The sequence below is a fragment of the Ruegeria sp. N11 genome, from assembly GCF_056531525.1.
Genome location: NZ_JBQFLX010000004.1, coordinates 1 through 115343, shown reverse-complemented (window position 1 = coordinate 115343; position 115343 = coordinate 1). Strand labels below are relative to the sequence as shown.

Annotated in this window: 105 protein-coding genes, 1 tRNA gene and 1 pseudogene; 45 read left to right on the top strand and 62 right to left on the bottom strand. The window is 56.3% G+C overall.

Annotated elements, in window-relative coordinates; translation table 11 throughout:
- Positions 1-17: 17 nt before the first annotated feature.
- Complete coding sequence (locus tag ACR0J8_RS05575) at positions 18-911, bottom strand: LysR family transcriptional regulator (protein WP_170614835.1); 894 nt, start codon at positions 909-911, stop codon at positions 18-20.
- A 156-nt stretch (positions 912-1067) separates the two neighbouring features.
- Here ACR0J8_RS05575 and ACR0J8_RS05570 point away from each other — a divergent pair, with 156 nt between their 5' ends.
- From ACR0J8_RS05570 to ACR0J8_RS05560, 3 genes are all read left to right on the top strand, one after another.
- A complete protein-coding gene (locus ACR0J8_RS05570) occupies positions 1068-1478 on the top strand; it encodes a GFA family protein (RefSeq protein ID WP_480524189.1) in 411 nt (136 codons plus the stop codon).
- Positions 1479-1511: 33 nt separating this feature from the next.
- A complete protein-coding gene (locus tag ACR0J8_RS05565; RefSeq protein WP_170614837.1) occupies positions 1512-1718 on the top strand; it encodes a DUF1059 domain-containing protein in 207 nt (68 codons plus the stop codon).
- A gap of 561 nt (positions 1719-2279) precedes the next feature.
- Positions 2280-4046 carry an adenylate/guanylate cyclase domain-containing protein gene (locus tag ACR0J8_RS05560; RefSeq protein WP_480524188.1) on the top strand — a complete coding sequence of 589 codons (1767 nt, stop codon included), beginning with the start codon at positions 2280-2282 and terminating at the stop codon, positions 4044-4046.
- Between the two features lie 1099 nt (positions 4047-5145).
- Here ACR0J8_RS05560 and ACR0J8_RS05555 read toward each other — a convergent pair.
- Entirely contained in the window at positions 5146-6159 is a 1014-nt protein-coding gene (locus ACR0J8_RS05555) for an AraC family transcriptional regulator (RefSeq protein WP_480889113.1), read from the bottom strand.
- A 229-nt stretch (positions 6160-6388) separates the two neighbouring features.
- On the opposite strand from ACR0J8_RS05555, the gene ACR0J8_RS05550 reads away from it, so the two are divergent.
- The 5 genes from ACR0J8_RS05550 to ACR0J8_RS05530 all read left to right on the top strand — a co-directional run bounded on the left by ACR0J8_RS05550 (position 6389) and on the right by ACR0J8_RS05530 (position 13546).
- On the top strand, positions 6389-7918 hold the full coding sequence (locus ACR0J8_RS05550; RefSeq protein ID WP_480889111.1) for an amidohydrolase family protein: 1530 nt from the start codon (positions 6389-6391) through the stop codon (positions 7916-7918).
- A gap of 117 nt (positions 7919-8035) precedes the next feature.
- The gene (locus ACR0J8_RS05545; protein ID WP_480889110.1) at positions 8036-9370 is read left to right on the top strand and encodes a metal-dependent hydrolase family protein; all 1335 of its coding nucleotides are present in this window, start codon (positions 8036-8038) and stop codon (positions 9368-9370) included.
- A gap of 31 nt (positions 9371-9401) precedes the next feature.
- Complete coding sequence (locus ACR0J8_RS05540) at positions 9402-10157, top strand: hypothetical protein (protein ID WP_480889108.1); 756 nt, start codon at positions 9402-9404, stop codon at positions 10155-10157.
- A 108-nt stretch (positions 10158-10265) separates the two neighbouring features.
- Positions 10266-11798, top strand: coding sequence for a HoxN/HupN/NixA family nickel/cobalt transporter (locus ACR0J8_RS05535; protein WP_480889106.1), 1533 nt, complete (start codon positions 10266-10268; stop codon positions 11796-11798).
- Positions 11799-12308: 510 nt separating this feature from the next.
- Positions 12309-13546, top strand: a protein-coding gene (locus ACR0J8_RS05530) for an IS3 family transposase (protein ID WP_480889105.1) whose coding sequence is annotated in 2 segments (ribosomal slippage) — positions 12309-12567 and positions 12567-13546 — 1239 coding nt in all. Because the reading frame shifts where the segments join, the coding sequence is not laid out codon by codon here.
- A 532-nt stretch (positions 13547-14078) separates the two neighbouring features.
- Here the strand turns inward: ACR0J8_RS05530 and ACR0J8_RS05525 are convergent.
- Positions 14079-16364, bottom strand: coding sequence for an adenosylcobalamin-dependent ribonucleoside-diphosphate reductase (locus tag ACR0J8_RS05525; protein WP_480889103.1), 2286 nt, complete (start codon positions 16362-16364; stop codon positions 14079-14081).
- 129 nt (positions 16365-16493) lie between these two features.
- On the opposite strand from ACR0J8_RS05525, the gene ACR0J8_RS05520 reads away from it, so the two are divergent.
- Positions 16494-16925: a DUF1489 family protein gene (locus tag ACR0J8_RS05520; protein ID WP_480524184.1), complete on the top strand. Its 432-nt coding sequence runs from the start codon at positions 16494-16496 to the stop codon at positions 16923-16925.
- Here ACR0J8_RS05520 and hisG read toward each other — a convergent pair whose 3' ends face one another.
- From hisG to hisS, 3 genes are read right to left on the bottom strand one after another with little or no spacing between them, the layout of a single operon-like run.
- A complete protein-coding gene (hisG, locus tag ACR0J8_RS05515) occupies positions 16926-17615 on the bottom strand; it encodes an ATP phosphoribosyltransferase (protein ID WP_480889101.1) in 690 nt (229 codons plus the stop codon).
- Complete coding sequence (locus tag ACR0J8_RS05510; RefSeq protein WP_480524180.1) at positions 17612-18700, bottom strand: ATP phosphoribosyltransferase regulatory subunit; 1089 nt, start codon at positions 18698-18700, stop codon at positions 17612-17614. The genes hisG and ACR0J8_RS05510 overlap by 4 nt, the downstream gene beginning before the upstream one ends.
- Before the next feature lie 3 nt (positions 18701-18703).
- Positions 18704-20191 (bottom strand): histidine--tRNA ligase, encoded by a 1488-nt coding sequence (gene hisS, locus ACR0J8_RS05505; RefSeq protein WP_480524178.1) that lies wholly within the window; start codon positions 20189-20191, stop codon positions 18704-18706.
- A gap of 131 nt (positions 20192-20322) precedes the next feature.
- Here hisS and ACR0J8_RS05500 point away from each other — a divergent pair, with 131 nt between their 5' ends.
- Positions 20323-20517, top strand: coding sequence for a SlyX family protein (locus ACR0J8_RS05500; RefSeq protein ID WP_170614844.1), 195 nt, complete (start codon positions 20323-20325; stop codon positions 20515-20517).
- Between the two features lie 4 nt (positions 20518-20521).
- Here ACR0J8_RS05500 and ACR0J8_RS05495 read toward each other — a convergent pair whose 3' ends face one another.
- The 3 genes from ACR0J8_RS05495 to dnaE all read right to left on the bottom strand — a co-directional run bounded on the left by ACR0J8_RS05495 (position 20522) and on the right by dnaE (position 24747).
- Positions 20522-20890: a hypothetical protein gene (locus tag ACR0J8_RS05495; RefSeq protein WP_480524176.1), complete on the bottom strand. Its 369-nt coding sequence runs from the start codon at positions 20888-20890 to the stop codon at positions 20522-20524.
- 47 nt (positions 20891-20937) lie between these two features.
- Complete coding sequence (locus ACR0J8_RS05490) at positions 20938-21156, bottom strand: YMGG-like glycine zipper-containing protein (RefSeq protein ID WP_170614846.1); 219 nt, start codon at positions 21154-21156, stop codon at positions 20938-20940.
- 90 nt (positions 21157-21246) lie between these two features.
- The gene (gene dnaE, locus ACR0J8_RS05485; protein WP_480889097.1) at positions 21247-24747 is read right to left on the bottom strand and encodes a DNA polymerase III subunit alpha; all 3501 of its coding nucleotides are present in this window, start codon (positions 24745-24747) and stop codon (positions 21247-21249) included.
- 344 nt (positions 24748-25091) lie between these two features.
- Here dnaE and xdhA point away from each other — a divergent pair, with 344 nt between their 5' ends.
- The 7 genes from xdhA (at position 25092) to ACR0J8_RS05450 (ending at position 34480) form a co-directional block, all read left to right on the top strand.
- Entirely contained in the window at positions 25092-26453 is a 1362-nt protein-coding gene (gene xdhA / locus ACR0J8_RS05480; protein ID WP_480889095.1) for a xanthine dehydrogenase small subunit, read from the top strand.
- Positions 26450-28852, top strand: a complete 2403-nt coding sequence (gene xdhB / locus ACR0J8_RS05475) for a xanthine dehydrogenase molybdopterin binding subunit (RefSeq protein WP_480889093.1) — start codon at positions 26450-26452, stop codon at positions 28850-28852. The genes xdhA and xdhB overlap by 4 nt, the downstream gene beginning before the upstream one ends.
- Positions 28852-29787: a xanthine dehydrogenase accessory protein XdhC gene (gene xdhC / locus ACR0J8_RS05470; RefSeq protein ID WP_480524168.1), complete on the top strand. Its 936-nt coding sequence runs from the start codon at positions 28852-28854 to the stop codon at positions 29785-29787. Before xdhB ends, xdhC begins: the two co-directional genes overlap by 1 nt.
- Positions 29784-31301, top strand: coding sequence for an ABC transporter ATP-binding protein (locus ACR0J8_RS05465; RefSeq protein WP_170614851.1), 1518 nt, complete (start codon positions 29784-29786; stop codon positions 31299-31301). Before xdhC ends, ACR0J8_RS05465 begins: the two co-directional genes overlap by 4 nt.
- A gap of 63 nt (positions 31302-31364) precedes the next feature.
- Positions 31365-32447, top strand: coding sequence for an ABC transporter permease (locus tag ACR0J8_RS05460; RefSeq protein WP_170614852.1), 1083 nt, complete (start codon positions 31365-31367; stop codon positions 32445-32447).
- A gap of 3 nt (positions 32448-32450) precedes the next feature.
- The gene (locus tag ACR0J8_RS05455) at positions 32451-33371 is read left to right on the top strand and encodes an ABC transporter permease (protein ID WP_170614853.1); all 921 of its coding nucleotides are present in this window, start codon (positions 32451-32453) and stop codon (positions 33369-33371) included.
- 35 nt (positions 33372-33406) lie between these two features.
- Positions 33407-34480 (top strand): BMP family ABC transporter substrate-binding protein, encoded by a 1074-nt coding sequence (locus tag ACR0J8_RS05450; protein ID WP_170681068.1) that lies wholly within the window; start codon positions 33407-33409, stop codon positions 34478-34480.
- 305 nt (positions 34481-34785) lie between these two features.
- On the opposite strand, the gene ACR0J8_RS05445 is transcribed toward ACR0J8_RS05450, so the two are convergent.
- Together ACR0J8_RS05445 and ACR0J8_RS05440 are read right to left on the bottom strand one after the other, a co-directional pair.
- The gene (locus ACR0J8_RS05445; protein WP_480889088.1) at positions 34786-36018 is read right to left on the bottom strand and encodes an HlyD family secretion protein; all 1233 of its coding nucleotides are present in this window, start codon (positions 36016-36018) and stop codon (positions 34786-34788) included.
- A 3-nt stretch (positions 36019-36021) separates the two neighbouring features.
- A complete protein-coding gene (locus ACR0J8_RS05440; protein ID WP_480524162.1) occupies positions 36022-36423 on the bottom strand; it encodes a hypothetical protein in 402 nt (133 codons plus the stop codon).
- Positions 36424-36552: 129 nt separating this feature from the next.
- Here ACR0J8_RS05440 and ACR0J8_RS05435 point away from each other — a divergent pair, with 129 nt between their 5' ends.
- From ACR0J8_RS05435 to ACR0J8_RS05425, 3 genes are all read left to right on the top strand, one after another.
- Complete coding sequence (locus tag ACR0J8_RS05435; protein ID WP_480524160.1) at positions 36553-37626, top strand: NAD(P)/FAD-dependent oxidoreductase; 1074 nt, start codon at positions 36553-36555, stop codon at positions 37624-37626.
- Entirely contained in the window at positions 37623-38276 is a 654-nt protein-coding gene (locus tag ACR0J8_RS05430) for a DUF938 domain-containing protein (protein ID WP_480524158.1), read from the top strand. The genes ACR0J8_RS05435 and ACR0J8_RS05430 overlap by 4 nt, the downstream gene beginning before the upstream one ends.
- A gap of 65 nt (positions 38277-38341) precedes the next feature.
- Positions 38342-38680, top strand: a complete 339-nt coding sequence (locus ACR0J8_RS05425) for a carboxymuconolactone decarboxylase family protein (RefSeq protein ID WP_480524156.1) — start codon at positions 38342-38344, stop codon at positions 38678-38680.
- Between the two features lie 68 nt (positions 38681-38748).
- On the opposite strand, the gene ACR0J8_RS05420 is transcribed toward ACR0J8_RS05425, so the two are convergent.
- The 4 genes from ACR0J8_RS05420 to ACR0J8_RS05405 form a co-directional block, all read right to left on the bottom strand.
- Complete coding sequence (locus tag ACR0J8_RS05420; RefSeq protein WP_480524154.1) at positions 38749-41256, bottom strand: GcvT family protein; 2508 nt, start codon at positions 41254-41256, stop codon at positions 38749-38751.
- A gap of 180 nt (positions 41257-41436) precedes the next feature.
- A complete protein-coding gene (locus ACR0J8_RS05415; RefSeq protein ID WP_480889084.1) occupies positions 41437-42834 on the bottom strand; it encodes an FAD-binding oxidoreductase in 1398 nt (465 codons plus the stop codon).
- A gap of 23 nt (positions 42835-42857) precedes the next feature.
- Positions 42858-44639, bottom strand: coding sequence for a gamma-glutamyltransferase (gene ggt, locus ACR0J8_RS05410; protein ID WP_480524150.1), 1782 nt, complete (start codon positions 44637-44639; stop codon positions 42858-42860).
- 82 nt (positions 44640-44721) lie between these two features.
- Complete coding sequence (locus ACR0J8_RS05405) at positions 44722-45708, bottom strand: 2-hydroxyacid dehydrogenase (protein ID WP_480524148.1); 987 nt, start codon at positions 45706-45708, stop codon at positions 44722-44724.
- A gap of 138 nt (positions 45709-45846) precedes the next feature.
- Here ACR0J8_RS05405 and ACR0J8_RS05400 point away from each other — a divergent pair, with 138 nt between their 5' ends.
- Positions 45847-46368 (top strand): SH3 domain-containing protein, encoded by a 522-nt coding sequence (locus tag ACR0J8_RS05400; protein ID WP_480889081.1) that lies wholly within the window; start codon positions 45847-45849, stop codon positions 46366-46368.
- Positions 46369-46383: 15 nt separating this feature from the next.
- Here the strand turns inward: ACR0J8_RS05400 and ACR0J8_RS05395 are convergent, their stop codons facing one another.
- Positions 46384-46890 carry a ferritin gene (locus ACR0J8_RS05395; protein ID WP_480524145.1) on the bottom strand — a complete coding sequence of 169 codons (507 nt, stop codon included), beginning with the start codon at positions 46888-46890 and terminating at the stop codon, positions 46384-46386.
- A gap of 252 nt (positions 46891-47142) precedes the next feature.
- On the opposite strand from ACR0J8_RS05395, the gene ACR0J8_RS05390 reads away from it, so the two are divergent.
- Positions 47143-48132 (top strand): NADPH:quinone reductase, encoded by a 990-nt coding sequence (locus tag ACR0J8_RS05390; RefSeq protein WP_480889079.1) that lies wholly within the window; start codon positions 47143-47145, stop codon positions 48130-48132.
- Positions 48133-48221: 89 nt separating this feature from the next.
- Positions 48222-48296: transfer RNA gene (locus tag ACR0J8_RS05385), tRNA-Gln, on the top strand.
- Between the two features lie 172 nt (positions 48297-48468).
- Here the strand turns inward: ACR0J8_RS05385 and ACR0J8_RS05380 are convergent.
- From ACR0J8_RS05380 to ACR0J8_RS05365, 4 genes are all read right to left on the bottom strand, one after another.
- Positions 48469-50109 carry a recombinase family protein gene (locus ACR0J8_RS05380; RefSeq protein ID WP_480889077.1) on the bottom strand — a complete coding sequence of 547 codons (1641 nt, stop codon included), beginning with the start codon at positions 50107-50109 and terminating at the stop codon, positions 48469-48471.
- Positions 50106-50516: a DUF2924 domain-containing protein gene (locus ACR0J8_RS05375; protein ID WP_480656003.1), complete on the bottom strand. Its 411-nt coding sequence runs from the start codon at positions 50514-50516 to the stop codon at positions 50106-50108. The genes ACR0J8_RS05380 and ACR0J8_RS05375 overlap by 4 nt, the downstream gene beginning before the upstream one ends.
- A complete protein-coding gene (locus ACR0J8_RS05370; protein ID WP_480889075.1) occupies positions 50506-50772 on the bottom strand; it encodes a DUF3489 domain-containing protein in 267 nt (88 codons plus the stop codon). The genes ACR0J8_RS05375 and ACR0J8_RS05370 overlap by 11 nt, the downstream gene beginning before the upstream one ends.
- A 256-nt stretch (positions 50773-51028) precedes the next feature.
- Complete coding sequence (locus ACR0J8_RS05365; RefSeq protein WP_480889073.1) at positions 51029-51892, bottom strand: alpha/beta fold hydrolase; 864 nt, start codon at positions 51890-51892, stop codon at positions 51029-51031.
- Between the two features lie 133 nt (positions 51893-52025).
- Here ACR0J8_RS05365 and ACR0J8_RS05360 point away from each other — a divergent pair, with 133 nt between their 5' ends.
- Positions 52026-53060, top strand: a complete 1035-nt coding sequence (locus tag ACR0J8_RS05360) for an alpha/beta fold hydrolase (protein ID WP_480889072.1) — start codon at positions 52026-52028, stop codon at positions 53058-53060.
- 153 nt (positions 53061-53213) lie between these two features.
- On the opposite strand, the pseudogene ACR0J8_RS05355 reads toward ACR0J8_RS05360, so the two are convergent.
- Positions 53214-53323: pseudogene (locus ACR0J8_RS05355) on the bottom strand (IS6 family transposase); the annotation flags it as partial.
- Between the two features lie 72 nt (positions 53324-53395).
- Positions 53396-54067 (bottom strand): GntR family transcriptional regulator, encoded by a 672-nt coding sequence (locus tag ACR0J8_RS05350; RefSeq protein ID WP_480889070.1) that lies wholly within the window; start codon positions 54065-54067, stop codon positions 53396-53398.
- 117 nt (positions 54068-54184) lie between these two features.
- Here ACR0J8_RS05350 and ACR0J8_RS05345 point away from each other — a divergent pair, with 117 nt between their 5' ends.
- From ACR0J8_RS05345 to ACR0J8_RS05330, 4 genes are all read left to right on the top strand, one after another.
- Positions 54185-55183: a TRAP transporter substrate-binding protein gene (locus ACR0J8_RS05345; RefSeq protein ID WP_170621276.1), complete on the top strand. Its 999-nt coding sequence runs from the start codon at positions 54185-54187 to the stop codon at positions 55181-55183.
- A 78-nt stretch (positions 55184-55261) separates the two neighbouring features.
- On the top strand, positions 55262-55747 hold the full coding sequence (locus ACR0J8_RS05340) for a TRAP transporter small permease (RefSeq protein ID WP_170351622.1): 486 nt from the start codon (positions 55262-55264) through the stop codon (positions 55745-55747).
- A gap of 10 nt (positions 55748-55757) precedes the next feature.
- The gene (locus tag ACR0J8_RS05335) at positions 55758-57041 is read left to right on the top strand and encodes a TRAP transporter large permease (RefSeq protein WP_170621278.1); all 1284 of its coding nucleotides are present in this window, start codon (positions 55758-55760) and stop codon (positions 57039-57041) included.
- A 47-nt stretch (positions 57042-57088) separates the two neighbouring features.
- A complete protein-coding gene (locus tag ACR0J8_RS05330; RefSeq protein WP_480889067.1) occupies positions 57089-58234 on the top strand; it encodes an alpha-hydroxy acid oxidase in 1146 nt (381 codons plus the stop codon).
- A gap of 24 nt (positions 58235-58258) precedes the next feature.
- Here the strand turns inward: ACR0J8_RS05330 and ACR0J8_RS05325 are convergent, their stop codons facing one another.
- From ACR0J8_RS05325 to ACR0J8_RS05265, 13 genes are all read right to left on the bottom strand, one after another.
- Positions 58259-58672 (bottom strand): methylglyoxal synthase, encoded by a 414-nt coding sequence (locus ACR0J8_RS05325; RefSeq protein WP_480889065.1) that lies wholly within the window; start codon positions 58670-58672, stop codon positions 58259-58261.
- Entirely contained in the window at positions 58653-59171 is a 519-nt protein-coding gene (locus ACR0J8_RS05320) for a 2,4'-dihydroxyacetophenone dioxygenase family protein (RefSeq protein ID WP_480889064.1), read from the bottom strand. The genes ACR0J8_RS05325 and ACR0J8_RS05320 overlap by 20 nt, the downstream gene beginning before the upstream one ends.
- A gap of 9 nt (positions 59172-59180) precedes the next feature.
- On the bottom strand, positions 59181-59882 hold the full coding sequence (locus tag ACR0J8_RS05315; RefSeq protein ID WP_480889062.1) for an SDR family NAD(P)-dependent oxidoreductase: 702 nt from the start codon (positions 59880-59882) through the stop codon (positions 59181-59183).
- A complete protein-coding gene (locus ACR0J8_RS05310) occupies positions 59879-60505 on the bottom strand; it encodes a 2-dehydro-3-deoxy-6-phosphogalactonate aldolase (protein WP_480889060.1) in 627 nt (208 codons plus the stop codon). The genes ACR0J8_RS05315 and ACR0J8_RS05310 overlap by 4 nt, the downstream gene beginning before the upstream one ends.
- Complete coding sequence (locus ACR0J8_RS05305; protein ID WP_170614883.1) at positions 60502-61422, bottom strand: 2-dehydro-3-deoxygalactonokinase; 921 nt, start codon at positions 61420-61422, stop codon at positions 60502-60504. The genes ACR0J8_RS05310 and ACR0J8_RS05305 overlap by 4 nt, the downstream gene beginning before the upstream one ends.
- Positions 61403-62092, bottom strand: coding sequence for an RraA family protein (locus tag ACR0J8_RS05300; RefSeq protein ID WP_108861947.1), 690 nt, complete (start codon positions 62090-62092; stop codon positions 61403-61405). The genes ACR0J8_RS05305 and ACR0J8_RS05300 overlap by 20 nt, the downstream gene beginning before the upstream one ends.
- A gap of 12 nt (positions 62093-62104) precedes the next feature.
- Positions 62105-63136, bottom strand: a complete 1032-nt coding sequence (locus tag ACR0J8_RS05295) for a C-terminal binding protein (RefSeq protein ID WP_480889058.1) — start codon at positions 63134-63136, stop codon at positions 62105-62107.
- Positions 63129-63623 (bottom strand): lactoylglutathione lyase family protein, encoded by a 495-nt coding sequence (locus ACR0J8_RS05290; RefSeq protein ID WP_108861949.1) that lies wholly within the window; start codon positions 63621-63623, stop codon positions 63129-63131. The genes ACR0J8_RS05295 and ACR0J8_RS05290 overlap by 8 nt, the downstream gene beginning before the upstream one ends.
- Before the next feature lie 22 nt (positions 63624-63645).
- Positions 63646-64434: an SDR family NAD(P)-dependent oxidoreductase gene (locus ACR0J8_RS05285; RefSeq protein WP_170614885.1), complete on the bottom strand. Its 789-nt coding sequence runs from the start codon at positions 64432-64434 to the stop codon at positions 63646-63648.
- 1 nt (position 64435) lies between these two features.
- Complete coding sequence (locus ACR0J8_RS05280) at positions 64436-65437, bottom strand: ABC transporter permease (protein ID WP_480889055.1); 1002 nt, start codon at positions 65435-65437, stop codon at positions 64436-64438.
- Positions 65434-66957, bottom strand: coding sequence for a sugar ABC transporter ATP-binding protein (locus ACR0J8_RS05275; protein ID WP_480889052.1), 1524 nt, complete (start codon positions 66955-66957; stop codon positions 65434-65436). The genes ACR0J8_RS05280 and ACR0J8_RS05275 overlap by 4 nt, the downstream gene beginning before the upstream one ends.
- 84 nt (positions 66958-67041) lie before the next feature.
- Positions 67042-68061, bottom strand: a complete 1020-nt coding sequence (locus ACR0J8_RS05270) for a sugar ABC transporter substrate-binding protein (protein ID WP_480889050.1) — start codon at positions 68059-68061, stop codon at positions 67042-67044.
- Between the two features lie 41 nt (positions 68062-68102).
- On the bottom strand, positions 68103-68972 hold the full coding sequence (locus ACR0J8_RS05265; RefSeq protein WP_170614889.1) for an SMP-30/gluconolactonase/LRE family protein: 870 nt from the start codon (positions 68970-68972) through the stop codon (positions 68103-68105).
- A gap of 107 nt (positions 68973-69079) precedes the next feature.
- On the opposite strand from ACR0J8_RS05265, the gene ACR0J8_RS05260 reads away from it, so the two are divergent.
- The 6 genes from ACR0J8_RS05260 (at position 69080) to ACR0J8_RS05235 (ending at position 75246) form a co-directional block, all read left to right on the top strand.
- Complete coding sequence (locus ACR0J8_RS05260) at positions 69080-69751, top strand: GntR family transcriptional regulator (protein WP_170621287.1); 672 nt, start codon at positions 69080-69082, stop codon at positions 69749-69751.
- Between the two features lie 147 nt (positions 69752-69898).
- A complete protein-coding gene (locus ACR0J8_RS05255) occupies positions 69899-71452 on the top strand; it encodes a sugar ABC transporter ATP-binding protein (RefSeq protein ID WP_480889048.1) in 1554 nt (517 codons plus the stop codon).
- Positions 71453-71454: 2 nt separating this feature from the next.
- Positions 71455-72441 carry an ABC transporter permease gene (locus tag ACR0J8_RS05250; RefSeq protein WP_174818509.1) on the top strand — a complete coding sequence of 329 codons (987 nt, stop codon included), beginning with the start codon at positions 71455-71457 and terminating at the stop codon, positions 72439-72441.
- A 56-nt stretch (positions 72442-72497) separates the two neighbouring features.
- Positions 72498-73493, top strand: coding sequence for a substrate-binding domain-containing protein (locus ACR0J8_RS05245; RefSeq protein ID WP_010437236.1), 996 nt, complete (start codon positions 72498-72500; stop codon positions 73491-73493).
- A 53-nt stretch (positions 73494-73546) separates the two neighbouring features.
- Positions 73547-74449, top strand: coding sequence for a hypothetical protein (locus ACR0J8_RS05240; RefSeq protein ID WP_480889046.1), 903 nt, complete (start codon positions 73547-73549; stop codon positions 74447-74449).
- Complete coding sequence (locus tag ACR0J8_RS05235) at positions 74437-75246, top strand: NAD-dependent epimerase/dehydratase family protein (RefSeq protein WP_171133842.1); 810 nt, start codon at positions 74437-74439, stop codon at positions 75244-75246. Before ACR0J8_RS05240 ends, ACR0J8_RS05235 begins: the two co-directional genes overlap by 13 nt.
- 292 nt (positions 75247-75538) lie before the next feature.
- Here ACR0J8_RS05235 and terL read toward each other — a convergent pair whose 3' ends face one another.
- From terL to ACR0J8_RS05200, 7 genes are all read right to left on the bottom strand, one after another.
- On the bottom strand, positions 75539-76978 hold the full coding sequence (gene terL, locus ACR0J8_RS05230; protein ID WP_480889043.1) for a phage terminase large subunit: 1440 nt from the start codon (positions 76976-76978) through the stop codon (positions 75539-75541).
- Entirely contained in the window at positions 76956-77378 is a 423-nt protein-coding gene (locus tag ACR0J8_RS05225; RefSeq protein ID WP_480889041.1) for a DUF5681 domain-containing protein, read from the bottom strand. Before ACR0J8_RS05225 ends, terL begins: the two co-directional genes overlap by 23 nt.
- Complete coding sequence (locus ACR0J8_RS05220; RefSeq protein ID WP_480889040.1) at positions 77378-78802, bottom strand: site-specific DNA-methyltransferase; 1425 nt, start codon at positions 78800-78802, stop codon at positions 77378-77380. Before ACR0J8_RS05220 ends, ACR0J8_RS05225 begins: the two co-directional genes overlap by 1 nt.
- Positions 78803-79417: 615 nt before the next feature.
- Entirely contained in the window at positions 79418-81046 is a 1629-nt protein-coding gene (locus ACR0J8_RS05215; RefSeq protein WP_480889038.1) for a recombinase family protein, read from the bottom strand.
- On the bottom strand, positions 81046-81459 hold the full coding sequence (locus ACR0J8_RS05210; RefSeq protein ID WP_170476725.1) for a DUF2924 domain-containing protein: 414 nt from the start codon (positions 81457-81459) through the stop codon (positions 81046-81048). Before ACR0J8_RS05210 ends, ACR0J8_RS05215 begins: the two co-directional genes overlap by 1 nt.
- On the bottom strand, positions 81456-81719 hold the full coding sequence (locus ACR0J8_RS05205) for a DUF3489 domain-containing protein (RefSeq protein WP_058279951.1): 264 nt from the start codon (positions 81717-81719) through the stop codon (positions 81456-81458). The genes ACR0J8_RS05210 and ACR0J8_RS05205 overlap by 4 nt, the downstream gene beginning before the upstream one ends.
- 544 nt (positions 81720-82263) lie before the next feature.
- Positions 82264-83235, bottom strand: a complete 972-nt coding sequence (locus ACR0J8_RS05200; protein ID WP_480889036.1) for an adenylate/guanylate cyclase domain-containing protein — start codon at positions 83233-83235, stop codon at positions 82264-82266.
- Positions 83236-83642: 407 nt separating this feature from the next.
- Between ACR0J8_RS05200 and ACR0J8_RS05195 the strand changes: the two genes are divergently transcribed.
- The 5 genes from ACR0J8_RS05195 to ACR0J8_RS05175 all read left to right on the top strand — a co-directional run bounded on the left by ACR0J8_RS05195 (position 83643) and on the right by ACR0J8_RS05175 (position 87718).
- Complete coding sequence (locus tag ACR0J8_RS05195) at positions 83643-83957, top strand: hypothetical protein (protein ID WP_170383373.1); 315 nt, start codon at positions 83643-83645, stop codon at positions 83955-83957.
- A gap of 300 nt (positions 83958-84257) precedes the next feature.
- Entirely contained in the window at positions 84258-85361 is a 1104-nt protein-coding gene (locus tag ACR0J8_RS05190; protein WP_480889034.1) for a GFA family protein, read from the top strand.
- A 290-nt stretch (positions 85362-85651) separates the two neighbouring features.
- Complete coding sequence (locus ACR0J8_RS05185) at positions 85652-86326, top strand: phosphatidylserine decarboxylase (RefSeq protein ID WP_171185201.1); 675 nt, start codon at positions 85652-85654, stop codon at positions 86324-86326.
- Positions 86327-86338: 12 nt separating this feature from the next.
- A complete protein-coding gene (gene pssA, locus ACR0J8_RS05180; protein ID WP_170335106.1) occupies positions 86339-87085 on the top strand; it encodes a CDP-diacylglycerol--serine O-phosphatidyltransferase in 747 nt (248 codons plus the stop codon).
- Between the two features lie 9 nt (positions 87086-87094).
- On the top strand, positions 87095-87718 hold the full coding sequence (locus tag ACR0J8_RS05175; RefSeq protein ID WP_171185203.1) for a class I SAM-dependent methyltransferase: 624 nt from the start codon (positions 87095-87097) through the stop codon (positions 87716-87718).
- Between the two features lie 136 nt (positions 87719-87854).
- Here the strand turns inward: ACR0J8_RS05175 and ACR0J8_RS05170 are convergent, their stop codons facing one another.
- The 8 genes from ACR0J8_RS05170 to ACR0J8_RS05135 all read right to left on the bottom strand — a co-directional run bounded on the left by ACR0J8_RS05170 (position 87855) and on the right by ACR0J8_RS05135 (position 98843).
- The gene (locus ACR0J8_RS05170; RefSeq protein ID WP_170815399.1) at positions 87855-88208 is read right to left on the bottom strand and encodes a GFA family protein; all 354 of its coding nucleotides are present in this window, start codon (positions 88206-88208) and stop codon (positions 87855-87857) included.
- A 281-nt stretch (positions 88209-88489) separates the two neighbouring features.
- Positions 88490-89446 (bottom strand): ABC transporter substrate-binding protein, encoded by a 957-nt coding sequence (locus ACR0J8_RS05165; RefSeq protein ID WP_171185207.1) that lies wholly within the window; start codon positions 89444-89446, stop codon positions 88490-88492.
- 28 nt (positions 89447-89474) lie between these two features.
- Positions 89475-91136 (bottom strand): BCCT family transporter, encoded by a 1662-nt coding sequence (locus ACR0J8_RS05160; protein WP_480889030.1) that lies wholly within the window; start codon positions 91134-91136, stop codon positions 89475-89477.
- Between the two features lie 86 nt (positions 91137-91222).
- Positions 91223-92569, bottom strand: coding sequence for a dimethylsulfonioproprionate lyase DddP (gene dddP / locus ACR0J8_RS05155; RefSeq protein ID WP_480889028.1), 1347 nt, complete (start codon positions 92567-92569; stop codon positions 91223-91225).
- 260 nt (positions 92570-92829) lie between these two features.
- The gene (locus ACR0J8_RS05150; protein WP_480889026.1) at positions 92830-93828 is read right to left on the bottom strand and encodes a GlxA family transcriptional regulator; all 999 of its coding nucleotides are present in this window, start codon (positions 93826-93828) and stop codon (positions 92830-92832) included.
- A gap of 14 nt (positions 93829-93842) precedes the next feature.
- Positions 93843-96293 (bottom strand): GcvT family protein, encoded by a 2451-nt coding sequence (locus ACR0J8_RS05145; protein ID WP_480889024.1) that lies wholly within the window; start codon positions 96291-96293, stop codon positions 93843-93845.
- A gap of 172 nt (positions 96294-96465) precedes the next feature.
- Positions 96466-98025, bottom strand: a complete 1560-nt coding sequence (locus ACR0J8_RS05140; RefSeq protein WP_171185215.1) for a trimethylamine methyltransferase family protein — start codon at positions 98023-98025, stop codon at positions 96466-96468.
- Between the two features lie 263 nt (positions 98026-98288).
- Entirely contained in the window at positions 98289-98843 is a 555-nt protein-coding gene (locus tag ACR0J8_RS05135) for a helix-turn-helix domain-containing protein (RefSeq protein WP_010442713.1), read from the bottom strand.
- A 112-nt stretch (positions 98844-98955) separates the two neighbouring features.
- On the opposite strand from ACR0J8_RS05135, the gene thrC reads away from it, so the two are divergent.
- The 5 genes from thrC to ACR0J8_RS05110 all read left to right on the top strand — a co-directional run bounded on the left by thrC (position 98956) and on the right by ACR0J8_RS05110 (position 104869).
- The gene (gene thrC, locus ACR0J8_RS05130; protein WP_480889021.1) at positions 98956-100365 is read left to right on the top strand and encodes a threonine synthase; all 1410 of its coding nucleotides are present in this window, start codon (positions 98956-98958) and stop codon (positions 100363-100365) included.
- Positions 100362-101150, top strand: a complete 789-nt coding sequence (locus ACR0J8_RS05125) for a hypothetical protein (RefSeq protein ID WP_480889019.1) — start codon at positions 100362-100364, stop codon at positions 101148-101150. The genes thrC and ACR0J8_RS05125 overlap by 4 nt, the downstream gene beginning before the upstream one ends.
- 471 nt (positions 101151-101621) lie before the next feature.
- The gene (locus ACR0J8_RS05120) at positions 101622-102080 is read left to right on the top strand and encodes a (2Fe-2S)-binding protein (protein WP_480889017.1); all 459 of its coding nucleotides are present in this window, start codon (positions 101622-101624) and stop codon (positions 102078-102080) included.
- Between the two features lie 3 nt (positions 102081-102083).
- Positions 102084-104231: a xanthine dehydrogenase family protein molybdopterin-binding subunit gene (locus tag ACR0J8_RS05115; protein ID WP_480889015.1), complete on the top strand. Its 2148-nt coding sequence runs from the start codon at positions 102084-102086 to the stop codon at positions 104229-104231.
- A gap of 14 nt (positions 104232-104245) precedes the next feature.
- Positions 104246-104869, top strand: a complete 624-nt coding sequence (locus ACR0J8_RS05110) for an Isoquinoline 1-oxidoreductase subunit (protein ID WP_449318336.1) — start codon at positions 104246-104248, stop codon at positions 104867-104869.
- 154 nt (positions 104870-105023) lie between these two features.
- On the opposite strand, the gene ACR0J8_RS05105 is transcribed toward ACR0J8_RS05110, so the two are convergent.
- The 12 genes from ACR0J8_RS05105 to ACR0J8_RS05050 all read right to left on the bottom strand — a co-directional run bounded on the left by ACR0J8_RS05105 (position 105024) and on the right by ACR0J8_RS05050 (position 114527).
- The gene (locus ACR0J8_RS05105) at positions 105024-105746 is read right to left on the bottom strand and encodes an HAD family hydrolase (RefSeq protein WP_480889013.1); all 723 of its coding nucleotides are present in this window, start codon (positions 105744-105746) and stop codon (positions 105024-105026) included.
- Positions 105743-106732, bottom strand: a complete 990-nt coding sequence (locus tag ACR0J8_RS05100) for a quinone oxidoreductase family protein (RefSeq protein WP_170335140.1) — start codon at positions 106730-106732, stop codon at positions 105743-105745. The genes ACR0J8_RS05105 and ACR0J8_RS05100 overlap by 4 nt, the downstream gene beginning before the upstream one ends.
- 40 nt (positions 106733-106772) lie before the next feature.
- Positions 106773-107327, bottom strand: coding sequence for a hypothetical protein (locus ACR0J8_RS05095; RefSeq protein WP_449318334.1), 555 nt, complete (start codon positions 107325-107327; stop codon positions 106773-106775).
- Positions 107324-107977, bottom strand: a complete 654-nt coding sequence (locus tag ACR0J8_RS05090) for a DsbA family oxidoreductase (RefSeq protein ID WP_480889011.1) — start codon at positions 107975-107977, stop codon at positions 107324-107326. Before ACR0J8_RS05090 ends, ACR0J8_RS05095 begins: the two co-directional genes overlap by 4 nt.
- Positions 107978-107981: 4 nt before the next feature.
- Entirely contained in the window at positions 107982-108692 is a 711-nt protein-coding gene (locus ACR0J8_RS05085) for a glutathione S-transferase family protein (protein ID WP_480889009.1), read from the bottom strand.
- Positions 108693-108702: 10 nt separating this feature from the next.
- On the bottom strand, positions 108703-109389 hold the full coding sequence (locus ACR0J8_RS05080) for a glutathione S-transferase family protein (protein WP_480889007.1): 687 nt from the start codon (positions 109387-109389) through the stop codon (positions 108703-108705).
- 4 nt (positions 109390-109393) lie between these two features.
- On the bottom strand, positions 109394-110110 hold the full coding sequence (locus ACR0J8_RS05075) for a glutathione S-transferase family protein (protein WP_480889005.1): 717 nt from the start codon (positions 110108-110110) through the stop codon (positions 109394-109396).
- Between the two features lie 58 nt (positions 110111-110168).
- Positions 110169-110972: an SDR family oxidoreductase gene (locus ACR0J8_RS05070; protein ID WP_480889003.1), complete on the bottom strand. Its 804-nt coding sequence runs from the start codon at positions 110970-110972 to the stop codon at positions 110169-110171.
- Between the two features lie 15 nt (positions 110973-110987).
- Positions 110988-111341 (bottom strand): cupin domain-containing protein, encoded by a 354-nt coding sequence (locus ACR0J8_RS05065; RefSeq protein WP_480889001.1) that lies wholly within the window; start codon positions 111339-111341, stop codon positions 110988-110990.
- 42 nt (positions 111342-111383) lie between these two features.
- A complete protein-coding gene (locus tag ACR0J8_RS05060) occupies positions 111384-111995 on the bottom strand; it encodes an NAD(P)H-dependent oxidoreductase (RefSeq protein ID WP_480888999.1) in 612 nt (203 codons plus the stop codon).
- A 392-nt stretch (positions 111996-112387) separates the two neighbouring features.
- Positions 112388-113344, bottom strand: coding sequence for an ion transporter (locus ACR0J8_RS05055; protein ID WP_480888997.1), 957 nt, complete (start codon positions 113342-113344; stop codon positions 112388-112390).
- On the bottom strand, positions 113337-114527 hold the full coding sequence (locus tag ACR0J8_RS05050; RefSeq protein ID WP_171185230.1) for a low temperature requirement protein A: 1191 nt from the start codon (positions 114525-114527) through the stop codon (positions 113337-113339). Before ACR0J8_RS05050 ends, ACR0J8_RS05055 begins: the two co-directional genes overlap by 8 nt.
- 234 nt (positions 114528-114761) lie before the next feature.
- Between ACR0J8_RS05050 and ACR0J8_RS05045 the strand changes: the two genes are divergently transcribed.
- On the top strand, positions 114762-115136 hold the full coding sequence (locus tag ACR0J8_RS05045) for a winged helix-turn-helix transcriptional regulator (RefSeq protein WP_480888995.1): 375 nt from the start codon (positions 114762-114764) through the stop codon (positions 115134-115136).
- Positions 115137-115343: the final 207 nt, after the last annotated feature.

Here is a 115343-nt window from a genome sequence, read left to right as displayed (position 1 = left end):
TCTTTTGGCACTTCCCGCTAAACACCCGCCTCTGTTGACACGACTTCTGACTTCGATCGGAGCCACTTGAGAAACAGCATTACCTCAGGTCGATGATGATCCGGCAGAGTGTGGATGTAGTAGACGCCAAATAATGGCTCAGAAAACAACTCCACCATTCTGCCTGCCTGAAGATCATCCTGAAAAAAAGCACGCGCTGTGTAGGCAATGCCGTCGCCCCTACGAACGGCAGCCATGATCAGGTTACCCGGCATGTGATTGACTGAGAGAGGCTGCTCTGGAACGACACCGTGGAAGGTAAACCAGTCGCTCGCTTCGTTTGTTCCCAATTCTTGCAACCACAGAAACTGCGTTAATGATTCCGGACTGTTCAGGTCCTTACCTTCAACCAATTCCGGCGTGGCGACGACAATCATGTCAGAAATCAGAACCGGGTCTTCATCCGGCCTTGGCCTACGTTTGTCATGATATCGAATTGCTATGTCGATCCCACCCGGACGAGGTTCAACCAACTGTGACGTTGGATTAAGCATAAGTGTAATTTCCGGGTGTGCGCGTTGAAATTCAGCCATACGCGGAAGTAACCACTCCACGGCGAAGGCTGGTGACATCGTGACCTGTACTGGCCGGTTTGTTGCTGCCTCTGTTACGCGCTCCACGCCTCGGCCAACAATTTCAAAGCCTATACTGAGCTCACGAGCCAAACGTTCCCCCTGAGAGGTCAACGAAATACCTCGGCCACGTTTTTCAACCAAAGGTATGCCCAGGTGCTTTTCCAGGGACTTTACCTGCTGACTGACTGCAGCTTGCGTTACGTTCAAGCATTCTGCGGCCAAGGTGTAGCTGCCCACTTCTGCCACGGCAGAAAAGGCGCGGAGGGCGTTCAAAGACGGCAGGTTCAACCAATTCATATGATAGTTTTTCTAATATATGGGCAGAACAATTGACTCGCATAACGGCGACGAATTGGCAATGCTTGGGTGAAGACAGTCGAACTCGATCACGCCGACTTGGCGAAAAAAACTATCGTCCGTGTCGCCAACTCTCGAACAAAGGGAGCTATCCAAATGCAAGGTTTTGAAGGTGGTTGCTACTGCGGTGCAGTTCGTTACCGGATTAACACGGCCCCAGTCTGGTCTGGCCATTGCCATTGCAGATCATGTCAAATGGCACTTGGCGGGGCTTTTGTCACTTGGGCAAAAGTGGCGTCCGAGGATTTTGCTGTAACAAAGGGCGAAATCCGAACAGTTCAAAAAACACCAGGTGTCACGCGCGGCTTTTGCCCGCAGTGCGGCACCACTCTGACCTATGCAGCCGAGGGGGAGATCGAAGGTCAGGACTGGAGTAAGGACGCTTGGTTTGCCGCTTCCACCTTGGACGATCCATCCGCTGCAGAGCCCAAGGCCCATATTTTCGTTTCTCACAAACAACCGTGGATCAAGCTCAATGACGGCCTTCCTAAGTTTGAGGAGTTTTAGACGAACCGCGGAGTTACACTGGAGGAAAACACAATGAGTACTGCTTTTTCGTACGCCTGCAAAGACTGCGACGGCATGGAAACCTGCCCCGGCAAGGTCGTGGCTTCTACAGAAGATGAAGTATGGAAATTGATGGAACTTCACGCGGTGATCGCGCACGGAGAAGATCCGAGCACTTGGGATGCTGAGACACGCGATTATCTAGGCAAGCTGATAAAAACTCACGACTTCGGCAAATAGTTCGCATTCAGCGAAGTGTTGGGATCAGTACGGGTCCACCCCAGCCCGAATACTTGCCAAAGAACCTTCGTCCCAATTCCGAGTTCACTGGAATGTTAATGGTAGCGGTTCACTTGCTGCTGCATCTGGGTGCAAAGACGCAGGATACGAACCAATGGGCGAACGAAACCTGCTGTGTGTGCGGTCTGTGCAAACGTGGCGTTTGAGGTCTGACGAAGCATATCGATCTCCTGTGTCTGACCTTACGTTAACCGCCATCACAGGAGAGGTCTGTGAACTAGGACACAGACGTTTGCCAATCGCCTTGGAGGCCACCGACGCAGCGTGATTGGTATGCAAAGCGAGGCTCAACGAAGTCCAACAGCCAGATCCTTTGCGGAGGCTTTTTCAAAGCTTGCCTATAAGCTGGAAGCAACAAGTTTTGCCATTGGCCTTCAATCCGCTTGCTGTCGCTTTGGCATTCAGCATTCTTTCTGATTTTCCTCCGGTCCCCACTGGGAACAATCGATTTAAGTCTTTCAAAATGATATACTGCTAAAGCTTGTTAGCCGGGAGATCAGAATGGAACGGCGTCTTGCCACAGTGCTTGCGACGGACGTTGTCGGATACTCCGCGTTGATGCAACGCTCTGAAGCGGACACAGTTAAGCGCCTTAAGCGATTGCGGGATATCGTCAGCGATTTGGCGGAGCGTCATGGTGCTCGGGTCATAAGCTGGGCTGGTGATGGAGCGTTGGCGGAGTTCACCAGTCCGGTTTCAGCGGTCCGAGGGGCCTTTGAATTGCAGCGTGAACTATCGGCCCCTCATAACGCACAGGAAATCGGCCTCCAGTTGCGGATCGGCATACATCTTGCCGATGTGATTGTTGATGGGAAAGATCTTCTGGGAGACGGTGTGAATATCGCCGCCCGCATTCAGGCAGAGGCCCAGCCGGGCGGAGTTCTGGTTTCAAGCGCAGTATTCGAACAAGCCAAACGTGGGGCGCAGGTGCGGTTCATGCCCATGGGTCACCGGCGTTTCAAAAATATTGAAGATGCAATCGAACTTTATGCGATTGAGGGAGACCTCGGACTGCACAGTTGCATGCTTACGAAAGGCTTGCCTCAATCACAGGCTGCCAAGCCTCAGCAACGTGATAACGGTGTTATTGTTCTTCCCTTCCAGAACCGCAATATCGATCCAGAGCAGCAGTACTTTGCGGAAGGTTTTACAGAAGACGTTATCACAGAGCTTTCCCGCTTCACCGAGTTGTTCGTGATTTCACGAAATGCCAGCTTCTCGTTGGAAGGACGCGATTGCGCGCCAGAATCGATATGTAACGAAACGGGTGTTCGGTATGCGGTTGAGGGGGGCGTAAGGGTTTTGGGAAACCGCGTGAGGATTTCCGCGCATCTTTTTGATGCGGCTCGTGGTGCGCAGGTTTGGTCCGAAAACTACGACTGCGACGTGCACGAATTGTTCGATGTTCAGGACGATATGGTTGCCAAAATCTCGGCCGCCGTCGCGGGTCGCGTCGAGCGGCAAGCGGAAAAATCTGCCCGGGAAAAACCTACGGAAGATATGGCCGCTTACGATTGCCTAAAACGAGGGCTTCACCATCACCGCATTGGCGGGGTCACACGCGAGAATGCCGAAGCCGCCATAAAATGGTTGAATAGAGCCTTGGAAAAAGACCCCGCGTTCGGTCGCGCTCAGGCATGGCTGGCCTGCGCTGTAGCAACACGGGACGAATGGCTTGGGATAAAGGACGAAGACCGCTACTGGGAAATGGGGCGGCGCGCTTTGGAATTGGACTGTAATGACGCTGAAGTGCATCGGATCATGGGGTCACTGTCCCTGTACAAAGAGGACTTTGACAATGCGCTTTATCATTACACGCGCGCGCTCGAGATTACGCCAAACCACGCGTACATAGTGGCGCACGCGGGCAATGTTCACAATTATCTGGGCGACGGAGAAAAGGGTTTGGTCTTCCAAAGGCGCGCCGAAGCTCTTGACCCGTTCCTTCCAGAGTATTGCCGGGAAGTGGGCGTCATTGCGCACTATGTCTTGGGGGACTGGGAAGCTTGTTTTCAGGCAGCAACAGCATTCCCGCGACGGACCCGGCGCGCAGCCGCATATCGAGCCGCAGCTGCCCTGCATTTGGGCGACCCGGAGCGGTTGAATCGCGCTATTCGACGATTGGCCACGATTGATCCGGAATTCGATATAGAAGGGTTTCTTTCTGTCGAACGCTTCCAAGACAAGCGGCGCAATGAGCAGCTTCGGGAAGAGATGTACCAGGTGCTGACCATCATGAACAACGGTCTCTTGCGTGCGGTCGTGTGACGAACTTTCGAAACGCAGCAAGTTCTTACTTGCAAACCCGCCGCACATGCAAACACACGAGATGTGTCGAACCCTCTTATTCATCAGAACGCCATTTGTTCAGAAACAACTGACGGCGCGCAAAACCAGTTCGTGACACCTGCTGAGGCGGCTCCAAGCTCCGCCGTATTGCCTGTTGCAACATCAGCGAGGATTATTATTGCCCATGTTGCGTGAAACTGCCCCGGACAACCGCTGCTGCCTCCGAAATTGGGTTTTGGGTTCGTCTGCACGTTAAAAAGTTCGTTTCCGCGCAACTCAAACATTGACGGCAGGCGCAGTAGATTTCGCTTTCTAATGCCTGTTGCCCTCAATTATCGTCTGGTTTCGGCGCGCGCTAGCAAACTCGAACCAAAAAAATCAAGGCGTCGGCGATTAATGGCCCGGCGTTTTTTTCGTTTTTGGCCTCAGATTTACGAAATATAGGCGCTACTGACCTCGTTAATGGGTGCCAAAACCGCCGAAATGGGTTCGTATTGCCTGGCGGTTCACAGCTGTTCCGTTGGGCATAAATAACCCATAATCGGCAGCTCCCAAAATTTAAAGCATTGATTTTTATATATATTTATTATCACCCTTGATTATGCCGCGGCCACTTCGCCCATCTTGACAACTCATTGTCGCCCACAAAAAAATTTAGGCAACAAAAAGGCCGCCCCAAAGGGCGGCTGCTACTTCAGCTTTTTGTTCTTCTAGAATTCTGAGGTTCTGTAGAGCTCCACTCCCGCCGCTTTGGGTTCCCAAACTGGCAAGATCCCTCGAGATTTTAACTTCCTTCGGGCTTCCGGAACTGTTGTTGCCATTCTCGTCGCAACGTCGGTGATCTTTTGGTAGTCCACCTTGAAACGGTCCACGCTAGCAGGGCTAACAAGATCACGCATCTGCCCCATGTGTCTAGTTTGTCCGCAAATTGTCAGAACCGGTTCCATTCCGTCTGGTGGAGTTCGAAGAAGGAAGTCGACTGAGGTGGCACAGTATTGAACAAGTGCCCATTCTGTGGAGAACTCTGTTGTGTTCTCCTATTTCAATGTCGCGCTGATACTGACAATTGTTCAAACGGTTATTGTGCCCTGAGAAGAGTTTCAGAAGGGCTTTCACCAAACAATTCACGATAATTCTTTGCGAAACGTCCAAAGCTTACAAATCCGTATTTCAGTGCGGCCTGCTTGACAGATTGAGGTGGGTCAGAAGGATCTGACAGCCACTCTTTGGCACCAGTCAGTCGCAACTTATAAATGAACTGCATAGGAGTAATTCCATAAACTCCGTCAAACGCTTGATATAAGGTAGTTCTTCCTACTCCGGCGCCTTCACACAGGGTAGCCAAATTAACATCTTCATATCTGTTCTTTCGCGCGAATTGGAGAGCTCGACCCACAGTCTTAAAATCGGGGCTTGGAAGCAAATTCTTGTAGGCCTTCTTAGGCACGCATTCGAGAAGAAATTCGCCTAGAAAGGAAAACATATCTTTTTCATGTGTTGGTGGCATGAACAAACCGCCAGTGAAGTCTCTATGGAATTTAGTGACGGAAAACATGCGTGTAATGCGGGATTTAAGTTGGTGTAGTTGATTGTCGTGGAGTTGCAGTAGCACGTGGTTCGAGTCGATCTCGATGAATTTAGATCCAGCAATGCGGTGAATCGCTTCGATCAACCGCGTTCTGCGTATTGCAAGCATAATGGATGTACGGTTGCTAGCGCTGGTAGTGAACTCAACTCTGCCATCAAGCAGGAACACATCTCCTGGTGCTGCTTCCCAACCATCCAGTTTGTAGGTTCCTTGCCAAGTGATTGGCAGGACAAGCCCGACCCAGTCTTTTGCAGCGAGCATTCTCCAAACTGTATTGGCATCACATTTGACCTTTGAGAGGATAGCGTCGGCGCCAAATACCATCTCTGCACGCAACCCAAGCGGCCCACCACCCAGTTGAACCAACTCGGTCTCTCTGACCGGGAAGTCATTCATATAGGTGTGAAAAGTCGTTTTAGGTGACCACATTGCAATCAAAAATCTTTCAGACTCTCGGCGGTTATTCTGAAGAGTGTAATTCACGAACTTTAGTTGTCCCAACATTAATGAAAACTCGAAGTCGCAAAAATTTTAAGCAACGGAAGAATCGAACACTGAATCCTCTTTGATGAGAACATCTTTCGTGGAAGCATCGCTACTTAAGCGGGTTAAAGCTATTTAAATTCATGAACTTAAACAACTTTCTCCGACGGCTTACGAGAGCTCGGTTCTCTCGCCATTGGAGCAAATAGGCAAAGAAAAGGCGGGGGAGTTCCCCTGATGGGAGGCAAGAATGAACAAGAAACCATTAATTTCAGCAATAGGGCTTTCTCTTCTGTTAGCGCCATTTGCTTACGCCCAATCCTTTGACATCGTAATAAAAAATGGCCGCGTAATGGACCCCGAAACGGGTTTCGACGCTACGGCCAATGTTGGAATCAACAACGGCTTTGTTACTGAAATAAGCACTGACAACTTGGAAGGCATTAGAGAGATTGATGCCTCCGGACATGTGGTTGCGCCAGGGTTCATAGATTATCATTCACACGGTCAGGACCTGTTTGCCCAACGCCTATACGCTCGTGATGGCGTAACAACTCCCATGGATTTGGAAATCGGTCAGTACCCAATAAGCAGCTACTACGACTATTGGGATGGAAAATCGATTGTAAACTATGGCGCCAATGTATCCCATGCTTTCGCCAGATTGGCTGTTCTGGATGGATTGGACCCCGGGGGAAGGGTTTTTTACGAAGGTTCGGCCACACGCGCGATGGATGACGGTCAGCAGTGGAAAACGAAGCTGTATGATCCCCTGGACGAGGCCGCAATTTTGGAGGCGGTTGAAAAAGGATTGCAGCAGGGTGGTATCGGGATTGCATACCCGATTGGGTACTACACCGTTGTTGGAAGTCCGGAGGTCATGGCCGTTACTTCTCTCGCGGCAAAGTATGATCTCCCGATAACAACACACGTTCGGTATCTCTCTCAAATTCCACCCAGCGGTTTCATGGGTATTACCGAAATGCTGACAATTGCCAGGGAAAACAACGTTCCGCTGCTGGTTCACCACGTCCCAAGCAATTGCCTTGGCTTGACGGAGAAGTGTTTGGATTTAATCGACAACGCACGTGCGCAAGGGCAGAAAGTCATCGGTGAATTCTATCCGTATAATTACGCAGGAACCTACGTGGATGCAGACTACAACAAGCCCGGATACAAGGAGCGATTGGGCGTTGAAGCGTCAGACTACATTGTAACAGAAACTGGAGAGCCGCTGAACGACGAAGAGTTTGACCGACTGCGGACAGAAGCGCCCGAAACACAGTTGCTAATGTACACAATGAAAGACGAGTACATCATGGAGGCGATGACCAGGCCTGGTGTAATCGTTGGTTCAGACGCGATGCCCTACATAGTCGACGGCGGGCTGAATGGTGATTTCGAGACGCCGTACGGTGCGGGCGCCGGGCACGCGCGGGGTGCTGGTACTCATGCAAAAGTACTCCGCATGGCGCGGGAAACTGGCGCCATCTCGCTGATGGACGCACTTTCTAAGATGACCTACGAGCCAGCGGCTTTTCTGGAGGACCACGTCCCGCAGATGAAACTTCGCGGGCGCATTCAGGAGGGCTCAGTCGCGGATATTACAATTTTCGATCCGGAAAACGTGACCGATAATTCCGGGCCGGAAAACGGGAAAAACTCTCTCCCATCGTCAGGTATTCCCTATGTGATAGTCAATGGCACCATCGTTGTGGACGACTCAGTGGTTCAGAATGTCCCGGCCGGTGTCCCGATTAGAGGCAAGGTAAGCCAGTAGCCATAGCCGGTGTACTCGGCTCAAAACAACAAAACTCACACCGTATCAAGCTCCATGGCGCCGCTTAACCAAAGAATCTTTGACCGGTAGAGAGCCCTTCAAATCAAGGAGAACATCATGACTTGCAACAGATTATTCGGAGCAATTTTTTACACGGCCTCGATCTTTGGAGCCACAGCGAACGCGCAAGATAGCTCTGTACTCATTACGAATGTTGATGTTTTTGACGGCGTAAATGAAACGCTCATAGAAAATGTGAACGTCCTCATCGACGGCAATATTATCTCAAAGATTTCGCAAGAAGAACTTTCGGAAAACGACGGCCTGGTTGTTGAGGGCAATGGGCACACACTGATGCCCGGCATCATTGAGGGGCACTCTCATCTAGCTTTATCCGGGATAACGTTCGCTGACGTGCTTTTCGAGTTGCCAGGTTACCAATCCATCCGTTCTGTCGATACCGCTCGAGACATGCTGATGAATGGTGTGACCACAGCACGCGATATGGCCGGTGAGGTTTTTAGCCTCAAGCGTGCGATTGACGAGGGTTCTATTGTCGGACCTCGTATTTACCCGTCAGGTTCAATGATATCTCAAACAAGCGGCCATTCGGATTTCAGAGTCAGGAACGAGCGCAACCCATTGCTGGGTGGAGAGCCGCCAATCACTGACTTAACGGGAAACAGTACACTGGTAGATGGGGTCCCAAAGGTGCTCGCCGCGACACGCGAACAACTGCGGCTTGGAGCATCACAGGTCAAACTTGCTATTGGCGGCTCAGTTAGCGGACCCAACGACCCATTAGACACAACGCAGTTTACGTTTGAAGAAATCCAAGCAGCCACAGCAGCCGCGGAAAACTGGGGAACTTACGTTACCGTACACGGCTACACTCCTCGAGCCGTTAATCAAGCAATTGATGCCGGAATTAAGGTGGTCGAGCATGGTCAACTTCTCGACAAGCCAACATTGGAGAGGATGGCGAAAGATGGGATCTGGTTGAGTATTCAACCGTTTACGCTATGCAGCGAGCCTGGACTGAATGATGCACAGAACGCAAAACAAGCTATTGTGTGCCAAGGTACGGGATCAGTCTATGAGTGGATCAAGGGGCTTCCTGAACTAAAGGTTGTTCACGGAACCGACATCTTTATTAGCCCTGGGCCAGGAATTGGTGTCAGCGAGCAAGTCGAACAGATGGAACGGCTGCTGGACTGGTTTACGCCCTACGAAATACTGAAAATGTCGACCGGTAACTTTACAGAGTTGCTCCAGCTTTCCGGGCCAAGAAACCCATACCCAGGAGTGATCGGGCGTGTTGAAGAAGGCGCGTTGGCAGACTTGTTGCTAGTCGACGGCAACCCTCTCGAAGACCTAAGCGCAGTGACGGATCGCGAAAACATCAAAATCATTATGAAAGACGGGGTGATCTACAAAAACACTCTCGAGTGAAGATGTTGTACGCAATCGGAAGGGATGAAAAGTGAATTTTCTCGAACCCAAAAGTCTATCACAACTTACACTATCTACCCTCGCCGCAGCGACACTTACAGCATCCACGGCAGCTGCTGAGGAAGATTGGCAATGGGGTGCCCAACTCTACTTCTGGGGAGCGTCCGTTGGCGGAGAAACCACAACTGGTGGCAATGTCGATATCAGCATAGACAAGATTATCGAGGACCTGAATTTTGGTGTCATGGGCACTCTCGTCGCGCGAAACGACCGATTGTCTTTGATAGCTGACGTCATCTATCTTGATGTAGATGAGTCTGATAGCACTTCCGTCAACTTGGGCGGAGCAAGTGTTCCAGTTACTGCGGATATTGGTCTCAAAGGCTTCATAACCACACTTGGAGCCGGCTACCGCGTGCTTGAGACTAGTGGTGGGTCGCTTGATATCACCGGGGGTGCAAGGGCCTTGTATTTAGACGGCGACGTGAGTGTTAGTGGACTTGGCGCTCCAATCGCCGAGTCGGAATCTGGCACAAACTGGGATGCGGTTATTGGCTTCAGAGGTGAGACAAATATCAATGAGGATTGGTATGTCAGCTACTACGCAGACATCGGCACCGGCGACAGTGATCTAACGTGGCAAGCAGCGGCAGCCATTAACTACAGGTTAAATTCCGTCGACCTAACCGTCGGCTACCGATACTTGGACTGGGACTTAGGCGAATTTGGACCTTTCAGTGAAGTTACCCTTTCCGGCGCATTTTTGGGAGTAAAAGTACCTTTCTAACGTTGCGGTACGTAAAAGTTGAGCCCCGCGAAACTCGAATGGTTCGACTTAAAAATCTGAACGGAAGGGATTAGCCGGATGCCAAGATTCTCGATGCGCGGAGCCGCAATGGCTTTTCTTACATTCGCTTTCTTCTTTGCGGCAGTGCCGTTGCTGGCCGCAGAAGATAACCTTGTTTCGTGGGATGCCCTTGTGCCCTCGGTAGAGCCTTATGACGACCCGTTTCTGGAAATGAAGTACGAGCATAAGTCCGACCTGCGGAAAATTCTGCTTGACCAAATTGCCAAGGAACAAGGCCAAAATGACCCCGAAGCTAGCAAAGCAGCCGAGCAGGCCCGCAACAGGTTAGATGCAGCTGGGCTCAATGCCGACCAGCTTTTGGAACAGCGTCTAGTTGTCATGGAGCGGCGCGAAGAAGAATCAACGGGTGTGACCACCAGACTCCTAGGTGCTGAGCTGACTTTGGACGGCTATGCGCTGCCACTGTCCGTCACGGCGGGAAAAGTTTATGAATTCCTTCTGGTGCCTTGGATAGGCGCTTGTATCCACACTCCGCCTCCACTGCCAAACCAGATCATCCATGTGTCGGTCCCAAAAGGTTTGATTCTAGAAAACCGTTTTCAAAGTATTCGTTTGACCGGCGTTCTGCGGCACGAGCCTAGGGTTCATAAACTGTTCCTCGTCGACGGATCTACTGACATCCCTGTGTCATACAGTATGGCAAACGTCACAATATCCGGAACGCCGCAGAATATTGTTGCATCATCAATGTCGGATCTGCCTGTTCTGGACCGCGCGCAGGTATGGGTAAACAGCCTTTTCACAACGGCCATGACATCTATCCGGAACGGAGAAACAACCGGGGCATTGTTTACAGCCTTATTTCTTGCCTTCGGATACGGCGCTTTACACACCTTGGGCCCGGGGCACGGAAAAGCGGTCGTTATTTCCTATTTTGTCGGCTCTGGCGGTAGCTTGCGGCGCGGACTCGTGATGGGCTTCCGTATAGCAATAATTCACGTTGTTTCGGCCGTGGTAGTTGTTTTCTTGTTGGATTTCGCCGTACGTCAAACCACTGGTGCAGCACCTTCAGACTATCGAGCCATTCGCCTAGTCAGTTACGGGCTGATTATTGCGATTGGTATGTTCATGCTATGGAAAGCGCTTTCAGCAATGCGGCTTGCGTTGAAAGCTGGGGATCTCGGAGCCCCGGCACATGATCACGATCACCACGATCACCATATTCACGGATGCGCCGCCTGCGCCGCGAGCACCGCTCCAGCGGGCAGCGTTTGGATCGCGGCTGCTGTCGGTATAGTGCCGTGCACCGGCGCTTTAATTGTCATGCTTTTTGGGCTTGCAAACGACTTAATCGTACCAGCAATTCTGATGGTTTGCGCAATATCACTCGGCATGGCTATGGCAATGTCAGCCATTGGCATTGCTGCCCTTTGGGGCCGCAGCTGGGCCTATGGCCGCTTTGACATGACGGATAAGCGGCGACAAACCTTCGAACTAAGTACGCGCTTGGTAGGTGCCATTTGTGTTCTTGCAATCGGCGTGACCCTATTCTGGATCAACTACAAGCATTCACCCGCAGCGACTTTGCCTCAAGCAGAGTTGGCTTCAAGCTTTTATTAGCGAGAGCTTTGTAAATTGACGACGGCAGGTTTACTCGCCCCGCTTCTATTGATCTTGATCTGGCGAGCGGTACGTCGAGCTAGAAGAATTCAACATGTTCTGACAGCTCACCTGTGGATTTTCGCAATTTGGAGAAAAAGCGTTCCACACATATTTGCTCTCGGTATCAAAATGAATCGAATTAGCAGATTTTTTTCAGTCACAGACACCATGAAACGATTTGTTTCTGTCAAACTTGAGAGTTCGCAGACCAAGGACCTGTCGAAAGCAACATGTAACCTTGAGCTAAGCAGTCGGATAAAATCCTTTTTCGTGGCTTCATTATTGTTGGTTTTACCTTCAACCCTGTGGGCCTTGGATCCCGCTAACCGAGCCGTGAGGATTACTGATGATGTAGCAACTGACTCCGACGTGGGCGTTCGAAGTGGAGATTTTATAGCTGCTGACCTGCCCCCCGCAAAATCCCTCACCATGAAGTAGAGTCTGCCCAACCTATGTAGGAGCAGACGAATGCGTAAGAGCCGTTTCACCGAGGCGCAAATCATCGGGATGATCAAAGAGCAGGAAGCCGGGATGCCGACAGCGGAGGTGTGCCGTCGGCATGGGCTGAGCCCGGCGACCTTTTACAAGCTGAAGTCCAAGTATGGCGGCATGGAGGTGTCGGAGGCGGCACGGCTGAAGGCGCTGGAGGATGAAAATGCCAAGCTGAAGCGGCTGCTGGCAGACACGATGCTCGACAATGTGGTTCTGAAAGACCTGCTGGGAAAAAGCTGACGGCACCGAAGGAGCGGCGAGAGGCAGCGCTCAATGCGATGCGGGATCATGGCATCTCGCAGCGCAGGGCCTGCCGGCTTGTCGGTGTCGACCCCAAGACGGTCCGGCGCGAACGCCCGCCCGACCATCCCGAGATCCGCCAGGAGATGAAAGAGATCGCAGGCAAACGCCGCCGGTTCGGCTACCGGAGGATCGGCGTTCTGCTTGAGCGCAAAGGCATGATCATGAACCACAAAAAACTCTACCGCCTCTACCGCGAAGAAGGCCTCGCGGTGAAGCGGCGGCGGGGCCGCAAACGCGCCCGGGGCTCACGCACGCCGATGCCCGAAGCCACACGGCCGAACCAGCGCTGGTCCTTGGACTTTCTGGCGGACAGCTTCGGAGCCTCGCGGAAGTTCCGCATCCTGGCCGTGAATGATGACTGCTGCCGGGAAAACCTATGCCTGACCGCGGACACCAGCATTTCAGGTGAGCGCGTTGCTCGGGAGCTGGACGCACTGGTCCGGATCTACGGAAAACCCGCTTGCATTGTCAGCGATAACGGCACGGAATTCACCAGCCGGGCAATCCTGAAATGGGCCGACAGGAACGGCGTGGATTGGCATTACATCGACCCAGGAAAACCGCAGCAGAATGCCTTCATCGAGTCATTCAACGGCAGCCTGCGGGACGAGCTTCTCAATGAAGAGCTGTTCGATACCCTGGACGATGCCCGCCGCAAACTGGCGCTGTGGCGCTACGATTACAACAACGTCAGGCCGCACTCTTCGCTGGGGAACAGAACGCCAAAGCAAGCGCGAGACCGACGATTACCAAAACCAAACCCGCAGACTCTCCTCATGAGCGAGGGACCAGCGGGGGGCAGGTCAACGTCAGATCGGTCTACACGCCAGTTTCACGCCTTCCGGCCTCATTCGTCTTGTAGCACTGAGCCCGCTTCGGGGCGGAGAAGTACAGACAATACTCGGCGGTGAATACGATCTAGATCGTAATCGGTTAGTTCTAAACCCTCAGTCATTCGCGCTTTAAATGATTGAAAGTCTCCGCGAGTAATCTCGTCACGGTTTTTGTCGTCTCCGGCAAGTTGCTGCGCGAGTTTTTCCTTTCGGAAGTCCAGCAGAAAACGGGAAAATCGAGCGTTCAATTCGGTGTATTGAGGGGACTCTTCGATAGGCGATTTGTTTTTCATCAATTCGGTATCGGATAGCCATGGAACTGCCCGAGTGGTTTTGCTGGACAAGTACAACATTCTGGTCAGCTTTTGCGTGTGACGCGTATGAGACGATTTGGTTCCATGGCCACAGTCTTGAGATTTTCCGGTCTTGGTCAATAGCGCGAATGTTATCGATGGTCGCCCAACGCAGTACAATCTCAAAACTCTAAAGGAATCTTTTTATTTATTTCAAAGCCTTAAGAATCTGTGGGCATTAAAGACCGTTCAAATGGGCGCAAAAATCGACCCTATGGGCTATTTATGCCCCCCCGCACAACAGCGCACCTCAAGCATCATCCGTCACATTTGGAATGCCCGCAGCTCCGGCATGTCATGCAACCTTCGATCATCACCATGTCGAATTGGCCACATGACGGGCAGGCCTTTCCGCGCGGTGCGTCCATGTTCACCACCTGTGCCTGCGGGTCGGACTTCAAGCCCATGCCTTCGCCCTCAAGAAAGCCGATGTTGATCAAGTGCTGCTCGATGACTCCGCCGATCGCCGCCAGAATCGAGGGGATGTATTTGCCCTTGACCCAGGCGCCGCCGCGCGGATCGAACACCGCTTTCAGTTCCTCGACCACGAAGGACACGTCTCCACCGCGCCGGAACACGGCCGAGATCATGCGGGTCAGGGCCAGCGTCCAGGCGTAGTGCTCCATGTTCTTGGAGTTGATAAACACCTCGAATGGTCGACGACGGCCCGCGATCACGATGTCATTGATCGTCAGATAGATCGCGTGCTCGCTGTCCGGCCATTTCAGCTTGTAGGTTGAACCTTCCAGCGATTGGGGGCGGTCCAGCGGTTCGGACATATAAATCACATCGCCACCGTCGGCTTCATGTGGGGCGTCGGCGCTTTCGCCGGGTGCCTTGTCCGAGCTTTCCGAGACGGTCAGAACCGACCCGGTCACATCGTTCGGGCGATAGGTGGTGCAGCCCTTGCAGCCCTGATCCCAGGCCTGCATGTACACGTCCTTGAAGGCATCAAAGCTGATGTCTTCGGGGCAGTTGATGGTCTTGGAGATCGAGCTGTCGATCCACTTCTGCGCGGCAGCCTGCATCTTCACATGATCCAGCGGTGTCAGGGTTTGTGCGTTTACGAAATAGTCTGGCAACGCCTCGTCACCGAACTTGTCGCGCCACATTTGCACGGCGTAATCCACGACCTCTTCCTCGGTTCGCGATCCGTCTTTCTGCAACACCTTGCGCGTGTAGGCATAGGCAAAGACCGGCTCGATCCCGGACGACACGTTCCCGGCGTACAGGGAAATCGTCCCGGTCGGTGCAATCGACGTCAGCAAAGCGTTGCGGATACCGTGTTCGCGGATCGCGTCGCGCACATCTTCATCCATCTTCTGCATCGTGCCGCTGGCCAGGTATTTCTCGGCTTCGAACAGGGGGAATGCGCCTTTTTCCTTTGCCAGGTCCACCGACGCCAGATACGCGGCGCGGGCTATCGCGTGCAACCAGCGCTCAGTCTGACGCGCCGCCTCGTCCGAGCCATAGCGCAGGCCCAGCATAAGCAGAGCATCCGCCAGCCCGGTCACACCCAGGCCGATACGGCGCTTGGCCTGTGCTTCGGCGGCTTGTTCGGCCAACGGGAATTTCGAGGCATCGACCACATTGTCCATCATCCGAACCGCCGTGGCGACCAGTTCCTGCATCGCCGCCTCGTCCAGATGGGCGGCTTGTTCGAACGGTTCTGCCACCAGTCGCGCCAGGTTGATCGACCCCAGCAGGCAAGCACCATAGGGCGGCAGAGGCTGTTCGCCACACGGGTTCGTGGCCGCGATGGTTTCCACGTAGCTAAGGTTGTTGGCCTGATTGATCCGGTCGATAAAGATCACACCCGGTTCGGCATAGTCATAGGTCGCCTGAATGATCTTGTTCCACAGATCGCGCGCCTGAACGGTGTGATAGATCTTGTCGCCGAACACCAGCTCCCACGGGCCGTCCGCCTTGACCGCCTCCATGAAGGCATCCGTCACCAGCACCGACATGTTGAACATGCGCAGACGGGCCGGGTCGGATTTCGCGGTGATGAACTGCTCGATATCCGGATGGTCACACCGCATGGTCGCCATCATCGCGCCCCGGCGCGATCCGGCGGACATGATGGTTCGGCACATCGCGTCCCACACATCCATGAACGACAGCGGACCGGATGCGTCCGCCGCGACCCCGTGCACATCCGCGCCCCGCGGACGGATGGTCGAGAAATCATAGCCAATCCCCCCACCCTGCTGCATCGTCAGTGCGGCCTCTTTCAGCATATCGAAAATGCCGCCCATGCTGTCAGGCACTGTTCCCATGACAAAGCAGTTGAACAGGGTCACACGCCGCGCTGTTCCTGCCCCTGCGGTGATGCGGCCTGCTGGCAGGTATTTGAAGTCTTCCAGCGCCTCGTAAAACTTCTGCTCCCAATGCGCCGGGTCGTTTTCGACCTGCGCCAGATCGCGGGCGATGCGCCGCCAGGAATCCTCGACCGTCTGGTCGATGGGCGTGCCATCCGCCTTTTTAAAGCGGTATTTCATATCCCAGATCTGCTCGGCGATGGGGGCGGCAAAGCGGCTCATTGGTGATTCCCTGTACTGAAAGAGGTATCCAGACTACCCCAAACCCTGCCCCTGCCACAACACCTTGATGACTGCGCCTTACGAGCTACAATATAAAGATGAACTTCGGGACGACTCTGTGGGAAAACTGTGGATAAGTACATAAACCTCATAAAACTTTCCGTCGGCTCGGAAAGCGTCGACACGCTGATGGCGTGGCAGGACGGCCGCATAGCGCTTTATGAGGACGGCTGCCCGCGCCACGTCACCCGTATGTGGCCCAAGCGTGAGGCCGAAATTCTGAACGGCGGATCAATCTATTGGGTGATCAAGGGCGTCATCCAGTGTCGCCAACGCATCCTGCGGCTGGACGAGGTACGCGGAGAAGACGGTATCCGCCGCTGTGCCATCGTGCTGGACCCCGAGATACACCGTACGCAGACCGCGCTGAAACGCCCGTTTCAGGGCTGGCGCTATCTCAAACCCGAGGATACTCCGGCCGATCTGCCACAGGGACGCGAGCAGGACGATGCCCTGCCCGATGATCTGAACCGCGCGCTGGCAGAGATTGGTGTGCTGTAATTAGCCCAGCCGGTCCAGCAGATCGGACAGAACGGCCTTGTCGTCAGCGTCATAGTTCGCGACGCGGCTGCACCAAAGTGTCGCCTGGGACTGCAGTATAAGTCCATCCGACAGGATTTTCAGATGGTTGGCCCTCAGGGTTTCCCCGGTTGACGTGATGTCCGCGATTGCCTCGGCGGTTTCATTCACCACCGTGCCTTCGGTCGCGCCCTGGCTGTCGACCAGAGTGTAGTCGGCCACGCCCGCCTCGGTCAGGAATTCACGCACCAGCCGATGATATTTGGTGGCAATGCGCAGCCGGTGGCCGTGCACCTTGCGGAACGCCGCCGCTGCAGCATCCAGATCGTCCAACGTGTCCACATCGACCCAACAGGCAGGTGTCGCAATAGTCAGATCGGCATTTCCGAACCCCAATGGCGCGATCTCTTCGACCTGTTGTTCCCAGCGGGGCAGTTTTTCGTGGACAAGGTCCGTTCCGGTCACGCCCAGATGGATCCGCCCCGCCGCAAGTTCCCGCGGAATCTCCCCTGCCGACAGCAGGATCAGCGATACGTTGTCGATCCCCTCGACCTTACCCGAATACTCGCGGTCTGATCCACTGCGCGACAGGGTGATGCCACGCTTTTCAAACCAAGCGAAGGTCTTTTCCATCAGCCGGCCCTTCGAGGGAACGCCCAGTTTCAGGCTCATCTTGCGCCCTCCTCGATCTCGAGCATCAGGTCGGGGCGCAGGACACCACCCACTGCGGGAATTTCCGCGCCGTTGCCCAGTTGCCAGGTCAGCGCGTCGTAGCGTCCGCCGGTTGCGATGGGCGGCAGATCGGGACGGCCTTCGGCGTAGAAGCCAAATACGAACCCGTCGTAATACTCCATGGATGTCCGGCCATAGGCGGCTTCGAAATCCAGCCGTTCCACGTCGACCCCACGCGCCTGAAGCGAGGCAATCCGCGCCTCGAGCCGATCCAGCGCAGGGGTGATCTGCGGCAGATCAACGGCCACATCGCGCAAGCGCTCAAGCGCGAAAGGCATCGTTTCGCGTACATTCAGCAGTGTCTCCAGACCGGCCAGTTCGCTGTCCGAGATCGGAGGCGTCTCGCGGTCTTCGCGAAGTGCCGCGATGCGGGCTTCGATTTCCGATGCGCGCCGCTTGCCGATCATGGGGGAATCAAATGTCATCGGATCGGACGCGTCCAACAAAGCGTCCCGGCCCGCCGGAGCGGGTTTACGTCCGGCAAACCGGTCCAGAAGAACACGGAACCGGCGGGGTCGCCACAGGTGCCGCATCAACGCGGCCTTACGCCGTTCCGTCGTGCTCAGGCCCTGAACGGCTGCGGTCAGGATACCGATATCGCCAGTGGCAGCGCGCAGGGGCAGACCACGAAGCTGCAGCGCAAAAAGCGAGAACACCTCGGCGTCCGCTCCGGCGGGGTCGTCGCGATCAAAAACCTCGTATCCGACCTGAATGTATTCGTTTGCGCGGTCCAGATCGTGTTCCTGACGCCGGAAAACCTCGCCCGAATAGGTGTAGCGTGCGGGTTCGGCACCTTCCCTCATGTGCATCTGCACCACGGGCAGGGTGAAATCCGGGCGCAGCATCTGTTCGCCGCGCAGCGCGTCCGAGGTCACATAGGCCCGGGCCCGGATGTCCTCGCCGTAGAGATCCAGCAGCAAGTCTGCCGATTGCAGTAAAGGCGGATCGACCACCTGTGCCCCGGCGGCCTCGAACCGGACGCGCATCATCGCGGCGCGGGCCTGAATCTGAGAGCGGTTGGGCATGCGTCAGTCCTGACTGTTCAGAATTTCGCGCACCTTGGCGACCAGATCGCCGCGCGGCACTTCGAACTGGCTGGGGCGTTCTTTCCATTCCTCGAGCGTGGCGCTTTCGGCAATCTTCGCGCCCAGGATCAGGTCCTTGATCTGCACAATGCCACCCGCCTTTTCGTCACCGCCTTCGATCACCGCAATCGGAGAGTTCCGCTTGTCCGCATATTTCAGCTGATTGCCAAAGTTTTTGGGGTTGCCCAAATAGACCTCAGCCCGGATGCCTGCGTTGCGCAGCTCGGCCACCATCGCCTGGTAATCTGCCATCCGGTCACGATCCATGACGGTGACAACCACAGGGCCGGTAGCCCGCGCCGCGATCCGGCCCTTTTCGCGCAGGGCAGCCAGCAGACGGTCGACACCGATGGAGATTCCAGTTGCGGGCACTTCCTGCCCGGTGAACCGCTTGACCAGATCGTCATAACGCCCACCGCCCGCGACTGACCCGAACTGCCGCTTGCGGCCTTTCTCGTCGAAAATCTCGAAGGTCAGTTCGGCCTCGTAAACCGGACCGGTATAGTAGCCCAAACCGCGCACGACCGAAGGATCGATCTCGATCCGATCCGATCCGTACCCACCTGCATCGAGCAGAGCGCCAATCTGCTCCAGTTCGGCAATTCCGTCCGCGCCGATCTTGCTGTTACCTACAGCGGTACGCAGGTTGGCCAGCGTGCCGACGGTATCCGCCGCTTTCGAGGTCAGGAACGCAATCACGGGCTCGGCCTGATCATCGCTCAGCCCCACACCGTCGATGAACGCTCCCGAGGCGTCCAGGCGACCTTTGGTCAGCAACTCACGCACGCCCTGCTCGCCCACCTTGTCAAATTTGTCGATGGTGCGCAGAACGTTGTCGCGGGCAGCTACGTCTTCACCCAGACCCATCGCCTCAAGCACGCCGTTCAAGACCTTGCGGTTGTTGACGCGCACTAGATAGTCGCCGCGGGGAATGCCGACGGTTTCCAGAGTGTCCGACAGCATGGCGCAAATCTCAGCATCGGCCGCCATCGAGGCCGTACCCACCGTATCCGCATCGCACTGATAAAACTGGCGATACCGCCCCGGCCCCGGCTTCTCGTTCCGCCAGACAGGCCCCATCGCGTAACGGCGATAAGGCGTTGGCAAGTCGTTGCGGTGCTGGGCATAAACGCGGGCCAGGGGCGCGGTTAGGTCATACCGCAGGGCCATCCAGTCGCCCTTGTCGTTCTCGTCCACTTCCTGCCACGCAAACACGCCTTCGTTCGGGCGGTCCACGTCGGGCAGGAATTTGCCCAGCGCCTCGACAGTTTCCACTGCGCTGCTTTCGAGGGCGTCAAACCCGTACCGATGATAGACGTCCGCAATAGCCCGCAGCATCTCGGTGCGCTGCGTGACTTCCTGGCCGAAATAGTCGCGGAACCCTTTCGGCGTCTCGGCCTTGGGGCGGGGCTGTTTCTTGGGCTTGGCCATGTGGGGCGTCCTTGGGAGTTTTCTTGTTCCGCGCGCGGTCTATCCCATGGTCTGTTTCGGGGCAAGGCGCGCTTTCTCTGGCCACGGCGTCACAGGGTCGCTATGACCTGCCCCAGAGACAGGAGTCACCCATGCAGCATCTGGAAGAACAGATCGCCCACCTGACCCGTACAGTCGAAGACCTGAACGCGGTTGTCACGCGGCAACAAACCGAGATTGAACGCCTGACCCGCAGAGTTGAGATGCTGTTGCAACGTGAGGCTGAGCGCGCGCAGGAAGGATCCGGCGGTGTCGTATTCGGCGACGAGCGCCCGCCGCATTACTAAGGGGTTACAGTCCCAGCGTCGATTTCACCGCACTGTCCACAACACCGCCCAGCAGCGCATCCTCGTCCCCGGTGCATCCTTCGGTCAGCGCGGCCAGGAAGTTTTCGCGCATCTTGGCTTTGTCGTCCTCGGACGCGGCGTATTGTTCGATGTCGATCTGGCGATTGTACAGAGACAGGGCCGTCATCTTTCCGACCACGTCCAGGACGTACTCGTCATTCCCGTCTGCCTCTTCGATGACTGATGCGCAGGTATGGTACATCAGCGGCAGCGCCTCCTGCATCATCTGGTCCGCTTCGTCATCGGCCAGCGCAATTCCCGGCGCGGCGATAAAAGCGACCATCGAAATCAGTTTGAACCCGTGAAAACGCATGGCAAGTCCTCTCAAATTGGGCATCGATCCTATTTTGGGATCGGTGGTCACTTTTTATTGGCGCCGATGATGGCCCCGACAACAGCCCCGGCAGCGGCCCCCTTGCCATCGCCGACCAAAGCACCAACGCCCGCGCCGATCAAAGCGCCTTTGAGCGCGTCTTCCTGCTTGTCCTTATCCGCCAAAGCTTGAGTTGCGGGCAACAATGCCAGTGACGCCACAGCAGCAGCGACCAGTATTCCCAGACGTCTTCCTGAAATCCCCATTTGGCGTCCTCCCATGACTTAACCCAAATGAATATAGGTAGAATTCCAGCCTAGCTTGGTGGCAATCTTCTGGCAACAAGCCGTTGGACGTCAGATTTCCTCGACCGACATCACGCCATCCAGCGATTTGATCGCGCCTTTGATCTGCGGGTTGATCGGAAAATCCTGCCCCAGATCCATTTCCACATCCCCAGGCAAGCCCGGGTCAAGCAGACACAGATGGATCGGCCCCTTCGCCGCGCCCTTGGCTGCACCGGCAGCGTCTTCCAAAACCCTGGCGACGGTGGGCAGAACCTGCGGCTGATCCACGAAGATGCGCAGCCCGGTTGCGCCCGCGTCGGCCACCACCGAGTCCACTGGTCCAACGGATCGCCCGAGCAGTTTCAACTGATCCGACTCCATCGTCGCCTCGGCGGTCAGAACAACCTGCGCACCTGTTTCCAGAAATTCCCGGCATTTCTCCAACGTATCCGAGAACAGCGTGACTTCATAAGCTCCTGTCGGATCAGAAAGCTGCGCAAAGGCAAAGCGGTTGCCGCGCGCTGACTTGCGCTCCTGTCGTCCTGCGACGACACCGGCCATCTTGGCAATCAAAGGGCCGGAACGCGCCTTTTCGGTCACTTCGTCCAGTGTCAAAATCTGCTTGCGCTTCAGCGCAGGCATGTAATCGTCCAGTGGGTGGCCTGAAAGATAGAAGCCGATTGCCTTGAACTCTTCGCTCAAGCGTTCTGCCGGCAACCAGTCGGGTGTCGCGGAAAGCCGCGGTTCGGGCAGATCATCCCCGGCCTCACCGAACAGCGACACCTGGTTCGAGTTCTTCTGGTCGTGGATCGCCGCCGAGTACTGCACCAGTTGCTCAAGGCTTTCGAAGACGCGGCGGCGGTTCTTGTCGAGCTGATCAAAGGCCCCGGCCCGCGCCATCATTTCCAGCGGACGTTTACCGACCTTCTTCAGATCGACCCGGCGGGCAAAGTCAAAGAGGTTCACAAACGGCTTGTCCCCACGCCCTTCGACAACAAGGTTCATCGCCTCGACGCCTACGTTCTTGAGCGCGCCCAGCGCGTAAACCAGCTCTCCGTTGACAACATCGAACGTCGCCAGCGAGCGGTTTACACAGGGCGGCACAAAAGGAAGCTCAAGCCCTTTGCGGACTTCTTCGAAATAGACGGCCAGCTTGTCGGTCAGGTGAATATCGCAGTTCATGACGCCCGCCATGAACTCGACCGGGTGGTTCGCCTTCAGCCAACCGGTCTGGTAGCTGACTACCGCATAAGCGGCGGCGTGGGATTTGTTGAAGCCGTAGTTCGCGAATTTCTCGAGCAGGTCGAAGACTTCGGAGGCTTTCTTGGCATCCACGCCATTCTCGCCTGCGCCCTTTTCGAATTTGGGGCGTTCGGCGTCCATCGCCTCTTTGATCTTCTTACCCATCGCGCGGCGCAGCAGGTCGGCGCCACCAAGGCTGTACCCCGCCATCACCTGCGCGATCTGCATCACCTGTTCCTGATAGACGATGATGCCCTGCGTTTCCTCGAGGATATGATCGATCAGAGGATGAACCGAGGTGATCTCGCGCAGACCGTTCTTGACCTCGCAATAGGTCGGGATGTTTTCCATCGGGCCCGGGCGATACAGCGCCACAAGGGCCACGATATCCTCGATGCAGGTCGGTTTCATGCGCTTGAGCGCATCCATCATGCCCGAAGATTCCACCTGGAACACCGCCACGGTCTTGGCCGCCGAATAGAGTTTATACGTGGCCTCGTCATCCAGCGGGATGGCGTTGATCTGGTTTTCCGCCCCCTCGGCGGGTTCATAGAGTTCCGTACCATCCGCCGCGACATGCAGGGGCCGCCCGGATTTGAAGATCAGATCCATCGCGTTCTGGATCACGGTCAGCGTCTTCAGACCCAGAAAGTCGAACTTCACCAGCCCGGCCTGTTCCACCCATTTCATGTTGAACTGGGTTGCCGGCATATCGGACCGCGGATCCTGATAAAGCGGCACCAGCGCGTCTAGCGGGCGGTCCCCGATCACGACACCCGCCGCGTGGGTCGAGGCGTTCCGCAGCAGCCCTTCGACCTGCTGGCCGTAGGTCAGAAGACGGTCCACGACCTCTTCGTTGCGCGCTTCTTCGCGCAGGCGCGGCTCGTCCTTCAGCGCCTTTTCGATGGAAACGGGTTTTACCCCTTCAACAGGGATCATCTTGGAAAGGCGATCCACCTGCCCATAGGGCATCTGCAACACCCGCCCGATATCGCGCACGGCGGCCTTGGACAGCAACGCGCCGAAGGTGATGATCTGCCCCACCTTGTCGCGCCCGTATTTCTGCTGCACGTATCGGATCACCTCTTCACGGCGGTCCATGCAGAAGTCGATATCGAAGTCAGGCATCGAGACCCGTTCCGGGTTCAGAAAGCGTTCGAACAGAAGTGAATAACGTAGCGGGTCAAGGTCCGTAATCGTCAGCGCATAGGCCACCAACGATCCCGCGCCTGAACCCCGCCCCGGCCCAACCGGAATGTCGTGGTCCTTGGCCCATTGAATAAAGTCCGCAACGATCAGGAAGTAACCGGGGAATCCCATCCCTTCGATGATGCCCAGTTCGAAATCCAGCCGTTCCTGATACTCCTCAGGCGTCACGGCATGCGGAATCACGGCCAGACGTTTCTGCAAACCCTCATTTGCGATGCGACGCAGTTCGGCGACTTCGTCATCTGCGAACTTCGGCAGGATCGGATCGCGGCGATAGGCCATGAAGGCACAGCGTTGCGCGATCTCGACCGTGTTCTCGATCGCCTCCGGCAGGTCGGCGAAAAGGGTCACCATTTCCTGCTGCGACTTGAAATAATGCTGCGCGGTCAGGCGGCGGCGGCCTTCCTGCTGGTCGACATAAGCCCCTTCCGAGATACAGATCAGCGCATCATGCGCCTCATACATATCCGAGGTCGGGAAATAGACGTCATTGGTGGCGACCAGCGGCAGGTTCTTGGCATAGGCCATCTCGACATGGCCAATCTCGGTCAGACGTTCCGCTTCGGGCTGGCCGTCCTCGACCGGGTGGCGTTGCAGTTCAATATAAAGCCGGTCCGGAAACATCGCGGCCAATCGGTCAACCAAAGCCTCTGCCGCCGGGCGCTGCCCCTGTTGCAGCAACCGCCCGACCGGCCCGTCGGGACCGCCGGACAGGCAGATCAGACCGTTTGAGCGGTCGGCCAGTTCGTCCAACGTGACCTGCGGCAGTTGCCCGCCCTTGTCCACATAAAGGCAGGAGTTGAGCTTCATCAGGTTCTCATATCCAACCTCGGACTGCGCCAGCAGCACCAGCGGCGCGGGCGCCTTGGGTTTTTCGCCGGGTTGCGGCTGCACATAGGTCAGATCGACCTGACAGCCCATGATCGGCTGCACACCGGCACCGCTGGCCGTTACCGAAAACTCAAGCGCTGAGAACATGGAATTGGTGTCCGTCACGGCAACGGCAGGCATCTCCATCTTCTCGCACAGGGCGGGCAGCTTTTTCAGCCGCACGGCGCCCTCGAGAAGAGAGTATTCTGTGTGAACGCGGAGGTGAATGAATCGAGGGGAACTGCTCATGCTGCCTACGCTATCCCACCCTGCGGAGTTGCAAAAGCGGGAACCGCAGCTTTGAAATGCCGGAAAAATCGGCGGCGATTATTCGGCTTTTTCAGAAGGTGCTTCGGGGATGGCAGGCACCTTCTACCAAAAAGCGCTTTAATAACAACCGACTGACCGTTATTGAAAAAGCGACATTCACAAGCCGCGGGTGCCTAATGGTGTATCATACAGGCAGTTTTTCTTGCCAGACAAGGCGCGCTGTTTCTAACATCTGACGGCAAGCTATCCGCCCGCCACTCTTTCTACGTCGCATCGAAGGAGGGCCTAACGGGCGCAACTGGGTAACGCGACGGGTTTCTCGTATGAATATCACGTTTCTTCTGAACGGAGAGACAGTGGAGCTGGCGGATGTCAATCCGACAGCGACCCTGCTGGACTGGTTGCGCGAAGATCGTGGCCTGACCGGCACCAAGGAGGGCTGCAACGAAGGCGATTGCGGGGCCTGCACCGTCATGGTGACGGATGAGGGTGGCCACAAGGCACTGAACTCCTGCATTCTGTTCCTGCCTCAACTACACGGCAAAGCGGTGCGCACCGTCGAAGGTGCCAGCGGCCCGAACGGCGAGTCCCATCCTGTTCAGCAGGCGATGGTTGATCTGCACGGGTCGCAATGCGGCTTTTGCACCCCCGGTTTTGTCATGTCGATGGTGGCAAGTCACGCCAATGGTGCCACGGATCACGACACACAGCTTGCCGGAAACCTGTGCCGGTGCACGGGATACGCACCAATCATACGCGCGGCTGCAGCGGCCGAGGCGCAACAGGTTCCGGTTTGGGTCAAGGACAAGCCGGTGGCGACGCGGGTGACATCGCCCATGCTGCCGGGGTCAACGGATGAACTGGCGGCAGTTTATGATCAGCATCCTGACGCCACCCTGGTTGCCGGCGCGACCGATGTTGGGCTTTGGGTCACGAAACAACTGCGGGATCTCGACCCGGTGATATTCCTGAACCGTTGTGACGACCTGAAAGAAATCACCATCACGGATGACGAAATCCGTTTTGGTGCGATGGTCGACATGAACCGCATGGGTGAGGCGTTGGCCGACCTGCATCCCTCTTACGCCGAGATGATCCGCCGCTACGCCAGTGTTCAGGTGCGCCACGCGGCCACCGTCGGCGGCAACATCGCCAACGGATCGCCTATCGGAGACAATCCGCCTGCCCTGATTGCCCTAGGTGCAACACTGCATCTGCGCAAGGGTGACACGCGCCGGTCGATCCCGCTGGAAGAGTTCTTCATCGACTACGGTAAGCAGGACCGCGCACCGGGCGAATTCGTCGAGGCGGTCAGTTTCCCGCGCCAGGATGATCGCTTGAAAGCTTACAAGCTCAGCAAACGGTTCGATCAGGATATCTCGGCCGTGTGCGGGTGTTTCAACATCACTGTGGCAGACGGTGTCGTCGCTGATGCGCGTATCGCGTTCGGCGGCATGGCTGGCATTCCCAAGCGCGCTTCGAATGTCGAAGCGGCCCTGACAGGCAAACCCTGGACACATGAGACTGTTCAAGCCGCGATCCCAACCTTTGCCAACGACTTCACGCCGATGACGGATATGCGCGCCTCGGCCACCTACCGGTTGGAGACCGCAAAAGCGATGCTTGAGAGGTATTTCCTCGAAGATCAGGGTGAAGTCACAAACGTATTGGAGGTGTCGGCATGAGCGTGACCAAACCCCTCCCCCATGACGCGGCGCCGCTGCATGTCTCTGGAACCGCGCGCTATGTGGATGACATTCCCACACCAAAAGGTTCTCTGCATCTGGCCTTTGGCTTGAGCCCGATTGCCAAAGGTACGATCACGTCGATGGATCTGTCCGCGGTAAAAACTGCCGATGGAGTCGTCATGGTCATGACCGCCGACGACCTGCCTTTTGCGAATGACGTCTCTCCGTCGATCCATGACGAGCCCTTGCTGTCGGATGGCACGATCCACTACATTGGCCAGCCCGTTTTCCTTGTGATCGCCACCAGCCATCTGGCCGCGCGCAAGGCAGCCCGGCTGGGCAAGATCGACTATGCCGAAGAAACCCCGATCCTGACGGTCGAAGAGGCTTTGGCCGCGGACAGCCGGTTCGAAGATGGTCCCCGTATTTATGCCAAAGGTGACGCTGATGCCGCCATTGCCGGGTCAGCGCATGTCATCGAAGGCACGTTCGAGATCGGCGGGCAGGAGCATTTCTATCTGGAAGGCCAAGCCGCGCTGGCCGTGCCGAATGAGGGCGCGGATATGCTGGTGCACAGCTCGACCCAGCACCCGACCGAGATTCAGCACAAAGTGGCGGATGCCTTGGGTGTTCCCATGCATGCCGTTCGTGTTGAGACCCGCCGCATGGGCGGAGGTTTTGGCGGCAAGGAAAGTCAGGGCAACGCTCTGGCCGTATCCTGTGCCGTGGCCGCCCGCGCCACCGGCAAGGCCTGCAAGATGCGCTATGACCGCGACGATGACATGATCATCACCGGCAAACGCCACGCCTTCCGTATCGCATACAAGGCCGGTTTCGATGAAAACGGGCACATTCAGGGCGTTTCCTTCCTGCAATATGCCATTTGCGGCTGGGCGCAGGACCTGTCCCTGCCTGTCGCCGACCGTGCGATGCTGCATTCCGACAACGCCTATCTGTTGCCCAATGCGCGGATCGAAAGCCACCGGCTGAAAACCAACACCCAATCCGCCACCGCTTATCGCGGCTTTGGCGGGCCGCAGGGTATGGTTGGTATCGAACGCGTCATGGACCACGCAGCCTATGAATTGGGCTTGGACCCGGTCGAACTGCGCCGCCGGAATTATTACGAACCGGCTCATGCTGTCGCGGACGCTGAGCCTGCGGAAAAACCTCTGGGCCATCCCGATCCGCACGAAGACCTGACCAGCCGCGGCGCTGTTGAGATGGGGGACGCCCCCGTGCGCCCCTTGCCCGCAGGCGGCAACACCACGCCCTACGGCATGGAAGTCAGCGATTTCGAACTGCACGGAATGACCAAAAAGCTGCTGAAAACCAGCGATTACGCGTCACGCAAGGTGGCCATCGAGAAGTGGAACGCCGAGAACAGAGTGATCAAGAAGGGCATCGCTTTTGCCCCGGTCAAGTTCGGCATTTCCTTCACGCTGACCCACCTGAACCAGGCGGGTGCACTGGTGCATGTGTATCAAGACGGCTCGGTCCAGCTGAACCACGGCGGCACCGAGATGGGTCAAGGCCTGTTCCAGAAGGTCGCGCAGGTCGCCGCGTCGCGCTTTGGCATTTCGCTTGAGATGGTGAAGATAACCGCCACCGATACCGCGAAGGTACCCAACACCTCGGCGACGGCAGCCTCGTCGGGCAGCGATCTGAATGGTATGGCGGTGAAAGCCGCCTGCGACACGATCCGCGACCGGATGGCCGATTATCTGGCCGAACGCCATCAGGCCGATCCGTCGGCGGTGACATTCTCGGACGGACATGTATCGGTCGGAGAGGAACGCTATACCTTCGCCGAAGCTGCCGCGCTGGCTTATCAGGGCCGCATCAGCCTGTCAGCGACCGGGTTCTACAAAACACCCAAGATCGAGTGGGACCGGATCAAGGGCCGGGGTCGCCCGTTTTTCTACTTCGCCTACGGGGCCTCGATCACCGAGGTCGCAGTGGACACGCTGACCGGTGAAAACCGCATCCTTCGCACGGATATCCTGCATGACGCAGGCGCGTCGCTGAACCCGGCGCTGGACATCGGACAGGTCGAAGGCGGCTATGTGCAAGGAGCGGGCTGGCTGACAACTGAGGAACTGGTTTGGGACGGCAAGGGCGATCTGCGCACCCATGCGCCGTCGACCTACAAGATTCCGGCCTGTTCCGACCGGCCCGACATATTCAATGTCGCGCTCTGGGATGGCGAAAACCGCGAGGACACGATCTATCGGTCGAAAGCGGTCGGAGAGCCGCCCTTCATGCTGGGCATTTCCGCCTGGCTGGCACTGTCAAATGCAGTGGCGGCTTGCGGGGACAGCTATCCGGCACTGGATGCGCCCGCCACGGCCGAAGAGGTCTGGCGCGGCGTCCAAAGGATGAAGGGAGGCATCTGATGGGATTTGATCGGGAGGCTTTGAAGGAGGCGGTCAATACCCACGGCAAGGTGGTCCGGGTGGTTATCGCCGGGATCAAGGGGTCGTCTCCGCGCGAGGTCGGGGCCGCGATGCTGGTCTGGAAAGACGGGCAGTCCGGCACGATCGGAGGCGGCACTTTGGAATTTCAGGCGGCGGAAGCTGCAAGAACACAAGCCGTTTCGTCCCGCCTGACGCAACATGCGCTTGGCCCCGATCTGGGCCAGTGCTGCGGCGGTGCTGTGACGCTGCTCAGCGAGATCTATGATCTGAATGCGGTGGCAGGGCTGGATGACAATATCATCGCTCGCCCGGTTTCGACGGGCGTGATGCCGCTGTCGGTCAAACGGATGCTGGCGCAAGCCCGGGGTCAGGGTGTCGAACCCGAACCTCAGTTGTTAGACGGCTGGATGGTTGAGCCAGTTCACACACCGGCCCGCAATCTGTGGATCTGGGGCGCCGGCCATGTGGGACGTGCCCTGGTCGATGTCCTGTCCCCTCTGCCCGATCTGGCAATCACCTGGGTCGATACCGGGCCTGAGCGGTTCCCGGAAACGGTGCCGCCGGATGTAACTGCTGTTCCGGCCGCCAAGCCAGCAGAACTGGTTCGCCATGCACCGCGAGACGCAGAGCATTTGGTCCTGACCTACTCGCACAATCTGGACCTGGAGCTTTGCAACAGGCTGCTTTTGCACGATTTCCGCTTTGCCGGGCTGATCGGCTCGGCTACGAAATGCGCGCGATTCCGATCGCGGCTGGCCGCACTTGGGCACTCGCCCGAGCCGATCAGCCGGATAACCTGTCCAATCGGTGATCCGTCACTGGGCAAACACCCGCAGATGATTGCCGTTGGCGTCGCGGCGCAGCTTTTGCGCCCTGCCCGGCAGAACGAGTTGAAAAAGGACCTGAGCGCGTGACCACTCCATTGTTAAGCTTGCAGGGGCTGACCAAAGCCTATCCCGGCGTCGTGGCCAATGATCAGGTGTCCTTTGACATCGGCGAAGGCGAAGTTCACGCCCTGCTGGGTGAAAACGGCGCCGGCAAATCCACGCTGGTAAAGATGATCTACGGGCTGGTGAAGCCCGACAGCGGCACGATGCTGTTGCGCGGCCAATCCTTTGCGCCGCCGGAGCCCCGTGCCGCACGGGCTGATGGGATCGCGATGGTGTTCCAGCACTTCTCATTGTTCGACGCACTGAATGTGGCCGAGAACATCGCATTGGGGATGGAGAACCCGCCACCCATGGGCGATCTGGCCTCGCGTATCCGGCAAGTATCCGAAACCTACGGTCTGCCGCTGGACCCGTATCGCACGGTGGGTGATCTGTCTGCGGGCGAACGTCAGAGAGTGGAGATCATCCGCTGTCTGTTGCAGGAGCCCAAGCTCTTGATCATGGATGAGCCGACCTCGGTTCTGACGCCGCAGGAGGTTGATATCCTGTTCGAGACGCTGAACAAATTGCGGTCCGAAGGCACCTCGATCCTGTATATCTCGCACAAGCTGGAAGAAATTCGCACGCTGTGTGATCACGCCACGATCCTGCGTCTGGGCAAGAATGTGGGCGAATGCGTTCCGTCCGAGACCTCGGCGCGGGACATGGCCGAGATGATGGTCGGTTCGACCCTGCAAACGCCGGAACGATCGGGGCGAGAGTTTGGGGATGTTGCGCTGGATGTCAGCGGGTTGTCGGTGCCATCGCCTTCTGAGTTCGGGACCGCGCTGAAGAATGTCCATATGACCGTCCGAAAGGGCGAGGTTCTGGGCATCGGGGGTGTTGCGGGCAATGGACAGGACGAATTGCTTGGCGTGCTGTCCGGAGAAATCCAGACAACAGCCGACGCGATCAAGTTCAATGGACAGCCGATTGGCAAATTGGGGCCGACCGCACGGCGAAAGCTGGGCGTTCTGACCGCCCCCGAGGAGCGGTTGGGTCATGCGGCCGCTCCGGATATGAGCCTTACCGAAAATGCCCTGCTGACCGGTTCGGTCCGCGAAGGGCTGGAGAACAACGGGTTTCTGAAATGGGCCGAGACGAAGAGTTTCGCCGAAAAGATCATCAAGGCCTTTGATGTCCGCACGCCCGGGCCGGAAAATGCGGCCCGGTCTCTGTCCGGCGGCAACCTGCAGAAATTTGTTATCGGACGCGAAGTGTTGCAAAACCCCGACGTTCTGGTGGTGAACCAGCCCACTTGGGGTGTGGATGCGGCCGCAGCGGCCTCAATCCGACAGGCCATTCTGGATCTTGCAGCCAAGGGTACTGCCGTCATTTGCATCAGCCAGGATCTGGATGAGCTGATGGAGATCTCGGACAGTTTTGCCGCGTTGAATGAAGGACGCCTGAGCGCGCCACGCACGACCACAGGTCTGACCGTGGATGAGATCGGCCTGATGATGGGCGGCGCGCATGGCATGGAGGTGGCTCATGTGTAGACAGATTGACCGCCTCCGGCGGGAGTATTTTCAAAAAGATGAAGAACTTGGAGGGATGAGCAGGTGATTGTGTTGGAGAAACGGCCGCAGCCGTCCAAGGCGTGGTCTTATGCGACCCCTCTTGTGGCCGTGCTGGCAACGATGGTGTTTGGCGGGCTTTTGTTCGCTATTCTGGGCAAGAACCCGCTGCAGGCAATCGGCACCATCTTTTGGGAGCCATTGTTCGGTGAGTTTTCCTTTTACTACCGGCCGCAACTGCTGGTGAAAGGCGCGCCGCTGGTGCTGATCGCGATTGGCCTTTCGCTGGGTTTCCGGGCCGGCATCTGGAATATCGGTGCCGAGGGCCAGTATATCATGGGCGCCATATTCGGCGCTGCTGCGGGACTTGCGTTCTACCCATTGGAGGGCTGGTACATCTTCCCGATAATGGTGATCGCCGGTGCGTTTGGCGGCTGGCTGTGGGCGATGATCCCGGCCTTTTTGAAAGTGCGCTTTGGCACCAACGAAATCCTTGTTTCGCTGATGCTGGTCTATGTGGCCGAGCAGATGCTGGCCTCGGTTTCTCTTGGCCTGCTGAAGAATCCCGAAGGGTTCGGCTTTCCCGGCTCGCGCAACCTGCAATCCTATGAAAGCGCACATAATGCCGAGCTGATCGCGGGTTCGGGGATGCACTGGGGTGTCGTAACCGCCTTGATCGCGGTGATCTTTGCCTATGTGCTGCTGAACCGTCACATGCTCGGTTTTCACATCCGCCTGACAGGTGAGGCTCCGCGCGCCGCGAAATTCGCCGGTGTAAACCCTGCTCGTCTGATCCTGTTCTGCCTGGGCCTGTCCGGCATGCTGGCCGGGTTGGCAGGCATGTTCGAGGTCTCGGGACCGGCCGGTGTCGTCAGCATCGATTTCAATGTGGGCTACGGCTTTACTGCGATCATCGTGGCCTTTCTGGGCCGCCTGCACCCGGTGGGTATCCTGCTGGCCGGTGGCCTGATGGCGCTGACCTATATTGGCGGCGAAATCGCCCAGTCTCAGATGGGCCTGCCGGCCGCAGCCATTCAGGTGTTCCAGGGGATGCTTCTGTTCTTCCTGCTGGCATTCGATCTTCTGACAAACTACCGCATCCGTGCGGCCCGTAGCGAGGTGGCGTGACCCATGGACCTTGGTGAAATCAATCCCGTACTTCTGGTCGCCTCGCTGATGGTAGCCGCAACCCCACTGCTTCTGGCCGCGATCGGAGAGCTTGTCGTCGAAAAGGCTGGTGTTCTGAACCTTGGCGTTGAAGGCATGATGATTGTGGGCGCGATCAGCGGTTTTGCAATCTCGGTCGAAACCGGCTCGCCTTGGCTGGGATTCATCGCGGCTGCCATCGGCGGCGCCGTTCTGTCCCTTCTGTTCGTCCTGCTGACGCAGGTGGCGCTGGCCAATCAGGTCGCCAGTGGCCTTGCGCTGACGCTGTTCGGTCTAGGGTTCAGTGCATTGATGGGGCAGAGCTATGTAGGGATCAAACCGCCCAGCATGGGCGACATCCATATCCCTGTTCTGAGCGATATCCCGGTCATTGGCCCGATCCTGTTCCAGCACGATCCGATCCTATATGTCGGCATCGCTCTGACGGCCGCCGTCTGGGCCACGCTGAAATACACCCGTGTTGGTCTGATCCTGCGCGCGGTGGGTGAAAACCACGATGCGGCGCACGCCCTGGGCTACAAGGTCATCAAGATCCGCATCATGGCGATCCTGTTCGGCGGAGCCTGTGCCGGACTTGGCGGCGCGTACATCAGCCTGATCCGTGTTCCGCAGTGGACCGAGGGCATGACCGCCGGTGTTGGCTGGATTGCTCTGGCTTTGGTCGTGTTCGCAAGCTGGAAGCCGTGGCGTGCATTGCTGGGTGCTTATTTGTTTGGCGGAATCACGGTGTTGCAGCTTAATCTGCAGGCAGCGGGCGTTGCCATTCCAGTCGAGTATCTGGCAATGTCGCCATACATCATCACGATCCTTGTGCTTGTGATCCTTTCGGCCGACAAGAGCAGCGCACCTGCCTCACTGGGCCGGACCTTCCATGCCTCGCACTAGACGGGGCCAACTGAACCAACTTGGGGAGTAACTAAATGAAATTCACAACACTTCTGACAAGCGCCGCCATGGCGCTGGGTCTGGCGACAAGCGCCATGGCCGAAGACAAAACCAAGGTCGGGTTTGTTTATGTCGGCCCCGTGGGCGACGGCGGCTGGACCTATGAACACAACAAGGGCCGTCTGGCCGTTGAGGAGCATTTCGGTGACAAGGTCGAAACCGTATTTGTTGAATCGGTGCCCGAAGGCCCGGACGCCGAGCGTGTGATGACTCAGATGGCGCTGGAAGGTGCTGACCTGATCTTTACCACCTCGTTCGGCTACATGGACCCGACCATCAACGTGGCCAAGAAATTCCCGAACGTGAAGTTCGAGCACGCAACCGGCTACAAGACTGCCGACAACGTCTCGGTCTATTCGGCACGCTTTTATGAAGGCCGCGCCGTTCAGGGCCACATCGCAGGGAAAATGACCCAGTCGAACATCGTCGGTTACATCGGCTCGTACCCGATCCCCGAAGTGATCCGCGGCATCAACTCAGCCTACATCCATGCCAAGAAGGTGAACCCGGATGTCGATTTCAAAATTGTCTGGGCCTACACTTGGTTCGACCCGGCGAAAGAGGCCGACGCGGCCACTGTTCTGATCGAACAGGGCGCGGACGTGATCCTGCAGCATACCGACTCGACCGCGCCGCAGGCGGCCGCGCAAGAGGCAGGCAATGTCATCACGTTCGGTCAGGCCTCGGACATGAGCGAATACGCCCCGAAGCCACGCGTATCCTCGATCATCGACAACTGGGCGCCCTACTACATCGCGCGCACCCAGGCCGTTATGGATGGATCGTGGGAAACCGTGAACACCTGGGACGGCATCAAGGAAGGCATGGTTGAGATTGGCGAAATCTCGGACGCAGTGCCTGCCGACGTGAAAGAGGAAGCGCTGGCCATGAAGGCAGCCATTGCTGACGGCAGCTACCACCCGTTCACCGGCCCGCTGAAAAAGCAGGACGGCAGCGACTGGCTGGCCGAAGGTGAAGTGGCCGATGACGGTACTCTGGCCGGTATGAACTTCTATGTCGAAGGTCTGGAAGGTGAGATTCCGCAGTAAACACTGTAAGATTGAAACATTGGGGTTGGCCCTCGGGCCAACCCTTTTTTGTTTCCGTGGCAGCTACGGCACGGCAGATCGCCAGAATACAGCAGGACCTGATTTCAGTTGGCGACTGTTCCCCATCGCCCCAAGCACAGCCCGACCCTTACTGGCTGTCGTTCGCCAGCGTGCTTGCGGACCCTGGCGATTGGCTGGTTCCAGCCTTTTTGGACACCAAAGCCAACGTCGGAGACAGCTCCTGAACGGAACGCGAAACGCTGCCGCGAGACCGGCCGTTGCGCGTTAACCGGCAAGCTGATTGCTCAGTGCCCGCTCAGAACCAGCGTGTTGACCGGCATCAGGATCAGTCGCAGACGCAGGCCTGCCGCGTGGACGACACCGATCGTGTCGACGACATGCAGAAACGCAGCCTCCCAGAAACCCAGGTCTTCATGCTCCAGCCGCTCGTGGTTGTCCGTGTACACATTTGCCAGACAGTTGCTGCCGGCCGGAATGTCGTCCGCCATGCCTTTGTACAGGGGTTCGAGATAGACAAGGATCGACCCCGGCACCGTATTGGTCTGCACATCACGCAATTCGTCCGAGGGGCGGATCTGACCCGAGGGGATCACGTCCTGCACCTCGACCACGACCATCGGGATCACCGTAAACGGTTTGGTCATGCAGCCAAGCTCTCCGATCATGCCCGGCTTGATGACCTGTGCGGACAGCTGATTGAAGGCCGCCTGGAACCGGTCATGACCGGACGAGGACGGAACCAGAATACCAGCCGGGCGCAGCAGCGGGCTGACATAGTCGCCGACCTGCAATCCGAACTGTTCGACGCGGCCCGTAACCCCGGCATTGATGACGGTTTTATCCAGCTCGGTCAGGGCGGCGTCCAATTGTGCATTGGCGCTGGCCAATTGCGCGGGAATCAACTCTTCGATCTGTTGCACGACCGCAGCGCGCCGGGATTGGGCTGCTGTCATTTGGGCTTCACGCTCGGCCACCAGGTTTTCCAGGCGGTCGATTTCGGCCAGACGCACAGCGCTTGATCCTTCGTCGCGCAGGGTTGTATTGCGCTCAAGATCCTCCAGCGCCTGATCAAGCGCGGCCTTTGCGCCGGCAATCCCGGCTTCCGCCTCGGCCAGATCGGTTTGCGCGACTTTCAGCGAGGCCTGAACCTGCGCGATTTCGGCATGCGCCGCCTCGACCTGCGCGGTCTGGGTCAGATCCTCGATCCGGAAGATCGGTTGACCGGCCGTGACCTGTTCGTTGTTTCGAACGTAAACTTCGGATACGCGCCCGCCCAGTTGCGGCAGGATGGTGACAGTGCGGAAATAGGACGCCGCCGTGCTGCTGGCGGGATGAAAATAAAACAGGGTGGTGATCACGGTCAGCGCCAGAATGGCACATGTGGTCAGACCCCAGCGCAGTTCGTACCACATGGTGAACAGTGTGATCTCGTGTCCGATCCGCTTGCCCTGAACATAGCGTCGAAACAGATAATCCGGCAGCACCGTGACCAGCGCACACATCAATGTCTCAAGCATGAATTAGTGCTCCTGCTGCGGTTCTTGTGCCGGTTGTGGCGCGGGTGGTTCCGGCGCGCGCTGCGGCGCCAGGGACCGGATGGCATCGGCAATTCCACGCAGGGGTGCAGCAAAATCCGGGAACTGAAACCCGGCCACAAGGATCGCCGCGACCCAGAACAGACCGTTATGAGTGAACAACGCCAGCAGCGCCAGAATACCCACTAGCTGAAATTGCGGATGGTTGGACTGGTGTGCAATTTTCTCGGGGATCGAATGCAGGGTGAAATATGCAACCCCAAGCAAAACAATCACGACAACAGTAAAAACCAGCATGAAAGTGAAAAGAAAATCGCTTCCGTCTGCCTGTGTCACGTAGGACGGAATATGTCCCGTGGCCATCGGGTGTAATTCTGCGGCGTTCACCCTGCCCTCCCTTTATCTGATTGCCCACTGTTTGAATGGGTTGAAGCGCAAATTCAAGCCTGCTTGAATGACCTGACCCCGCTTCACGGGTTGTGTTCCATAAACATCGATTCAGACGGGTAAAACGAGTTGATTGATTTTCTGATCATTGGCGGCGGCATCGCCGGTCTGAGCGCGGGCGCACGCCTGTCGCAATTTGGCTCTGTCACCGTGCTGGAAGCGGAAGACGCGCTGGGGTATCACGCTTCGGGTCGGTCGGCTGCCCTGTTCGAAGAAAGCTATGGGCCACCGTCGGTGGTCGCGTTGAACAGGGCCGGTGCGCAGTTTCTGCAATCCGATAACGGCGGTTATCTGACACCTCGGGGGATCATGCTGGTTGCGGCACCCCATCAGGCCGAAGAATTCAGGAAAGATGCCGAAAACCTGAGCGTGGCGCCGATTTCCACGGAAGACGCCTTGGCCCGTGTCCCGATCCTGGACCCGGACACGCTGGCATTCGCGGCAGTTGGTCATGCCGCGTTTGACATCGACACGGACCGGTTGTTGCAGGACTTTGCCCGAACCATACGAAAGAACGGCGGCCAAATTCTGACCAGGCGCAAGGTCAATGCAATCAGCAAGCCCCGGCATTGGGAAATAAAGGCAGATCAGGTTTATCAGGCCCGGATGCTGGTCAATGCCGCTGGCGCATGGGCTGATGAAATCGCGGAACTGGCCGGGATCGCACCGCTCGGCATCACGCCGTATCGCAGATCGATGGCCCGCATTCCTGCGCCGGGCGGATATGACCTGCGCGGCTGGCCCATGATGCTGGGTGCCGGCGACAGCTGGTATGCCAAGCCGGACGCGGGAAACCTTATCGTGTCCCCTAGCGAGGCTGATCCCGTCGCCCCCCACGATGCCTATGCCGATGACATGGTTCTGGCTGAAGGGTTGGCCCGGTATGAAGCGATGGTCACGGAACCCGTCAACCGGGTTTTGGCGAACTGGGCGGGATTGCGCAGCTTTGCCCCGGACGGAACTCTGGTTCTGGGGCCTGATCCCGGCGACCCCTCGTTCGTCTGGTCCGTCGGTCAGGGCGGTTACGGGTTTCAGACCGCACCCGCTGCATCACAGCTTGTCGCGGATCTGACAACAGGCGCCGCCCCCGAACTGGATCAGGAAACAGTCGCCGCTTTGAGCCCGGCGAGGTTTTACGCATGACCCTCCGCAAATTGCCCTCGAACGCGAGCGTTGCGACGCCGGAGGCCGGCGGAAAATTGGTTGCTCCGGCCGCGAGCCGAAACAGCGGTGTTCTTTGCGACCTGTTGCTGCAATGGGCACCGCGTTCAGGTTCCGCGCTTGAGATTGCCAGCGGCACCGGCCAGCATGTCAGCGCCTTTGCGGCCACCCTGCCCGAAGTCAATTGGCAACCGACCGAAGTTGATCCTGTTCGCCGCACCAGCATCGACGCCTATACAACGGCCCTGGCCAACGTATCGAAGGCCGCACATCTGGATGCCACAACAGAAGGCTGGCACAGGCAGTTTGCAGAGCTCGACCTTGTGGTCCTGATCAACCTGCTTCACCTTATCAGTTGGGACGAAACAAAGACGCTTCTGACGGAAGTCGCCCTGGCGCTGTGCGTAAATGGGCGTTTTGTCCTTTATGGCCCGTTCAAGCGTTCCGGTACCCTGACCAGCGACGGTGACCAACGCTTTCATGACGCCCTTTTCCAGCAAGACCCTGAAATCGGGTACAAAAACGATGATGACATCGCTGAATTCATGGAAGGGCAAGGATTGAGTGTTGTCGAAAGAGTGGAGTTGCCTGCAAATAATCTAGCCTTCATTGCGGATAAACGCGGCAACTGATCAAGATCAAAGTCTAGTGGTGAACTTCGATATATTCCGTTTTTTGTATATAACGGAGAACGTCAATGACCTGGACGACAAAACTGTCTGAAACCCGAACCGGTTTGCGCAACCTGAATGGGGCGATTCCCGACACGGCGCGCGCCTTCGGCGCGTTGGGAAAATCTGTCAAAGAAGGCGGTGCGTTGGACTACAAGATCAAGGAATTCATCGCCCTTGGGATGTCGATCGCCGTGCGCTGTGAACCCTGCATCTCATTGCACACAGAAGCCCTTGTGAAAGCCGGGGCTTCACGCGACGAAGTCTCGGACGTGCTTTCAATGGCCATCCAGATGGGCGGTGGACCATCCATGATGTACGCGGCCAAGGCATTGGAATGTTTCGACGAACTTTCCATTAAGTAACAACAAGTTACCCTATAAGCCCAGCACAAAAGGCGGCGCACTTCAGGTGCACCGCCCGTGGTTCTTACTTAACCGTCCTTGCGGATGGTTTCGTTTTTCGGATCGTAGGGGCTGTCGCAGGTTACGACCGCATCCCACAGCTTGTCCTGAATTTTGACCTGCAGCTTGGTGCCTTCGACCGCCAATTCGGGCTTCACATAGCCCATGCCGATGGATTTCTCGAAGGCCACCGAGTAGCCGCCCGAGGTTAGACGACCCACGCGCTCACCTTCCGGCGTGTACAGCGCCTCGCGGCCCCACGGGTCGGCATCGTCCGGGCCGTCGATCAGCAGGGTGCAGCATTTCACGCGCACGCCGGTCTCTTCCAGCTTGGCCTTGCCGTAGAAGTCCTTGGACAGGTCAACAAAACGCGGCAGATCGGCTTCCAGCGGGGTTGCATCGCGGCCCAGTTCGGTGCCGAAGGCGCGATAGGATTTCTCCTGACGCAGCCAGTTCTGAGCGCGTGCACCGACCAGCTTCATACCGTGCTTCTCACCAGCTTTTTCCAGCAGGTCGAACAGGTAGTTCTGCATCTCGATCGGGTGGTGCAGTTCCCAGCCCAGCTCACCGGTATAGGCCACACGGATCGCGTTGACCGGGCACATACCCAGTTCGATCTGACGGGCCGATAGCCACGGGAAACGCTTGTTGGACAGAGCGGTTTCCGGATCGGCGTCTTTGATGACCTCTTTCAGCACGTCGCGCGACTTGGGCCCGGCGATGGCGAAGACGCCCCACTGGGTGGTCACGTCCTGGATCTCGATGTAACCGAACTCCTCCATCTTGTCCTCGGCCGCTTTTCGCAGGTAGTCGGCGTCGTACTCGGTCCAGGCACCGGCCGAGACGATGTAGTAGTTATTCTCGCCATTGCGGACGATGGTGTACTCGGTGCGGGTGGTGCCGTGCGACGTCAGCGCGTAGGTCAGGTTGATACGACCGACCTTGGGCAGCTTGTTGCAGGTGAACCAATCCAGGAATTGCGTCGCACCGGGGCCTTTGACGACATGCTTGGTGAAGGCCGACGCGTCGATCAGGCCAACGCCTTCGCGGATCGCCTTGGCTTCTTCGACGGCATGTTGCCACCAGCCACCACGGCGGAACGAGCGGCTTTCCTTGTCGAAGTTGTCAGGTGCATCGACGGGGCCGAAATAGTTCGGGCGTTCCCACCCGTTGACCCATCCGAACTGTGCGCCACGTGCTTTCTGCCGATCATAGGCCGGAACGGTACGCAGCGGACGGCAGGCTTCACGCTCTTCATCCGGGTGGTGCAGGATGTAGACGTGCTCATAACACTCTTCGTTCTTGCGCGCCGCGAACTCGGTGGTCATCCAGTTCGACGAATAGCGTTTCGGGTCCAGCGAGGCCATGTCGATCTCGGCTTCGCCATCGACCATCATCTGAGCCAGATAATAGCCGGTGCCGCCCGCGGCGGTGATACCGAACGAGAAACCTTCGGCCAGCCACATGTTGCGCAAGCCCGGTGCCGGACCGACCAGCGGGTTGCCGTCAGGGGTGTAGCAGATCGGGCCGTTGAAATCGTCTTTCAGACCGGATTCGGCACAGGACGGCACACGTTCGGCCATTGCCATGTACTGATCCGCGATCCGGTCCAGATCCAGCGGGAACAGGTCGGCACGGAAGCTGTCCGGCACGCCATGTTCAAAGCGCGCGGGTGCGCCGTGCTCATAGATACCCAGAATCCAGCCGCCACGTTCTTCACGCGCATAGGATTCGTTGTCCGCGTCGCGCACGACGGGGTGTTCCGGGTTGCCCGCTTCACGCCATTTGCCCAGCTCAGGGTCCTTGTCCATGACGATGAAAGTGTGTTCGACCGGAATCGCGGGCATCTTGATGCCCAGCATCTTGGCGGTGCGCTGTGCGTGGTTGCCCGATGCGGTCACGACATGCTCGGCTGTGATCACGACCTTCTCGTCGCTTTCGACAAGGTTGCCACCCTTTTCCACCATTTTGGTGCAGGTGACTTCCCAATGGGTGCCGTTCCAGTGGAACGCGTCGGCCTGCATCTTGCGCACGATGTCTACGCCACGCTGACGGGCCCCCTTGGCCATCGCCTGTGTTACGTCCGCAGGGTTTATGTAGCCGTCTTCGGTGTGGTAGATCGCACCCTTCAGGTCCGAGGTCTCGATCAGCGGCCAGCGTTCCTTGATCTGCTCGGGTGTCAGCCACTCGTAGGCGACGTCGCAGGTTTCGGCTGTGGACGCATAGAGCATGTATTCGTCCATACGCTCTTGCGTTTGCGCCATGCGCAGGTTGCCGACCACGGCGAAACCTGCGTTCAGGCCGGTTTCCTCCTCGAGCGTCTTGTAGAAATCGACCGAGTATTTGTGGATGTGAGTTGTCGCATAGGACATGTTGAACAGCGGCAGCAGACCGGCGGCGTGCCAGGTCGATCCGGACGTCAATTCGTCCCGCTCGATCAGCATCACATCGTCCCAGCCCGCCTTGGCCAGATGATACGCAATCGAGGTGCCGACGGCGCCGCCGCCAACGACCAGTGCTTTGACTTGGGTTTTCATGTGCCCGCTCTCCGGAATGAATCTGTTTGGCATGGTTTATGACGAATGGCGCATCTGACCGCAAAGTCCATCCGACGCAAAAACGGACAAAACCGACCTTAGTGCACGAACAACAGAAGTTCGGTCAGCTGAAGATCGTTGAATTTGAGTATTTGGGAAAAGATGAAGCGGCAGGGCCGCTCACAATATCTTGCCCGGGTTCATGATATTGTCCGGATCCAAAGCAGATTTGATTGCGGCCATGTAATCCAACGCAGGCCCGAGCTCTCGATGAAGGTAGGGTCGCTTGCCTTGCCCGATGCCATGTTCACCCGTGCAAGTTCCGTCCATAGAGATGGCCAGATCATTCAGCCAGCCGACGAATTGTTCAGCATTGGACACCTCGGCTGCATTGTCCATGTCGATCAACAACAGAGTGTGGAAGTTGCCGTCCCCGACATGCCCTACCATCGGCGCGACCAGGCCCAACTCGGCCGCTTTGGCCTGCGTGGCAGTCACACATTCGGAGAGACGCGAGATCGGGACGCAGACATCGGTCGAAATACCACTTGTGCCGGGTCGTAACTGCAGACACGCCCAGTACATGTCGTGGCGGGCCTGCCAAAGCCTGTTACGTTCTTCCGTGGTCGAGGTTGCGGCGAAATCGGTACCGCCAAACTCATCCGCGATGTGTCCGAAGGTTTCGGCCTGTTCGATGGCACCGGATTCGGACCCGTGAAACTCGAGCAGCAAGAGCGGTGTTTCAGGGAGAGCCAGGCCGGAATAGGCATTGGCCGCCTTGACCGACAACTCATCCAGCAATTCGATCCTGGCCACGGGGATGCCGTATTGGATGGTCATCATGACGGCCTGACAGGCCGCATCGACGGAGGGAAAGGAACACCGGGCTGAACTGATCGCCTCGGGGATGCCCTGAAGGCGCAGCGTCAGTTCGGTGATGATGCCCAAGGTGCCCTCGGCCCCGATCAGCAGCCGGGTCAGGTCATATCCGGCCGAGGACTTTTTGGCCCTGTGGCCGGTACGAATGATCCGCCCATCCGGCATCACGGCCTCGAGGCTGAGTATATTGTCCTTCATCGTGCCGTAGCGGACGGCATTTGTGCCTGACGCGCGGGTCGCAGCCATCCCGCCCAGCGAGGCATTCGCCCCCGGGTCGATGGGAAAAAACAGGCCCTGATCCCGCAGATACGTATTCAGATCCTCACGCGTGACACCGGGTTGCACAAGACAGTCCAGATCACCGGCATTGACGGCCAGTATCTTGTTCATCTGGCTCAGATCAACACAAACCCCACCTGCGGGCGCGTTCACGTGCCCTTCCAGCGAAGTGCCGGTTCCAAATGCAATCACCGGCACTTTGTGAAGCGCACAGGTGCTGACGATATCCGAGACTTCTGCGGTTGAGTGTGGAAAGACCACCGCGTCCGGCGGCTGGTTTTCTATCCAGGTCGTTGTATGCCCATGCCGATCGCGGATGGCATCACCCGTTTGCAGCCGGTCCCCGAATGTCTGTTTCAGGATACCGATTGCGGTTGCAATCCCGTCCTCATTCCGGGGCAAAGCGTTTGCCTGCACCATGGTCTTTCCTTTCTGTCGCCCGGTTATTCACCCAGCGCGATACCTTCACGACGCGGGTCTGCGCCACCGATCAGCACCTCTCCGATTTCGATAGCATGCAGGCCCGAGGTCAGATCCCGGGCATTCACTTCGAAACCCAGCTCGGTCAGGGCATCCAGGAAACCTTCTGCACCGGTGCCCAACTCGACATCATAGGTCCCAAAACGGTTGACCAGATGCGGCAAGGACACTGCCTGCTGCACATCCATGCCCCAATCGGCCCAGGCGATGATCGATTTGGCGACATACCCGATGATGCGGCTGCCGCCAGGCGAGCCTATGGCCAGCACCGGAGCACCGTCCTGCATGACGATGGTCGGGCTCATCGACGAGCGGGGGCGTTTGCCGGGTTCAAGCCGGTTGGCAATCGGGACGCCGTCCTTGTGCGTTCGGAACGAGAAATCCGTCAGTTCATTGTTCAGCAGGAAGCCGTTTGTCATCAGCCGTGAGCCAAAGCCGTTTTCGATCGTTGTCGTCATCGACAGCACATTTCCATACCGGTCAACGATCGAGATATGCGACGTCGACGGCAGCTCCAGAGAAACATCATCCGCCAGGTTCAGGGCGTGGTCGAACTCGGGCTTGCCGGGTGTTGCCTCGGTCAGGGTACCTTCCTGGTTCAGCAGCGAACCGCGCTGGGAAAGATAGTCCGGGTCCACCAGACCGGCGGTCGGCACCGGGACGAAATCGCTGTCAGCCATGTAGCGACCGCGATCGGCAAATGCCAGTCTCGAGGCGTCACCGATCAATCGCCACGCTTCGGGGTTTTCCGGCCCGAGGCCAGCCAGATCGTAGCCGTCCAGCATTCCCAGAATTTGCCCGACCGTCAGGGCACCTGATGATGGCGGGCCCATGCCGCAGACCTCATAGGCCCGGTAGGCCGCGCAAACCGGCGCGCGCTCGACCACCTGATAGAGCGCGAGGTCGACCCCGGACAACACACCCGGATTGCCCGGCGCCGAGCGGACTGTGTTCACGATGCCCGCAGCAATATCGCCACCGTAAAACCCGGCTGAGCCTTCACTTGCCAAAGTGCGAAGCGTTTCGGCATATGCCGGATTTGTCAGCCGCTGCCCCTGTTCCAAAGGTGCCCCACCGGGCAGGAAATATTCGGCCGTAGCAGGAAAACGCGCCAGCCTCTCGGCGTCGTTCGCGACCAAAGCCGCCAATCGAGGCGACACCAGAAATCCGTCATCGGCCAGCGCGATGCCGTCCTTGAACAACGAGGGCCATGAGCTGCGCCCCCAGCGCCGATGCGCTTCTTCGAGCAAGGCAGGCGTACCGGGCGTTCCCACAGAAAGGCCACTGACAACGGCATCGAAGAACTTCAGCGGCTCTCCGTTTTCGTCCTGAAACAGCGTGGGTCTTGCCGCGAGCGGTGCAGTTTCACGCCCGTCCAGAGTGGTCAGCTGACCGCTGGCCGCATCGTACCAGACCAGAAAGGCGCCACCGCCCAGACCTGACGATTGCGGCTCGACCAATCCCAGGACGACCTGAACGGCAACCATCGCGTCCGCCGCCGTGCCCCCGTCGCGCAGCACCCGCGCGCCCGCCTCGACCGCAAGCGGGTTGGCGGCGGCCACCATCCAGTCTTGCGCTTCAACCGGGGCCCCGGCCATCTTCGCTTCAAGCGCTGCGATCACCTCAGCGGTCAGCGCCTGCGCCTCACCTTCGGTCGCCGCCTCGGGCGACACCGCGTCCGCAGTTTCCTGAGCGAATACCGAAGTGGTCGAGACAGCCACAGACAGAAGCAGTCCTGAAATCATTCCACCTTTCATAGTGTCCTCTCAATCTAATAATGATGAAATACACGATCGCCCCGGCCTTTCCGACCGGGGCGTCATTTTGTCAAAGCATTGATGGCACCACCTGATCCGGTGGCCGATGCCCGTCCTCGAAGGTTTTGATATTGATGATGACCTTCTCGCCCATCTCAATGCGCCCCTCCAGCGTGGCGGACCCCATGTGCGGCAACAGGACAACATTGGGCAGTTGCCTCAGGCGCGGATTGACGTCGGTTCCATGTTCGTAGACATCCAACCCTGCCCCCGCGATTTCGCCTGACCGGATCATGCGGGTCAGCGCATTTTCATCGACCACTTCACCGCGCGACGTGTTCACAAGAACGGCCGACGGTTTCATCAGTTTCAGACGACGTGCGTTCATCAGATGAAAACTTGACGGGGTCGACGGGCAGTTGACCGAGATGACATCCATCCGCGACACCATCTGGTCCAGGCTCTCCCAATAGGTCGCTTCAAGTTCTTCTTCGGTCTCGGGGCGCAGCCTGCGGCGGTTGTGGTAATGCACCTGCATTCCGAACGCGGCGGCACGGCGCGCGACAGCCTGACCGATCCGGCCCATGCCGAGGATGCCAAGCCGGCGACCGCCGATCCGCCCTCCAAGGAATGCCGTGGGCGCCCATCCCGTCCAATCGCCCTTTTGCATGATCGCCAGCCCCTCGGGGATACGGCGTGTGACGGCCAATATCAGCGCCATTGTCATATCCGCGGTATCATCGGTCAGAACACCGGGGGTGTTCGAGACCAGTATCCCACGCTGCCGCGCCGTCGCGACATCGATATTATCGACGCCGGCGCCATAATTTGCGATCAGCCGCAGGTTTTCACCCGCCTGCCCCAGCAGTCCGCCGTCAATGGTATCCGTGACCGTCGGGACAAGGACATCCGCCTCTTTCACGGCCGCGACAAGCTCGTCGCGGGTCATGGGTGTATCATCGTCCCGCAGGCGCACATCAAACAGCTCGCTCAATCGGGTTTCCACTGCCTCTGGCAACCGTCGCGTAACGACAACACTCAGACGTTCTCTTGGCACTTTCGCCCTCCCACTGCTTTGCAAACGTGCGCGCGCCATGTCATCGTGGCGCAGGATAAGGCGGGGCACAAGAACCCCACGGCCATTGAGTCGACCTTTTTTCGAAACCCGTTGAACAGGTATAAGAGCAGGCATTCGGTGAGTGGTTTTCTATCGGTAAAACGCCCGGTTCTGGCGGTCCTGTCTGTATTTCTGATCGTGTTCGGCACATTGGCGGCCAGCGCGCAGGACAAACGCGGCCCCGTCACCAACCTGCCGTTGCCACGTTATGTGTCGATGAAAGCCGCAGAAGGGAATGTACGCCGCGGGCCATCGCTGACCCATCGAATCGATTGGGTGTTCAAGCGGCGCGGGATGCCGTTGCAGATCACTGCCGAATACGGAAACTGGCGCAAGGTTCAGGATCGCGACGGCGCCGGAGGTTGGGTCCACTACGCCCTGTTGTCAGGCGTACGGACCGTTCTGATCGAAAGCGACATGCTGCCGGTCTATTCCAGTCCCGACTCCGGCTCACAGGTCAGCGCTCATTTCGAAGCGGGCGTCGTGGCCCGCCTTGGAACCTGCACGGTTGACTGGTGCCGCGTCTCGGCCGGTGGCTATCGCGGCTGGACGCTGAAAGGTAACCTGTGGGGCGTTGATCCTGCAGAAATCCGGGAATAGCCCTTTCGCCGACGTCTATTCCGGGTCGCCAACGCCGCGAGCGCCAAGCTCCTGATCCAGCATCAAAAGGTGCCAGCGATCACCGTTGGCGGCCTTTGCCTTGTCCAACACCTGACCTATCAGATCCTCTTCCTCGATCTGTTCGTCCAGAAACCAGTTCAACATGTTCTGGGTGCTGAACTCCCTGACTTCCTGCGCCAGTTCGAACAACGCATTGATTTGACCTGTTACAGTCTTCTCCTGCGCCAGCGCCGCTTCCAACACATCAACCGGCGAGCCAAAATCCACCTGGGGTTTGGCAATCCCGTCAATCTCTATCCGCCCCCCGCGCTTGGCCAGAAACTCGAAGATACGCATTGCGTGTGCGTTTTCCTCTGCCGACTGGCTTTTGAACCACTGTGCAAAGCCTGGCAGATCCTGGGATTCGAAATAAGCGGCCATCGCAAGATAAGAATACGAGGCGTGAAGCTCATTGTTGATCTGACGGTTCAGGGCGTCTGAAACTTTGGAATTCAATTGCATTTCTGAGCCTCCTTGGCACGTGTCTTGCGGATGTCCGACAGCTAATCCCTGAAATCCCCATTTTCAATGCGATTTCCATTTTTTATTAGTTATTTCATTACCTTAATTAACACTTTGTGCAACTGAAATTCAATTGCAACTGGCCTGCGGCAAAACAAGGAAGCCACCGTACCTGTCGCTCCCAATCCTTTACTGGGGCTGGCAATTCACGCCGTCCCGGCTACTGTTGCGACAAAACAAGAAGGGAAGACCATGAAAGCCGTGACTTATAGCGCCTTTGGTTCCGCAGGCGACGTTCTGAAAGTACAGGATGTGCCCTCAACCGCTCCGGGTGTCGGAGAAGTCACAGTCGACCTGGCGTTTTCAGGCGTCAATCCTTCTGATGTCAAAGCCCGCGCCGGAAGCAGACCCGGCGTGACCAAGCCGCCGTTCCCGGTGATCATCCCGCACAGCGACGGGTCCGGTGTTATCGCAGCGGTTGGCGAGGGAGTCCCAACCTCAAGGATTGGTAAACGCGTCTGGCTCTGGAACGGCCAGTGGCAGCGGCCGTTCGGCACAGCCGCCACTGAGATCACGCTGCCGGCCGAGCAAGCCGTGCCGCTGCCCGATTCCGTGTCTTTCGAAACCGGAGCCGTACTGGGCATTCCGGGCCTGACAGCATGCCACGCCGTATTCTCCGGCGGAGACATCGCAGGGCAAAGCCTGCTGGTTCACGGCGGCGCTGGCACGGTCGGCCATCTGGCCGTTCAACTGGCAAAGTGGGGCGGCGCCCATGTCATCGCCACGTCCGGTCCAGGCAGTTTCGAAAGGGTTTTGCAGGCCGGAGCAGATGCGGTTCTGGACTACAATGCCCCAGACCTCGCGGATCAAATTCTGCAAGCCAACAACGGACGCCCAATCGCCCGAATCGTCGATGTCGAGTTTGGCCGGAACGTCGAGACGAACACGGCAGTCATCGCGGAAAACGGACGGATCAACACTTTTGGGTCCGCCAAGGAAATGCTTCCCGTTCTGCCCTTCTACCCTCTGATGTTCAAAGCGGTCACGCTGGAGACCATCCTGGTTTATCTATTGCCCATGGCCTCCCGTTCTGCTGCAATCGAAAAACTCCATACCGCACTTGAGGCAGGTGCCTTAAATTGCCCAATCCAACAGGTATTTTCTATGGACGAGTGCCCGGCGGCGCACGAATTGGTCGCGACCGGACATCGCGCCGGGGCGGTCTTGATTGAAACAAAATGAAGGCTTGAAAAAATTTCTGGGGCAACCGAGATTTTTGCAGGAAAGCCCTTGAACACCGCCACCAACAATCGTAGACAGCCGCTCACCGTTGGGGTGTAGCCAAGTGGTAAGGCAGCGGTTTTTGGTACCGTGTATCGTAGGTTCGAATCCTACCACCCCAGCCACCCACTCCTCCATATCGAGACCGCGCAAGGTGTGCTCTGATTAGTCACGTGTTATCCGCGGATTAGCGGCGTGGCGCAATTGCGCAGACCGTGGACCGTGCCGGAGCAGCGCCGCAAATCTCTGAAAGTCTGCGTTCGGCATTTTCGCGGTAGCAGGTGTGGATGTGGTGGATCAGAGAGTCGCGAGAAGCGCACGCTGGTCCTGCCAGTCTGATGGCAGGGTTCGCGATTTGCACCAGTCGGACGTAAAGCCGAGGGGCTGTTCGCCTTCCAGTACATTTCGCACGAGATCCGGCGCGAGGAAGGCGAGATCGATCATGTGCTGAACGCGGCGTTTGGAGATATTGCTGGCTTCTGCAATGTCGCCGAAGGTTTCGCCCGCCTTGATCCGCTCCAGCCAGTGATGCGCATGCGCGATGTTTCGGATCAACGTCTCGTCTCTTGCGGCGGTCGTATCAGCGAGAATGATCTTGGTTTCGACACCCCGCTTTCGCACCTGGAACGGCGCTTCGATCCGCAGGGCGTTTGCGTCCAATGCATCAGCGTTGGTATCCAGCATCGCCGCTACGCCTTTGATATCTAGCCTGAGCATAATCTTTCCCGGCGCAATCTCGATGCGTTCTACAATCGGCAAGATGTCTTTGCGCTCCGGCTCTGAGATCAGCTCCGTCAGTTTGCTTCGAACGCGGGCGATCTCACTGGCGTCGGACTGTAGGCAGAGACACCCTGCAAATGTAGGGTTAGCAAGATGGCTACGCGCAAGAGTGCCGATCTGTGCCTCAAGCTGGTCCGCCGGCAAGCGCCAGCCATCGAGGTTCTCCTCGCCGCTGCGCGCGATCAGCCGGTGCGAGACGTAGTAGCGCAAACGGGTGCTCTTCTTCGTTTTAGAATGCGATGGCGTCAGCCGGTCTCCGGTTTCATCAAAGATTTTCCCGCAAAGTAGCGACACGTGGCGCGGCGTCTTTTTCAAGCGTATCCGGGAGGCCATCCCTTGCAGCCTGAGCTGAACCGCATCCCATCGGTCGGGATCGATGATCGGGTCGTGCTGGCCGTCATGCACTTGATCTTTGTGCCGGATGCGCCCGGCATAGACCGGGTTTGTCAAAACGTGATGGATATGCCCGCGGTCGAAAGCGCCGCCGCCGCGCGTCTCACCCGATGACAGTGTCCTTCGCCGGGTGCGCAGTAACAAAGCGTCGGCCTTTTCCTTCACCTGCCGGATCGTCCCGTGTTGTTCGTAAAGCGCGTAGAGCGTCCGGATCGTCTCGGCCTCAGGTTCATTAATCTTCAGCGTCCGGCCATCCGGATCGTACCCCATCGGCACCTGCCCGCCCATCCAGAGCCCCCGACGCTTTGAGGCAGCAATCTTGTCCCGGATCCTCTCCGCTGTCACTTCGCGCTCGAACTGGGCGAAGCTGAGCAGCATGTTCAGTGTCAGACGTCCCATGCTGGTCGCGGTATTGAACGACTGCGTGACCGAGACGAAGGAGGCACCGGTGGCATCCAGGATATCGACGATCTTCGCGAAGTCCGCCAGCGACCGTGTCAGACGATCGATCTTGTAAACGACGATCTGGTCGATTTTTCCATCGCCTATATCCGCTAAAAGCTGCTGCAAAGCAGGGCGGTCCAGTGATCCACCAGACAACCCACCATCATCATATTGGTCCGGTACCAGCACCCAGCCTTCATGTTTCTGGCTGGCCAGATAGGAGGCACAGGCCTCCCGCTGGGCATGGAGCGAGTTGAACTCCTGCTCCAACCCGTCTTCCGAGCTTTTGCGGGTGTAGATGGCGCAGCGGATCTTCTTCATCTGCTGCTTCCTGACCTGCTGGTGAGGCCGAAGAACCGTGGGCCTGACCATGTCGTGCCAGTGATATGCTTTGCAATCGCGGAGAGCGACGGCCAGTCCTTGCCATCCATTCGATAGCCGCCTTCGGTCACCTCGACCTGGTAGGTTCGGCCGTTCCATTCCCGCACGAGGTGCGCGCCGGACCGAAGGTCGCCGCATGTGGTGACGGCAATCGGCTTGCCTTCTGCGATTTGTCGCAGCTTGCGCCGTGTCGCCGCCGGCAGACCGCCCGAAGAGCGGCACTGCGCGTCATAAGCTACTGCCTTGCGCAGGAACGCCACCGACAAATACGGCGGTGGAGGAGACCCAAAAGCCTCCTCCCACGCGGCAATCGCCAGCGGTCGATCCGGATCCGGCTTACCGGGCATCAGACTTTTCGGCTGTTGAAGTCGCACCAGTTTGGGCGGGCATCGCCAAGATCCGATAGCGCTTGGGCTTGCCCTCATCTGGCTTCGCGCCCAAAACCTCGTAGCCCGCCTTGCGCAGCCCAGTCAGCGCCGCCCGCGTCGTGTGCATCTGCCAGTCGAGTTTTTCGCTGATCGTGGCAACATCTGCCCCGGCCTTGCGGCTGAGCATCTGAATGAGCAGCGCTTTCTTGGTTTTGGGTTTCGGCGATCGTGTCATTTGGCCTTCTCCTTTTGGTTCACGCAGGCTGAAAGTGACCCTGCTACCGAGGAGAGCCCGGAGACCCGGGCGGAAAATGGCGCGGCGCAACATTGGATACGTCGCAACATGGACAGTACCGCTCTGTTTGGCTCACAAGTCCAGTGGAAGAATGACCGCTTAACGCAGAAAAGCCGTCATCTGATAAAAATAGTCAGATGACCGAGTCGAGCCCAAAGTGGCCGGTCGTTTGTCCTAAATTCCCAGTGTCCCTGGCTCACGATCTACTGATCTGCTTGATTTCCATTGAAGCCATGTAGCGGCGTTCCACAGTTCCAATATGTGACAGCACCTCCATCTCGAAACTTTCCTTGAAGGTAAAGGGCCCCAAATGGCCGGCACCCTTTAGAACCTTTAAATCAACGAGCTTACCTTGGGTTGCCAGAATTTCTGCGATGCGCTTCGTGTGCGCATGAGTCTGCGATCCGAGCATGATCGTAGAGGGAATTCCCTCAGGAAAAATGTTTTCTGGATCAGGTTCATTCAAAAGCGCATCGAAATCGCTAGGGGCTTTGTAAACCCAATCAATCATTGCGCATCTGCGTTCACGACTTAGGGCCTGCCAAGCGCCAAGTCCTCCCCAAAAATCGGTAAAAACCTGTGCACTGAACTCTTCGCATCCCTCTTCTATGCCGGTTTGTATTGCGTTTGTGAGGCTTACAATCTCGGAATACAATGTACCGTCAGTCGCACCTCCTGCTTTCAGTAGACTGAATAAAGTTGGTTCATAGAGGCAAAGTGATTGAACAAGGTCGGGTCGAGCTCTGGCAATGTGCAACGCCAGCGCTCCACCATAGGAGTGCCCAATCAAGTGAGCGGGCCTCCCAAGCTTCTCAATCTCGGTGATGATCGAAGCAGCTTCCCGTTCCAACGTGAATGGCCCGTCCGGGATTTTACAATCCCGAGACCCGGTTCCTATTAAGTCGGGCGCTATTGTTCTGGTTTCATCGCTCATCCGTGCAAATAGAGTGCGCCACTGGCTTCCGTCAGCACCAGAACAATGTAGCCCCACGCAGGGAGCGGGCGATATTTGGGACCAGGACGGTGAAGACTGTAGAGATGCGTCAAATTGTTTATTCATGTGATGACCTCCGATCTGAATTTCACAATGGTGTCATTCATCCGGCCTTCAACCTATCGGGCACATGTCCCAGCTAGACCCAAAACGACGGGAAATTGATGGGACATTTGCCCCAAATTGACTAAAAAAAGACATGCGAACCGTTAGATACACTTCCTCAGGCGATGGTACATCGCTGGCCTGGAGCAAATCCGGAAACGGCCTGCCCATGGTAAAGGCAGCCAATTGGCTGACGCATCTCAGTTATGATCTCGACAGTCCAATTTGGTCTCATTGGATCGAAATGTTGGAAAGTCAATTCACCCTTGTTCGCTATGATGAGCGAGGCTGCGGATTATCTGACAAGCGAGTTGAGAACCTAGGTATTGATTACTGGGTTGATGATCTCGAATCTGTAATCGACGCCGCTGAAATAGATGGACCGTTTTATCTACTGGGTGTTTCTCAGGGTTCAGCGACTTCTATCGCGTATTCACTCATGTATCCCGACAGGGTCGCTGGGATGATACTTGTTGGCGGCTATGCAAGGGGCAGTAACCACCGTGGACCGGTTGCCGCCAAAAACTATAAGACAGTAATCGATGTATTTCGCTTGGGTTGGGAGAATGACAACCCAGCGTTCCAAGATGTATTTACATCAAGATTTCTTCCTGGCGCGGCAGTCGAACAGCGCTCATGGTTCACAGATCTTTGCCAAAAGACCGTTTTGCCTGAGACAGGGGCCGACTTGCTTATGGCGCGCGCTGACGTAAATGTTGAGAGCCTTCTGCCAAAGGTTTCAGTTCCAACACTGGTGATCCATTCAAGGGACGATCAGGTTATTCCGTTTGAAGAAGGGCAACGTCTCGCTCAGAAAATTCCCGGAGCGACAATGTCTGCTTTGGAGGGGAAAAATCACATTATCCAACGCGATGAACCTGCTTGGCGCGATTTTTCCACGAGTTTGCTTGAATTTACATCTTCCGGTCAAACAACAGACTTTAAAGATTTGACAAAGCGCGAGCAGGACGTGCTGAGACTTATCTGCCGGGCGATGAGTAGTAAAGAAATTGCTAACAGTCTCCAAATGAGTGAGAAAACCGTTCGAAACCACACAAGTAAAATCTACGCCAAACTTGAACTGCAAAACAGACAGCATGCAATTCGCACGTATGGGCATCTGTTCTGATTAGAGCATGATACTGCAAACCTATTTATCTGATCTAACGTGGCAATAGTAGCTCTGTCCTCATTGCAGAAATTGGTCGTAATTAACTGAATGTCCGCATCGAGCCCGAAGTGGTCGGTCAAATGACGTAAGGGCATCCACCTGGTCATCTTTCAGAGCTTTCACATTCCGAAGCGATAGTGGGAAACGGATGTACAGCATTACAGCAAGGCGGATGATCTCGGGACTGGGTCTAAAGTATTTGAAAAAGAAGGTTTGGTCATGGACAAAAGCTACGCAACCGCTCTGCCCCGCTCAAGCAAAGTTAATCTGACAAGACCCAGATGGCAGGACGCCTATGCTTGCTTCAGACCAACCAAATCGGAATAAGATCGCTCACCGCGAGTAATTTGCCGTTTGAGCGTGTTCACTGCTGCTTTTACTTTACCCTCGCCGAGTAGCGATGTGATCGCCTGATGTTCCTTAAATGATTTTGTCGTTCGATCGGAACGCTTGGACAGATGCGTCCGCATAGTTTGGACGATATCACTGACTTTTTGATATCCATCCCGCAGGTAACTGTTTCCGCAGGACCTGAAAAACGCGTCGTGAAACTCGGCGTCAAGTTCCAAGTACTGCTCGAATTCATCCGCTTCCTGCGCTTCTGACATCTTCGAAACAATTGTAGCCAGCTCATTGATCAGAACCGACGGCTTCTTTTCAAGCGCCTGCTCCAAAGCTGCAGATTCTAGGATGAGCCTATACTGACAAAGCTGCACTACGTCCTCTTGAGAAAGAGAGAATACAAAGGCTCCTCGATGAGGAAATATCTGAACGAGCCCCTGAAGATTCAAAGCCGACAGCGCTTCGCGAATCGGAGTTTTGCTGATGCCCATGGCATTTGACAGCTTCACTTCCGGCAACGATTCACCCAATTGAAACGTGCCATTGATAATGCCTTTTCGTATGTGCTCTTCAGCAGTTTTACTCAACGAATCCGGTCGCTTAATCTGCAAAATCTCGGTCATTTTCACTTTGTCCTATTTCGTCTCTCTAACACAATAGCACATGTGAGCTTGATTTCTATATTATATCTGATATCTCAGATAATAGATCGAAAATAACTAAATCCATGGGAGGATACCTTGTTCAAGAAATCAACATTGGCGCTTGGCGTCGTCATGTCAGCCGGGCTTGCTTTTGCAGCATCCGCTGAAACAGTCATTAAGGTTGGGCATGGCGCAGCAGAAGCGTTTCATATGCATCGCGCGCTACTGAAATTTGAAGAACTGGTCGAAGCTGGCTCGAATGGTGAGATCGACGTACAGATATTCCCTTCATCGCAGATGGGCCCTGATCGCGAGATGATCGAAGGTGTTCAAACCGGCGTTCTGGAAATGGCAATTCCTCCTTCCTCTTTCTTCGCGGGCTGGGATCCGGCTTTTGCAGTAATTGAACTGCCCTACATGTATTCCTCCAAAGACATCGCCTTTGATGTTCTTGATGGTGATGCTGGTGATGGCATGCTTGCACGGGTCGAAAACCAGGGATTGGTAGGTCTTGGCTGGCTTGAATTGGGTGTACGCAATGTGACCAACAATGTCCGTCCGGTTGCAACCCCTGCAGACCTCGAGGGTGTCAAACTGCGTACCATGAAGGTTCCGGCGCATGTGGCGACATTCGAAACGCTCGGGGCCAACCCGACGCCAATGAACTTTGGTGAGGTCTATTCTGCTCTCCAGCAAGGCGTGATCGACGGCCAGGAAAACCCACTGGCGATCATTACCTCACAGCGTTTCTACGAGGTGCAGAAATACCTTTCGACCACGGGCCATGTCTTTGCGGTCTATATGCCAGTCATCTCCAAACCGTTCTTTGACTCGCTGTCCGCAGAGCATCAGCAACTGGTGCGGGACTCGATGGCTGCCGCACGTAACTATCAGGCCGAGTTGGTCGCCAGCGAAGATGCAGCACAGCTGGAACAAATCCGGGCCGCTGGTGTCGAGGTTCTGGAACTGACAGCAGAGCAGCGACAGGCCTTTGCCGACAAAACCGAAAGCGTCCGTCTGCAGTATCGCGACGAGGTTGGCGCCGAAGCCTATGACGACTGGGTAGCAGCGGTTTCCGCAGCGAGCGGAAGCTGACCCTCGGACTACTCAGCCAATACGGGCACCCGTGCAATGAAGGTTCGGGTGCCCCTTTCGTTCAACGGGAGGTGAACGGTGTCGGTTATCAAATGGATCGATATGAATGCCGAAAAGGTCTTAGCCAGTGCACTTTTGGCCGCGATTGTCTTATTGATCTTTGGCAATGTGTTCATGCGCTACATTCTGAATGCCTCTCTTTCATGGGGCGAAGAGCTAACGCTTTGGCTATTTGTATGGTTTGTCTGGCTTGGCGTCAGCTATGCATTCCACACTGGCGATCATGTGCGGATCACGGTCCTGCGTGATGTCCTAAGCGAGCGGGCAAGGCTTTACGCGGATGTTGTGATCGCGCTTCTTGTCCTTGGATTTCTGGTCGTTCTAACAATTGAATGCATCAAGCTTATCCGACAGCCTTTTGTGGCCAGCCAGACGTCGGTCGTTTTGGGACTACCAATTCCGATCCTTTATGCTTCGGCGCCGATTGGCGCGGGCCTGTCTGCGATCCGCGTCACTCAACATCTGATCCGAACCCTGCGTCTGATCGCAGGAACCAAAGCGTGAGGAACCCGGCATGCTTGCGACAACGCTTTTCTTGACGCTCTTTGCCCTGTTGCTCTCCAGCGTGCCAATTGGCATCTGTTTGGGCTTAGCCACTATGATCGTGATGGTCTTTGTGGATGGCACGCCACCTATGGTTCTTCTGGCACGGTCGGTGGTAACAGGCGCGGACTCGTTTCCTCTAATTGCCGTCCCTCTGTTCATTTTGGCAGGCGACCTGATGCAGCACGGCGGGATGTCTCGTAGACTGGTTGGGTTCGCCAATGCGCTGATTGGTCATATCCGGGGTGGGCTGGCGTATGTGAACGTACTCGCCTGTGTGTTCTTTGCCGCCATATCCGGCTCATCTCCTGCGACCGTAGCCGCCATCGGGTCGAACATGATCCCAGAGATGGAAAAGGTCGGCTATACGCGCAAATTCAGCGGCGCATTGACAGCATCCTCGGGAATGATCGGTGTAATGATCCCGCCAAGTATTCCCTTCATCATCTATGGTGTTACTGCAGAGGTTTCGATCGGCAAACTGTTTCTCGCAGGCGTCGTTCCTGGCATCCTTTTTGCCCTCATGTTCATGTTGGTTGCTAGGGTTCTGCTGCGAAAGGACGAGGTTGTACACCAATCGACGATTACGTTCTCAGGTCCGGGCGTCTGGCAGAGTTTCCGCTCTTCTATCTGGGCGCTACTGGTGCCTGTGATTATCCTTGGGGGCATCTACAGCGGTATCTTCACCCCTACCGAAGCCGGAGCCGTGGCAGTGGTTTATGCCGCCTTCATCGGGATCTTTGTTTATGGAGACATCTCCCTCAAGGACCTGCCAGAGGTATTGGCGGGCAGTGCAAAGACCAGCGGGACTATTCTGATATTGGTGATCATGGCGACCGCCTTTGGCAGGCTGATCACACTCGCAAGAATCCCGACAGAACTCGCAACAACGATCACCAGCCTGTCCGACAACCCCATCATCATCCTGTTGCTGATCAATCTGCTGTTGTTGGTGATCGGAATGTTCATGGAGACGATTTCGTCGATCATCATCATGACACCGATCCTGCTGCCGGTTGCAACCGCGCTGGGTGTCGATCCGATTGTTTTTGGTGTCATCTTGACGGTCAACCTGGCCATTGGGTTTTGCACACCACCTTTGGGAGTAAACCTGTTCGTGGCTAGCAGCATTTCGAAGGTTTCCATCGAAAGCCTCAGCCGGGCGATCCTGCCATTCTTTGTAGGCATGCTGATCTTGTTGATGTTCATCACCTATGTGCCCGCAATTTCCTTGGCCTTGCCGTCCCTTTGGTGACCGGCCGAGGGCCTACAAACATTAGACGATAAAACCAGAGGACCCGGATGGATTTGGACCTATCCCACCCGTCGATAGAAGACCTTCGGCAAACCGCGCAAAAGCGCATTCCGAAGTTTGCTTTCGAATACCTCGACAGCGCGACTGGCCGGGAGCTGGGGTTGAAGGTCAACCGGGACGCACTTGATGCCATCGGATTCATGCCGCGTGTACTATGCGGCCGAACAAAGGCCGACCTGCAGACTACATTGATGGGTCAAACTTACGATCTGCCATTCGGGATAGCACCGGTAGGCATGTCCGGCCTAATGTGGGCGGGAGCAGAACGGATGCTTGCAAAGGCAGCGGTTGCTCACAACATTCCGTTTTCGCTGTCGAGCGTGGCGGTTGCTTCACCGGAAGATGTGGCACCTTACATTGGCAAAAACGGATGGTTTCAGCATTACCCGGTGAACTCCAGCGATTTGCGCCGCGCGATGCTGCCGAGGATTAAGGCAGCGGGATTTCATACGCTGATCATCACGGTGGACGTACCAGAAGAAAGCCGGCGCGAACGACAACGCCGCGCCAACCTGACCGTGCCTCCAAAAGCTGACCTGCGCACGCTGACTGAAATGGCGTCACGACCCGCCTGGTGCCTTGCGCATTTGCGCGAGGGCATCATGCCACGTATGCGGTTCTTTGACGATTACGTCCCCACGCGCGGGCGAGAAAGTTTTACCCATGCAGGCGCTCTGATCCGTGGGATTCCAGATTGGAACTACCTGCGCGAACTACGGCAGGAATGGGAGGGTCACTTGATCGTCAAGGGTGTCCTGCGGCCGGAAGACGCGCAAAAAATGGTGGCCGAGGGCGTGGATTGCATCTGGGTCTCAAACCACTCCGGGCGTCAATTCGAAGCCGGGCCCGCCGTGATTGACCAACTCCCGAACATCCGCGAGGCGGTCGGAACAAATGTGCCACTGATCTACGACTCTGGCGTTGCCTGGGGATTGGACATCATGCGTGCCCTGGCGAAAGGTGCAGATTTCGTCATGGTCGGACGCGCCTTTCAATATGCCGTTGCAGCGTTCGGAGCACGAGGGATCGACCATCTCGTTCACATCCTAAAAGCTGACATAGAGGCCAACATGAGCCAGCTTGGCAGCGAAAACCTCGGCAATCTGGGAGAGCACCTTCTGATAACTGACTGATCGGCGCTTACGGCGTCCGGGGTATCAGAGAAGCGTGTTGTCACCCCCGTCAATCAGTCCCTTCACGATCAGATCCGCAGTTGAGCGCGAACATGCCATTGGCAGATCATATACCGTCGCGAGACGGGTCAGAGCCTTAACGTCGACGTCGTGTGGCATAGGCGACAGAGGGTCGACAAAGAAAACCAGTGCATCCAGTTTCTCTTCACAGATCATAGCGCCGATCTGTTGGTCGCCTCCGAGTGGTCCACTTTTCAGGCTGGTCACGTCCAGTTCTGGATAGGCTTGCTTAATACGGCTGCCGGTGGTCCCTGTCGAAAAGATTTGTACTCTGGACAGCCGGGCCAATTGCAGCCCAACCCATTCAACGATTTCGTCCTTTCGCGCATCATGGGCCACGAGCGCGAAACGCGGCGCATCACCGGATAAATTGTTCAACGTAGTCTTCTCCAAGACCGACTTCCGCGAAGTGTTTCCGGCACAGATCAATCTTGGTAAAGACATCTTCGTAGCCAGTGACCTTGCCCCACGGATCAACATAGCACATCACGCCATTGACCTGGAAAAAGGTAACCATCTCTTCGACGTCGTCGGGAACGACTAAAGTATGAGTCTCACCCGGCGGCTCAAAGACATATCCGCCTTCTTCCGCAACCCAGTCATGTTCCAGATAATGCCAGCGCCCTTTCAGAACGAAGCCATGGACTGGCTGGGGATGGCGGTGCCGCGAAAGAACACCAGCTTTGCGCACTTTGAGAAGGTTCATCCAATAACCTTGCGAGCGGTTCAGACAGAGCGGTCGGAACCAGACGTTCTCTGCCTGCGGAACCCACAGTCTGTCGTCCTCGCTCATGGCATTCGGGATCACGATCTCGTCTTGCGCATCCCTGGGGAAAGGCAACTGATAGGGCATTCGGGCGGTGTCATGGTCATTCATTGATTTTCCTCACATAGCGAGATAGCCGCCATCGACCGGATAGATCGACCCGGTCACAAAGCTGGCGTTTTCACTCAAAAGCCATTGCACAAGCGCACCGACTTCTTCGGGTTTCCCCCAGCGTTTCATGGGCGTACGCGCCATGATCCCCGCTGTTCGTTCAGGGTCTTCCCGAAGGCCCTGGGTCATCTCTGTCTCGATCCAGCCCGGCGCGATGGCATTGACCCGGATACCGTCTTCGGCCCAGCGGCCTGCCAGTGCCTTCGTCAATTGTGCCACGCCGCCCTTGGAAGCGGAATAGGCCGGCACCAACGGTCCACCAAAAGTGCTGAGCATAGAGGCCGTATTGACGATAGCCCCACCTGTTTCCGCTAAGAAAGGATGCGCGGCGAGACAGCAGCGCATGGTGCCGGTCAAGTTCACATCGAGCACCTTGGCGAATACGTCGATGTCGTATTCTTCGCCTCGCTGAAGAATACCTGCGCAGTTCACCAAAGCATTCAGACCCGTGAGTCCACTGAATACATCATTAATTGAAGCCTGGTCGGTGACATCCAAGATCTGCACCTTTATCCCGTCTCGAGGCTCGAATGCATCCAATTCGGATTGGGAGGCGGATGCAGCAATGACGGACCAACCTGCATCCGCCAACGACCGCGCAACACCCGCACCGATCCCTCGCGTACCGCCCGTTACAAGGGCCTGTTTCATCCAAGTTCCTCCAATACACTGGTGAAGGCGCGCGCGCGCCTGCCGATATCATCCAATGTATAGCTCGGTTTGAAAAGTGCAGAGCCCAGCCCATATCCATCCGCACCTGCGGCATGATACGACGCCACCGTGTCTGGCGTTAAGCCCCCTACAGCAGCGATCACTGCGTCTGCAGGCAATACGGCGCGCATGGCCGCAATAGCAGCTGGTGGCACCATTTCCGCCGGAAAGAATTTAAGGACCGATGCCCCGATATCCAATGCCATAAAGGCTTCGGAGGGGGTCATGACACCTGGACACCAATAGAGATCACGGGCGACAGCCGCGCGCCCGACATCTCGGTTCATATTGGGCGACACAATGATCCGCCCGCCTGCATCTGCAACCGCCGCGACCTGATCCGCAGATAACACTGTACCAGCGCCAACGATGGCTTGAGCACCATGTTTCGCAACGATCTGCGTAATCGATTCCAGCGGGTCCGGTGAGTTGAGCGGCACTTCGATGATCCGAAACCCGGTATCGAAGAGTACATCAGATACCGGGCGCGCATTTTCTGGTGCCAGCCCCCGCAAAATCGCAATCAGCGGGTTCTCAGCCAGAGCTGCAGTGAGGTCAATCATCCGACCAACCCCGCAGCGCGAGCAATCAGAAAATGCCCTTTCGCAACGATATCATCTGGCGCGCGACGGCTGTCGAAACCAGCAGTTCGAAGCGCTATTTCGTATCGGTCGGACAAATCGCTACGTCCAACAACAGTGATCGAACCAACGTCTTCTAATTCGCCGATCGCGGCAGCAACCTCCGTCCCGATCAACAAGCCCGACAAGTAGTCGGCCGTAGCTACTTTTGAGATTTTTCCCATGAGAGGAAGCGTCCGAACATGAAACAGGCTGTGCAGCAGGTTCGACTCACCACTGAGGCCCGCTTCGACGCCCATCACGAATGCGTCTTCGCTGAAGACGTCCTCCTTCATCAAGGTGCCAAGGATTGTGTGTTCTTTCAGCGCCGAAAAGATCTCGCCGGTCATGTAGGTCGAGAAATCCACGATCTTCCCATCCGCAACCTGAACCCATTTGCTGTGCGTTCCCGGCATCACGAACACACCTTCGCTCAAGCCTAGTGAAGATGCCCCGATGATCTGGGTCTCCTCGCCGCGCATTACGTCAGGTCCACCGGCATGTTCCGTTGAAGCACCTGTCACAAAATGAATACGCGCTCCGTTGGCCGCTTCGTGCGGGACCAACGCTCGCGCAAGACCGCCAGCACCCAGAGGCATTTCGGCATATTGCGTTTCTACCCAGCCATTGCGGCTGGTGATCATGCCAGATGCCAGGATCGGCAGGTTAGCTTTTGCGACCCAAGGGCCGATGAGACGATCAAGGACCGCGTCAAAGGTTTGCCCCGCAACCTGCATGATACCTTCAGGCGACGAGACCCCTTCGATCACCTCGCCCTCCGCGCCAATTAGAAATGCACGGAACGATGAAGTGCCCCAATCTACGCCGATCAGCGCTGGCTCAGATGCGACCGAATTCATTCAGCAGATCCTCAACGGTTTTGCCTTGGGCCACCCATTTACGGGTTTCCTCCTCACGGTCAGCTTGCTCTTGAGCAAGGCGCACGGTTTCCTCGGCAATTTCCTGTGGAACCACGACGACGCCCATAAGATCAGCTACAATGAAATCACCGGGGTTTACGACGACGCCCCCACAGGCGATTGGCACATTGATCGAAAGTTCTTCTTTACGTTCCGAGAACATCGTGTGCGTTCCGCGCGGCGTGATCGCGCGCGTCCATATTGGCCAGTTGATGTCTTCCAACTCATCTGTGTCACGGCCAGTGCCATCTACGATCATACCACGAATGCCACGATTCTTGGCCAGACCACCCATTAAACCGCCGCAGACTGACGTTTGACGATCACCACCCGCGTCCACAACGATCACGTCCCCGGGTTGTCCCATTTCAAGCGCTCGCAATGGGTCGACCAGATCGCCTTTTGAAAGCTGAACCGTCACGGCCTGGCCTGTCACCTTGGCGCGGAAAGCGGGCTTGATGGCGCTGTCCATCACGCCTGTTCGGTACTGCACATCCGCAAAAATGGCAGCAGCAGAATACGCCTCCAACACCTTGTCGAATTTTTTGAGAAGTTCCGGGTTTCTTTCAAAATCATTGAAAACCCTAAGGTCTGTGCTGACGTCTGGCATTCTTGTCTCCTGTTATGCGGTAGATACGGCCAATGCCTCGGCATTGACTGTGTAGTCGGGGTTTTGTCCTGTCAGAACCTTGGCCACTTGCGTGGCCGCGGTAACCCGCGCTGCGTGTATGGATTCCTCGGAATAGTAGGCGGCATGCGGCGTTACGAGGACGTTGGGCAGTGTGAACAGCGGGTTGTCATCAGGTGTCCAGTTGGCGCGCTTGGCCGGCTCTTCTTCGGGGTCGTCGAGCCCTGCAGCAGCCAAATGGCCTTCGGTCAGCGCCCGGAACAGGGCTTTGTTGTCGACCGTTGGTCCGCGTCCAGTGTTCACGAGTATCGCACCGGGCTTCATAACCGAGAATTCGGCATCCGACAAAAAGTGATGCGTGTTCGGCGTCATCGGCGCTTGCATCAGGATATAGTCGGACCTTGCCAGCAATTCAGGCTTGCTCACCAGCTCGACCCCAATCGTTGCCGCGACTTCTCTTGGCAAATACGGATCGTAGGCGATGACCGTAACTCCAAAAGATTGCGCCCGCGTTACGATGGCTTGCCCTATTTTTCCCAGCGAGACGACACCCATCGTCCGCCCGCGCAACCGGTAGACCGGCTGCCCGCTTTGCCACTTCCAGACCCCTGCATGAGTGGCCCGATCATAGTCGGGCAACTTGCGCGCCAGGGTCAGCCAAAGGGCAATCGCGTGATCGGCGACTTCCTCCGTGCAATAGTTTTGCACGTTGGTAACGAGGATGCCTTTTTCCGTTGCCGTGCCGACATCCACGATATCTACGCCCACGCCATAACGCGCGATGACCTCGCAGTTCCGCATCCGCGCAATCGTTTCCTTCCCGATCCGGGCATATTGATTCATCATCGCTGAGCAATGCGGCGCGACATCAAACAGGTCTTCCTGGCGTTTGGCCTGAAGCGCAATCACCTCGGCTCCGGCGGCTTCCAGAATTTCCGTCTCAACGGCAACATCACCAAAGTCGTAATCGGTTATCACGACCTTAGGTTTGTCCGTTCTGGGGGAAAAGTCAGCGCGATCAGTCATAGGCACCCGCCGAATAGGTCAATTCGTACGAGTGGCTGTAGAGCTCGAAGATGTTGCCAAACGGGTCTTCCATATAGACCATGCGATAAGGCTTTTCACCTGGGTAATACTTGCGCACTTGGCTCATGCGCTGGCGCCCGCCCAAGTCTTCGATAACCTTGATGCGGCCTTCCAGATCCTCGTCCTGTACGCAGAAATGAAACAAGCCACGCCGCCAATATTCAAACGGGCGTTCTTCTTCGACGGTCTTCGGGAACTCAAACAATTCGATGCCAACACCGTCGCCCATCGACAAATGTGCGATGCGGAAGCTTCCCCAGCCTTCCCCAAATACATCGTCGCACATCTGACCGATGGCGCTTTCGTCATGCAGGATTTCAGTTGGTTCCATCAGCACGTACAGGCCGAATGCCTTGGAATAGAACTCCACGGCTTTTTCGAGGTCGGGAACTGTGATGCCAATGTGAGAGAAAGTGAGAGCGGCCATGTAGGGCTCCTCCAGTTAGAAGTTAAAGAATGTTGCGAACTATGCCGCCTTCGATCCGATGCGCAGAACCATTGGAGGCTGTACTTGCAGAGATCGTGACGATCATGCGGGCGACTTCGTCTGGTTGGACAAAGCGCTGTATGAGCGATGTGGGTTCATCTGATTTGAAGTAATTGCCCACGATCGTGTCGAGCGGCTCACCCTTCTGATCGGCGAGGCCGTCAAAATAGGCTTCGACACCTTCGGTCCAGGTTGGACCAGGCAGGATCGAGTTAACCCGGACTTTTGTCCCCTTTGTCAATTCTGCCATGCCACGTGTCAGACCTAACATGGCAGTTTTAGTGACAGAATAATGCACCATCTGAGGTAGTGGCTTCACTGCCGCTTCGCTGGCCATGTTGATGATAGATCCCTTATCGCGGCCAAGCATGTCAGGCAGGAAAATTCGGCTCATCCGAACGGCGGACAGGACATTGATGTTGAAATAGTGCATCCAGTCGTCATCCGTGAGATCCTCGAACGGCTTAACCGAGAAGATGCCGACATTATTAACGAGAACATCCACCGCCCCGCGCGCTCGCGCAAACTCCGCCAGAGTTTCCGCATCAGACGTCTTGGTTAGATCGGCCGCAATGCCTTCAACGTCACCCAGAGATGACAGGTCATCGACGCAGTCGGACACCTCCGCCTCGGTCAGGCCATGCACGATGACCCGCGCGCCTTCTTCCAGATAGACCCGGGCAGTGGCTTTGCCGATGCCGGAACCTGAGCCAGTCACCAGGACCAGCTTATTTTTGAGCCCCAGATCCATCTCAGGCCTCCTTCTTAACGTTAGATGACTGCTGTGATGAAGGGCGGCCGAACATTCGACCCATCAAGCCCGAAATTTCCGCGCGCCACATGTCTATGCCAACGGCCAACAGAATGATCAGGCCCAACACGATGTTCTGAACCGAAGATGGCGCAGCGTTTAGGTTCAAACCATTCTGGACGATAACGATTGTCATCGCCCCCATCAGCGTGGCGAGGATGTTGCCGCGGCCGCCTGCAAGGCTGGCTCCGCCGACAACAGCAGCGGCAATGGCCTGCAGTTCCAGCGTTTGGCCATAGTTGGGCGAACCAGAGTTGAGGCGCGCTGACATCAGGATCGCACCAACCGCAGTCATAAAACCCGCGATGACAAATGTCGTCGTCTGAACTTTACGTACGTTTATACCCGTCAGAACGGCAGCGGATGGGTTACCACCCACGGCATAGATCTCACGGCCGAGTTTCGTGTAGTTCATAGTGAACGCGGCAAGGACGTAGAAGAACACGAGGTAGAAGAATGGCATCGGAACGCCGAACAACTTGCCGTAAAAGATTGGCTCCAGCGCCGGATCCAGCGAGAAGATCGGAGACCCATTGTTGAAGGTCAGGGCAAGGCCCCTGAAGGCAATCAACGCCGCCAATGTTGTGATGAAAGATGGGATACGCCCATAGGCTGTTATCAGCCCAATGAATAGACCAAACAATCCGCCCATGAGGAGAATGAGTGGCAATGCCAGAACCAGTGGAATGCCAACAAATTTCAACATTTGCGCAAGGATCATGGTCAGCAAAGCCACCATAGACCCGGAACTCAGATCGATGCCCGCAGCGAAGATCACGATAGTAGACCCGATTGCGATCAAGGCCACGATGCTTACCTGTAGGGACAGGTTTGAAAGGTTACCCGGGTTCAGGAAGCGTTCGGTCGTAAGTGCCACGATCAGTGCGACGATCACCATTGCTGCAAATGGTCCGATCAACTGGGTGTCAAAGATCCGCTTCATGCGAAAGCCTCCTTAGGCTTGGATTGAGGAGTGTCGGCGGACGCGCGCACAAGGTCGTCGTGCGTAAGGTCGGATGCATCGACCGTGCGCATTATCGTTCCGTGCTGCACGACGGCAATCCGATCGCTCATGGCAAGCAACTCATCATGGTCTGAACTGATCAGAATGATCGATTTTCCCGCCCGCGTGAGCCTGTTAATCAGCTTGTAAACAGCGATCTTGGCGCCGATATCGATCCCCTGCGTTGGCTCATCAAGGATCAGGATGTCCGAGGCTGAAAACAGCCAGCGTGCAATCACGATCTTCTGCTGATTTCCACCAGACAAGAAGTTGACCGTCTTTTCCTCGGCCTGGGTCGAGATTTCCAAATCGCGGATCAGGTCATGGGTGGCTTGCTCTTCCGCTTTGAGATTCAACACGCCGAACCGACTAAGCCCGCCGAGGGAGGCTGCGGTTACGTTCCCGCTTGCGCGGAAATTGAAGAACAACCCGTCAAACTTACGGTTCTCCGGAACAAGGGCCAATCCAGCACGGATCGCATCGATTTCCCGGCGGAAGCGAACCGGCTTGCCGTTAAGTGTTATCTGTCCGCCCGTCAGCTCGTCTGTCCCGAACAGGGCGCGAGCGATTTCTGTGCGGCCACTGCCCAATACGCCGCCCAAGCCCAGAACTTCACCCCGGCGCAACGAAAACGATACATCTTTCACGCCCGAATTGGTGGCCAGACCCGCCGCCTCTAGCACAATATCCTTGGTCGCGTTCTGCTCCTTGGGATAATGCTCACCAATGTCCTCACCGACCATTGCGCTGACAATCTCAGAGACGTTGATCTTGGTCTCGCCACTTGCGCGCACAACACAGCCGTTGCGCAAGATCGTCACTTCATCAACGATCCGTTCAACCTCATCCAGCCTGTGCGACACATAGAGAATGGCTGTGCCGCGTTCGCGCATATTGCGCAGTAACTGATGCAGGCGCTCGATTTCATCTTCACCCAATGCCGCCGTCGGCTCATCCAGGATGATCATGCGGGCGTCCATCGCGACCGCTTTCGCGATCTCGACCAGTTGTTGCTCGCCGACCGATAGCGATCCGGTGATGGTTTCGGGAGAAACATCGACATCCATTTCAGCTAAAACGCGCGCGGCTTCGTTGTGAACCTTGGCCCAGTCGATCACACCAAAACGAGACCGAGGCATATTGCCAAGGAAGATGTTTTCGCCAACCGACAAGGTGGGCACGATCGAGAATTCCTGAAAAACTGTTGCGACGCCCAGCTCACGTGCCGCCTGAGGATCGCTGACCGTGACCGGCTTGCCATTGTGCAGGATTTGACCGCTATCGGGTTGCTGCACGCCGGAAAGTGTCTTGATCATGGTCGATTTGCCACAGCCGTTTTCACCCAGCAGCCCATGAATGGAACCGGGCATAAGCCGGATGCAGACTTTGTCATTCGCCAATACCCCAGGATAGGCCTTGGTGATATCGACAAATTCCCAAAGTGGCGTTGCGGGTGTCATTGCGATTGCCTCGACAAAAGGGGAACTCGGTTGAATTGCGACCCGGCAGCACGCGCACGCGCCACCGGGAAGCGGGGAGAAAGTTCAGTACTCTTTGGACGGCTGCGGGAAGAGCTTTTCTGGCTCTTGCAGCACGCTGATCGCACCGTCTTTGTCTTCAATTGATGTGGGCGTTTCGATCCAGCCGCCGGGATAGGACCCGTTGAGCGCATCAATGGTTGCGTGCATAGCCGCTTTACCCATTAAGAACGGTGAGGTGTTGACGGTTGCCGTGATGTTGCCAGCCGCAATCTCTTCAAGGCCAGACGTGTCTCCATCATTACCCAAAAGGACGATATCATTGCGGCCGAGTGCTTTCGCAGCAAAGGATGCCCCAATGATCATGTAGTCGTTCGCCGCGAAGATCATGTCGAGATCGGGGTTCGACTGTAGGATGTCCATACCAGCAGTGTTGCCGCCCTCAACGTTCCATTTACCGTCAATAGACACCACAACGTCGAAGTTTTCGTTGCCCTCGATACCGTCGAGGAAGCCGCCCACACGTTCGGTCGAGTGATAGCCAGGCTGCCCTTCGATAATGCCGACCTTCAACGGTTGATCGCCATAAGTTTCAATGGCCCAATCAGCGATAGCATGTGTGCCGCTGCGCTGGGAGTACCCGACAACGCCATGAATTGGTGTCGGGAAGTTCGGGATGTCCGAGTTGATCATCAAAACTGCCATGCCCTTGTCGACGGCTTGCTTCAGCAGTGGTGCGGCAGCAAATTCATCGTGGGTACCAAAGATGATTGCATCCACATCCTGCGTCAGCACATCCTGGATCATTCCCATTTGGCCGTTGATGTCCGCACCGGACTGGGGAGCAAGCATGAAGACTTCCACCCCGGCCTCAGCGGCAACCGCTTTGATGCCTTCACCAATGGCAATGTAGTAGTTGAACTCCGTCGCCGGCGGCATATACGCGATCCGGAACGTTTCGTTTTTGGGTTCTATCGCATCGATTGGCGCTTGCGCCCCGTCCTCAAGCGGAACCGGCGCTGGATAGTTTTCGGCCAGAGCGACCGTTGCCAGCGTGGCGAACCCCGCGGCAAGCGTAGTGGTCATTAGCGTTTTCAACATAGTTTTCTCCTCCAGAATTTCGTTGGTTATCCTTTGAATGGCGCGTCGATCACGCCACGAACGCCGGGTTTCACAGCAAAGAGGCCGCCGGATTCCGGTTCTTTTGTTAAAGCTGCTTCGTCACTCATCAGCCTTGAGGTCGTGATGAACAGCGCGTCGAGATCAGGGCCACCGAAAGCGCAACAGGTGGGCTTCCAGACCGGCACCTCGATCACGCGGTCTATCGTGCCGTCAGGTGCGACGCGAACAACGCGATGGCCTTCCCATTCGGCGTTCCAGACGCCCCCTTCGACATCGACACAGGACCCATCAGGCAAGCCAGGCTCATCATAGAAAGAAGCATGCTGCCGACGGTTCGAAACGGTTCCACTGCGGGTGTCGTAATCAAATGCGACGACTTCCCGAGCGGGGGTATCAGCAAAGAACATCGTGGTACCGTCGGACGTAAAGCAAGTCGAATTGGCGCAAGACACTCCTTCGATGATCGTCTGTACACTCAAATCCTTATCGACGCAGATGACCGACGAATCGGCCTTGCCAGAAACTTCGTTCATGCCTCCAACAATCAATCGCCCCTGGCGATCGGTTCGCCCATCGTTCAGCCGTGTCTCCGGATTGTTCGGCTCGAATCGCGTCACGAGAGTTTCCTCGCCCTGGGGCGAATCCAGCAAGACAACTCGGTCCGCATAAGCAACGATCAGTCCGCCAGACGCACGCGGCGCAAAGCAACACACACGCTCTGGCATCTCATGAGATGCGGATTCTGACGTTGCAGGATCAAATGACCAAAGCGCGCAGCCCTCAATATCGGTCCACCAGATAAGGTCATCGGCGGGATTCCAGAAAATCCCTTCCCCGTGCTGGTTCTTACAATCGACGACCAACTCTGCGCGCACTTTTTTGATCTCCCAAGTACATTCTGATATCTGATATACCAGCTTGCCTAATCTGGTGTATCAGATATCTTGCATCTGGCAACACCTTTTTTTGGAGATATCCTCAGATGGCGCTTGAGAGACCCAAGTCTTTGCGTGAACTCGCACTGGAACATTTGCGGAATAGTATTATCGATGGCTCCCTGAAAATGGGTCAGGTTTTGTCGGAGCGAAAAATCTCCGAAGAGCTGGGCGTATCGAAATCGCCAGTCCGCGAAGCACTCGCTCAATTACGTGACGAAGGGTTGGTCAGTATCGAGCCTCAAAAAGGCGCACGCGTTTTTTCGCTGTCTGAGCCGGAAGTGACTCAGATCTGCGATTTCAGACAGGCTATCGAAACTGCCGCCTTTGAACTTGCGTTGTTGCGGAGCCCGGAAGGTCTTGCCGACGACATGCAGCGTGTCGTGAAGGACATGGAGAAGGAACGCAGGCGAGGCAATGAAAAGGGCTACCTTTCACTGGATACCACATTTCATCAGTTGATTTTTGAACATGCCGGTAACGATTATCTGACGGCCAGCTATACACGCTATATCGGTAAGATTGCCGCATTGCGGACCCATTTGGCGAAGCTGCCACAGCATACTGAGCTTTCCTTCGATGAGCATTCGAAAATCGCTATTGCCGTTCGCGAAGGCGACATGGCCAAAATCAAATCTCTTCTCACTGCGCATATTGACCGCACCAGACAAGCCTACAAAAGCGCCGCCATCGTCCTCGAAGGAGCGACCGCATCCTAGCAAAAACGTAGCTTTGTTGTGACGGGGGCGGGCCAAAACGGCGCCGCCCCTTTCTCTTGGGCACCTCCCGGTCTTTTCTTTTTCAGTTGACATCTGAGATATCAGATGCCAATCAAAAAGCGGGAGGAAGCTTGAATGACGCCAGCAATGAAACCTGAATCACCGGGGTTACAGCCACTGATCCAGCTGGATCGGGTTGGCAAAAGCTTCGGCACGAACATTGTTTTGGATGGCATCGACTTTGAATTGAGACCCGGCGAAGTTCACGCGCTTTGTGGGGAAAACGGCGCTGGCAAATCCACCTGTCTCGGCCTGTTTTATGGGCTTCACCAACCTTCTGCTGGGCGCATCCTGTGCGACGGGAAGGAACAGCGGGTCGAAAGCCCGTCGCATGCGCAATCCCTGGGCATCGGCTGTGTTTTCCAAGAGCTCAGCCTCGCTGGCGCGCTCTCTGTTGCGGAAAACATCTACGCGGGCCGCGTACCCACCCGGTTTGGTGTAGTTGACTGGCCTGAACTGCGCCGCCGAGCGGAGGCGTTGCTGGCGGAATTCGGTCTGAATATCGACGTTTCAACATCCGTGGAAAACTTGCCGATCAGCTCACGCCAGATTGTTGAAATCGCCAAGGCGTTGTCGTTGAATTCCCGCGTCCTTTTGCTGGATGAACCGACGTCGGCATTGGCACCCGACGAAGTAGACGCACTATTCGATGTCCTAAAGTCCCTGACAAAAAAAGGGATTGGCATCGTCTATGTCAGCCACCATATGGCTGAGATTTTCCAGATCTCGGATCGCATTACCGTTTTGCGAGATGGGCACCACATCAGCACTTTACCGGTTTCGGAAACTTCTCAGGAACAAGTCGTTGCCGAGATGATCGGTGGCGCTCACCCCGGTGATGTCACGCGGTCAGGTAAGGTTAACGGCGAAGAGGTTTTGCATGTCCAAGACCTAACCCATCCAGGTGAATTCGAATACATTTCTTTCTCCATTAAAGCCGGAGAGATTGTAGGGATGGCAGGGTTGATGGGCGCTCGCCGCAGCGAGATTGTTCGATCGATTGTCGGGCTGATGCATGGCGAGACCGGGGAGATCAGACTTCACGGCAAGCCTGTTAACTTTGCGTCCTTGCGGCAGGCGATGCGTGCTGGGGTCGGGTTTGTTCCCGAGGAACGCAAGACTGAAGGCCTCTTTCTGGAACAATCACTCAGCGACAACCTGATCGCGGCCAGTCTTTCCGATCATTCGTCTGCTGGGCTCATGCGTTCGGGCTCGATCAAAGCAGCCAGCCAAGCAGCCATTGACGCCTTCAGTGTCAAAACCAGCGGGATTAACGAACTTGTTGGTGATCTGTCAGGGGGCAATCAGCAAAAGATCATGTTGGCCAAGTGGCTCAAACGCGCGCCAGCTCTTCTGATTATCGAGGAGCCCACAAAAGGGGTCGACGTCGGAGCCAAATTCCAAATCCACACGGAGCTTTTACGTCGAGCAGCCGAGGGAATGGCCATCCTCGTCGTGTCATCCGATTTTCCCGAACTTGTCTCTCTCTCAACCCGCATCCTTGTCGTCCACGACGGTCGCCTCATGGGAGACATCGCAGCCGCTGAGGCAACCGAAACCACGCTTCTTCAAATGGCCGCCGGAAATTCCGTTCCAATTGTGGACGCACCCCAAACCAATCAATCAGGAGTCGCGACGTGACCATGACCGCTCAAGCCAACTTGCCCATGAAGCGTCCGCTACTGCGCCGTGTTTTACAAGCTTTTGTCGATATTCGTGAACTGACGCTGATCGTTCTGATCGCCGCCATCATCATCGTGATGTCCAACGTTAATCCCTATTTCCTCAGCTTCTCGAACTTTCGAGCCGTGGCCGTGGGCATGGCCCCCACCGCGATCATCGTGATCGGTATGGCGATACTACTTGCATCCGGCGGGTTCGATCTTTCCGTTGGATCGGTAATGGCTTTGTCTTCTACCGTCGTGGCCATGCTACTTTTGACTGGCATGCCAATTCCGCTCGCGGTGGTATGCGGATTAGTGCTGGGTGGAATTGTCGGCGTAGTGAACGGTTTGCTGGTGACCGGACTCGGGATCAATCCGCTTATCGCGACCCTCGGCACGATGTCGATCGCGCGAGGCATCGCTCTTGTCTTGACCGAAGGTTTTTCTGTTTCAAGCCTGCCGGCATCATTTGCCTGGATCGGCAAGGCCGACATAGGCGGTTTTCCGGTAATCGTCTTGTTCACCATTCTGCTGGTCGTCCTGTTTGACCTAGCCGTCCGCCATACACGCTTTTTCCGTCAGGTCTATTTCATCGGCGCCAATGAAAAGGCCGCGATGTTGTCAGGCATCCATGTAACACGCGTGCGTATCATCCTGTACGCACTGACCGGTATTCTGGCTGCTTTGGCGGGTGTATTGCTGGCGTCCCGCCTGATGAGCGGTACGCCCACGGCAGGCAACGGTATCGAACTTCAGGTTCTGGCTGCGGCTGTCATCGGTGGCGCATCCCTACGCGGTGGGGAAGGTACTATTCTTGGTGCTTTCCTCGGCGTCGTTTTCGTCGCGTTGATCAACAACACCATGACGATGCTGGCCGTATCGATCTACTGGCAGATGATTGTCATCGGCGGTGTACTCGTTACAGCGGTCGCCTTGGACATGCTGATCCGAAGCAAACGGGGCTGAGCCCGAAGCTTTCCAAAACTCAACAACAACCAAAGATCCAAAACAGGGAGACTACGATGACTGAATTGAATGTGAATCGGCGCAGGCTGCTGACAGCGGGCACCACCGCTGGATTGGCCGCAGCGTTCGGACTGCCCATGCTGTCCAAAGAAGCCATGGCACAAGCGGCCGGCAAGGAGTATGTGTTCCTGTCCATCGTCACGCAGGTGCCTTTCTGGGTGGACTATCGAAATGCGATGGAAGACCTTGAGGAACTGATGGGCATCAAGGCCACATTCACGGGCCCGTTGGATTTCGACACGGCCGCACAAGCACGCCAATTGGATGAACTGATCGCAAGACGTCCCGCAGGCATCCTTATCTTCCCCGGTGATCCAGCCACTCTGGCCCCCGGCGTTGAACGTGCGGTGGAGGCTGGCATTCCAGTCACATGTTGTATTGGCGATATTCCCGACAGTCCCCGGTCCACATTCCTTGGTATCAACGGCGTTCAGGCAGGACGAGTCGGCGGCGAAATGCTGGCGCAAGCGATTGGCGGTAAGGGTAAAGTTATCCTCGGCACTTTCCCTGCCCCTTCCACATTGGAGCGTGTCGAAGGGTACAAACAAATCTTTGCCGAGAAATACCCAGATATCGAGGTCGTCGACGTCGTCAACGACAAGGCCGACCCGTCCTATGCGCCGACAGCCTACCTTCAGGCAATTCAGGCGAACCCTGATATTGTTGGCATTGGCGGCACGGACGGCGACAGCGGCAAAGGCGCGGCAATTGCAGTCAATGAGGCGGGACGCAAGGACATCAAGATCGTCGCGATGGACCGGAATGATGATATGCTTCCCTATATCGAAGACGGCACAATTCACGGCGCAGTGGCTCAGAAATCCTATCTTGAGATCTTTCTCGCCTTCCACATGATGCATTGGCAGAACACTGACGCGCTGAAGGTCTTGCCCGATTGGAAGGCGGCTGGCATCAATCCTCTACCCGAGCGCGTTGAAACCGGGGTTATGCCGATTACTGCCGAGAACGTCGTCCAGTTCAAGCACACCTAGGCGATTGTCCCGGTGCATTCTATCGCGCCGGGAAACCGATATGAGGGGGTTACATGTCGGACAGATGGAGCGTTCTCCACCTGCAGCAAAACGATCTGCAACTGACACTCCTGCCCGGCATCGGGGGCCGCCTATGGGATGTAAACTTCCAAGGGCGCTCCCTCCTATTTCAAAACGCGGATCTCAACGGTTTCGATGTCGATAGTACCCAGCTTACTGATCTGCCCACACGCTCTCCACAATTTGGTTTTCCGCTCTGGGGCGGCGAGAAGACTTGGATCGCCCCGGATGCATCATGGGTAAACGGCGCTCCGTTTCCCGTGTTGGACAGCGGCTCTTACCAGATCACTTCAAGAAGCAGCACTCGTATCGACATGACCAGCGCATTATGCCCGACGTCGCACTTGTCAGTGTCGCGCCGCATCACGCTGACCTCGGCGGAAAGCTGGGAAATAGAACACATCGTGGTCAACCATGGGACCTCCTCGCGCCTGACCGGCATTTGGTCAGTCATGATGCTTAACACCCCCACCAAGGTCGGTGTCGAATTGGAAGACCCTGCATTTTATCCTGTTTTTGGCTCTGCCGAAGGGATGATAGCTACGCACGGCAATGGCATTGTCTTGGATTGCAACAGACAGCAGGAATTCAAGGTCGGGCTACCGAACCCCAACGGTCGTACATTGATACGGTGCGGCGCTGATGCCCCGTTGCTAATGTGCTCGGTACCGGAACCTCAAAAGGGCGATCAATTTGCACACGACTATCCGTTTGAGGTCTTTAATTCAGCCGATTACGCCTATTGCGAAGCGGAGTGGCACTCCCCGGCACGCAAGCTCGCACCGAATGAAACGCTGAGTTTTCGGCAGATGTTCCGCGTCTTGACGGATGAAGATGCAACCCAAATGCCATTGGGGCTCACAAACAACAAGGAGTTCCTTTCATGCATGTCTTGATTACAGGCGCAGGCGGGCATCTCGGCCGCAAACTCTTCAACGCGCTAGAAAGCGACCCCGATTACACCGTCTCTGGCATCGACATCCGTCCCGTTGATCATCCCGACATTCACACAGCAGACCTGTCCGACGACAGCAGTTGGGTCAGTTTGCTAAAGGGAGTGGACGTTATCGTACATCTTGCCGGAGACCGAGAGCCTTCCGCCACTTGGGCTTCCGCGATCAATCACAATATGGATGCAACGCTTTCACTCTATCACCATGCGGCAGCCATGGGCGTCAGCCGCGTGGTTCTTGCCAGCTCCAATTGGGTTCACGGCGACAAAAGGTTCACGCATGAGGTGCTCAACAGCACGACACCACCAGGGCCAGTAAACGCCTACGGCATGTCAAAGCTATTCTGTGAACGGACAGGGGCCTATTTCGCCGAGCATCACGGACTATCGGTCATCTGCTTGCGCATCGGCTGGACACAATGGACGCATGACAACCAACCCGGCACACACATGGCGATGGGTCGGTGGGGTCAGGAAATGTGGTTGAGTGATCGGGACTTTCTAAGCGGAATGCGCGCCGCAATAGATGCCAAGGATATTTCCTTCGCAGCCCTAAACCTAATGTCAGATAACCCGGGGATGCGCTGGAATATCAACGAAACACGGCAAGCGATTGGCTACTCTCCAATGGATGGAAGCCCCGCGAAAATAACAGTGGGCATTGTACTGAGATCCACGCTGAAACGGCTGTTTTCAGTCTGGCTCCCCAGCTACGTCACGACACGTTTTCCAGATTGGTAAAGTACAAGGTCCGGGCATTGTTGTTGCGTTGCGCAATCATTTTCCGAAACCTCGCATCGAAGTAAGCGCAAAAGGTCAGCGTTGTCCGCTTCGCAGTCGACGGAGAGTGACAGAACGAGCGCCAGATATCGCAGCCATTGGATGATTGATAGCACGGTAGCGAACCGCGAAGGTCGCTGTTGCGCCTCAAATGACACGTCCGTTGCAAGTCCTTACCGTTCAGCGGCCAACGTACCTCTGACGCCTGGCATTTATCCAGAACTCGTTTTCACACGAGAAGAACAGATCACCATTATTTCAAGACACGCCCTCGCCCCCTGTATTCCGGGTTGAAGCGGCTCTCGAGCCACTTACGAAAAAACTCAATGGCGTGTGAGAAAGCGTCAACCTGATCATCGTTTGACCCCGCGGGAAACGCGCCAAGCTCGGCTAAAAGATCATTTAGCCAGTCGGCTTCATAAGGTATGTGAACCAGGCCTTGTTCCACGAGGACCATGGCTTTGGCAGCCCTGTCTTCTTTCGACAAACCTTTAAATTTAAGTCCCTGAACCAGAATACGCCGAATATTGTCAGGGTAATACTCCCAAAGGACATCAATGAGGGCCAGACCAGAGCTGGCACGCTCTATGGCAACAAAGTCAGCCTTCCAATGGGTCTGAGTATCGATCACCCGCTTTTTCAGCTGCGGAAAGTTCCAATATCCGCGTTGATTGTCCGCCAGATAGACTTTTCCGTTCGTCACTTGCCACACCTGAATGACGTTGTATGACCCTGACTGTGTGCCTGAGGCTGCGTCAACACTCAGGAATCGAGCATCAAATGCTTTTGGCAGGGTCTTATAGCGCCGGAAGAGACTGATATCGATCTCGCCGCCACCCGCGGGAACAGGGCGTTGTTGATACTGAGCAAGGAAGTTTGCGTTACCCAGCTTGGCCCTCTGAACGTCCAGGACATCCATTGGCAACCGCGCCGCATCAAGTAGCTCGCCCTTGTCGAAGTGATATTCTTCGGTATCGCTGATCGGGACAATTTGGTCCTTTTCGGCGATTGCTGGCAGGCTGACACAACTCCAATCTTCCTGGGTTTGTAGGTGTGCTGCCGGATCGTTTATGGCCAATCTCTGCATCACCAAAACCATCGCGCTTTCGGACGGATTGTTGAGCCGAGTTGAGAGCGAGGTATCAATCCAATCATTGACCTTCGCGCAGCCGGTCTCAGTTGCCACCTCTGATGCGTCCAGCAGATCGTCCATGATGCAAATATCTGCCCCTTTCCCGATAACAGCACCGTTGACCGAAAGAGCCTCTCTGAACCCTCCAGCGTCGGTCACGAAGATCCGTTCGTTATCCTTTTGCGGCGGCGCGGACATTGTCGGAAACGTTTTATCGTACCAGTCGGCACTAACGATCTGACGGAATTTATTGGAAAGACCGGTTGCCAAGTCGAGATTGTGCGAAACAACAAAGATTTGCTGTCCTGGATTGTGCCCAAGCAAGTACGCGGGCCATGCCACGGAAACGATGATCGACTTAAGACTCCGCGGCGGAACGTTGATTATGACACGTTTTTCGGTTCCATTTTGGACTTGAACGAGCGCATGACAAATCGCTTCAATGTGCCAGTTGTCGTGCATCTCCTTGCCGTTATGCAAGGTCTCAAAAACCTTTGCGACGAAGGCCAAAAAGCTTAGCCGGAGAAGAGCGTAGAACTCAGAATTCGTTGGCTTGGTCATCGACCCCTCCGTTTTGAACCTTGGTCTTTATTGCTTTCTCAGCGTATTTCAGAAGCAAGCGGGCATCTGCTTCACTGGCAGGCAAATCCTTTGCTTCGGCTGGTGTCACATCGCCAAAGTACTTGTTGAGCTGCCGGAGCAATTCGCCCAACGCCTTGGGATTTCCTGCCAGTGCGTCCGACACGAGGCGCTTAGCAAAAGCCTCCATTTTGGTGACTTTCAATTCGACGCCCTGTTCCTTCAGGCCAATCTCCGTGCTGAGCTCAGCCTCAATAACGGTTTTCCATGATTTTGAGCCCTTTGGTCGCCCGCCAGGATTGCCACTCTGACCGGGCTTGAACTTGTGGGCATCTGGCGGGTTGCCGAACCCAACGTTGGAACGGTTCTTGTTGTTGCTCATCAGAATATTTCCTCCGTCCCGGAATCGTTTTCCAGAGTTTCTGGTTCGGCGCACTCATCGGTCCCGACCGCAAGTTCTGCCGCCCTCTCAGCATAGGTTTGGCCGGTCTTTAGAAGAGTTGCCTGTTTGCCAGTCAGCTCTTGCCAACGACGGATTGCCACATCCACATAGGCAGGCGAGATCTCCAACCCGATACAGGCACGTTTGGTTCGTTCTGCGGCCAAAAGCGTTGTGCCGCTTCCCAAAAATGGATCCATAACAATCTGACCAACCGCCGACGCGTCGAGGATGGCATCCTGTACGAGGCGAACCGGCTTGACCGTCGGATGCAGCGTAAAGTCGTCTGCTTCGTCCGCCCGTCCACCGGTGGCGCCAGCATATTCCCAGACATTCGTCCGATATCGACCGTATGAGCCTAATTGAACGTTGTTGGTGTGCGATGCGCCGGTCTTCTTCAGCACAAACACCGTTTCATAACGGGACCGATAGAACGATCCCATCCCGCCATTTGGCTTCACCCAGATGCATTTATTCAGCAGCTCGAGACCCGTCGCCCGGATCGCCTGGTGGAGTTCCCACTCATGCCGCCAGTCCATGCAACAGTATATGAGGCCACCGGGCTTCAGCCTGGACAACACGCTCTTCAGAAAGGCGATCAGAAACAGGATGAATTCTTCGATCGACATCTCGCCTGACGCTTCAGCAAATTCATTAAATCCGGAGTTGCCGACGCGTATGTGACCGTTGACCTTCGTGTTATAAGGAGGGTCCGCAAAGACCAAATCGACTGGTTTTTCGCCAAGCGGCTTAGATAACAGACCACAGTTCCGCATGTCGGCGCATGCAACCAGATGATTTCCAGCCCGCCACACATCATTGACCTGAGTGACTGGGGACGCAGAGTGTATCGAGCAAGCGATCTGATCCGCTAGGTCTGGATCGCTCCCCTCTTCAGGCAGCGTCTCAAACAGCCCATCGAGTTCCGGCGGGTCAAATCCGAGATCTGTCAGATCCGTGTTGAACTCGAGCTGGTAGGCCAGTTCGAGAGTCAGCTTGGGCAGGTCAAACTCCCCGGTTTTTTGTATCTGGTTCAGGGCAATTCTCAAGCCACGAACTTCTAAGTCTGTGAGATCCGCCACTCGAATGCACGGGAGTTCCGTCAGCTCGAGTTGACGGGCCGCTTCGACGATCTCGTGACCGTCGATGATTTCGTTGTCTGCTGTGATCAAAACCGGACGCTTCAAGCCGTAACGTCCGATCGACGCTCGGCACTTGGCTATCTGCCGATTGCTCTGCTTTTGAACATTGTGTTTTGCGTGCTGCAAATCGTTGATTGAAACTGCCTCAACGCACAATTCAGAAAGCAGATCGTTTTTCTTAGCGATTGAATGTTGCGGACTCGCCGGCTTTGGATAGGTCGTCATCACGCCCTCCTTGAAATCCAGTTTCAGGAAAGTCGCGATGGGGCGTCGACCAGGCCGAGACGGGAATACCAAAAAGGTCGTCCATCACAATTTTAACGAGACACCGAAATCCTCGGCCGGGCATCTCGCCACGCTGTTTTAATATAATGAGTCGCCACCCAAGTCAAGCTAAGTATATGATTTTGGATGACAAATGCAGCGAAGGTCCTTAAGTTTCGTTCTCTTTCGAGTTGACTAAAGCGGTGCCTTGAGCGTTCTAGTAGACAGGAATTCGGCCGATTAAGCGGTGAGGCCGCAATTCGGAACACAGTGCTCTGGTACAAGAGAATACCCCCGCCCCGACATAGGAATGTGCTTTCGAAATTTCCCTGTTAATTTCCCTGTTCTAAGGGAAATCGCGAGACTGGATAGCTGGAGACTGCGAGCACAGCCACCCACTCACTAATCTTCAGCTCACGAGAGTTTGCGTCGATATTGCTGCGTGATTTCCGCACCTTGGCTCAAGCAACTTTCGACAGAGACATGGGATAGGCAGTAAAAACGGCCGATTTCGGCCCTTAATCTCGGTTTGCCAATTCGGCGGTACGAGTTTGGTAGATTTTGGAGAGGTTTTGCTCAGAGCTTAGCAAACCGTTCGCGTTGCTCAGACCAGAGAGCCGGGACGCCTGACCTGATGAGATAGTTAGACGTGAGGCCATCCGGCTGTTCGCCTAATGCGATGGAGTCGAGAATGTCCGGCGCCAGCATCGCCAGATCGACTACATCCTGAACGCGGCGCTTGGATGTGCTTTCCGTCTTTGCGATTTCGGTAAAGGTCTTTCCGCTCTTGATCATAGCCATCCACCGCTGCGCTTTGACGATGTTCTGAACCAGAGTGAGATCCGCCTCCGAGGGTGCGTCTCCCAGATGTAACTTCAGCTCGACTCCTCGCCGGCGCATCCGGAACGGAGCTTCGATGCACAGGGCAGATATGTCTAACCGATCTAGTTTGCACTCAAGCTGCTCGGCTATTTCCCTGTGGCCAAGAAGAACAGTCACCTGGCCTGGTTTGAGATCAACTCGCGCGACAAGAGCAAGGCACTGTTTCGCACTTTTAATGGATTGCAATTTCGTGGAGATGCCCGGGATCTCTGCAGCAGATACGTCCCGCAGGAGGGCTATAGCAAAATCCGGACAGCTCAGGTTTTTTCTGATGACGTCAGCGATCAAAGTTTCCAGTTCATCCGCAGGCAGACGCCAAGCATCTGGATGCTTCTGGCTGCGGCCCTTCACCAGTCGGTGGGAGATGTAGTACCGCAGGCGTGTGCCATTCTTCCTGCTGTGGCTGGGTGTCAGGCGGTCGCCGGTTTCATCGAACAGCTTGCTAGCCAATAGGGATCGCCGGGCTTTGCTTTTGGCCCCTCGCGATTTTGCGGCCCCGTCTTGCAGCATCTGCTGAACCCGGTCCCAGACTTCAGGCGCGATGATCGCAGCATGCTGACCGTCATAAACTTGGCCTTTGTGACGAATCCGCCCGGCATAAATCGGGTTGCTCAGAATATGATGGATATGCCCGCGATCAATATGAATACCGCCAGACACCAGCCCTTCCCCACGCACGCGCCGCCGAGATCTGAGGTCCGTCGCGTCTGCGCACTCTTTCACAACGCGGATGAGGCCATGCTCAAGATAGAGATCATAGAGTGCTTTAACAGTCGCCGCTTCCTCCGGCTCAATCTTCAGCGTCCGGCCATCTGCCTGATAGCCTAAAGGGACGTTGCCACCCATCCAAAGCCCCTTGCGCTTAGAAGCAGCTATTTTGTCGCGGATGCGCTCAGCCGTGACCTCTCGCTCAAATTGCGCAAAGCTGAGCAGAACATTCAATGTGAGCCGCCCCATGCTGGTCGCTGTATTGAAGCTTTGCGTGACCGACACAAACGACGCTTCGGCTTGATCCAACCGTTCCACAAGCTTTGCGAAGTCCGCCAGTGAGCGGGTCAACCGGTCGATCTTATAGACCACGATTTGATCGACGCGTTTGTCATCCACGGCTTGCATCAACCCCTGCAAGGCGGGGCGCTCGAGATGTCCGCCGGAGATCCCGCCATCGTCGTAGCGATCCGGGAGCAGCTCCCATCCTTCATGCTTCTGGCTAGCGATGTAGGCTTCGCAGGCCTCTCTTTGCGCATCCAGAGAGTTGAAGTCCTGCTCAAGCCCTTCTTCCGAGCTCTTGCGGGTATAGATCGCACAGCGGACCCGGCGCATCACTGGACCCCGAAGAAGCGCGGGCCGGACCAATGGGCGCCGGTGATATACTTGGCGATGGCTGACAGCGAACGCCAGGTTTTACCGTCCATGACGTACCCACCCTCAACGACCTCGACCTGGTAAGTCCGCCCGTTCCATTCTCGAACAAGCTGAGAACCGGGCTTGGCGGTCGTGGTCAACGTTTTCCCAGCTGCAATCTGCTTCAGTCGTCGGGTGGTTTTAACAGACACACCGCCCAGCGCCCTGTTCTGCGTTTCCCAGATTAGCACCCGCTTCATGAACTGTGGCGAAAGATACTTCGGTGGTGAGCGCCCGAAGGTCTCTCGCCATCGGTCGAGGCACGCTGCGCGATCAAGGGCTTCGATCTCTGATATTTGGATCGAAACATCTTCGTTTTGCTCCGCTTTCATTGGTTGCCCTGCATTTCGACAATTCGGTAGATCGATCCCTTGTCGGTCTCCGCCCTGTCGACCACACGTCCTGCTTTGCGCTGCGCGGATATCGCCGCCCGAGCCGTATGCGGTTGCCAGCCGAAGGTCTGTTGAAGTTGTGCGATTGTGACGCCGGACTTCCGCGTCAGCATTTTGTACAGCTGCTTTTGGCGGGTCGGCTTTTTGGCAACCTTCGTGTTTCTGTCCGAATTTTGGGTTGCCGCAATTGGTGTTGTCATCGTGTTTCTCCACTCTGAGGGCAAAGGTTTATTCCTCGCCCTGTACTGAGTGGAGCCCAGTGATCCCGGGCATATTCGACACAGACAGTACCGCTCTGAACCGTCGTGAAGTCCAGTCCATTCAAGGAGAAAGCCCGAACTTTTTTTAGATCAGTGGGTAATGGCTTCCGTGCCCACTTTCCGACCACAAGCGGTCATCTGACGGAAAGACTCAGATGACTGCATCGAGCCCAAAGCAGACGTGGAGAAAACGGCGATATGTGATAGCCAACAGGGTATAATTCAATGTTGAGTGCCAAATGGTTTGCAACCCCGTACCTAAGAAAGTCACCCATATTCCGGATTTATTTGCCCTTGCTACCTGTCCATTTTGCCGCGATCAGCAGGTTGTTTCCCACCGTGATTTAAAGAGCAAGGGCAGGCCAATTGATGGAACTGCGGAGTGGGTGTGTTCACTTTGCAAGGGCATTCCGCGAAAAGAGCAATTTGATTGAATTATCCCCCGGGGGCGGGGCTGATCTTCGAGGTCATACCCAGCGAGCAGCTATCGCCTCCATTGCAAACGGTAGACTTTGTGATCATCTGGAAGTCCTTTGAGGACCAAAGATCGTACGGCCGCAAATTCGAACTCGTGATTTCCCCCAACTATGGCTCTCGTCACATCCGACACAAGAATTTCACCCGGATTGGCCGATGAAGTTATGCGAGCCGCTTTGTTGACCACGGTTCCGAAGAAGTCGCCACGCGCCAAAACAACGTCGCCGGTATGAATGCCAACTCGTAGGCCCAAGCGCGGTTCCACATCGCTCAAAGCCACGGCTTCCTGTATTTTGATCGCCGCCAGAAGCGCTTCAGTCGCTGATTGGAAACTGGACAATGTCCCGTCTCCCAGCGACTTCACGAATTGCCCCCGATGTGTTGCGACGATACTCTCAACAGTCTGAAAATGCTGATCTATCAACGCCGACCAACCCTGATCTCCCATGGCCGCCGCGAGCATCGTACTGCCTTCGACATCAGTAAACAGCACCGAGGCCAAACCTTCTGCCTGAAGCAATTCCGGACCTTCTTCGAGCGCAGCTTTCACAAGAGTTTGAATGGCCAACTGTTCGCTACCTACAAAATCTATGTTTGGGTAGGGAAGAGAGGCGTGACGATTAATGATCCTCCATGACGCACCCTCTAAGACGAATACCAGCACCGTGCGGACGATGTAATCATCTCGAAGCCCGGGAAACCCAACCCGATGTAGAAAAGCAGACCAGCCCGTCTCTCCGTTCTCGAAGGCTTCGGCTTCGAGAACTTCCCACACATCCGGCTCTGGCATTTCGCCGATGAATTCGCCGACTCCATCACGGACAACCTGACCTTTCCAAAACTCATTCTCGCCAGTTCCAATGAAGCGCAGATCGACCGAGTCGGAAAGGTAGTCCTTCAAAACGTGCGTATTTAGGGTCCTGATCGCCTCAAACCAGCGTTCTGTAACAGCAAGTATCTCAGGAGAAGCCTTGACCACAACTGATACTCCCAACACAGGCGAAACAAGCGCAAAGTAAATTCGTCGATCTGGAATTAGCCGTACTGAACTCTACCACCTTTATGCTGCCCGCGCACAAGCATGTAATCAAGGAAGAAGATGGTAGAGGCGTCAAGCACACCTTGGACCATGCAGACCTGAGACAGAGTTGTTGAAGCTCCGTCTCGCCGGCGCACTTAGGGCTTGCTTCGAGTTTCAGCTTTGTCCGCATCGCTGTCGCTAGCGAAGTTTCGGCGAATGACCAAACCGAGCACGAAACGTCCTATTAGGCTGCTGACAATATCTGTAGTTTTGACTCCTGCAAATTTGAAATTTGCATTGTGAATTAGGTCACATCTCAATGAGTTTCATTCTGATATTTTGTTAGTATCGAGGGAGATTTAATCATGAACATGGTTGCTGCACTCGCACTGCTATCTGCTCTTTTTTATTGTATTGCTATGGTCGCCATGAAGTCATGGTGGACACTACCCAGCCTGGGCGTGGCAACCATAATCGCTGTTGCCTTACTGACAGCTGGCGCATTCGAAGTTGCTGCTCTGGGGCATGAAAAACTGGGGCTGATTTACGTGGCTGTAATGGGAGCTGAAGTCATAATTTTAGGTGTAGTCTCTCATTTTTTCTTCGAAGAGGTGTACTCAGTCAAAGAAGCTGCCGGGATGGCACTAGTTCTTGTTGGAACAGCCGTCGCCTGGACTTAGCCCTTCGATTTCACAACGATCTTGCTGCTCAGCGACCTCTTTGAGCGCCCCTATAGTTCGCATAGCAGACATTCACGTTTCGCAAGTTTAGGTCTGCCATCCGTCCATAAGCGGATATCTGACCAAATGACTACGATGTCCGCGTTGAGCCCAAAGCAGTCGGGAGATCTCTATTAATTTGGGTTCGATAAGCGGTCATGGCTTTTTGGATGGCTAGGTCAAACAGCTTTACAAGCGTTTCATCGCTAGAATTAACGATGTACACTATGCGACTTCTCTAATCTGACGTAACTTGCCGAAATGCCAAAGCCGAAGATCAGAAAGCTTGCTGCCATCGTTTCGATCGATGTCGTTGGTTACTCTCGTATCATGCAAATTGATGAAGAGGGAACTCTTGCGCGGCTCGGAGTGTGCTTCGACGGCATCGTTTCGCGCCGGGTCGCAGCGCATCACGGGCGTGTCGTCAAATCAATGGGTGACGGCCTATTGATTGAGTTTCCTACAGCAGCAGATGCGGTTGCCTGCTCGTTGGAAATCCAAAAAGTCATCGCGGAACGGGAAGCCGACTTCACCGACGACTTGAAAATAACTTTTCGCATCGGTGTAAACATTGGCGACATTGTTGTCATTGGAGATGACATATTTGGGGACGGCGTGAATCAGGCGTCACGCCTTCAAGAAATTGCCAAACCAAGTGAGCTTTGTATCTCGGGCAGCGTGTTTGATCAGGTCAAAGACAAAATTGAGCATCCCTTTGTAGACCTAGGTCATCGAAAGTTAAAAAACATTGTTCAGCCTGTCCGGGCTTATCGTTCGACTTTGACGGCTGCAGGTGAAGAGACCAAGCCGATTGGCTGGCCGTTCCTCACAGCTGCAAAACGTGAACCGATCACTGCAGGTGGATGTCTTTGCGGAGCGACTCGGTACCAGGTTTGGTCTCAGCCAGTTGCAGTTGGCTTTTGCCATTGCAGACACTGTCAGCTGGCTCTTGGTTCGCCATTGAATGCATGGGCAATTTTTGAGAAGCAAAATGTGACATTCGAAGGCGAAGAACCGGGTTTGTACGCTTCCTCAAAGCTTTCTGAGCGCGCATTTTGCAAAAATTGCGGGACGAGCATTTATACCGACATCATAGATATCGGATACTATTCGATCCGTGTGGGGACGCTCGACAATCCAGCTGATTTTCCGCCTGAGCTTCACTATGGCGTCGAAAGTCAAATCCCTTGGGTCGACATACACGACGACTTACCCAGAATTAGAACAGAAGAAGATCCGCGCATGGCCTCTCGTTGGGTTGCTGTGGGCGAGCCAAGTTCCGGGCCAACTCCACCTTTTTCGGAGGATCGCGTTGCTAATAGGCTAGAGGGAATGACGATTGGTCCAGCAAAGAACAATGAGTAACGGCAGGTTTGTCCGCATCTCGGACATTGCAAACTCGGTTTTGAAGGACCGCTTTGGGGCTGAAGCGGATACTGAACTATTAGGTCCGAAATCAGGCCCACGCCCTTCAACTTGGCATAATTTGGCTTACCGGTCACAAGGCCGAAGCCTAAGCGCCGAGGTGCTGTAAATAGTGCCCATCAACTTGTAACACCCTAATATCAATTGACGCCGGTCGCGCTAGTCACACTTGCGTTCCACACCAATCCACTTATGACAGTGCCGTCAAATGACCTGAGGGAAAGCTTGCAATGCGCATGCGCGATACGTTCATCAAACCGATGCATCCCGAAGGCATTAGGTTTGTCGCAATCTTTGCCGCCATAACGGTCGGTCTGTTTCTCTTGTCCGACATTCTGGGCTGGATTGGCGTCGGCTTCACGGTTTGGTGTTACTATTTCTTTCGCGATCCTGAACGTGTGCCACCGACAGAAGAAGGCCTGATTGTTAGCCCGGCGGACGGGGTGGTTTCGCTGATCGAACCTGCGGTACCGCCGAAAGAACTTGGGATGCCCGACACACCTCTCACCCGTGTCAGCGTGTTCATGAGTGTCTTCAACTGTCATGTGAACCGGACCCCCATTGAAGGGGAGATTACCGCAGTTGCCTACCGCCCCGGCAAGTTTTTCAATGCATCCCTGGACAAGGCCAGTGCTGATAACGAGCGCAACAGCTTGCGTATTCGTATGACAAACAATCAGGATCTGGCTGTTGTCCAGATTGCTGGTCTAGTGGCCAGACGGATCGTCTGCTTCGTAAAACCAGGCGAAGCGCTTAAAACCGGAGAGCGATTTGGATTGATCCGGTTCGGGTCTCGGCTGGATGTTTACCTTCCGGATGGCGTGGATCCACAAGTGCGTGTCGGACAAACGATGATTGCGGGTGAAACCGTCCTTGCCAGTTTATCTATGTCTAAAGAAAAATAGGTAGGCGGATCAATGGGAGACCCCCCCAAACAGGAAGAGACCGGGTTTGCGCTAATCCATTTGCTGCCCAATGCGCTGACCATAACGGCCATTTGCGCGGGCCTGTCAGCAATCAGATTTGGTGTTCAGGGTAACTACGTACTCGCGGTCCAGTTGATAATTGCTGCCTGTGTGCTTGATGGATTAGATGGGCGCATTGCGCGCCTGCTCAGCAGTGACAGCAAGCTGGGGGCCGAGCTTGACTCTCTTGCAGATTTTCTGAACTTCGGAGTGGCTCCGCCGCTCGTTCTCTATTTTTGGGTCCTACAGGATATACCCAGCGCGGCGTGGATTGCGGTATTGTTCTTTGCTGTGTGCTGCGTCATGCGCCTTGCCCGGTTCAATGTGAGCAGCAAATCCGAGACATGTGATCAGGACAGTGCCTATTTCGAGGGGGTCCCCGCCCCTGCGGGGGCGCTTCTGGTCATGTTGCCAATGTATTTGTCTTTCGCTTTCGCCGATGCCCCGTTGCTGCCGAGTGTATTGATCTGCCTTTACATGGTGATCATCGGTCTTCTGCTCATCAGTCGCATACCAACATGGTCTTTCAAGGCCACACGGATTTCTCGCGAGAACGTGAAGTTTTTGCTCATCGGTGTCGCTGTTGCGGGGGCGGCGCTGCTGACATTTGCCTGGGCCACGCTCATCGCTCTTTGTGTCGGGTATGTGGGAATGGTCGCCTGGGCATGGCTCGACAGGGAATTACCTTCTAACCGTTAAGGACTCGATATGGACATCAAGGCCGTTCAAACCTCTTACGCTCGCTGGGCGCCCGTCTATGACAGGACGTTTGGGGCTGTCACCAATGTCGGGAGACAGCACGCGGTTGAATACATCAATAGGCGTCCCGGCAAGGTTCTGGAGGTTGGCGTGGGCACCGGACTGTCCCTGGAACATTACGGGGCCGAGACGCTGGTGACAGGGATCGATTTCAGCGAAGACATGTTAGAAAAGGCCCGCGACAAGGTTCAGGCCATGTCACTAAAGCATGTCAAAGCACTGGTGCAAATGGATGCCCGAACGATAGAATTTCCCGACAACCATTTCGACACGGTTGCAGCGATGCATGTGCTGTCCGTCGTTCCGGAACCGGAAACGGTGATGGCGGAAATAGCGAGGGTCTGCAAACCGGGTGGCAGAGTGGTGATCACCAACCATTTCCAACGTAAGCGAGGGCTGCTTGCATCTATGGAACGCATATTTGCCCCGCTGGCAAATACAATCGGCTGGCATTCTGATTTCGAGATCGAGACGGTGCTGCAAGAGGATATGCTTGCCGTCGAAGAGCAAAGGCCCCTTCCACCGCTGGGGATGATGACCTTTCTGGTGCTGAGGAAATCTGAAGCCGCGTAGTACCCAGTACCTTTGGCCGCTTTTTCAGTTTCGGGCAGCCGAGCCAGTACACATATGTCAATTCATCTCGGAGCTAGATCGTTGGCCACGTCATTGCATTTCAGATGTTCTGACCACAAGAGGCGCCTTGGTCGCGTCAGAGATTTCTTCCGTCATAGATTACCTCAGGTAGGCGAAGAGCGTCCAACTCATCGATGCATCCGAGGTTAACTCGATAGTGGCCCGGGTTCAGCCGCGTCTCGACGAATGTATGAATTCCACAGCGATTGCAAAAATAGTGCCGCGCCGTTTCTGTGCCAAATTGGTAAGTTGAGAGAACACCCTGCTCACACCTGATTTTTATATCTTCAGGCGGTACCACTGTTGCACTCATCACCATGCCTTTACGGGAACATAATGAACAATCGCATCGCATTGCATGATCGATGTCCGGAACCGAAAATGTGAATTCTACAGAACCGCAATGACAGCTGCCTTGAAATTGTTTCACCTTTCACTCCACCGATTGAATGCGGAAAGAGCGCCCACAAACGATCTGTAGGCACTCAGTGACTATTCAAACTTTATTCGGCCACCATTGGGTCTGCATCCGGAACTGTAGAGGTAACACCAACTGCGTTCCGGCGGCTATCGTTGATGATTACCTTGATCAGAGCAAAGCCGATCAACACCATTGCCAGCCTCCCGGTCTTCTGGACCGGAAGGCGTAAGAGTATCAAACACTCTAGCGGAATTCGTTACCGCCCGAAGCATTTTTGATAACGTTTGTCACTACTGGAACCAACTGTCGACAACAGCCGAATTGTCTTCAACCCATTGCTTTGCAAATGCCTCGGGGTCCTTTTTCTCGACCGCCAAGGCAAAGGACATTTCCGAGAGCATCTCGGTCTCCAAATTGACATTGCTTAGCATTGCGACGGCATCAGGCTGCGCGCTTTCCAGGCTGGTCGCGTAGCTGACATGAAGATCGTCAGTATCCCAGGCGACACCGGCAGTTGATTTCTCCAACCAGCCCGGGATCGAGTTGGGCGGCACGATAATCCACTTTGAACTAACGTGTGCTGGCTCGTTCAGAACAACAAGGTCGTGCACTTCGAACATGTAGTGCGGTTGATAGCAATAGAATACGACATTCTCATTCCGCCCGGCAGCAGCCCCCAATTCTGCCAAGGCGTCGGCTTCGTCCATGATTCGGAGGCTCATAGTCTTGTGATAGCCGTAAGAACGTGCACGGACCTGTTCGATGGAAGTGGAAGTCCAACCTTCTGCACCGATCCAGACTTCACCTTTTCCGTCTCCGTTACTATCAAATTTCTGAGCCATTTTCGGATCGGAAAGCTGCTTGATATCCGTGATACCGGTGCGTTCCGCCGTGTCCTTTGTCACGCACATTCCTTGCGCCCCCTTGGGGCCACTGGACTTTACCTGAACCGTTTTTCGGCCGTCGACATATTCCCGCCGAAGGTAGTCAAGACTGGGCAGCCAGACCTCAGGATGCACATGCAGGGTTCCGGCATCCATAGCCGCAAACATGGCTGCATTGGTGCTGTCCTGTAATTCGACGTCCAAGTCCAGCCGACTTTCCAAGGCAACCTTCAGAATATGTGCGGTGGCTTCCCCCGATGGCCAGTTCGGGACGCCAATGACCATGTCGGCCGCCGAGGCTGTGGAGGCGGCAGTTACCGCGGACGCCACACTGATAGCTGCAAAAGATTTACTCGTTTTCATCTCGAAGTCCTTTCATCACTATCAAGTTTCATTCCGCAGCAGATGCCGGGGCGGTGGTCGGAACACCTTCGGCAAGTCTTCGGCTATCGTTGTAGATCGCCTTGATCAGTGCAAAGCCCATCAGAACCATCGCCAAACTGAATGGCAAAGCTGCAATTACCATGGCGGTTTGAATGGCTCCCAGGCCCCCTATGACAAGCAGGGCTCCGACCACCAATGCCAGAGCGACACCCCAGAAATAGATGTGAGGCTTGGCTTTCGGGCCGTCGTCGCCCGCGGCGTTGATTGTATTTACGATCAAAACAGCGGAGTCTGCCGTGGTCACGAGATATGTCAAAAGAAGTACCACAACGATAACTGAGAAGACCCATGTCAGATTGTCGTTGAGAATAACGGCCAGTGTCGCAAACAGCTGGTCTGAGATTCCCGCGCCCAGAATCGAGCCCCCAGCCTCACCTGTAAGTTCAAGGTGGATGGCCGTACCGCCAACAAAGGCGAACCAGATGAAACACATCATTGCCGGGACAAGCATTGCACCCAACACGAACTCGCGCACTGTGCGCCCTCGCGAAACCCTGGCAAGAAACAGACCAACGAATGGGGTCACCGCGATCCACCAGGCCCAGTAAAAGACCGTCCAGCCGCCTTGCCAGTCGGCGAGTGCGGCGCCCGTTTCGGTTCCATCATCTGACCAGACGGTAAAGCTGATTCCCGGCAGCGCCAGCAGGTAATCCCAGATACCGACAAACATGGCCTGCAGACTAAAGAATGTTGCACCGAAAATCAGGAAGAACGCCAACAAGAAAAAGCTCAGCCCCATATTGATATTGGAGAGCCATTTGATCCCCTTGCCGACACCGGAAAGTGCGGACAGGGTCGATGCACCCATGATAACCACAAGGGCGAAGATGATGGCGGCAAAGGACGCTTTTTGTGTTCCTCCCTCACCGGTCACCAACAACCAGTCACCGAAACCAATCCGGTTAAGGCCGGCTACAAACTGCTCGACACCAAAGCCAAGGGTCTGGGCAACGCCCAGGATAGTTGCCACCACGGCTACGATATCGATGACATGACCAATCGGGCCCGAAAGCGACTTGCCGAAAAGCGGGATAAGAGCGGTGCGCACCGTAAGTGGTAGATTTCTGCGATAAGAGAAGTAGGCGAACCCCAGCCCGGCAATCGCGTAACACGCCCAGGCCGATAGCCCCCAGTGCGCAAATGACCAGATATAAGCCGACCTTACGGTCTCTACCGATTGCGCGGAAACCTCTCCCATAATTACGTGGGGGTTGTTCTGAAAGTGGTAAATCGGTTCGGCCGTCGCAAAGGTCAGCATCCCAATGCCGATCCCGGCGCTGAACATCATTGAAAACCATGAGAAATTCGAAAATTCAGGCCTTTCATCGTCCTGGCCCAGCCGAAGTCTGCCGGAAGCCGGCAATGCCGCAAGAACAAGGCAGAGTATCAGGAAAAACGCTACCGCGTAGATGTACCAAGAGTTAAAGCTCGCCAGAATTAAGCCATTCAATGCTCCTAGTGTCTCTGCAGCACTTTCCGGAAAGGCCACGGCCCACACGATGAGCAAACCCACCAGGATTTTCGCGGACACGGCAACGTTCTTTGAGAACCCTGCGTAAAAGCCGCTCTCTGAAACTGGAATGTCCAACTCGCCTAAAGGTGGTTTCATACTTTCCTCCATTGTATGCTAATTTCGAACCGTCAGCGGACCGTGTCATGGGTTTGCTGGCGGGCTTTGGATATTGCGAATGCCAGCTAGGCCGTTTCTCCCATCAGGCGCTTATCGAGCGGGTAGGTCGAAATCGTTTCGAACCCGCTTTCAGTCACAACTCCCTGATCCTCCAGCTTGACCATGTGGTCGCCGCCGACCTCACCCACCAGCGCTTCGACACACAGCGTCAGCCCGGGTTCGAGAATGGCGTCGAAGGCGCCGTCCACCAGTCGGTCGGGATAGGCGATCAATGGCCATTCGTCGCACAGGCCCACACCATGCATCGGAGAGGAATATTTCAGCGCCTGATACTTGTCCTGCAGCACATGCAATGAGCGTGTCAGCTCCTCCATGTGGAGGCCGGGGCGCAGGAGCGCCGTGTTGTAGCGGATGTGCTCGACGGCCTCGGCGTAACTCTCGCACATATGTTTCGGCGCCAGTTCGTCACCGATCCACCATGTACGGCTGAGGTCCGCGCAAAGGCCATATGGCCCGATCAGATCAGTGTCGAAGGCGAGGATCTCGTTCTCGGCGATGACCCGGGGCCCACATTCCTGAAACCACGGGTTCGTGCGTGGCCCCGAGGTGAGCAGCCGTGTTTCGATCCATTCGCCGCCACGCTTGATGTTCTCGGCATGGAGCACGGCCCAGACATCGTCCTCGGTCACCCCGCCGTTTGGAATTTCTGCGCGCGCGAACTCTTCCATGGCGGCCATCGAACGCTCGCAGGAATGAATGGCGCAGCGCATGGCGCGTAACTCGTGCTCGGTCTTGATGCCCCGTGTGCGTTCGGTGACTTCCTCGCCGTCGCGATACTCCAGCCCCGCTCGGCGGATCGCGTCCAGTCCCGCAGGCTGGATCTTGTCTATCCCGATCTGTGTATAGCCCGGCGCATGGGTGGCCAGCAGGTCCGCCACCTCAGCAGCGAAGGCGTCGGCCGCTGGCCCAATCCGGTCGCCACGGGCGAAATAGAACATGTCAGCGCCAGATCGGCTCTCGCGGACGAGCGGATTATACTCGGCGAGGAACGGCGCGTTCTTGTAGTCCCAAAGCACCATGTATCCGTCGGCACAGAGCAGGCAGGCCCGGAACGGGTTGTGGGTGTTCCACAATTGCATGTTCGTCGTGTCGGTCGCATAGCGGATGTTCAGCGGATCGAACATCAGCAGACCCCCATAGCCGCGGGCCACGATGGCGTCGGTCAGGCGCTTGTGGCGGGCCTTGCGCATCTCGGTCAAATCGGGCAGCGCCAACCCCGCCTCGCGCCATTCAGCATGGGCAAGTGCGGTCGGCCCAATCTCGACCCGGTCGCCGTCATTTGCCGTCCCATCGCCAAGACGAACGCCCTGGCTAGGGTCAATCTTGCGCCGATCACTGTAATGGGTGTTCATTTTGTGCTTTCCTTTCAGACGCTTGATTGCAAGCAAAAAAAGCCGCGTCCCGACTTGCGCGGCCTTTCATTCAAGCTGCGTTCATAGCTTGATCTGCGAAGTCCCCCCATTGTCGTAAGCGGGGTGCGATTTTCTGCGGTATTGTTGATCGGGACACCGAAGGCATAAGAGATCGTTCTGTGTTCTGCTTTGCCGCCGACACAGTTTAGTTCCGTAGTGACCAGTGTTGTCTGAGTTGATTGCAACGCCGTTCTCCGAAGCTAGTGCGCAAGCACAACCTTTTCTTCTCGAGGCGCTATGCCGAAGTGCTTTCTGTAGTGTTTGGAGAACACGCTTTGTGTTGAGAATCCGCAGGCCGTAGCAACGTCGATCACGCGCATCTGGGTTTGCTGCAGCAATACGCGTGCCCTCTCGAGCCTTAGAACCATCATGTAGGTTTTTGGGGTCATTCCCAGATATCGGCTAAACAACCTTTCAAGTTGCCGTGTCGATATCCCAACCTGACGAGCGATAACCGACGGTGAAACAGGCTCTTCCCAGGTTTCCTGCATATAGCTCAGTGCTTTGGACAACTTTTCGTTCCGGTGTTTCGAACCGTAAAGGCTGGACATACTCTGACGACAATTTCCATCACGCATAGAGCCACAAAGGAGTTGGTCAGCGACCTGACTGGATGTTTCCGGGCCCGCCTTTTCGCGGATCACGGAAGAAAAAAGGTCCAGAGTAGCGGCTCCCCCCCCACAGGAGACGATGTTGGATGTCTCTTCAAAAATTGTGCAGGCAGGCTCCAGATCCAGATAGCCTTCCTCAAAGACAGGCTTCATTCTCCAGTGCGCGCTGATGCGCCCCTCGTTCGCTATGCCGATCCGGGCGAGAAACAGTGCGCCACCTCCCAGTCCGAAAAACCGTGCTCCAAGTCGTGCGGCTTGCCGTAGCCAGGCCGCAGTCTTCCCGGATTTGGGGTAGTCTTGGGAATTAAAGGCGCAGCAAACAACGATGCAATCCCCACGTCGTACATCAGGCAAGGCGCCATCGGCTGTCACTGTCAGCCCTGAAGAAGATTCTATGCTATCCCCTGTTTCGCTGGCTGTTTTCCATTGAAAGAAAGCCTTACCCAATGCTTCGTTGGCGGCGGCCAGAGAGTCGATACCGGATCCCAGTTCCAATGCAGAGAACCCGGGCATCAATAAGAATACGAAGCGGTTCACCTCAACAAGTTCACTTAGAACCACATCTATGTCTTTCTCTGGCCGCCCCATGGTTTTTCTCCTGATCAAGAACGCATGTTTGCGCCGTTGGCGTCGTAGATTGGTCCTGCCAGAACCAGCGCATCGTAGAAGTTGCCCAGAATTTCCACCTGAAGCGTCGTTCCCGGCGTTGCGAACTCGGCTGCGACGTAACCCATCGCCATCGACTTGCCGACATGGTGCGCATAGCCGCCCGAGCTGACGTAGCCGACCGGTTCACCATCTTTCAGGATCGCCTCGTCATGGGCCACGTCGATCCCCTCGACGTCGATGGTCATTGTCACCAACTTCTGCGAGACGCCTTCATCGCGGGCTTTCAGCGTTGCTTCTTTGCCGACGAAGTCCTTCTTCCAGTTGATGAAGTCATCCATGCCGGATTCGACAGCGTCGAAGTCGGGACGGTATTCCATCGTCCAGACACCCCAGCCCTTCTCGAGTCGCATCGACAGCAACGCACGCGCGCCGTACCAGCGATAGCCCAGATCGGCGCCGGCCTCTTCGATGGCGTCTGCCAGACGCATCAGGTATTGCGGTTTGCAATAGATTTCGTAGCCCAATTCGCCAGAGAAGCTGATCCGGTTGATGATCACCGGCACGCCGCCGACAAAGGTCTGGCGCAGGTCACGGAACTTGAAGGCTTCGGCTGAAACATCGTCACGGGTGATCCGGGCCAGCAGGTCCCGCGATTTCGGGCCGGACAGGGCAATCCCGTGCCAGTTGTCCGAAACGTTGGCATAAGAAATGCCTGCGGGCAGGTCTTTTTCGAACCAGCGGCGGTGTGCTTCCTGCATTGCGCCGGAACCGAACAGCATAAAGTGATCCTCGGCCAGGCAGGCAACCGTCAGATCGCCGTAAAGCTTGCCCTTGGGCGTCAGCATCGGCGTCAGCGCCAGGCGTCCGGGCTTGGGAACAAAGCCGGCTAGGATATGGTTCAGGTATTCGCGAACACCCTCACCCTTGAACTCATGCTTGGCAAAGTTGGCGATCTCAATGCCGCCGACAGCTTCGCGCACGGCCTTGATTTCCCGGGCGACATAGTCGTGCGACCGGTTGCGTTCAAAGGTTGGAACCTCGTGCGCATCTTCCGGGCCGTCGGCATACCAGAGTACGTTTTCGAGGCCGAAACCCTGATCCATCACCGCACCCTTGGCGATCATGCGATCATAAAGCGCGGTCGTCTTCTGCTTGCGGCCCTTGGGCAGGGTTTCGTTCGGGAAGGTCATCACGAACCGGCGTTCGTAGTTTTCCGACGACTTGATTGTGCCCCAGTCCGGTGTCGCGAATTCACCAAAACGCGCCACGTCCATCGCCCAGACATCGATGGATGGCTCGCCGTCGATCATCCATTCCGCAAGGGTTAGGCCCACGCCTCCGCCCTGGCAGAAGCCTGCCATGACACCAACCGCCACCCAGTAGTTCTTCATGCCCGGAACAGGACCGATCAGCGGGTTGCCATCAGGACCAAACGTGAACGGACCGTTGATCACATCCTTGATCCCGGCATTGGCCATGGCCGGAAGACGCTCGAACGCGGTTTCCAGACGATCCGCCACACGATCCAGATCCGGTGGCAGCAGTTCATGACCGAAGTCCCAAGGTGTCCCGCCGACTTTCCACGGGGTCGCCTGGGCCTCATAGGTACCCAGCAACATGCCCTGCCCTTCCTGACGGCAGTACACGTTGGCCTCAAAGTCGATGCCGTGCGGTAGCTGCTGACCAAAGTTCACGACCTCGTCCATGCGCTCGGTGATCAGGTAATGGTGCTCCATCGGCTGAACCGGCAGATGAAGGCCCGCCATATGGCCCACCTCACGCGCCCACAGACCGCCGCAGTTCACGACGTGCTCGGCATTGATCGTGCCTTTGGGGGTGACAATGTCCCAGCTGCCGTCGGGGCGCTGTGTCATATCGGTGGCGCCACAGTGGGTGAAATACTGGGCGCCATGCGCCTTGGCCGCCTTGGCAAAAGCGTAGGTCGTGCCAGACGGGTCCAGATGGCCGTCCTGCGCGTCCCACAGAACCGCGTGATAGTGGTCCGGATCGATCAGCGGATGACGCTCAGCCAGTTCCTTGGGCGAGATGAATTCCTGATCCAGGCCCATGTAACGCGCTTTCGAACGCTCGCCCTTCAGGTAGTCATACCATTCCTTGGTAGAAGCGGCGTAGAAGCCACCGGTCTGATGCAGACCAACAGATTGGCCGGACAGTTCTTCGATCTCTTTGTAAAGATTGATCGTATATGATTGCAGGCGCGAGATATTCGGATCCGAGCTGATGGTGTGGATACCGCCGGCCGCGTGCCAGGATGAGCCGGATGTCAGCTCGTCACGTTCAAGCAGGACCGCATCCTTCCAACCGAACTTGGCCAGGTGGAACAGGATCGAGCAACCAACAACGCCGCCGCCAATAACAACGACTTTGGCGTGCGACGGCAGTTTCTTTCCGCCTGTGGACTCGTCGGTCTGAATAGTAGGCATATTTCGTTTTTCCTCAGGAATTCAGCTTTCACTCTGACTGCATTTGGGTGCACACTCCTCGTTTTGACCCAAAGCATCTATCTCGGTGAAAAGGGGTTCTCTTCTTTGCAGTGGATTGCTGGTCGGCAGAACGATCCCGGTCATCGCGATCGTCCTGCCGAACCTGCAAATGTCAGAAATCCGTGGCAGCGCCACCCTCGGCCTTGCGTTTGGCAACAAAGGCGTCAAGCTCGTCTTTTATCGCCGGATCCAGGGCTGGGGCTTCGTAGGAGGCAAGGCGGTTTTTCCACTCTGCGTTGGCACGCTCGATCGCAATCGGCGATCCGGCCTCCTGCCAGGTCTCAAAGTTGCGCCAGTCACTCAGGATTGGCGAATAGAAGGCGTCGCGATAACGCGCCTGGGTGTGTTCAGTGCCAAAGAAGTGACCCGCTGGCCCGACCTCATTGATGGCTTCCAGCGCCAGGTCTTCCGGGCTGGTCGAAACCGGCTGAAGGAATTCCGTGATCATCTGCAGCAGGTCGATATCAAGCATCACCTTCTCATACGAGCAGCACAGCCCTCCTTCGAGCCACCCTGCCCCGTGCATCAGCATGTTGGCGCCGCCATTGATGGCACCCCAAAGCGAGAAGACCGCCTCGTATGCCGCTTGCGAGTCAACCGTATTGGCCGCGCACACATTCGAAGAGCGATACGGAATGCCGTAGCGCCGCGCCAGCTGTCCGCCGATATGCTGCGCTTTCATGTATTCCGGCGTACCAAACGCGGGCGAGCCGGTCTTCATATCCACGTTCGACGTGAAGCCGCCATACATCACCGGCGCGCCTGGCCGCACCATCTGGGTAAAGGCCACACCCGCCAGAGCTTCGGCGTTTTGCAGGGTTACGGCACCGGCAATCGTAACGGGCGCCATCGCCCCTGCCAGCGTGAAGGGTGTGATCACAACAGGCTGGCCCATCTCGGACAACGCCATCACGCCCTGCATCATCGGAATATCGAGCTGCAGAGGAGAGTTCGTGTTGATGATCGAGAACATGCAGGCCTGATCACGCATCTGGTCATGGGTCAGACCATGGGCAATCCGCGTCATCTCGATTGCATCGGAGACACGCTCCTCACCAAGTGAGTAGATGCAATAGGCCTTGTCGGTCAGCGTGATGTAATCCTGAATACAATCAAGATGGCGGATAGACGCGTGAATATCGACGGGTTCCACCGGATATCCACCTGTCACATGCAGAACATTGTGCATCTGGGCCAATCGCAGGAAGTTGCGAAAATCTTCCTGATTGCCCGCGCGCCGACCCCGATCCGTATCCGAGCAATTCGGCGCGCTTGCCATCATGTTGAATACAATGTTGTTTCCGCCCATGGTCACGTTGTGCTGGGCGTTTCGCGCGTGCAACATGAATTCAGACGGCACGCTTGCAATGGCTTCGTTGATCAAATCGGGATCGAAGCGCACACGCTCTTCACCGTCCCGGACATCGGCACCTGCCTTTTTCATCACGGCGCGCGCGTCATCATGCAACACGTCCAGACCGGTTTCTGAAAGCAGTTTCAGGGATGCCTGGTGAATATGCTCAACCTGATCATCAGAAATCAGCTCAACGGTCGGATAGGAACGCTTAAGCTGCGCGAACGGGCGCTGTACAATTGCCGGGGCTGGTGCCCCGCCATCACGGCGACGCCCTCGGCGTCCGCGCGCCTTTTGGGCCAGTTGATCAGTAGTCATCCGATAGTACCTTCATTGCCGGAGTTAAGCCTGAGAACGAGTGGTTTGGGCGTTACGCCTCAAGTCATTTACCGCTTAGGGCGGCAGGCAGAGAAACCTGACCGCGATTCGTCGCTCAATCCTGCGTGGGCCCGCGAACGGAAAAGTCCGCTATTACTTGGAGGTACCAGTTGCTGTTTCATTTTTGGTTTTCCAATATGCCGCACGAGATGCGGTATATTGGAATAATGCCATGATTCAGTCAATACGTTTTATAGGCCTTCTCAGACTGACGCTGTAGGTTCCTGATATTGAGTCGGCTGAGCCACGAGAAGGATGGCCTCCGTTTCTCCATCCGCCTCGTTGTTAATGCGATGATTGCAGTCACTGCGGTATCGCAATGTATCGCCTGCCTCAGCCCGAACAGTTCGTCCAGCGACCGTTACCGACAGTGAGCCGGACAGGCAGGTCAGGTGCTCGAAGGTTCCAGGCGCATGGGGCTTTGAATCAAGCTCTGCTCCGACCTTCATGAGAAGCCTGTGCCACTCTACGGGAAGAACAGTGCGTCGCGGGCTCAGCATATAAATCTCGCATTTACCGTCCGCACTTCGCTGCATCGGCGTGGAATAGTGATGAAGATGCTCGATTGGATCCTCGCCACCAGGCGTGCCCTCAAGCAAGCTAAGGTCAACGCCAAGTGCCTGAGAAAGGGCCCAGACTATTGAAAAGGTCGGGTTGGTGGCACCCCTCTCAATGGCGGATAGCATCGATCGGGACACCCCTGTACGCTCAGAGAGTCGCTCAAGGGTCAGGCCCAGCGATTTCCTGGCTTCCTTCATAATTTTCCCGATTTCAGGTGTAGGTGAAGGTGTGTTCATTCCGTAGTTCCATTATATTAGATTTTTGTTTACGAACGATAGAGGTCTTGCTAAATCCACAATATTAGAAATCTTGGAAAATGCCATGCTCTACTCAAGTACTCGCGGGAACGCACCCGCTCGATCTCTCCGAGAGTTGCTAAGCCGTGGAACTGCCGAAGATGGCGGTCTTTACGTGCCTGAGGCCTGGCCCGAACACACATCCAGCAAATTGGCCACGCTGGGCGGACGGGCCTACGACCAGATTGCATCGGATGTTCTGGCACTGTTTGGCGGAGCTGAGTGGCAACAGTGCAACTTCACCGCAGGCATAAGAAAAGCGCTGGCCGGTTTCGAACGCAATGATGGCCCACCCCTCTCTCGCCTGAATGACCAGCTGTGGAGCATGGAGCTTTTCCATGGCCCCACACTCGCTTTCAAGGACTACGCCCTCGCCCCTTTGGCGGAAGCGATCGATCGGGAACTCACAATCACTGACAAACGCGCGACCGTACTCTGCGCAACGTCGGGAGATACTGGCGCAGCCACCGCAAATGCCTTTGCGGGACGTTCGCGAGCCAATGCAGTAATTCTGTTTCCGGAGGGCCGCGTCTCTGATGTTCAACGCAAGCAGATGACCTGCCTGGGAGCCGCAAACGTTCAGGCAATTTCCGTTCGAGGCGACTTTGATGACTGCCAAAGCATAGTCAAAAACCTGTATCAAAGCGAAGTTGCCAAAGAATATAGCTATACGGCTGTGAATTCGATCAACCTGGCCCGGATCCTCCTTCAGACGTCCTACTACATTTACGCTTCGGTCAAAATCCACAACGATTACGGCCAACCCGTGAACTTTGCTGTCCCCAGCGGGAATTTTGGAAATGTCTTTGCGGGCTATATCGCGAAGCAAATGGGCGCTCCCATCGGGAAGTTGATCGTCACGTCGAACGAAAATGATGTCCTTCCCCGGCTGTTCGAGACTGGTATGATGTCGAAGGCAGAGACAATACCGACGATCTCGCCGAGCATGGATATTCAGGTTTCCAGCAACTTTGAACGAATGCTGTGGATTCTGAAGGGACGCGACGGGAACGCAACGCGTGACATGCAAACGCAGCTCGCTGAGAGGTCTTTTTACGAACTTTCGCAATCCGAGCATTCAAGACTGACCAAAGACTTCGACGCGATGAAGTGCGGCAAAGACGATGCCTTAAACACCATGCGCCAGATCCATAAGCAGTTCGGCAAGATCATTTGCCCACATTCGGCAACCGGCTACTTCGCGGCGGATCAGCTGAGGGCAACGCTTAACGGACCCATTGTTGTCGCTGAAACAGCCCATCCGGCAAAATTCCCGACGGCAGTTGAAGAAGCGCTTGGAACACTCCCAGAAACTCCGGCGCGGCTGGAAGACTTATTTGCCCGCGAAGAAGAGTTCGCAACTGTCGATCCGACGGTTGAAGCGGTGCAAAGTGTGATTGATGGAAAATTCGCAACACCATGAAGCTGACGTGTGTAACCCCGGAAGTTCAATCTCTTCTGAGTGAACCGCGTGACATCCTCCTGATCGGGATGTCGGGAATTGGAAAGACGCTCCTTTCGAGCTTTTTGAACCAATCCGGGGCGTGGCGCTATGTGTCGATAGACGCCCAAATCCAGGAGCAGTATTTGCGCAAGCAGATACTTGATGCATTCAATGCCGAGGTCAGCAAGGGAGCTATGCTGTCCAAGTTGCAGGAATTGGGCATACTCAACTTGGACGACGAATTGTGCAAGGACACTCTTGCGCCATTGACTTCCTATTTGGGGATGCCTGGAGACCCAGACAGAGGCGGGATTGAATTCAACGAATATGTGAAACGGCAGAACTTTCATAGGCAGGCTGAACTCACCGCAGTCGAAGACCTTCTTAGTCTGGATTCCAGTCAGCCAGTTCTGGTTGATTCAAGCGGGTCGTTCTGCGAATTGTTTGCGGCTGGTGACCCCACATTTTCAGCTTTGAAAGAAAGGTTCCTTGTCGTTTCGCTGAGGGAGAACGACGAACTCGTCCAGAACTTGATAGCGAGGTACGTTGAGAAACCAAAGCCAATCTACTATTCTCCGGACCTGCTTTCGGAATATTGGCGCGACTATACGGCAAAGGCTGGAGACCGGGATAAAGATGTCGACCCAAAGAAATTCGCGCTTTGGTCGTATCAGAAGCTAATTTCGGTCAGGCGAGATAAATTTGCGGCACTAGCTAAGCACAGCGACATATCTATTAGTGCCGCAGATTTGCGATACGCCTAAGTCTTCATCGACGAACCTGCTAACACCACCAAGACGACGCCTCTGTAGGGGCGATCCGCGCGCGGCACCCACAGGCAAGCGGACGCGCTCAGCGAGGCGCCTGCGCCCAAACGCAATCTGGAACGAGACCTAAGTGCGGCCGCAGTGTTTGACCCGGACCGATCTCCCAACTGGAAGCCAATGCTGGAAAAGCCTGCTTTGCGGTTGGAATCCGCCCAAACCGCCCACGTATGAGCCCGGATGCAACATGCACGAGAAGTTTGCCTGCCTCCAAGCGCCTAGCGGCATCGCTGCGATTACCCAATGAGCTTCGAACGCATAACTTCCGTCTTTAAGGTTACTAAAAGTATACTGGTTGATAGATTGCCCCTGCGAGATGTAGGTAACCACTAAAGGCGACCCCCCAGGCGCTGTAAACCTGAAGCTCTGCTGAAAATCTTGACGACAAGCCAAAAAGAGGACCTCCCCAAAATGACGGACCTGACCATCAACGGAAAGGACGTGTCGCTCGACGTACCGGGTGACACACCTTTGCTATGGGCGTTACGCGACAACCTGCGCCTGACCGGAACGAAATTTGGCTGCGGCGTGGCCCAGTGCGGTGCCTGCACCGTCATGGTCGATGGCATGCCGGTCCGCTCGTGCATCACCCCGGTCGAAGATCTGGAAGGCTCGGATGTGACAACGATCGAAGCGCTGGAAGGCCACGAGGCTGATGCGGTGCGCAAGGCCTGGGTTGATCTGGATGTGCCACAATGCGGGTACTGTCAGTCCGGTCAGATCATTGCCGCTGCTACATTGCTGACTGAGATTCCTCAGCCGACGGATGAAGATATCGATTTTGCGATGGCTGGAAACGCCTGCCGCTGCGCCACCTACGTGCGCATCCGCAAGGCGATCCACAATGCTGCCAAGATGCTGGAGGCCTGATCCATGACCGCATTCTCTCCCACCCGTCGCGGCTTTCTGGCCGGTGGTGCCGCGCTGATTATTGGGGCGCATCTGCCGATGGGCAACAAGATGGCCGCAAAAGCCGCGACCGGCCCCGTTGACCTCAACGCCTTTGTCCGCATCGGCGAAGACAACACGGTTACCGTTATCGTCAAACACATCGAATTCGGCCAAGGCCCATTCACCGGATTCGCCACTTTGGTAGCCGAAGAGTTGGACGCCGACTGGTCGCAGATGCGTGCCGAACATGCGCCTGCCGACACCGCTATCTATCAGAACTTTGCATTCGGCATTCAGGGCACCGGCGCTTCAACCGCCGTGCGCAACGCCTTTACCCAGATGCGCCAGGCCGGCGCTGCCGCCCGCGCCATGCTGGTTGATGCGGCTGCCCGTGAATGGGGTGTTTCGGCTGATGAGATCACCGTCGCAAACGGCGTGATCAGCCACACTGGCAGCGGCAAGACTGCGCAATTCGGTGAACTGGTCGCTGCGGCCAGCGAAAGCACACCTCCTGCCGAGCCCAAGCTGAAAGATCCGGCCAAGTTCAAACTGATCGGCAAGGAAGAAATCCGTCGTCTCGACAGCGCCATCAAGACCACGGGCGAGGCCCAGTTCACGCTGGACGTCTATCGCGACGGCATGCTGACGGTCGTCGTGGCGCATTCGCCCTGGATCAACGGAAAAGTTGCATCGGTGGACAGTTCGGCCGCTCTGGCGGTCGACGGCGTTGAAAAAGTAGAACAAATCCCGACCGGCGTCGCGGTCTATGCCAGAAACACTTATTCAGCCCTCAAGGGGCGCGATGCGCTGCTGATCGACTGGGACCTGAGCGAGGCGGAAACCCGCTCGGCCGACGAACAACTGGAAGAGGTCGCCGCGGCGGCTCGCGATGGTGAAGGCGCCGTCGCCGATACCTATGGCGACCTGAACGCGGCATTCGAAAACGCTGCTCAGGTGATCGAAGCCGAATACCGCCTGCCCTTCCTTGCCCACGCACCGCTCGAAGCTCTGGACGGTGTGATCGAGAACCGCGGCGACGCTGTGGAAATCTGGATGGGCAGCCAGATGCAGAGTGTCGACCAAATGGTCACCTCGGACATCTTCGGCATTCCGCTGGAAAATGTTGAGATCAACACCCTTCTGGGCGGCGGCAGCTTTGGACGGCGCGCGCAGTATGACGGGCAATTCGCGCAGGAACTGGCACATGTTGCCAAGGCCGGGGGCGAAGGCACTTATAAGCTGGTCTGGACTCGCAGCGATGACATTCAGGGCGGGTATTACCGGCCGCAGGTCGTTCACCGCCACCGTGCCGCACTGGACGAAACTGGCCGCATTATCGGATGGGACAACAAATTCGCCACCGAAAGCATCATGGGCGGTTCCGCCTTCGAGGCGGTAATCCAGAACGGCGTTGACCCGTTCTCGATCGAAGGTTCGGTCCACAAGCCCTATGATTTTGGTGCGTTCGAGGCGCGTTGGGTCCGCACCGACAGCAAGGTGCCGCATCTGTGGTGGCGCTCGGTCGGCCATTCGCACACTGCCTTCGCGAACGAAGTGTTCCTGGACGAGGTGCTGCAGGGCCAGGGCAAGGACCCGGTTCAGGGTCGCTTGGAGCTGCTGGGCGACAAGTCCCCGCGCGACCGCCGGGTGCTGGAGCGCGTCGCCGAGATGGCGAACTGGCAGGGCATTCAGGGCGCCGACGGCAAGGCCTATGGCGTTGCGCTGCATCCCAGCTATGACGCCCACTTCGCCTATATCGCCGAGGTCTCCGAGGTCGATGGCGAACCGCGCGTACACAAGGTCTGGGTCGCTGCCGACGTAGGCATTGCAATCAACCCGGATGTGGTCAAGGCACAGATCGAAGGCGGGCTAGGCTATGGCCTCAACGCAGCGCTGTTCAACGAGATCACCTTTGCCGAGGATGGCCGCATTGAGCAGGAAAACTTTGACACCTATCGCCTGCTGCGGATCAACGAAATGCCCGAGGTCGAAATTGATCTTGCGGTGAACACCGAAAAGCCCGGCGGCATTGGTGAGGCTGGTACCCCGCCCATCGCCCCCGCCGTCAGCAACGCCTGGCGTATCCTCAAGGGTGAGCCCGTCCGCCGCCTGCCGCTTGTGCGCGTTTGACAGGAGATCAAGCTATGAAATTCGACATTCGTGCCACGGCGCTGACCGCTGCAATCGCGCTGACCGGGCTGCTGCCCGGTGGCGCGGCGCAGGCCGAGGAAGTCAACGGCCTAAAAACCGCCGCGAGCTTTGAAAGCATCGAATCCGAGCAAGCCCGCTCGGTCGCGATCTTCGAGGAAATGGCCAAGGTCATCACTCATGCGCGCTGCGTCAACTGCCATCCGGTCACCGGTGGCCCGCTGCAAGGCGAAAACCAGAAACCGCACTCGCCGCCGATTCCGCGGACCGAGGACAATTTCGGTGTGGTCGCAATGCGCTGCACCACCTGTCACGGCGAGGAAAACCGCCCGTTTCTGGGTGAAACCGGCTCGGTGCCCGGCAACGGTCACTGGCAACTTGCCCCGCAGAGCATGGGTTGGGTCGGCCTGACCGTGCCCGAGATCTGCGCCCAGTTGAAAGACCCCGAACGCAATGGTGGCCGAACCCTCGAAGAGGTCGCGCATCATATGGGGCATGACACTCTGGTCGGCTGGGCCTGGACCCCCGGCGAAGGCCGCGAGCCCGCGCCCGGATCCTGGGAAGGGTTTTCGGAACTGGCCGTAAACTGGATCGAAACCGGCGCGGCCTGCCCGGGCTGAGGCGCGTTGATCTGACACGAAATAATCCGGAGGCTTCTGTTAAGCTGCCTCCGGTTCATCTATGGCCAGCACGGTCTGGATCGTGTTTCAAATAATCAAATTCCGGCTGTCGAACGCGGTTTGAACCGAAAACTGACATTCAGTTTTGCCCAACCTAAATCTGAAGGGCAGAGGCCAATTCAGTAAAGCTGTCCACTTCGATGTCATAAGTGCCGGTTTCACCCCGATCCGGCGTCTCGCAAGGCTTGTTGCCCCACTCCAGCGGTCGCCGAACCAGCGCCGTTCGGAACCCCACCTGACTTGCAGAGTCAAGGTCATAGGGGTGACACGCGACCATCAGGCATTGCTCGGGCTGCAGTTGCAAACGTTCAGCGGCCCGCCGATACGCCCTGGGCAGCAGTTTGTAGACGCCAAGCCCTTCGCAGGACAGGACCCCGTCCCAGACCAACCCGCTTCTGCGCGAGGTGTCGATAATCAACCGATAGGACAGCAGCGTGAACGAGGTCACGATGAACCGCTCGCGCAACGCTGCCAATCCGGGCCGCACGTCCGGCCAGGCGGCAAAACTATGCGGTGCATCCCACGAGATCGCGTGCCGGTCCTGCGCGTCGAAAGCATCCAGCCCTTCTTCGTCCAACAGGGCATCCAGACAAAAGCGGTGCGCGTCGTCGAAATTATATTCCGGCGGGCCGTTTTCACCTAGATTGAGCATCGCCTGCATTGTCCGGCGACGCAGGTCATTTGCTAGCGCGGCCCAGTCACGCCTGATGCCGTGACGTTGTCCTGCCGAGGCAAAGGCTTCGCGGAAGCCGCTGTGCCAATCAAGCACCGTGCCGCCGGTGTCAAATGTCAGCGCCTTGATGCCGGCAAGGCTCATGGGATCAGCACCGTTGCGCCCAGCGTTGTGCCGGATTCGATGGCTTCATGGGCCTTCACCGCATCCTTCAGCGCGTATTCATAGTTGATATTGGCATCCAGAATACCGTCACCGATGGCCTTGAACAGATCGCGCGCGGTCCATTCGAGGTCAGAACGTTTGGCGACGTAATGCATGATTGCCGGGCGCGTGATAAACAGCGACCCCCGGCGCCCGAGATCCTGGATCACGTCGATAGGTTCAGGCGGACCTGAGACATGACCATAGGCAGCGCAGACGCCCATCAATCGCAACGAGTCCAGCGAGTCTTGCAAGGTGTCTTTGCCGATCGCCTCGTACACCACGGCGCAGCCCTCGCCATCGGACACGTCGCGCACAACGTCCACAAAGCTCTGCTCTGAGCGCACGACCGGGTGGTCGCAACCCGCTGCACGTGCGACCTCGGCCTTTTCCGGTGTTGAAACAGTGCCCACAATGGTCGCCCCAAGGGCCTTGGCCCATTGGCACAGGATCAATCCCATACCGCCAGCGGCCGCATGAACGAGAATAGTGTCGCCGGGCTGCACCGCATACGTACGGTGCAACAGGTAGTGCGCGGTCATGCCTTTCATTAGCAAGGCCGCAACCTGCTTGTCGTCCAGCCGGTCCGGCAGGTGCAATAGCTTGTCAGCGGGATAGTTGCGAACCTCGGAGTAGCTGCCCAGGGGCGGGATGCCATAAGCGACACGGTCGCCAGTCTTGAACTCGGTCACACCCTCTCCGACACCTTCGACGATCCCAACGCCCTCGAAACCGATCACCACCGGTTCGTCTGGCACTGGCCACGGATGAGAGATGCCGGCGCGGTGGTAAGTGTCGGCGTAGTTAACGCCCACTGCTGTATGGCGCAGGCGTACCTCGCCCGGGGCCGGGTCGGGCACATGCCAGTCTTCCCATCGCATACAGCTGGGCGGTCCTTTCTTGTGGATCACTTGTGCTTTGCTCATCGTCCCCTCCTTCGATGTTAGTGTGTGATAGGTATGGGTTTCAGATTTTGAAAACATTCCTGAGCACCCGCAAATTCCCGGCAATTCGATTGCCTCCAAGGTCTTTGGCCAAACGTTGCAGAACATCCGGAAAACCATAATCCGGGATCGCGTTCTCTACTCTCGACACTTGTGCCTTGCTCAGCCCCTTGCGGATCATCCCTCCGGATGCGTCTATCCAGTCGCCCTTGCGGACAGCATTCACCACATCCGCGCCGGGGCCGGAATAAGGTGTGATCTTGTGGTGCCAGTGGATTGCGGCACGCAGAATCTCGGGATCGAGGCCAAGCCCAAGCTTTTCGTTGTCGCGCAGCGCCAGCGTCTGGGAAGGATCGAGATAGGCAAGATTCTTCTCAGTCCAGAGCCCGATGTCATGATAGACCAGCGCAGTTTCGACCATGGGGCGATGGACGCCCGCATTTCCAAGAAAATGCATGGCGTAAGTGATCACGCGATACACATGCCCCCGGTATGCCGGAAAATCGTCACCAATAGTGCCGCGATATGGGTCAAAGAGCCCTTCGACCCGATCGCAATAGCCTATGATTTCAATCATGCAGCGATTTCCTTAAGCTGCCTGAGGATATTGGCATAATTCCCTTCACCCTGTGCACCGGTGACAAGGTGCTGACGTTCAAAGATCATCGCAGGTACGCCCTGAACACCGCGGCTGGTCCAGAACTGTTCTTTCTCACGGACCTTTTCGGCACGTTCGCCGCTATCCAGCATCGCGCGGGCGGCATCGCGGTCCAGCCCAATCTGACCCGCAACCTCGACCAATACGTCAATATCCGCCACGTTTTTGCGCAGAGTAAAGAAAGCGGCGAACAGCGCCAGCTTGGCCTCATGCGCCTTGCCCTGCTCCTCGGCCCAGTCGATCAGCTGATGGGCGCGGAAGGTGTTGTACATGCGCATGTCGTCGGCATAGTTGAAGGTGAAGCCAAGCGCGGCCCCCATCTCGGTCAGACGCGCGCGCGCTTTGATCGAGCCTTCCAGCGTGGTGCCGTATTTAGCGGCAAGGTGTTCGCGCAAGTTCTCACCTTCCTGCACCATATGGGGGTTCAGTTCGAACGGGTGCCAGTGGATATCGACGTCGATGCCGGTCTCATGCACTGCACGGGCCAGTTGGTAATAGCCGATAGCGCACCATGGGCAAACAACGTCCGAGACGATGTCAACGCGGATGGGCTGGGTTTGGTCGGACATCGGGTCACTCCTTATAATTAGCGGCATTTGCGGCGGCAGCGGCCTCGGTGTCGACTGCGCCAAAGACGGATGGCCTGGGTTTCGGCAGTTGCAGCGCTGCCTGCGTGGCCGGGCGCGCATCGATCCGCGCAAACCAGCCGTTCAGGTTGTCCAGACCCGAGACATCAACCCCGGCCCAGAAGTGCGAGCGCGCCCAGGGATAGGTCGCAATATCGGCGATGGACATGGCATCGCCCACCAGCCAGTCACGCGCGTTCAGCCGGGAATCCAAAACCTCGAGCAGGCGGCGGGATTCATCGACGTAACGCTTGATGGCAAAAGGGTCGTCATGACCGTTGGGCCGCGCGATACGCTGGAAGAACATCGCCTGCCCCATCATCGGCCCGATGCCGCTCATCTGGAACATCAGCCACTGGATCGTCTCGGACCGCTCCCTGGGATCATGGCTCAGGAACTGGTCGTATTTCTCGGCCAGATAAAGCAGGATCGCACCGCTTTCGAACACCGCAAAATCGTTGTTGCCACGATCAACGATGGTTGGGATGCGTCCGTTTGGATTCAGCGTCAGATAATCCGGCGCCTTCTGTTCCTTTTTCGAAAAATCGACCGGCACCAGTTCATAGGGCAGATCAGCCTCGTGGAGGAAGATCAGTGGCTTCCACCCATTCATCGTAGGGGCGGTATAAAGCAGAATATCGGGCCGGTCGGTCTTCAAGAATTCAACCTCACACGGTGGCGCCGTATCGCGAGCGAGCCCAGCGGACGACGTCTGTCCCCTCTTCGCTGTCGATGACGCGGGCATATCCCGGTTGGGCAAAGCACCGGTTAAGCCAGCGTTGAATCGAGGGCCAGCGTTCAGCATCCAGCGCGAACCCGGCCAGTTCCGCCCCGCGCAGCCAGCTTGACATAGCGATATCGGCAACGCTGAACGACCCAGCGGCGTAGTCGCTGTCGCCCAGCAGATTGCTGATGGCGTCCAGCAATTGCGGCGCGTAGTCGGTCATGGCCTGTGCAACCATATCCTCTTTTCCGTGATCCTTGCCGAAGTAATACGGTACCACGATCCGCTGGCCGAACATCATGCCGCCAAGGACCTGCGCCATCTGGCTGTCGGCGAACTGCTGTATCTGCAGCGCCCGTTGGCGCAGCTCCGGTTGTGGTGGGATAAGACCGGGCAAATGCACGGTCTCTTCCGCCCAGGCGACGATATCCGCGCTTTCAGGGATAGGTGCCTGCCCCTCACCGGGCAGCAGAACCGGCACGGTTCCAGCCGGGTTGATCGGCAGAACCTTTTCCCGATTGGTGTAGGGTACGACCGGGTCCAGATCGTATCCGATGCCTTTCTGCTCAAGCGCTACCCGAACCTTGCGGACAAAGGGCGACACCGGATAGCCGACAAGTTTCACAGTCATCGCTTCAGGCCTTTTTCACGTCGCCGGCGAAGCGCGCGGCGTTTTCGGCGGCAAAGGCCCCGTCATCTGCGTTTTCGTCCCAGAATTGCGGCTGCGCCTTGGGGATGGTCAGCGCCTTCTGCACGGCCGGGCGCGCGTCGATCCGGTCGAACCAGGCCTTGAGGTTCGGCAGATCGTCAACCTCGACCCGTGCCCAGGGGTAAGCCCGCGCCCAGGGGTAGATCATCATATCGACGATGGAGTAGTCGCCCACGATATAGTCACGCCCGTCCAACTGGGTGTTCAGAACTTCCATCAGGCGGCGGGATTCCTCGACATAACGCTTGATCGAGAACGGCTCCTCATGCCCGTTGGGCGCTGCGATACGCTGGAAGTACATCGCCTGCCCCATCATCGGACCCACATGGCCGACCTGAAAGAACAGCCATTGCAGCGTTTGCGACCGGGTAAGCGGATCGTCTGACAGGAACTTGCCGTATTTCTCGGCCAGATGCCAAAGGATTGCGCCGGATTCGAAAATGGCCCGCCCCTCGGCCCGGTCATAGATCGTGGGGATCTTGCCGTTCGGGTTCAGCTTGAGGAACTCGGGGGCCTTCTGTTCCTGTTTCGAAAAATCAATGAAGGTCAGGTCATAGGGTACACCGGCTTCTTCCAGAAAAATGACCGGTTTGTAACCGTTCATGGTGGCGGCGGTGTAAAGGTGAATGTCCGGTTGGCTCATGGATATCTCCTCAGGGGCAAAGTTCGGGCCCGCGCGGTGTCGCGCAGGCCCGGTTGGTTCAGATTTCCAGCGTCCAGTATTTCTGCTGGTAGTCCAGCACGTCCTTGATCGCCTCTTCCGGGAATACCGTGCGGAACTTGTGGTTATCGGCAGCAATGACCTCGGCCATTTTGTCGATCATCGGCTGCGGGTCCATCTGTAGCTCGTCGCCGGCGATCAGGTCGCGGACCTTGCGGATCGCTTCCGGCGGCGTAATGCTGGTCGCCGGATCGTACCACTCGTCCATCTTGTCATACATCCGGTCATTGAACCCGGTTCGGTACGCGCCCGGATTGAGGGTCGCGACTTGAACACCCATCGGTTCCAGTTCCTCGCGCATCAGTTCCGCGATGGCCTCCAGCGCGTGTTTGGACGCGGTATAGGGGGCCAGATAGGGGAAGGTCAGGAACCCGGCGATCGACGAGACGAACACCACCTTGCCGCGGCCACCCCGGGCAAAAGCCTGCGCATAGGGCTGCACGAATTCGACGGTCGAGAACACATTGGTTTCGAACACGTTCCGGATGCGGTTCACGTCAACCTCAGCAATCGGTCCGGTATCTCCGATGGCGGCGTTTGCCACCACGACATCCACATCGGCACCGAAGCGGTCAAAGGCGGCCTGGCGGTCCTCGGCGCTGGTAATGTCCAGCTTGACTGTTTCCAGCGTCAGACCCAGCGCGTCCGCTTCTGCCTTGAGTGTTTCCGCCCCTTCCGCGCCGTGGGTCGTCGCGATCACGCGATGGCCCTGTTTCGCCAGTTCAAACGCCGCACCTTTGCCAAGCCCGGTGCCCGCACCCGTGATCAGGATAGTTTTGCTCATTTATCGCTCCTCGCCTCAGTCCTGCAGTTCCACGTCGTTGTCCAGACGCTCGAACAGCACGGCCTCAACCATAGTGGTTCCGACATTGCTGACCTGATGGGTCCAGGGGCCGTTATGCATGTAATCGCCATCCGCCACCTCTTTCACGACGGTCGAGCCGTCTTCGAGTTTGATGGATAGTGTGCCGCCCTTGATGAAATAGACGATTTCCTCGGGGTGGCGGTGCGGCTCATCCGTCGCACCAGGGGGCATTTTCATGCGGACCAGACGCGTGATGCCGGTGTTCACCAGCTCTTCATACATGTCGGGCGATGCCTCGTCGGCCAGCGGTGCACGCTGGCCTTCGGTAATCAGGGGAGAGTTGCTCATCTCATGAGCCTCCATTTTTGGAATGATTTCCGCAGGCGCGGATCAGGCTACTTCCGATACAGAGTTGGCACCGAAGACACGGGCCAGATGCGCGTCAAAGCGGGCGAAATCCGATTCCGCATCGGCGTTCTTCATCACATCAAAGGCGCCATAGGTCGGCAGCGGCGACATGCCAAAGAACTTGGCGTTCAAGTGCATCGGGCGCAGCAGATCGTCCAGCGATGCGCCTTCAAAGAACGGCTCGGCGGGGTTGTCGAAGGATTCGGCTGGTGCGTTCAACGTGACGGACAGCATGTAGTTGGTGCCGGTCAGGGCGCCGCCCATACCGTAGTTTTCTTTCGGGGCTTCAGCCACGCGGCCATCACCATTGGTCAGACGACCATCCATGCCGACCGTGTAAACCTCGTCCATGTACTTCTTGAACGACCACGGGACACCCATCCAGTTTACCGGGAACTGCATGATAACGGTGTCGGCCCATTGGTGGTTGGCGATTTCCTGCTCGACGTCATAACCTTCGGCGATCTTTGTCACACGCACGTCATGTCCGGCGGCTTTCAGGAACTCGGCTGCCCGGTTAATCAGCGCTGCGTTCAGCTCACCCTTGGCGAAGGGATAAGGCTGGTGGCCGTTCAGAATAAAAATGTTGCTCATGGTCTCGTCCTTGCGGTTTTCAGTGATTCAGCGGCCTTTCCGCCGTTCAGGTGGCAACTTGCTCACTGTGGAGGAAAAGACAATTAGTATACTTTTTGTAACCTACTACTTGGGTAGCCCTGCGACCCACTCGCTTGCGTGCAAGGGAGCCGCCAATAACCTCAATGATCCCGGACCGCACGCTAATCAGCGTTTGAATTGAAAAGATCGAAAAACCCCTGAAACCAACGTATTCCTGCCCCAGGAACACACCGCCCGTATGGCGCAGCCTGCGACCGCAAAACACGCTTCGAGCCTATATCGTTCTGTATGATTGGGCCACGAAAGGTCAGGCCATGCATTTTGGATTGATCGAATATGCCTCATCGTCATAGCGGCGGGAAGTGTGGCACTCACAAAGGTTCGGAGAGTACTTTACCGCAATGAGGGCAATGTCCCCGTCTGGCTTCAGTTTCAGCGTGGATGCGATCCCGGATCTGATCTGCAGCCCGGCGTGACAGGCCCAGTTGCTTGCGCAGCGCCTCGATCTCGGCCTCTTCGGCCTCACAGATCGTGCCATCCTCCAACGCTTTGCGGAATTCGCGCTCCAGACTGGCACGCCGACGGTGCAATTGATCGTTGAGACCGCTGGCGATGATACCGGCAGGCAAGGCAGCCATTCCGATGCCGATGACCGTGATAACAGCTCCGAACATCTTTCCGGCCACCGTCACAGGCGTCACGTCGCCATATCCTACGGTCGTCAACGTCGCCATCGCCCACCACATGGCCGCCGGGATCGAGCCGAACGCGTCGGGCTGAACTTCGTGCTCGGCCAGCCAGGCGCCGCTGGCGGCAAAGATCAGCATTACCATCAGGATGAAAAACCCGGCAAAGAAAGCGCCTGCCTCTTCCTCGAACACGGCAAGCAACATGCCAAGCGCGGGTGAATACCGGGTAAGCTTGAGCAGGCGCAGCATCCGGAACGCGCGCAGAATGCGCAGATCGATGGGAATGAACAGGTGCAGCAGAGCGGGCAATATCGCCAGCAGGTCGATCAGTGCCAATGGAGACGTCGCCCAGGACAGCCTGGACTCATATTCAGGATTTTCCGGCGCTGCCCACAGTCTTGCCGCGTATTCCACAACGAACACGGTCAGCGAGAAGCTTTCGAACAGCTCAAACGCTGCATTCCATTCGAAATAGATGGAATCTACCGTTTCCAGAATGACCGCCGCGACATTCAGCGTAATCAGGACGATCAGGGCAATGTCCAGAAACCGGGGGCCGTCTGCGTCCCGGTTGGGACGCTCCAGCCACCAATAGACCCCGGCGCGCAGACTTTTCAGGTCCTGTACAAAGCTACTCATGGCGGAATGTCAGCCAGGCCCGGGAAACGGGCACAACAATCTGCGACAGCAGCGCCGTGCCCCAGATCAGGTTGGCCACCAGAGCCGGGACGTGCGGAACAATGAAGAAACAGGCGATTGCCAACACAATGCCAAACAGGCGCACATCCCCTCGTCCGAAGTCGGAGGCAACACGATGCTCAATGATTGACCTCAGCACCCAGAGCATGGCGATATAGCCTGCGAGGCCGAAACATCCGATGGCGGCGTATTCGGTCGGATAAGGATCCCAGAATCCGATTTTGACCTCTGCGGCCAGTGCCACACCGACCAACACACCGCATACCATCAGAACAAGATGGGCCAACCACCAGATCACCAGGGTCGCGGGTTTCCTGTCCTTCGGCTTGGCATTGCCGGCAAAGTCGAAATAGATCCAGCACATGACAAACATCGACACTCCACCGATGACGAAATTGACCAGAACGTCCGGGGATACCTTGTAGATGCCCTTTTCCGACAGTGTGACGACGAGCTTGAAGAACCCCTCGCCCAGCACGATCAGTGTCAGCAGTGCAAAACGCTCGGACATATGCCCCAGTCGTGGCGCGAACCGCTCAAACCGCAGGACAGATATGCCCGGGATCATGTAGATCGCCTGTGTTGCCACCATTGCGATGCCAAACGCCCAATAGGCCAGCGGTTTCGGCAAAAATGCGATGATGGCAAAAACGATGGCGAAGAACGAGAAGTTACGGACTTTCTCGGACGTCATTGAGCGACCGGTAATATTCACCCGCCGCGCCCTGAAATACAGCGCCGCCAACATGGCCCGGTTGGCCGCAAAACCTAGTACGAAGAATGTCCAGCCTTTTCCTTCGATGGCCGGAATGGACGCCGCCATGAACATCACCGTACAGATCATCACGCACATGATCACACGGTGCCAGACATCGGTGCTCACATAGATCGAGTTGAAGATGCTAAGCTCGCCCCACGCGTACCAAAGTGCAATGAACACCCCCGTAAACACCAGGAATCCGTGCCAATCCAGGTGATGCGAGAGGTAGTTCCCAAGCAGGAATATGGTCACGACGTGAATCAGGTCATAGAATAGCTCGGCCCAGTGAACATGTTCATGCGCGTGGTCGAGGTCGTGATGATGCTGCGGCTTGCGCCACATCGGGTGGTCTTGCAGTGCCATGAGGGTGTCATTCTTTCTTCTGGGATCTTTCCGCGCGCCGCACGGGACATATTTGCTTGTAGCCCGAAAGCTTCGATTTAATTGTCATCGGTGCCGGTGCTTTCCACACCCTCCATCGCTGCTTCCCTGAATTACTTGACATGCTGGCGGTTTGCGGCCACTTAAGTTAGTAGGGGCAATAGATCAACTAGTATACTTTAGGTAACCTACTCTTGAAATAAATGGAGGCGACAGATGCGAGCACGCGTGGAACAAGACGAAAAAGGCCGTCGCACCGCACATGATGCATGTGTCGAGCCGTGCGCAATTGAACGTGGCATGCGGATTATTGGTGGCAAATGGACCGGCTCTATCCTGTGGCACCTGAAGGACGAGCCCGTTCGCTTCAATGACTTGGCGCGCATGGTCGGCGGCGCCAGCAAAAAGATGATCACAGAACGACTGCGTCAATTGGAATCTCAGGGCCTGGTCCAGCGTCAGGTTCTCGACACAGCACCGGTATCGGTCCAGTATGAGATTACCGAGCTTGGCTGCACTGCTCTGGGTTTCCTCGACGAATTGCGCAAATGGAGCGAAGGCTTGCCAAAGAGTGTCACTATTGACGCCTGATCAATTGCAACGACTGAAACCGAACTCCATTCCACCTATACGTCCGGTGCCCGAACGGGCTGCGACGGCAGATTTGGCGCGAGTTTATGATCGCACCAAACGCGGCTTCGGCGTACCTGTCTTAGCCCCGTAAAACTGTGCCACTATTTTGGTGTCACGGAAGGGATGATGGATGGCTCGGAAGCGGTATTCGGATGAAGATGCGTT

Bases quoted from the DNA above. Each gene is read 5' to 3' on its own strand.
- ACR0J8_RS05105 (WP_480889013.1), bottom strand. From the start codon at position 105,746: ATGAGCCTTGCCGGCATCAAGGCGCTGACATTTGACACCGGCGGCACG.
- hisG (WP_480889101.1), bottom strand. From the start codon at position 17,615: ATGAGCCTGAAACTGGGCGTTCCCTCGAAGGGCCGGCTGATGGAAAAG.
- ACR0J8_RS05455 (WP_170614853.1), top strand. From the start codon at position 32,451: ATGGACCTTGGTGAAATCAATCCCGTACTTCTGGTCGCCTCGCTGATG.
- ACR0J8_RS05210 (WP_170476725.1), bottom strand. From the start codon at position 81,459: ATGAAAGCGGAGCAAAACGAAGATGTTTCGATCCAAATATCAGAGATC.
- ACR0J8_RS05295 (WP_480889058.1), bottom strand. From the start codon at position 63,136: ATGACTGATCGCGCTGACTTTTCCCCCAGAACGGACAAACCTAAGGTC.
- ACR0J8_RS05430 (WP_480524158.1), top strand. From the start codon at position 37,623: ATGACCCTCCGCAAATTGCCCTCGAACGCGAGCGTTGCGACGCCGGAG.
- ACR0J8_RS05420 (WP_480524154.1), bottom strand. From the start codon at position 41,256: ATGAAAACCCAAGTCAAAGCACTGGTCGTTGGCGGCGGCGCCGTCGGC.
- ACR0J8_RS05380 (WP_480889077.1), bottom strand. From the start codon at position 50,109: ATGAAGAAGATCCGCTGCGCCATCTACACCCGCAAAAGCTCGGAAGAC.
- xdhA (WP_480889095.1), top strand. From the start codon at position 25,092: ATGAATATCACGTTTCTTCTGAACGGAGAGACAGTGGAGCTGGCGGAT.
- ACR0J8_RS05070 (WP_480889003.1), bottom strand. From the start codon at position 110,972: ATGAGCAAAACTATCCTGATCACGGGTGCGGGCACCGGGCTTGGCAAA.
- ACR0J8_RS05075 (WP_480889005.1), bottom strand. From the start codon at position 110,110: ATGAGCCAACCGGACATTCACCTTTACACCGCCGCCACCATGAACGGT.
- ACR0J8_RS05350 (WP_480889070.1), bottom strand. From the start codon at position 54,067: ATGACCGAGATTTTGCAGATTAAGCGACCGGATTCGTTGAGTAAAACT.
- ACR0J8_RS05065 (WP_480889001.1), bottom strand. From the start codon at position 111,341: ATGAGCAACTCTCCCCTGATTACCGAAGGCCAGCGTGCACCGCTGGCC.
- dddP (WP_480889028.1), bottom strand. From the start codon at position 92,569: ATGAACACCCATTACAGTGATCGGCGCAAGATTGACCCTAGCCAGGGC.
- ACR0J8_RS05445 (WP_480889088.1), bottom strand. From the start codon at position 36,018: ATGCTTGAGACATTGATGTGTGCGCTGGTCACGGTGCTGCCGGATTAT.
- ACR0J8_RS05115 (WP_480889015.1), top strand. From the start codon at position 102,084: ATGACCGCATTCTCTCCCACCCGTCGCGGCTTTCTGGCCGGTGGTGCC.
- ACR0J8_RS05320 (WP_480889064.1), bottom strand. From the start codon at position 59,171: ATGAATGACCATGACACCGCCCGAATGCCCTATCAGTTGCCTTTCCCC.
- ACR0J8_RS05305 (WP_170614883.1), bottom strand. From the start codon at position 61,422: ATGAATTCGGTCGCATCTGAGCCAGCGCTGATCGGCGTAGATTGGGGC.
- hisS (WP_480524178.1), bottom strand. From the start codon at position 20,191: ATGGCCAAGCCCAAGAAACAGCCCCGCCCCAAGGCCGAGACGCCGAAA.
- ACR0J8_RS05060 (WP_480888999.1), bottom strand. From the start codon at position 111,995: ATGAGCAACATTTTTATTCTGAACGGCCACCAGCCTTATCCCTTCGCC.
- ACR0J8_RS05135 (WP_010442713.1), bottom strand. From the start codon at position 98,843: ATGAAGGAAGCCAGGAAATCGCTGGGCCTGACCCTTGAGCGACTCTCT.
- ggt (WP_480524150.1), bottom strand. From the start codon at position 44,639: ATGATTTCAGGACTGCTTCTGTCTGTGGCTGTCTCGACCACTTCGGTA.
- ACR0J8_RS05195 (WP_170383373.1), top strand. From the start codon at position 83,643: ATGAACATGGTTGCTGCACTCGCACTGCTATCTGCTCTTTTTTATTGT.
- ACR0J8_RS05045 (WP_480888995.1), top strand. From the start codon at position 114,762: ATGCGAGCACGCGTGGAACAAGACGAAAAAGGCCGTCGCACCGCACAT.
- ACR0J8_RS05535 (WP_480889106.1), top strand. From the start codon at position 10,266: ATGGCTTTTCTTACATTCGCTTTCTTCTTTGCGGCAGTGCCGTTGCTG.
- ACR0J8_RS05165 (WP_171185207.1), bottom strand. From the start codon at position 89,446: ATGAAAACGAGTAAATCTTTTGCAGCTATCAGTGTGGCGTCCGCGGTA.
- ACR0J8_RS05525 (WP_480889103.1), bottom strand. From the start codon at position 16,364: ATGAGCCGCTTTGCCGCCCCCATCGCCGAGCAGATCTGGGATATGAAA.
- ACR0J8_RS05415 (WP_480889084.1), bottom strand. From the start codon at position 42,834: ATGGTGCAGGCAAACGCTTTGCCCCGGAATGAGGACGGGATTGCAACC.
- terL (WP_480889043.1), bottom strand. From the start codon at position 76,978: ATGACCAAGCCAACGAATTCTGAGTTCTACGCTCTTCTCCGGCTAAGC.
- ACR0J8_RS05160 (WP_480889030.1), bottom strand. From the start codon at position 91,136: ATGAAACCACCTTTAGGCGAGTTGGACATTCCAGTTTCAGAGAGCGGC.
- ACR0J8_RS05450 (WP_170681068.1), top strand. From the start codon at position 33,407: ATGAAATTCACAACACTTCTGACAAGCGCCGCCATGGCGCTGGGTCTG.
- xdhC (WP_480524168.1), top strand. From the start codon at position 28,852: ATGGGATTTGATCGGGAGGCTTTGAAGGAGGCGGTCAATACCCACGGC.
- ACR0J8_RS05280 (WP_480889055.1), bottom strand. From the start codon at position 65,437: ATGAAGCGGATCTTTGACACCCAGTTGATCGGACCATTTGCAGCAATG.
- ACR0J8_RS05500 (WP_170614844.1), top strand. From the start codon at position 20,323: ATGCAGCATCTGGAAGAACAGATCGCCCACCTGACCCGTACAGTCGAA.
- ACR0J8_RS05370 (WP_480889075.1), bottom strand. From the start codon at position 50,772: ATGACACGATCGCCGAAACCCAAAACCAAGAAAGCGCTGCTCATTCAG.
- ACR0J8_RS05315 (WP_480889062.1), bottom strand. From the start codon at position 59,882: ATGAAACAGGCCCTTGTAACGGGCGGTACGCGAGGGATCGGTGCGGGT.
- ACR0J8_RS05050 (WP_171185230.1), bottom strand. From the start codon at position 114,527: ATGGCACTGCAAGACCACCCGATGTGGCGCAAGCCGCAGCATCATCAC.
- ACR0J8_RS05225 (WP_480889041.1), bottom strand. From the start codon at position 77,378: ATGAGCAACAACAAGAACCGTTCCAACGTTGGGTTCGGCAACCCGCCA.
- ACR0J8_RS05300 (WP_108861947.1), bottom strand. From the start codon at position 62,092: ATGCCAGACGTCAGCACAGACCTTAGGGTTTTCAATGATTTTGAAAGA.
- ACR0J8_RS05310 (WP_480889060.1), bottom strand. From the start codon at position 60,505: ATGATTGACCTCACTGCAGCTCTGGCTGAGAACCCGCTGATTGCGATT.
- ACR0J8_RS05150 (WP_480889026.1), bottom strand. From the start codon at position 93,828: ATGGGGCGGCCAGAGAAAGACATAGATGTGGTTCTAAGTGAACTTGTT.
- ACR0J8_RS05260 (WP_170621287.1), top strand. From the start codon at position 69,080: ATGGCGCTTGAGAGACCCAAGTCTTTGCGTGAACTCGCACTGGAACAT.
- ACR0J8_RS05570 (WP_480524189.1), top strand. From the start codon at position 1,068: ATGCAAGGTTTTGAAGGTGGTTGCTACTGCGGTGCAGTTCGTTACCGG.
- ACR0J8_RS05140 (WP_171185215.1), bottom strand. From the start codon at position 98,025: ATGACTACTGATCAACTGGCCCAAAAGGCGCGCGGACGCCGAGGGCGT.
- ACR0J8_RS05250 (WP_174818509.1), top strand. From the start codon at position 71,455: ATGACCGCTCAAGCCAACTTGCCCATGAAGCGTCCGCTACTGCGCCGT.
- ACR0J8_RS05120 (WP_480889017.1), top strand. From the start codon at position 101,622: ATGACGGACCTGACCATCAACGGAAAGGACGTGTCGCTCGACGTACCG.
- ACR0J8_RS05175 (WP_171185203.1), top strand. From the start codon at position 87,095: ATGGACATCAAGGCCGTTCAAACCTCTTACGCTCGCTGGGCGCCCGTC.
- ACR0J8_RS05190 (WP_480889034.1), top strand. From the start codon at position 84,258: ATGCCAAAGCCGAAGATCAGAAAGCTTGCTGCCATCGTTTCGATCGAT.
- ACR0J8_RS05220 (WP_480889040.1), bottom strand. From the start codon at position 78,802: ATGACGACCTATCCAAAGCCGGCGAGTCCGCAACATTCAATCGCTAAG.
- pssA (WP_170335106.1), top strand. From the start codon at position 86,339: ATGGGAGACCCCCCCAAACAGGAAGAGACCGGGTTTGCGCTAATCCAT.
- ACR0J8_RS05125 (WP_480889019.1), top strand. From the start codon at position 100,362: ATGAAGCTGACGTGTGTAACCCCGGAAGTTCAATCTCTTCTGAGTGAA.
- ACR0J8_RS05495 (WP_480524176.1), bottom strand. From the start codon at position 20,890: ATGCGTTTTCACGGGTTCAAACTGATTTCGATGGTCGCTTTTATCGCC.
- ACR0J8_RS05510 (WP_480524180.1), bottom strand. From the start codon at position 18,700: ATGCCCAACCGCTCTCAGATTCAGGCCCGCGCCGCGATGATGCGCGTC.
- ACR0J8_RS05490 (WP_170614846.1), bottom strand. From the start codon at position 21,156: ATGGGGATTTCAGGAAGACGTCTGGGAATACTGGTCGCTGCTGCTGTG.
- ACR0J8_RS05550 (WP_480889111.1), top strand. From the start codon at position 6,389: ATGAACAAGAAACCATTAATTTCAGCAATAGGGCTTTCTCTTCTGTTA.
- ACR0J8_RS05360 (WP_480889072.1), top strand. From the start codon at position 52,026: ATGCGAACCGTTAGATACACTTCCTCAGGCGATGGTACATCGCTGGCC.
- ACR0J8_RS05365 (WP_480889073.1), bottom strand. From the start codon at position 51,892: ATGAATAAACAATTTGACGCATCTCTACAGTCTTCACCGTCCTGGTCC.
- ACR0J8_RS05335 (WP_170621278.1), top strand. From the start codon at position 55,758: ATGCTTGCGACAACGCTTTTCTTGACGCTCTTTGCCCTGTTGCTCTCC.
- ACR0J8_RS05245 (WP_010437236.1), top strand. From the start codon at position 72,498: ATGACTGAATTGAATGTGAATCGGCGCAGGCTGCTGACAGCGGGCACC.
- ACR0J8_RS05560 (WP_480524188.1), top strand. From the start codon at position 2,280: ATGGAACGGCGTCTTGCCACAGTGCTTGCGACGGACGTTGTCGGATAC.
- ACR0J8_RS05095 (WP_449318334.1), bottom strand. From the start codon at position 107,327: ATGATTGAAATCATAGGCTATTGCGATCGGGTCGAAGGGCTCTTTGAC.
- ACR0J8_RS05275 (WP_480889052.1), bottom strand. From the start codon at position 66,957: ATGACACCCGCAACGCCACTTTGGGAATTTGTCGATATCACCAAGGCC.
- ACR0J8_RS05145 (WP_480889024.1), bottom strand. From the start codon at position 96,293: ATGCCTACTATTCAGACCGACGAGTCCACAGGCGGAAAGAAACTGCCG.
- ACR0J8_RS05390 (WP_480889079.1), top strand. From the start codon at position 47,143: ATGAAAGCCGTGACTTATAGCGCCTTTGGTTCCGCAGGCGACGTTCTG.
- ACR0J8_RS05235 (WP_171133842.1), top strand. From the start codon at position 74,437: ATGCATGTCTTGATTACAGGCGCAGGCGGGCATCTCGGCCGCAAACTC.
- ACR0J8_RS05270 (WP_480889050.1), bottom strand. From the start codon at position 68,061: ATGACCACTACGCTTGCCGCGGGGTTCGCCACGCTGGCAACGGTCGCT.
- ACR0J8_RS05395 (WP_480524145.1), bottom strand. From the start codon at position 46,890: ATGCAATTGAATTCCAAAGTTTCAGACGCCCTGAACCGTCAGATCAAC.
- ACR0J8_RS05375 (WP_480656003.1), bottom strand. From the start codon at position 50,516: ATGCCCGGTAAGCCGGATCCGGATCGACCGCTGGCGATTGCCGCGTGG.
- ACR0J8_RS05055 (WP_480888997.1), bottom strand. From the start codon at position 113,344: ATGAGTAGCTTTGTACAGGACCTGAAAAGTCTGCGCGCCGGGGTCTAT.
- ACR0J8_RS05285 (WP_170614885.1), bottom strand. From the start codon at position 64,434: ATGGATCTGGGGCTCAAAAATAAGCTGGTCCTGGTGACTGGCTCAGGT.
- ACR0J8_RS05330 (WP_480889067.1), top strand. From the start codon at position 57,089: ATGGATTTGGACCTATCCCACCCGTCGATAGAAGACCTTCGGCAAACC.
- ACR0J8_RS05205 (WP_058279951.1), bottom strand. From the start codon at position 81,719: ATGACAACACCAATTGCGGCAACCCAAAATTCGGACAGAAACACGAAG.
- ACR0J8_RS05425 (WP_480524156.1), top strand. From the start codon at position 38,342: ATGACCTGGACGACAAAACTGTCTGAAACCCGAACCGGTTTGCGCAAC.
- ACR0J8_RS05100 (WP_170335140.1), bottom strand. From the start codon at position 106,732: ATGAGCAAAGCACAAGTGATCCACAAGAAAGGACCGCCCAGCTGTATG.
- xdhB (WP_480889093.1), top strand. From the start codon at position 26,450: ATGAGCGTGACCAAACCCCTCCCCCATGACGCGGCGCCGCTGCATGTC.
- ACR0J8_RS05255 (WP_480889048.1), top strand. From the start codon at position 69,899: ATGAAACCTGAATCACCGGGGTTACAGCCACTGATCCAGCTGGATCGG.
- ACR0J8_RS05090 (WP_480889011.1), bottom strand. From the start codon at position 107,977: ATGTCCGACCAAACCCAGCCCATCCGCGTTGACATCGTCTCGGACGTT.
- ACR0J8_RS05545 (WP_480889110.1), top strand. From the start codon at position 8,036: ATGACTTGCAACAGATTATTCGGAGCAATTTTTTACACGGCCTCGATC.
- ACR0J8_RS05215 (WP_480889038.1), bottom strand. From the start codon at position 81,046: ATGCGCCGGGTCCGCTGTGCGATCTATACCCGCAAGAGCTCGGAAGAA.
- ACR0J8_RS05110 (WP_449318336.1), top strand. From the start codon at position 104,246: ATGAAATTCGACATTCGTGCCACGGCGCTGACCGCTGCAATCGCGCTG.
- dnaE (WP_480889097.1), bottom strand. From the start codon at position 24,747: ATGAGCAGTTCCCCTCGATTCATTCACCTCCGCGTTCACACAGAATAC.
- ACR0J8_RS05290 (WP_108861949.1), bottom strand. From the start codon at position 63,623: ATGGCCGCTCTCACTTTCTCTCACATTGGCATCACAGTTCCCGACCTC.
- ACR0J8_RS05565 (WP_170614837.1), top strand. From the start codon at position 1,512: ATGAGTACTGCTTTTTCGTACGCCTGCAAAGACTGCGACGGCATGGAA.
- ACR0J8_RS05575 (WP_170614835.1), bottom strand. From the start codon at position 911: ATGAATTGGTTGAACCTGCCGTCTTTGAACGCCCTCCGCGCCTTTTCT.
- ACR0J8_RS05185 (WP_171185201.1), top strand. From the start codon at position 85,652: ATGCGCATGCGCGATACGTTCATCAAACCGATGCATCCCGAAGGCATT.
- ACR0J8_RS05555 (WP_480889113.1), bottom strand. From the start codon at position 6,159: ATGTTGGGACAACTAAAGTTCGTGAATTACACTCTTCAGAATAACCGC.
- ACR0J8_RS05080 (WP_480889007.1), bottom strand. From the start codon at position 109,389: ATGACTGTGAAACTTGTCGGCTATCCGGTGTCGCCCTTTGTCCGCAAG.
- ACR0J8_RS05240 (WP_480889046.1), top strand. From the start codon at position 73,547: ATGTCGGACAGATGGAGCGTTCTCCACCTGCAGCAAAACGATCTGCAA.